Annotated in this window: 112 protein-coding genes and 1 pseudogene (2 of these 113 cut by a window edge); 107 read left to right on the forward strand and 6 right to left on the reverse strand. The window is 56.9% G+C overall.

The window, feature by feature from the left end; all coding sequences use genetic code 11:
* The 103 genes and pseudogenes from sucC to RBI05_RS05720 form a co-directional block, all read left to right on the forward strand.
* Positions 1 to 691, forward strand: partial view of an ADP-forming succinate--CoA ligase subunit beta gene (gene sucC, locus RBI05_RS05210; protein WP_150457211.1) — the 3' portion only. 470 nt of this gene lie to the left of the window's left edge; 691 of the gene's 1161 nt are visible here — the last part of the coding sequence; its start codon lies off the left edge, out of view; its stop codon occupies positions 689 to 691.
* A 50-nt stretch (positions 692 to 741) separates the two neighbouring features.
* Entirely contained in the window at positions 742 to 1671 is a 930-nt protein-coding gene (gene sucD, locus RBI05_RS05215) for a succinate--CoA ligase subunit alpha (RefSeq protein WP_310550335.1), read from the forward strand.
* A gap of 140 nt (positions 1672 to 1811) precedes the next feature.
* Entirely contained in the window at positions 1812 to 2942 is a 1131-nt protein-coding gene (gene dprA, locus RBI05_RS05220; RefSeq protein ID WP_310550336.1) for a DNA-processing protein DprA, read from the forward strand.
* A gap of 36 nt (positions 2943 to 2978) precedes the next feature.
* Entirely contained in the window at positions 2979 to 5078 is a 2100-nt protein-coding gene (gene topA / locus RBI05_RS05225; RefSeq protein WP_150457214.1) for a type I DNA topoisomerase, read from the forward strand.
* 31 nt (positions 5079 to 5109) lie between these two features.
* On the forward strand, positions 5110 to 6486 hold the full coding sequence (trmFO, locus tag RBI05_RS05230; RefSeq protein WP_150457215.1) for an FADH(2)-oxidizing methylenetetrahydrofolate--tRNA-(uracil(54)-C(5))-methyltransferase TrmFO: 1377 nt from the start codon (positions 5110 to 5112) through the stop codon (positions 6484 to 6486).
* A 16-nt stretch (positions 6487 to 6502) separates the two neighbouring features.
* Positions 6503 to 7051 carry an ATP-dependent protease subunit HslV gene (gene hslV / locus RBI05_RS05235; RefSeq protein WP_150457216.1) on the forward strand — a complete coding sequence of 183 codons (549 nt, stop codon included), beginning with the start codon at positions 6503 to 6505 and terminating at the stop codon, positions 7049 to 7051.
* 30 nt (positions 7052 to 7081) lie between these two features.
* Entirely contained in the window at positions 7082 to 8482 is a 1401-nt protein-coding gene (hslU, locus tag RBI05_RS05240) for an ATP-dependent protease ATPase subunit HslU (RefSeq protein ID WP_310550337.1), read from the forward strand.
* Between the two features lie 394 nt (positions 8483 to 8876).
* Positions 8877 to 9284 (forward strand): flagellar basal body rod protein FlgB, encoded by a 408-nt coding sequence (gene flgB / locus RBI05_RS05245; RefSeq protein WP_150457218.1) that lies wholly within the window; start codon positions 8877 to 8879, stop codon positions 9282 to 9284.
* Positions 9285 to 9287: 3 nt separating this feature from the next.
* Positions 9288 to 9734 (forward strand): flagellar basal body rod protein FlgC, encoded by a 447-nt coding sequence (gene flgC / locus RBI05_RS05250; RefSeq protein WP_150457219.1) that lies wholly within the window; start codon positions 9288 to 9290, stop codon positions 9732 to 9734.
* A 65-nt stretch (positions 9735 to 9799) separates the two neighbouring features.
* On the forward strand, positions 9800 to 10114 hold the full coding sequence (fliE, locus tag RBI05_RS05255) for a flagellar hook-basal body complex protein FliE (RefSeq protein WP_310550338.1): 315 nt from the start codon (positions 9800 to 9802) through the stop codon (positions 10112 to 10114).
* Positions 10115 to 10148: 34 nt separating this feature from the next.
* Entirely contained in the window at positions 10149 to 11735 is a 1587-nt protein-coding gene (gene fliF, locus RBI05_RS05260; protein ID WP_310550339.1) for a flagellar basal-body MS-ring/collar protein FliF, read from the forward strand.
* A gap of 4 nt (positions 11736 to 11739) precedes the next feature.
* Positions 11740 to 12756, forward strand: a complete 1017-nt coding sequence (gene fliG, locus RBI05_RS05265; RefSeq protein WP_150457222.1) for a flagellar motor switch protein FliG — start codon at positions 11740 to 11742, stop codon at positions 12754 to 12756.
* A complete protein-coding gene (locus RBI05_RS05270) occupies positions 12749 to 13597 on the forward strand; it encodes a FliH/SctL family protein (protein WP_310550340.1) in 849 nt (282 codons plus the stop codon). The genes fliG and RBI05_RS05270 overlap by 8 nt, the downstream gene beginning before the upstream one ends.
* Entirely contained in the window at positions 13584 to 14903 is a 1320-nt protein-coding gene (gene fliI, locus RBI05_RS05275; RefSeq protein ID WP_150457454.1) for a flagellar protein export ATPase FliI, read from the forward strand. Before RBI05_RS05270 ends, fliI begins: the two co-directional genes overlap by 14 nt.
* Before the next feature lie 5 nt (positions 14904 to 14908).
* Positions 14909 to 15355 (forward strand): flagellar export protein FliJ, encoded by a 447-nt coding sequence (gene fliJ / locus RBI05_RS05280; protein WP_310550341.1) that lies wholly within the window; start codon positions 14909 to 14911, stop codon positions 15353 to 15355.
* Positions 15356 to 15373: 18 nt separating this feature from the next.
* On the forward strand, positions 15374 to 16330 hold the full coding sequence (locus tag RBI05_RS05285; RefSeq protein WP_310550342.1) for a kinesin: 957 nt from the start codon (positions 15374 to 15376) through the stop codon (positions 16328 to 16330).
* A gap of 36 nt (positions 16331 to 16366) precedes the next feature.
* Complete coding sequence (locus tag RBI05_RS05290) at positions 16367 to 17833, forward strand: flagellar hook-length control protein FliK (RefSeq protein WP_310550343.1); 1467 nt, start codon at positions 16367 to 16369, stop codon at positions 17831 to 17833.
* Between the two features lie 29 nt (positions 17834 to 17862).
* On the forward strand, positions 17863 to 18336 hold the full coding sequence (locus RBI05_RS05295; protein ID WP_310550344.1) for a flagellar hook capping FlgD N-terminal domain-containing protein: 474 nt from the start codon (positions 17863 to 17865) through the stop codon (positions 18334 to 18336).
* The gene (locus tag RBI05_RS05300; RefSeq protein ID WP_150457228.1) at positions 18333 to 18716 is read left to right on the forward strand and encodes a TIGR02530 family flagellar biosynthesis protein; all 384 of its coding nucleotides are present in this window, start codon (positions 18333 to 18335) and stop codon (positions 18714 to 18716) included. Before RBI05_RS05295 ends, RBI05_RS05300 begins: the two co-directional genes overlap by 4 nt.
* A 113-nt stretch (positions 18717 to 18829) precedes the next feature.
* Positions 18830 to 19645, forward strand: coding sequence for a flagellar basal body rod protein FlgG (gene flgG, locus RBI05_RS05305; protein ID WP_310550345.1), 816 nt, complete (start codon positions 18830 to 18832; stop codon positions 19643 to 19645).
* Between the two features lie 108 nt (positions 19646 to 19753).
* A complete protein-coding gene (locus tag RBI05_RS05310) occupies positions 19754 to 19978 on the forward strand; it encodes a flagellar FlbD family protein (RefSeq protein WP_150457230.1) in 225 nt (74 codons plus the stop codon).
* Complete coding sequence (locus tag RBI05_RS05315; protein WP_150457231.1) at positions 19975 to 20445, forward strand: flagellar basal body-associated FliL family protein; 471 nt, start codon at positions 19975 to 19977, stop codon at positions 20443 to 20445. Before RBI05_RS05310 ends, RBI05_RS05315 begins: the two co-directional genes overlap by 4 nt.
* Positions 20446 to 20485: 40 nt before the next feature.
* Positions 20486 to 21484, forward strand: coding sequence for a flagellar motor switch protein FliM (fliM, locus tag RBI05_RS05320; RefSeq protein WP_150457232.1), 999 nt, complete (start codon positions 20486 to 20488; stop codon positions 21482 to 21484).
* Positions 21474 to 22793: a flagellar motor switch phosphatase FliY gene (gene fliY / locus RBI05_RS05325; RefSeq protein ID WP_310550346.1), complete on the forward strand. Its 1320-nt coding sequence runs from the start codon at positions 21474 to 21476 to the stop codon at positions 22791 to 22793. Before fliM ends, fliY begins: the two co-directional genes overlap by 11 nt.
* A 26-nt stretch (positions 22794 to 22819) precedes the next feature.
* Complete coding sequence (locus tag RBI05_RS05330) at positions 22820 to 23185, forward strand: response regulator (RefSeq protein WP_019910416.1); 366 nt, start codon at positions 22820 to 22822, stop codon at positions 23183 to 23185.
* 9 nt (positions 23186 to 23194) lie between these two features.
* Complete coding sequence (locus RBI05_RS05335; RefSeq protein WP_310550347.1) at positions 23195 to 23722, forward strand: flagellar biosynthetic protein FliO; 528 nt, start codon at positions 23195 to 23197, stop codon at positions 23720 to 23722.
* The gene (gene fliP, locus RBI05_RS05340; RefSeq protein ID WP_310550348.1) at positions 23719 to 24486 is read left to right on the forward strand and encodes a flagellar type III secretion system pore protein FliP; all 768 of its coding nucleotides are present in this window, start codon (positions 23719 to 23721) and stop codon (positions 24484 to 24486) included. Before RBI05_RS05335 ends, fliP begins: the two co-directional genes overlap by 4 nt.
* A gap of 19 nt (positions 24487 to 24505) precedes the next feature.
* Entirely contained in the window at positions 24506 to 24775 is a 270-nt protein-coding gene (gene fliQ, locus RBI05_RS05345; RefSeq protein WP_150457236.1) for a flagellar biosynthesis protein FliQ, read from the forward strand.
* Between the two features lie 9 nt (positions 24776 to 24784).
* The gene (gene fliR / locus RBI05_RS05350) at positions 24785 to 25579 is read left to right on the forward strand and encodes a flagellar biosynthetic protein FliR (protein WP_150457237.1); all 795 of its coding nucleotides are present in this window, start codon (positions 24785 to 24787) and stop codon (positions 25577 to 25579) included.
* Positions 25580 to 25591: 12 nt separating this feature from the next.
* Positions 25592 to 26680, forward strand: a complete 1089-nt coding sequence (gene flhB, locus RBI05_RS05355) for a flagellar biosynthesis protein FlhB (protein WP_150457238.1) — start codon at positions 25592 to 25594, stop codon at positions 26678 to 26680.
* 18 nt (positions 26681 to 26698) lie between these two features.
* Positions 26699 to 28732 (forward strand): flagellar biosynthesis protein FlhA, encoded by a 2034-nt coding sequence (gene flhA, locus RBI05_RS05360; protein WP_150457239.1) that lies wholly within the window; start codon positions 26699 to 26701, stop codon positions 28730 to 28732.
* Positions 28729 to 30075, forward strand: coding sequence for a flagellar biosynthesis protein FlhF (flhF, locus tag RBI05_RS05365; protein WP_150457240.1), 1347 nt, complete (start codon positions 28729 to 28731; stop codon positions 30073 to 30075). Before flhA ends, flhF begins: the two co-directional genes overlap by 4 nt.
* Complete coding sequence (locus RBI05_RS05370) at positions 30072 to 30962, forward strand: MinD/ParA family protein (RefSeq protein ID WP_310550497.1); 891 nt, start codon at positions 30072 to 30074, stop codon at positions 30960 to 30962. Before flhF ends, RBI05_RS05370 begins: the two co-directional genes overlap by 4 nt.
* A gap of 26 nt (positions 30963 to 30988) precedes the next feature.
* Positions 30989 to 32422, forward strand: coding sequence for a protein-glutamate methylesterase/protein-glutamine glutaminase (locus RBI05_RS05375; protein WP_310550349.1), 1434 nt, complete (start codon positions 30989 to 30991; stop codon positions 32420 to 32422).
* Positions 32423 to 32455: 33 nt separating this feature from the next.
* Positions 32456 to 34543 carry a chemotaxis protein CheA gene (locus tag RBI05_RS05380; RefSeq protein ID WP_310550350.1) on the forward strand — a complete coding sequence of 696 codons (2088 nt, stop codon included), beginning with the start codon at positions 32456 to 32458 and terminating at the stop codon, positions 34541 to 34543.
* A 27-nt stretch (positions 34544 to 34570) separates the two neighbouring features.
* Positions 34571 to 35032: a chemotaxis protein CheW gene (locus RBI05_RS05385; protein ID WP_150457243.1), complete on the forward strand. Its 462-nt coding sequence runs from the start codon at positions 34571 to 34573 to the stop codon at positions 35030 to 35032.
* Between the two features lie 36 nt (positions 35033 to 35068).
* On the forward strand, positions 35069 to 35662 hold the full coding sequence (locus RBI05_RS05390; RefSeq protein ID WP_408638310.1) for a chemotaxis protein CheC: 594 nt from the start codon (positions 35069 to 35071) through the stop codon (positions 35660 to 35662).
* Entirely contained in the window at positions 35655 to 36152 is a 498-nt protein-coding gene (locus RBI05_RS05395; protein WP_150457245.1) for a chemotaxis protein CheD, read from the forward strand. Before RBI05_RS05390 ends, RBI05_RS05395 begins: the two co-directional genes overlap by 8 nt.
* A gap of 1 nt (position 36153) precedes the next feature.
* Positions 36154 to 36588, forward strand: coding sequence for a hypothetical protein (locus tag RBI05_RS05400; protein ID WP_150457246.1), 435 nt, complete (start codon positions 36154 to 36156; stop codon positions 36586 to 36588).
* 81 nt (positions 36589 to 36669) lie between these two features.
* Positions 36670 to 37458: a FliA/WhiG family RNA polymerase sigma factor gene (locus RBI05_RS05405; protein WP_150457247.1), complete on the forward strand. Its 789-nt coding sequence runs from the start codon at positions 36670 to 36672 to the stop codon at positions 37456 to 37458.
* A 27-nt stretch (positions 37459 to 37485) separates the two neighbouring features.
* The gene (locus tag RBI05_RS05410) at positions 37486 to 38895 is read left to right on the forward strand and encodes a DUF342 domain-containing protein (protein WP_310550351.1); all 1410 of its coding nucleotides are present in this window, start codon (positions 37486 to 37488) and stop codon (positions 38893 to 38895) included.
* A gap of 22 nt (positions 38896 to 38917) precedes the next feature.
* Positions 38918 to 39223, forward strand: coding sequence for a hypothetical protein (locus RBI05_RS05415; protein ID WP_310550352.1), 306 nt, complete (start codon positions 38918 to 38920; stop codon positions 39221 to 39223).
* A gap of 24 nt (positions 39224 to 39247) precedes the next feature.
* A complete protein-coding gene (locus RBI05_RS05420; protein WP_310550353.1) occupies positions 39248 to 39823 on the forward strand; it encodes a DUF6115 domain-containing protein in 576 nt (191 codons plus the stop codon).
* Entirely contained in the window at positions 39820 to 40494 is a 675-nt protein-coding gene (locus RBI05_RS05425) for a hypothetical protein (RefSeq protein ID WP_310550354.1), read from the forward strand. The genes RBI05_RS05420 and RBI05_RS05425 overlap by 4 nt, the downstream gene beginning before the upstream one ends.
* 159 nt (positions 40495 to 40653) lie before the next feature.
* Positions 40654 to 41355: a 30S ribosomal protein S2 gene (gene rpsB, locus RBI05_RS05430; RefSeq protein ID WP_150457252.1), complete on the forward strand. Its 702-nt coding sequence runs from the start codon at positions 40654 to 40656 to the stop codon at positions 41353 to 41355.
* A 237-nt stretch (positions 41356 to 41592) separates the two neighbouring features.
* Positions 41593 to 42243: a translation elongation factor Ts gene (tsf, locus tag RBI05_RS05435; protein WP_150457253.1), complete on the forward strand. Its 651-nt coding sequence runs from the start codon at positions 41593 to 41595 to the stop codon at positions 42241 to 42243.
* Positions 42244 to 42427: 184 nt separating this feature from the next.
* A complete protein-coding gene (gene pyrH, locus RBI05_RS05440) occupies positions 42428 to 43156 on the forward strand; it encodes a UMP kinase (protein WP_150457254.1) in 729 nt (242 codons plus the stop codon).
* Positions 43156 to 43710: a ribosome recycling factor gene (gene frr, locus RBI05_RS05445; protein WP_150457255.1), complete on the forward strand. Its 555-nt coding sequence runs from the start codon at positions 43156 to 43158 to the stop codon at positions 43708 to 43710. The genes pyrH and frr overlap by 1 nt, the downstream gene beginning before the upstream one ends.
* A 76-nt stretch (positions 43711 to 43786) precedes the next feature.
* Positions 43787 to 44554 carry an isoprenyl transferase gene (locus tag RBI05_RS05450; protein WP_150457256.1) on the forward strand — a complete coding sequence of 256 codons (768 nt, stop codon included), beginning with the start codon at positions 43787 to 43789 and terminating at the stop codon, positions 44552 to 44554.
* A gap of 20 nt (positions 44555 to 44574) precedes the next feature.
* Entirely contained in the window at positions 44575 to 45378 is an 804-nt protein-coding gene (locus tag RBI05_RS05455) for a phosphatidate cytidylyltransferase (protein ID WP_310550355.1), read from the forward strand.
* Positions 45379 to 45408: 30 nt separating this feature from the next.
* Positions 45409 to 46548: a 1-deoxy-D-xylulose-5-phosphate reductoisomerase gene (locus tag RBI05_RS05460; RefSeq protein WP_310550356.1), complete on the forward strand. Its 1140-nt coding sequence runs from the start codon at positions 45409 to 45411 to the stop codon at positions 46546 to 46548.
* A gap of 107 nt (positions 46549 to 46655) precedes the next feature.
* The gene (rseP, locus tag RBI05_RS05465; protein ID WP_310550357.1) at positions 46656 to 47930 is read left to right on the forward strand and encodes an RIP metalloprotease RseP; all 1275 of its coding nucleotides are present in this window, start codon (positions 46656 to 46658) and stop codon (positions 47928 to 47930) included.
* Between the two features lie 75 nt (positions 47931 to 48005).
* Positions 48006 to 49454 carry a proline--tRNA ligase gene (gene proS / locus RBI05_RS05470; protein WP_310550358.1) on the forward strand — a complete coding sequence of 483 codons (1449 nt, stop codon included), beginning with the start codon at positions 48006 to 48008 and terminating at the stop codon, positions 49452 to 49454.
* A gap of 145 nt (positions 49455 to 49599) precedes the next feature.
* On the forward strand, positions 49600 to 53928 hold the full coding sequence (locus RBI05_RS05475; RefSeq protein ID WP_310550359.1) for a PolC-type DNA polymerase III: 4329 nt from the start codon (positions 49600 to 49602) through the stop codon (positions 53926 to 53928).
* Positions 53929 to 54093: 165 nt separating this feature from the next.
* Positions 54094 to 54555 carry a ribosome maturation factor RimP gene (rimP, locus tag RBI05_RS05480; RefSeq protein WP_310550360.1) on the forward strand — a complete coding sequence of 154 codons (462 nt, stop codon included), beginning with the start codon at positions 54094 to 54096 and terminating at the stop codon, positions 54553 to 54555.
* A 28-nt stretch (positions 54556 to 54583) separates the two neighbouring features.
* Entirely contained in the window at positions 54584 to 55681 is a 1098-nt protein-coding gene (gene nusA / locus RBI05_RS05485) for a transcription termination factor NusA (protein WP_150457263.1), read from the forward strand.
* A 30-nt stretch (positions 55682 to 55711) separates the two neighbouring features.
* The gene (gene rnpM, locus RBI05_RS05490) at positions 55712 to 56026 is read left to right on the forward strand and encodes an RNase P modulator RnpM (RefSeq protein ID WP_150457457.1); all 315 of its coding nucleotides are present in this window, start codon (positions 55712 to 55714) and stop codon (positions 56024 to 56026) included.
* Positions 56016 to 56340 (forward strand): annotated as a pseudogene (locus tag RBI05_RS05495) (YlxQ family RNA-binding protein); the annotation flags it as partial. The gene rnpM and the pseudogene RBI05_RS05495, both read left to right, overlap by 11 nt.
* Positions 56335 to 58974, forward strand: a complete 2640-nt coding sequence (gene infB, locus RBI05_RS05500) for a translation initiation factor IF-2 (RefSeq protein WP_310550498.1) — start codon at positions 56335 to 56337, stop codon at positions 58972 to 58974. The pseudogene RBI05_RS05495 and the gene infB, both read left to right, overlap by 6 nt.
* 20 nt (positions 58975 to 58994) lie before the next feature.
* Positions 58995 to 59354: a 30S ribosome-binding factor RbfA gene (gene rbfA, locus RBI05_RS05505; protein WP_150457265.1), complete on the forward strand. Its 360-nt coding sequence runs from the start codon at positions 58995 to 58997 to the stop codon at positions 59352 to 59354.
* A gap of 16 nt (positions 59355 to 59370) precedes the next feature.
* A complete protein-coding gene (locus RBI05_RS05510) occupies positions 59371 to 60348 on the forward strand; it encodes a DHH family phosphoesterase (protein ID WP_150457266.1) in 978 nt (325 codons plus the stop codon).
* Positions 60345 to 61259, forward strand: a complete 915-nt coding sequence (truB, locus tag RBI05_RS05515; protein ID WP_310550361.1) for a tRNA pseudouridine(55) synthase TruB — start codon at positions 60345 to 60347, stop codon at positions 61257 to 61259. Before RBI05_RS05510 ends, truB begins: the two co-directional genes overlap by 4 nt.
* A 50-nt stretch (positions 61260 to 61309) precedes the next feature.
* Positions 61310 to 62248: a bifunctional riboflavin kinase/FAD synthetase gene (locus tag RBI05_RS05520; RefSeq protein WP_310550362.1), complete on the forward strand. Its 939-nt coding sequence runs from the start codon at positions 61310 to 61312 to the stop codon at positions 62246 to 62248.
* Positions 62249 to 62425: 177 nt separating this feature from the next.
* Positions 62426 to 62695 carry a 30S ribosomal protein S15 gene (gene rpsO, locus RBI05_RS05525; protein ID WP_150457269.1) on the forward strand — a complete coding sequence of 90 codons (270 nt, stop codon included), beginning with the start codon at positions 62426 to 62428 and terminating at the stop codon, positions 62693 to 62695.
* A 202-nt stretch (positions 62696 to 62897) separates the two neighbouring features.
* Positions 62898 to 64994 carry a polyribonucleotide nucleotidyltransferase gene (gene pnp, locus RBI05_RS05530; protein WP_310550363.1) on the forward strand — a complete coding sequence of 699 codons (2097 nt, stop codon included), beginning with the start codon at positions 62898 to 62900 and terminating at the stop codon, positions 64992 to 64994.
* A 303-nt stretch (positions 64995 to 65297) separates the two neighbouring features.
* Positions 65298 to 66320, forward strand: a complete 1023-nt coding sequence (locus RBI05_RS05535; protein ID WP_310550364.1) for a polysaccharide deacetylase family protein — start codon at positions 65298 to 65300, stop codon at positions 66318 to 66320.
* A 77-nt stretch (positions 66321 to 66397) separates the two neighbouring features.
* The gene (locus RBI05_RS05540; RefSeq protein WP_310550365.1) at positions 66398 to 67687 is read left to right on the forward strand and encodes a M16 family metallopeptidase; all 1290 of its coding nucleotides are present in this window, start codon (positions 66398 to 66400) and stop codon (positions 67685 to 67687) included.
* Positions 67647 to 68093, forward strand: coding sequence for a dUTP diphosphatase (dut, locus tag RBI05_RS05545; RefSeq protein WP_310550366.1), 447 nt, complete (start codon positions 67647 to 67649; stop codon positions 68091 to 68093). The genes RBI05_RS05540 and dut overlap by 41 nt, the downstream gene beginning before the upstream one ends.
* 184 nt (positions 68094 to 68277) lie before the next feature.
* Entirely contained in the window at positions 68278 to 69171 is an 894-nt protein-coding gene (dpsA, locus tag RBI05_RS05550) for a dipicolinate synthase subunit DpsA (protein WP_310550367.1), read from the forward strand.
* 6 nt (positions 69172 to 69177) lie between these two features.
* Complete coding sequence (locus RBI05_RS05555; protein ID WP_150457275.1) at positions 69178 to 69774, forward strand: dipicolinate synthase subunit B; 597 nt, start codon at positions 69178 to 69180, stop codon at positions 69772 to 69774.
* Positions 69775 to 69871: 97 nt separating this feature from the next.
* Positions 69872 to 71092, forward strand: a complete 1221-nt coding sequence (dapG, locus tag RBI05_RS05560) for an aspartate kinase (protein WP_310550368.1) — start codon at positions 69872 to 69874, stop codon at positions 71090 to 71092.
* Between the two features lie 15 nt (positions 71093 to 71107).
* Positions 71108 to 71983, forward strand: coding sequence for a 4-hydroxy-tetrahydrodipicolinate synthase (dapA, locus tag RBI05_RS05565; protein WP_310550369.1), 876 nt, complete (start codon positions 71108 to 71110; stop codon positions 71981 to 71983).
* A gap of 517 nt (positions 71984 to 72500) precedes the next feature.
* Positions 72501 to 74180: a ribonuclease J gene (locus RBI05_RS05570; protein ID WP_150457278.1), complete on the forward strand. Its 1680-nt coding sequence runs from the start codon at positions 72501 to 72503 to the stop codon at positions 74178 to 74180.
* A gap of 201 nt (positions 74181 to 74381) precedes the next feature.
* Complete coding sequence (locus RBI05_RS05575) at positions 74382 to 75194, forward strand: ClpP family protease (RefSeq protein ID WP_310550370.1); 813 nt, start codon at positions 74382 to 74384, stop codon at positions 75192 to 75194.
* Positions 75191 to 75409, forward strand: a complete 219-nt coding sequence (locus RBI05_RS05580) for a YlzJ-like family protein (RefSeq protein WP_310550371.1) — start codon at positions 75191 to 75193, stop codon at positions 75407 to 75409. Before RBI05_RS05575 ends, RBI05_RS05580 begins: the two co-directional genes overlap by 4 nt.
* A gap of 111 nt (positions 75410 to 75520) precedes the next feature.
* Positions 75521 to 78205 (forward strand): FtsK/SpoIIIE family DNA translocase, encoded by a 2685-nt coding sequence (locus RBI05_RS05585; protein ID WP_310550372.1) that lies wholly within the window; start codon positions 75521 to 75523, stop codon positions 78203 to 78205.
* Between the two features lie 222 nt (positions 78206 to 78427).
* Positions 78428 to 79306 (forward strand): spore cortex-lytic enzyme, encoded by an 879-nt coding sequence (sleB, locus tag RBI05_RS05590; protein ID WP_310550373.1) that lies wholly within the window; start codon positions 78428 to 78430, stop codon positions 79304 to 79306.
* A 209-nt stretch (positions 79307 to 79515) separates the two neighbouring features.
* A complete protein-coding gene (yfmF, locus tag RBI05_RS05595; protein ID WP_310550374.1) occupies positions 79516 to 80796 on the forward strand; it encodes an EF-P 5-aminopentanol modification-associated protein YfmF in 1281 nt (426 codons plus the stop codon).
* Positions 80797 to 80799: 3 nt separating this feature from the next.
* Positions 80800 to 82080, forward strand: coding sequence for an EF-P 5-aminopentanol modification-associated protein YfmH (yfmH, locus tag RBI05_RS05600; RefSeq protein WP_310550375.1), 1281 nt, complete (start codon positions 80800 to 80802; stop codon positions 82078 to 82080).
* Position 82081: 1 nt separating this feature from the next.
* A complete protein-coding gene (ymfI, locus tag RBI05_RS05605) occupies positions 82082 to 82849 on the forward strand; it encodes an elongation factor P 5-aminopentanone reductase (RefSeq protein WP_310550376.1) in 768 nt (255 codons plus the stop codon).
* A gap of 104 nt (positions 82850 to 82953) precedes the next feature.
* A complete protein-coding gene (locus RBI05_RS05610; RefSeq protein ID WP_150457284.1) occupies positions 82954 to 83217 on the forward strand; it encodes a DUF3243 domain-containing protein in 264 nt (87 codons plus the stop codon).
* Between the two features lie 188 nt (positions 83218 to 83405).
* Positions 83406 to 84173, forward strand: coding sequence for a DUF3388 domain-containing protein (locus tag RBI05_RS05615; protein WP_150457285.1), 768 nt, complete (start codon positions 83406 to 83408; stop codon positions 84171 to 84173).
* A gap of 27 nt (positions 84174 to 84200) precedes the next feature.
* On the forward strand, positions 84201 to 85163 hold the full coding sequence (locus tag RBI05_RS05620) for a helix-turn-helix domain-containing protein (protein ID WP_310550377.1): 963 nt from the start codon (positions 84201 to 84203) through the stop codon (positions 85161 to 85163).
* Positions 85164 to 85244: 81 nt separating this feature from the next.
* The gene (locus RBI05_RS05625; protein ID WP_191089487.1) at positions 85245 to 85406 is read left to right on the forward strand and encodes a hypothetical protein; all 162 of its coding nucleotides are present in this window, start codon (positions 85245 to 85247) and stop codon (positions 85404 to 85406) included.
* A gap of 191 nt (positions 85407 to 85597) precedes the next feature.
* Positions 85598 to 86089, forward strand: coding sequence for a YajQ family cyclic di-GMP-binding protein (locus RBI05_RS05630; protein ID WP_150457287.1), 492 nt, complete (start codon positions 85598 to 85600; stop codon positions 86087 to 86089).
* A 103-nt stretch (positions 86090 to 86192) separates the two neighbouring features.
* On the forward strand, positions 86193 to 86777 hold the full coding sequence (gene pgsA / locus RBI05_RS05635; RefSeq protein WP_150457288.1) for a CDP-diacylglycerol--glycerol-3-phosphate 3-phosphatidyltransferase: 585 nt from the start codon (positions 86193 to 86195) through the stop codon (positions 86775 to 86777).
* A 34-nt stretch (positions 86778 to 86811) separates the two neighbouring features.
* Positions 86812 to 88104 (forward strand): competence/damage-inducible protein A, encoded by a 1293-nt coding sequence (locus RBI05_RS05640; RefSeq protein ID WP_310550378.1) that lies wholly within the window; start codon positions 86812 to 86814, stop codon positions 88102 to 88104.
* Between the two features lie 224 nt (positions 88105 to 88328).
* Positions 88329 to 89390: a recombinase RecA gene (gene recA / locus RBI05_RS05645; RefSeq protein ID WP_150457290.1), complete on the forward strand. Its 1062-nt coding sequence runs from the start codon at positions 88329 to 88331 to the stop codon at positions 89388 to 89390.
* An 88-nt stretch (positions 89391 to 89478) separates the two neighbouring features.
* Positions 89479 to 90210 (forward strand): regulatory protein RecX, encoded by a 732-nt coding sequence (locus tag RBI05_RS05650; RefSeq protein WP_310550379.1) that lies wholly within the window; start codon positions 89479 to 89481, stop codon positions 90208 to 90210.
* A gap of 277 nt (positions 90211 to 90487) precedes the next feature.
* Positions 90488 to 92029, forward strand: coding sequence for a ribonuclease Y (gene rny / locus RBI05_RS05655; protein WP_150457292.1), 1542 nt, complete (start codon positions 90488 to 90490; stop codon positions 92027 to 92029).
* A gap of 80 nt (positions 92030 to 92109) precedes the next feature.
* A complete protein-coding gene (locus RBI05_RS05660; RefSeq protein WP_310550499.1) occupies positions 92110 to 92904 on the forward strand; it encodes a TIGR00282 family metallophosphoesterase in 795 nt (264 codons plus the stop codon).
* Between the two features lie 201 nt (positions 92905 to 93105).
* On the forward strand, positions 93106 to 93366 hold the full coding sequence (locus tag RBI05_RS05665; RefSeq protein ID WP_025335291.1) for a stage V sporulation protein S: 261 nt from the start codon (positions 93106 to 93108) through the stop codon (positions 93364 to 93366).
* 130 nt (positions 93367 to 93496) lie between these two features.
* Positions 93497 to 94495 (forward strand): dipeptidase, encoded by a 999-nt coding sequence (locus RBI05_RS05670; protein ID WP_310550380.1) that lies wholly within the window; start codon positions 93497 to 93499, stop codon positions 94493 to 94495.
* Between the two features lie 118 nt (positions 94496 to 94613).
* Positions 94614 to 95186 carry a phosphate propanoyltransferase gene (pduL, locus tag RBI05_RS05675; protein ID WP_150457295.1) on the forward strand — a complete coding sequence of 191 codons (573 nt, stop codon included), beginning with the start codon at positions 94614 to 94616 and terminating at the stop codon, positions 95184 to 95186.
* A gap of 168 nt (positions 95187 to 95354) precedes the next feature.
* Positions 95355 to 95585, forward strand: a complete 231-nt coding sequence (locus RBI05_RS05680; RefSeq protein ID WP_150457296.1) for a DUF2188 domain-containing protein — start codon at positions 95355 to 95357, stop codon at positions 95583 to 95585.
* 288 nt (positions 95586 to 95873) lie between these two features.
* Positions 95874 to 96428: a hypothetical protein gene (locus RBI05_RS05685; RefSeq protein WP_150457297.1), complete on the forward strand. Its 555-nt coding sequence runs from the start codon at positions 95874 to 95876 to the stop codon at positions 96426 to 96428.
* 194 nt (positions 96429 to 96622) lie between these two features.
* Positions 96623 to 98212 (forward strand): tRNA (N6-isopentenyl adenosine(37)-C2)-methylthiotransferase MiaB, encoded by a 1590-nt coding sequence (miaB, locus tag RBI05_RS05690; RefSeq protein WP_310550381.1) that lies wholly within the window; start codon positions 96623 to 96625, stop codon positions 98210 to 98212.
* A 24-nt stretch (positions 98213 to 98236) separates the two neighbouring features.
* Complete coding sequence (locus tag RBI05_RS05695; protein WP_408638307.1) at positions 98237 to 98680, forward strand: RicAFT regulatory complex protein RicA family protein; 444 nt, start codon at positions 98237 to 98239, stop codon at positions 98678 to 98680.
* Between the two features lie 204 nt (positions 98681 to 98884).
* The gene (locus tag RBI05_RS05700) at positions 98885 to 99655 is read left to right on the forward strand and encodes an NUDIX domain-containing protein (protein ID WP_150457298.1); all 771 of its coding nucleotides are present in this window, start codon (positions 98885 to 98887) and stop codon (positions 99653 to 99655) included.
* Positions 99656 to 99702: 47 nt separating this feature from the next.
* The gene (locus RBI05_RS05705; RefSeq protein WP_150457299.1) at positions 99703 to 100266 is read left to right on the forward strand and encodes a cysteine hydrolase family protein; all 564 of its coding nucleotides are present in this window, start codon (positions 99703 to 99705) and stop codon (positions 100264 to 100266) included.
* Entirely contained in the window at positions 100263 to 101714 is a 1452-nt protein-coding gene (locus tag RBI05_RS05710; RefSeq protein WP_310550382.1) for a nicotinate phosphoribosyltransferase, read from the forward strand. The genes RBI05_RS05705 and RBI05_RS05710 overlap by 4 nt, the downstream gene beginning before the upstream one ends.
* 436 nt (positions 101715 to 102150) lie before the next feature.
* Entirely contained in the window at positions 102151 to 103161 is a 1011-nt protein-coding gene (locus RBI05_RS05715; protein WP_408638308.1) for a 2-oxoacid:acceptor oxidoreductase family protein, read from the forward strand.
* 35 nt (positions 103162 to 103196) lie between these two features.
* Complete coding sequence (locus RBI05_RS05720) at positions 103197 to 105500, forward strand: thiamine pyrophosphate-dependent enzyme (protein WP_310550383.1); 2304 nt, start codon at positions 103197 to 103199, stop codon at positions 105498 to 105500.
* 306 nt (positions 105501 to 105806) lie between these two features.
* Here the strand turns inward: RBI05_RS05720 and RBI05_RS05725 are convergent, their stop codons facing one another.
* Positions 105807 to 106328, reverse strand: coding sequence for a MogA/MoaB family molybdenum cofactor biosynthesis protein (locus RBI05_RS05725; protein WP_150457303.1), 522 nt, complete (start codon positions 106326 to 106328; stop codon positions 105807 to 105809).
* Positions 106329 to 106496: 168 nt separating this feature from the next.
* Between RBI05_RS05725 and RBI05_RS05730 the strand changes: the two genes are divergently transcribed.
* The 3 genes from RBI05_RS05730 to RBI05_RS05740 all read left to right on the forward strand — a co-directional run bounded on the left by RBI05_RS05730 (position 106497) and on the right by RBI05_RS05740 (position 108707).
* Positions 106497 to 107549 (forward strand): CobW family GTP-binding protein, encoded by a 1053-nt coding sequence (locus RBI05_RS05730; RefSeq protein WP_310550500.1) that lies wholly within the window; start codon positions 106497 to 106499, stop codon positions 107547 to 107549.
* A gap of 140 nt (positions 107550 to 107689) precedes the next feature.
* Positions 107690 to 108037, forward strand: coding sequence for a four-helix bundle copper-binding protein (locus RBI05_RS05735; RefSeq protein WP_150457304.1), 348 nt, complete (start codon positions 107690 to 107692; stop codon positions 108035 to 108037).
* A 130-nt stretch (positions 108038 to 108167) separates the two neighbouring features.
* Positions 108168 to 108707, forward strand: a complete 540-nt coding sequence (locus tag RBI05_RS05740) for a hypothetical protein (RefSeq protein WP_310550384.1) — start codon at positions 108168 to 108170, stop codon at positions 108705 to 108707.
* 142 nt (positions 108708 to 108849) lie between these two features.
* Here the strand turns inward: RBI05_RS05740 and RBI05_RS05745 are convergent, their stop codons facing one another.
* Both RBI05_RS05745 and RBI05_RS05750 read right to left on the reverse strand, forming a co-directional pair.
* Positions 108850 to 110916 carry an ABC transporter ATP-binding protein gene (locus tag RBI05_RS05745; RefSeq protein WP_310550385.1) on the reverse strand — a complete coding sequence of 689 codons (2067 nt, stop codon included), beginning with the start codon at positions 110914 to 110916 and terminating at the stop codon, positions 108850 to 108852.
* 161 nt (positions 110917 to 111077) lie between these two features.
* The gene (locus RBI05_RS05750; protein WP_310550501.1) at positions 111078 to 112823 is read right to left on the reverse strand and encodes an ABC transporter ATP-binding protein; all 1746 of its coding nucleotides are present in this window, start codon (positions 112821 to 112823) and stop codon (positions 111078 to 111080) included.
* Positions 112824 to 113340: 517 nt separating this feature from the next.
* Here RBI05_RS05750 and RBI05_RS05755 point away from each other — a divergent pair.
* Complete coding sequence (locus RBI05_RS05755; RefSeq protein WP_150457464.1) at positions 113341 to 113652, forward strand: HesB/YadR/YfhF family protein; 312 nt, start codon at positions 113341 to 113343, stop codon at positions 113650 to 113652.
* A gap of 107 nt (positions 113653 to 113759) precedes the next feature.
* Here the strand turns inward: RBI05_RS05755 and RBI05_RS05760 are convergent, their stop codons facing one another.
* From RBI05_RS05760 to RBI05_RS05770, 3 genes are all read right to left on the reverse strand, one after another.
* Positions 113760 to 114272 (reverse strand): ADP-heptose synthase, encoded by a 513-nt coding sequence (locus tag RBI05_RS05760; RefSeq protein WP_150457306.1) that lies wholly within the window; start codon positions 114270 to 114272, stop codon positions 113760 to 113762.
* Positions 114273 to 114370: 98 nt separating this feature from the next.
* Positions 114371 to 114814, reverse strand: a complete 444-nt coding sequence (locus RBI05_RS05765) for a DUF441 domain-containing protein (protein WP_150457307.1) — start codon at positions 114812 to 114814, stop codon at positions 114371 to 114373.
* Between the two features lie 10 nt (positions 114815 to 114824).
* A protein-coding gene (locus RBI05_RS05770; protein ID WP_310550386.1) for a YpdA family putative bacillithiol disulfide reductase crosses the window boundary here: on the reverse strand, positions 114825 to 115343 show its 3' portion. The gene runs 465 nt beyond the window's last position; 519 of the gene's 984 nt are visible here — the last part of the coding sequence; its start codon lies off the right edge, out of view — the gene reads right to left on this strand; it ends in the stop codon at positions 114825 to 114827.

A 115343-nucleotide genomic window follows, 5' to 3' on the forward strand; every position in this document is an offset into this window, starting at 1 on the left:
TTTTCAGGCGCGGGAGCTGGCCTACGGAATTGGCATTCCAAAAGAATTGACGAATAAAGCGGTCAAGTTTATGCAAGCGCTGTATTCCGCATTTGTGGATAATGACTGCTCCATTGCCGAGATCAATCCGCTTGTCGTTACAGGCGACGGAGAGGTGCTGGCACTGGACGCCAAGCTGAACTTTGATTCCAACGCGCTGTTCCGCCACAAGGACATTCTCGCTCTGCGGGACTTGGAGGAAGAGAACGAGAAGGAGATCGAAGCATCCAAATATGACCTCAGTTATATAGCCCTGGACGGGAACATCGGCTGCATGGTCAACGGTGCAGGGCTGGCTATGGCTACAATGGATATTATCAAATATTACGGCGGCGAACCGGCCAACTTCCTGGACGTAGGGGGCGGCGCGACGGCGGAGAAGGTAACGGAAGCCTTCAAGATCATTTTGTCCGACGATAAGGTGAACGGAATCTTCATTAATATTTTTGGAGGCATCATGCGCTGCGACGTGATCGCGAGCGGTGTGGTGGAAGCGGCGGGACAGCTGGGACTCACCAAGCCGCTTGTTGTCCGTCTGGAGGGTACGAATGTCGGATTGGGCAAGGAAATTCTGGCCGGCTCCGGGCTGAATATCGTTTCGGCCGATTCCATGGCGGACGGGGCCCGTAAAATTGTGGCTCTGGTGCAGTAGGCGGATGATTCGCTGCGTATTTTACCAACCTTAAGGGGATGTGACGTTGAATGAGCATTCTTGTCGATAAGCATACGAAGGTGATTACACAGGGGATTACGGGATCTACGGGTCTCTTCCATACCAAGGGAGCGCTTGATTACGGTACCCGGATGGTCGGCGGGGTAACGCCCGGAAAAGGCGGAACGAATGTCTCCATTACACTCGACAACGGCAGCGAAGTTACCCTTCCGGTCTTTGATACCGTGAAGGAAGCCAAGGCGGCGACAGGCGCTACGGCGAGCGTGATTTATGTGCCGCCGGCGTTCGCCGCCGACTCGATCATGGAAGCAGTCGATGCCGAGCTTGACCTCGTGATCTGTATTACGGAAGGGATTCCGGTGCTGGATATGGTCAAGGTCAAACGCTATATGGAAGGCCGTTCCACGGTATTGATCGGACCTAACTGTCCGGGCGTCATTACACCGGGCGAATGCAAGATCGGCATTATGCCGGGCTATATTCATATGCCGGGTTATGTGGGCGTCGTCTCCCGAAGCGGGACGCTGACGTATGAAGCGGTGCATCAGCTGACTTCGCGCGGAATCGGCCAGTCCTCGGCAGTCGGCATCGGCGGCGATCCGGTCAAAGGCTCGGAATTCATCGATATCCTGAAACGCTTCAATGACGATCCGGGCACCAAGGCCGTAATTATGATCGGCGAAATCGGGGGGACGGCGGAGGAAGAGGCGGCCGAATGGATCCGCGAGCATATGACCAAGCCGGTTGTCGGTTTCATCGGCGGAACGACTGCTCCTCCGGGGAAGCGGATGGGCCACGCCGGAGCGATCATCTCGGGCGGGAAAGGGACGGCGGCGGAGAAGATCGCGGTGCTTGAAGCCTGCGGCATCCGGGTGGCTCCAACTCCGGCTGAAATGGGCGCAACGCTTGTCGAAGTGCTGGAAGAGCAGGGCATTCTCAACGCCTGCACGACACATTGATTCCGGCAGGCCATTGATGGAACGGTTTATTCGAGTATAATGGAAGCAAGAGGTAAGCAACCTTTCATTCCCCGCGCGGGAGGAGAGGTTGCTTTTTTGCGTTGGATGACTTGTTAAGACCATTTGAAGGAGGCTATGAAATGAATCGCAGCGAATTGCTGTTTGGACTGCATGAAATGGAAGGGATCGGCTGGGCCAGCCTGAACCGGATTGTGCGATGCGGGATGCTGACCGAAGCGTCTTTCTCTTGCTCGGAAAAGGAATGGCTCGGAATCGGGCTTCCGCCTGCGGCGGCGGACCGGCTGGCGAAGCAGTGGTCGCCGGACTGGATCGCCCGCCGGCTGGAGCTGCTGGAGGCTTCCGGGTACCGCTATCTTGCCGTCACGGATGAAGCGTATCCGTTCCGGCTGCGCGAAGCGGCCGAGCCGCCTTGGGTGCTCTATCTCCGCGGCCGGACCGAACTGCTGACACGGCCTTCCATTGCCATGGTCGGTACCCGGGCTCCGACCGTCTACGGCCGCCGGGTCGGAGAAGCATTGGCCTCGGCGCTCTCGGCCAAGGGGATGACGGTTATCAGCGGGTTGGCCCGCGGAATCGACAGCATCTGCCATGAAGCGGCTCTGCCGGGACCGGGCGGCACGATTGCCGTCATGGCGACGGCAATCGACAAAATTTATCCGCCCGAGAATCGGAGCCTGCTGCGGGCTATTGAGCGGGAGGGCCTGGTGGTCAGCGAATACCCGATCGGAACGAAGAGCCATCCGGGCCTCTTCCCCCGGCGCAACCGCATTATCGCGGGACTTGCGCTCGGGACGGTGGTGGTGGAGGCGGACAGCCGGAGCGGTTCCCTGATTACAGCGGACGCGGCGCTGGAGGCGGGACGCGATGTTTTTGCCGTGCCGGGACCGATCACTTCTCCCAAGAGCCGGGGCTCGAACGATCTGCTGAAACAGGGAGCGAAGCTGGTCTCAAACCCCGAAGATATCTGGGAGGAATACCGCGAACCCTGGCTCCTGACACTGCCCGGAGAGGGAGAGGGCAAGGCGGATGGAGAAACAACCGGCGAAGCGGGGACGCTCGCTCTGGACGAAAACAATTTGACAAGTGAGGAGTCCCAACTATACCATATACTGCATCAGGGCCCCTTTACTTTCGACGAACTGCTTGGCCGGAGCGGGTACGATTTTGGACTTTTGCATTCGCTTCTGCTATCTTTAATCATAAAAAAAGCGGTGGTTCAATTACCGGGCGCTATCTATAAAATCGTATAAAAGAGGAAGCGTTAATTTTACGAGGAGGACGAACCTGTGGCGGATTCACTGGTCATTGTCGAGTCGCCGGCGAAGGCGAAGACGATCGGCAAATACCTGGGCAGCAAATATATTGTCAAAGCATCCATGGGACATATTCGGGACTTGCCCAAAAGTCAGACCGGGGTGGAAGTCGAGAACAACTTTAATCCCAAATACATTACCATTCGGGGCAAAGGCTCTGTACTGAAAGAACTTAAGGACGCCAGCAAGAAAGTCAAGAATGTCTATCTGGCGGCTGACCCGGACCGCGAAGGAGAGGCTATCGCCTGGCATCTGGCCCATGCGCTGGATTTGGACGATACCCAGGAATGCCGGGTAGTGTTCAACGAAATCACGAAGCAGGCGGTCAAGGATGCGTTCAAGACGCCGCGCAAAATCAACATGAATCTCGTCAACGCCCAGCAGGCGCGCCGGATTCTCGACCGACTGGTCGGCTATCAGATCAGCCCCTTATTATGGAAGAAAGTCAAAAAAGGACTGTCTGCGGGCCGGGTTCAATCGGTGGCCGTCAAGATTATCATGGACCGGGAGAATGAAATTTCGGCATTTGTGCCAGAGGAGTACTGGAGCATCACCGCCCGCCTTGGGATCAAGGATTCCGTGTTCGAAGCGAAGTTCCATAAGATGAACGGTGTGAAAAAGGAACTTGGCCGCGAGAGCGACGTCCAGGAAGTGCTGAAGGCGATTGAAGGCGCCGATTTCATAGTCGGCGAAGTGAAAGAGAAGGAGCGTCAGCGTCATCCTTCCGCTCCCTTCACGACGAGTTCGCTTCAGCAGGAAGCGGCGCGCAAGCTCGGCTTCCGGGCGTCGAAGACCATGTCCGTGGCACAGCAGCTCTATGAGGGCGTCGAGCTGGGCAAGGAAGGAACGGTCGGTCTGATTACGTACATGCGTACCGACTCGACGCGAATTTCCACAACGGCGCAGGATGAGGCTAAAGAGCTGATCGTAGGCAAGTACGGCGAGAAATTCGCCCCGGAAACACCGCGGCAGTATTCCAAAAAAGCGGCCGGGGCCCAGGATGCCCATGAAGCCATCCGGCCCACATCCGTTCTTCGGGAACCTGACAGCGTCAAGGAGTATTTGAGCCGTGATCAGTTCCGGCTCTACAAGCTGGTCTGGGAGCGGTTTGTCAGCAGCCAGATGTCGTCTGCTGTGCTCGATACGCTCTCGGTGGACATTCAGGCAGGACCGGCGGTCTTCCGGGCCGTCGGTTCCAAGGTATCCTTCCCGGGCTTCATGAAGGTATACGTTGAGGGCAACGACGACGGTACGACCGAGGAAGATAAATATCTGCCCCCGCTCGCGGCCGGAGACCGGCTGGAGCGCCGCGAAGTCGAGCCGAAGCAGCATTTCACCCAGCCGCCGCCGCGCTATACGGAAGCCAGACTGGTGAAGACGCTCGAAGAGCTGGGCATTGGCCGTCCGAGCACGTATGCGCCGACGCTGGAGACGATCCAGAAACGCGGCTATGTGGCCATTGAAGAGAAGAAATTCATGCCGACCGAGCTTGGCGAACTGATCATTGAACAGATGGAGCAGTTCTTCCCCGAGATTCTCGATGTGGAGTTCACGGCCCATATGGAGGAAGATCTTGACCATGTCGAGGAAGGCTCCGAGGATTGGGTGGAAGTGCTCGCTGAATTCTACGGGCCGTTCAAGAAGCGTCTGGATGTAGCGGAAGAAGAAATGAAGGAGATTGAAATCGTTGACGAGGTCTCCGACGAGCTCTGCGAGAAATGCGGAAGCCCGATGGTCTACAAGCTGGGCCGGTTCGGCAAATTTCTGGCCTGCTCGGGCTTCCCGGACTGCCGCAACACGAAGCCGATCATCAAGGATATCGGAGTCGGCTGCCCGAAATGCGGCGAAGGCAAGGTGGTGGAGCGGCGGAGCAAGAAGGGACGCGTCTTCTACGGATGCGACCGGTACCCGGAATGTGATTTTGTCTCGTGGGACCGGCCGTCTGCCAAGTCTTGTCCCGAATGCGGCGCGTGGATGGTGGAGAAACGCAGCAAGCAGGGCGTGAAGCTGCAATGTACGTCCTGCGATCATACGGAAATGGTGGAAGAAGCCGATGATGAGGCGGCGGAATAAGGCATTTGCGATTTAATGGAGGGTACACATCTTGAGTCAATCAACGAAGCAGAGAACAACCGCTCCGGTAACCGTTATCGGAGCAGGCCTGGCGGGCAGCGAAGCCGCCTGGCAGATCGCGTCACAGGGCGTGCCGGTACGCCTGTACGAAATGCGGCCGGTCGTGAAGACGCCGGCCCACCATACGGACAAGTTCGCCGAGCTGGTCTGCAGCAATTCGCTCCGGGCGAACGGCTTGGGCAACGCGGTTGGAGTGCTCAAAGAGGAAATGCGGCGGCTCGGATCGCTCGTCCTCGGCGCTGCCGACCGCAACGCGGTTCCGGCCGGCGGCGCGCTGGCCGTTGACCGGGACGGTTTTTCCGGAGAAATTACCGATACGCTGCATAATCATCCCCTGGTTGAAGTTATACATGAAGAGGTAGGGCGAATTCCGGCGGAAGGCATTGTAGTCATTGCCACCGGACCTCTGACTTCGCCGGAGTTGTCCGCCGAGATCGGCAGATTGCTGGGCGAAGAGTACTTCTACTTCTATGATGCGGCGGCGCCGATCGTGGAGAAGGATTCCATCGACATGAGCAAGGTCTATCTCGCCTCCCGGTATGACAAGGGAGAAGCGGCTTACCTGAACTGCCCGATGACGGAAGAGGAATTCAACGTCTTCTATGATGCGCTGGTATCGGCCGAGACGGCGGCTCTGAAGGATTTTGAGAAGGAGATTTATTTTGAGGGCTGCATGCCGATCGAGGTCATGATGAAGCGCGGCAAGCAGACGGCGCTGTTCGGACCGATGAAGCCGGTCGGCCTCGTCAACCCGCATACGGGCAAGCTGCCGTTCGCCGTCGTCCAGCTCCGCCAGGACAATGCGGCCGGAACGCTCTATAACCTGGTCGGATTCCAGACGCATTTGAAGTGGGGCGAACAGAAGCGGGTATTCTCGCTCATCCCGGGTCTGGAGAACGCGGAATATGTCCGTTACGGCGTCATGCACCGCAACACTTTCATCAATTCGCCGAAGCTGCTGCATCCCACCTATCAGCTAAAAGGGAACGAGCGGCTGTTTTTTGCCGGTCAGATGACGGGAGTTGAGGGTTACGTCGAGTCGGCTGCTTCCGGGCTCATCGCCGGTCTGAACGCTGCCCGGGCTGCGCTCGGCGAAGAACCGGTGATCTTCCCGCAGGAGACCGTGCTTGGCAGTATGCCGGCCTATATCACCACAGCGGACCCGGCGCATTTCCAGCCGATGAACGCTAACTTTGGCCTCCTGCCGAAACCCGAGAAACGGATCAAGAGCAAGAAGGAGAAGAATGAAATGCTGGCCCTCCGGGCGCTGGACAGCCTGGAGCAGTTCGCGGTAGAGAGCGGCCTGGCTTATAAGGCCCCGGCTGCCGAAGTCCGGAATCCATCCTAGGAGGAGGTAGGGGAATATGCTGCCAAGCTTTCATGCCACCACCATCTGCGCCGTCCGCCACAATGGCGAAGCCGCCATTGCGGGAGACGGGCAGGTTACATTCGGAGAAAGCGTTATCATGAAGACAACGGCCAAGAAGGTACGCCGGTTGTACCGGGGTCAGGTGATTGCGGGCTTTGCCGGCTCCGTAGCCGACGCCATTACGCTGTTCGAGAAGTTTGAGGGCAAGCTGGAGGAACATCACGGCAATCTCCAGCGGGCCGCCGTCGAGCTCGCCAAAGACTGGCGACAGGACCGGGTGCTCCGCAAGCTGGAAGCGCTGATGATCGTAATGGATAAGAACGGGATGCTGCTGATTTCGGGAAATGGCGAGATCATTGAACCGGATGATGATGTGCTGGCTATCGGATCAGGCGGCAATTTCGCGCTGGCTTCGGCTCGGGCGCTGAAACGGCATGCTTCCGATATGAGCGCCGGCCAGATGGCCAGAGAAGCGCTGCAGATCGCTTCGGAAATATGCGTCTATACGAATTCCAATATTATTGTGGAACAGATCCAAGCGTAGCCAAGCGCCAGGAAGGAAGGGAGCATTCTTATGCTGAATGAAGCTCTGACTCCGCGGCAGATTGTCGCCGAGCTGGATAAATACATCGTTGGCCAGAAGCAGGCCAAACGTTCGGTAGCAGTTGCCCTTCGCAACCGCTACCGTCGCAGCCGCCTGTCCGAAGAGATTCGCGACGAGATTGTACCCAAGAATATACTGATGATCGGCCCGACCGGGGTCGGGAAGACGGAGATCGCCCGCAGGCTTGCGAAGCTCGTCGGAGCACCGTTCATTAAGGTAGAGGCGACCAAGTTCACCGAAGTGGGTTATGTGGGCCGCGATGTGGAGTCTATGGTCCGCGATCTGGTGGAGACGTCCATCCGTATGGTCAAAGCGGAGCGCACGGAGAAGGTGAAGGATAAGGCCGAGGAATTGGCTAATGAACGAATCGTCCAGCTTCTCGCTCCGTCTTCGTCCAAGAGCAAGAGCCAGCGCAACCCGTTCGAGATGCTCTTTGGAGGCGGCGGGGAAGAGGCGAAGCCCGAGGGCGAGGGTGAGCAGGAAGCCGGTCTGGGCGAGCGGCGCAGAGGAGTTCGCTTCAAGCTGCTGGCGGGCCAGCTCGAGGATGAGTTGATCGAAGTCGATGTGCCGGATACCTCGTCGACCATGCTGGATATGTTCGCTGGCCAGGGCAATGATCAGATGGGCATGAACATGCAGGAGATGTTCGGCAGCCTTCTGCCCAAACGGACGAAGAAACGGAAGCTTCCCGTCCGGGAAGCGCGCAAGGTGTTGATTCAGGATGAAGCCGCCAAGCTGATCGATATGGATGACGTCATTCAGGAATCCATTCTTCGGGCCGAGCAATCCGGAATCATTTTTATCGACGAGATCGACAAGGTAGCCAGCCAGGGCAAGGGGTCGGGGCCGGATGTTTCGCGCGAAGGCGTTCAGCGGGATATTCTGCCGATCGTGGAAGGATCGACAATCATGACCAAATATGGTCCGGTCAAGACGGATTATGTGCTGTTTGTGGCCGCTGGAGCTTTTCATGTATCGAAGCCTTCGGATCTGATTCCCGAGCTTCAGGGACGCTTCCCGATCCGCGTCGAACTCAGCAGCTTATCGCTGGATGACTTCGTCTCCATACTGACGGAGCCGCAGAATGCGCTGACCAAGCAGTATGTCCATCTGCTGGCGACCGAGAATATCGAAATTGAGTTCCAGGAGGAGGCGATCCGGGAAATCGCCCGCATTGCCGCTTCCGTGAATGAGAACACGGAGAATATCGGTGCGCGCAGGCTGCATACGATCCTGGAGAAGCTGCTGGAGGATCTTTCGTTTGAAGCTCCGGAGCTGACACTGGAGAAGATGACGATAACGCCCGAATATGTTCGCGAGAAACTGGCAGGAATCGCCCAGGATCGCGATTTGAGCCAGTACATTCTATAAGTTCGGGTACGTTTGCCTTACAGATTGCTTTCTAGGTAAATAGTACCAGGGACAAGGCGTTTGACTGGATTTTTGCTGGGGAATGAAGCCTGATAACGGAATTTGGTAGAAATAATTGGGATATAAATGTAAATAAATAGATGATATGAGCTTAAAGCCCTCTCTTTCGAAGAAAGATAGGGCTATTTTCTTATTGTAATATTATTCAAATTCGCCGAAAATCTATATATGTAAAAAAAGTCGATCTTTCTGGTGTTTTTTTGTACGACAAAATTCGACGAAAAACTAACCTGAATTACAAAAAACTTCATCAGGGTGTCGAATTTAAAGAGGATTTCAGGAATGAATGTGGAATTCTTTCATAGACGACAGCATAAGTGGAAGGGTGAACAGGATGGGCTTGTTAAATGGTATCAGCTTCCAGAGGCTGCAGGGAGGAATGGAAGCGGCGACTTTGCGCCAAAATGTCCTCGCCAATAACGTTGCCAATGCCGAAACTCCCAACTTCAAACGTTCGGATGTTTCCTTTGAATCGATTCTGCAGGCAGCGGCGGAAGGCACCGCTCCCGCTCTGGGGGCTCGGGTAACAGATAGCAGGCATTTCAGATTCGGGACTGCCGCAGTTCCCCAGCCGGTGACTACAACGGACCGGAGTTCGAGCATGAACAACAACGGCAACAACGTGGACATCGACAGGGAGATGGCGCTCGGCGCCGAGAATCAATTGAGATACAACTCCTATATCACTCAGCTCAACAGCCAATTGAGTATGATGCGCACGGCAATCGGAGGGAGTCAATAAACAATGAACTTTGGCAGCAGTTTCGGGATCAGCGCTTCGGCCCTGACCGCCAACCGTTTGAGAATGGATGTAATTTCTTCTAATGTCGCCAATGCCGAGACGACCCGCGCTTCTGTGGTCGACGGCAAAGCCGTGCCGTACCGGCGCAAGATGGTTGTGCTGGAATCGACGGAAGGCGACAGCTTCTCCAATATTCTGAAGTCCAAGATGGGGAGCGGAGATGAAGGCGTGAGAGTCAAATCGATCGTCGAAGATCCGAGCCCGCTTAAGCCTGTCTACAACCCGACGCATCCCGACGCGGACAGCGACGGCTACGTATATATGCCTAACGTGGATATCGCCAAGGAAATGGTGGACATGCTCTCGGCTTCGCGTTCCTATGAAGCCAATGTAACCATGCTGAACGCGACCAAAGCGATGGTCAGCAAGGCGCTGGAGATTGGGAAATGAGTTTAGTTTGATCCAAAAAGTGTTAAATAATAAGTAAGCTTGACGCCTATTAAGGAGGAACTGATTTGGTACAAAACATCATGCTCGGTACACAGTCCATTCAGCCGCTTGGCTTAAAGACGACGACCGTAGCTTCCACTACAGATTCGGCGGGAGGAGCGGGAAAGAGCTTCGGCACTTACCTGGAAGATGCGCTTAATCAGGTGGCCGAACAGGAACAGAACGCCAAAGATATGAACAACAAGTTTGTGCTTGGCGAAGTGAATGTCGATGATACGATGATTGCCTCCCAGCAGGCTCTGCTCAGTCTGCAGTTGACTACCCAAGTCCGAAACAAAGTCATCGAAGCCTACCAGGAAATTATGAGAACGCAGATCTAAATAATCCTAGCTTAGTTTCGGATGAGGTGACACCGTGAATGAAAGATTCGCCCAGTTCAGGGACCGTATAGTCTCGTACTGGAATAAATTCAGCGTCAAGCAGAAGATTCTTTTCTTTTCGACGCTGTTTATTATTTTATTAATCATTATTGTAGTAACCATGCAACTCTCCAAGACCCAGTATGAAGTCGCTTTTCGGGACCTCGATGCAACCGATTCCGCTGGGGTCATCAACTATCTGGAAACTTCGGGCATCTCTTATAAGCTCAGCGCTGACGGCAAGACCATTTCGGTGCCCAGCACGGATGCGGCCCGCATCAAAATTGATATCGGTTCCCAGGGGATAGTTCAGGAAGGTTCAATCGGCTTCAAAGTGTTCGACCAGAGTTCTTCCATGCTGGGCACCACCGACAATGAATTCAATGTGAAATACAACAATGCCTTGAACGGTGAAGTAGCCCAATTGCTGCGCAAAATGCAGGGAGTCAAGGACGCCAAGGTCCTCATTAATCTTCCCAAAGAGACGGTGTTCGCCTCCCAAGATGACCAGGAGCGGGCGTCCGCTTCAGTCGTATTGACTTTTGATCCCGGCTTCCGTCCCTCGCAGGAGAATGTAGACGGTTATTTCAACCTCGTCAAGACGGCGGTTCCGAATCTGCCGATCGATAACATTACCATTGCCAACGACGAGAGTGAACTGATGCCATCGGCCCGCGGCGGCCAGGCGGGGATTTCCAGCCAGGTGGAAGAGAATTTTGCCCTCCAGAAGAAGTTTGAAGAAGAAGTTCGGAAGAATGTTAAGGCCTTCCTGTCCAAATTTACCGGTCCTGACAAAGTCGATGTGCTCGTAATGTCGAAGCTGAATTTTGACAAAGTCACCAGCCAGGAGAAATTGGCAACACCGGTCGATACGGAGAATATGAAAGGCATCGAGATCAGTTCCCAGATTATCAGCAATACGTATTCGGGTCAGGGAAGCAGCGACGGCGGCGTTGCCGGCACCGGTTCGGGGGATGTCCAAGGGTATCCTTCAACCAGCGGAGCGGGGACGACCTCTTCGGAGGAGACTTCGGAGACGAGGAACTATGAGGTCAACCATATTACGCGCGACATTATAGCAAGCCCATATACAGTTAAAGACTTAACCATAAACGTAGCCGTTGAACCACCCGATGGGCAGACCGCTCTGGATCAGGCTACGACAGACGCCATTCAGAATATTCTAATCAACATTGTCCGGGCGTCTCTTTCCGATTCGGGAGCTACGTATACGGACGCGGATTTGGCCAAGAAAGTGCTCGTCTATGCGCAGCCTTTCGTCGCGGACGATACCGTGGCGGCAGCCGGGGGGATGGCGACCTGGATGATCTGGGCCATCGGCGCCGGCGCGCTGCTTCTGGGCGCAGGGGTCGGTTACATGATCTACCGCCGCCGCCGCGGAAACGAGGAAGAGGAAGAAGAAGAAGTTCCGCTGCAAGTTCCGACGGAGTTCCCGTCGATCAATCTGGACAGCGTGACGAATGAGAGTCAGGTACGCAAGCAGCTGGAGAGTCTGGCCAAGAAGAAGCCGGACGAATTCGTAAATCTGCTGCGGACATGGCTTGCCGACGAACAGAGGTGAGGTCATGGCAAAAGCGCTTCAGCAGGGGCTGAGCGGACGCCAGAAGGCGGCGATCCTGCTCATTACGCTCGGGCCCGAAGTATCGGCCCAGATATTCAAACATTTGCGTGACGAGGAGATCGAACAGCTGACGCTGGAGATTGCCAACGTCCGCAAGGTGGACAGTTCAGAGAAAGAATCGATTTTATCGGAATTCCACCAGATTTGTCTGGCCCAGGAATATATCACTCAGGGCGGTATCAATTACGCCAAGGAGATTCTGGAGAAGGCGCTCGGTTCCCAGAAAGCGCTGGAAGTCATCAGCCGCCTGACGGCGACGCTTCAGGTGCGGCCATTCGATTTTGCAAGAAAAGCGGACCCGAGCCAGATTCTGAATTTCATTCAGAACGAGAACGTTCAGACCATTGCGCTGGTGCTCTCCTACCTTCAATTCGAACAAGCGGCGGCCATTCTATCATCGCTGCCCCAGGAGAAGCAGGCGGAGGTGGCGCGGCGAATCGCCGTTATGGACAGCACTTCTCCGGAAGTAATCGCGCAGATCGAGCGGGTGCTGGAACAGAAGCTGTCCGCTACGGTGACACAGGATTACACCAATGCAGGCGGCATCGAGTCCATCGTTCAAATCCTCAACGGCGTCGACCGGGGGACCGAGCGCACCATTCTCGATTCGCTGGAGATTCAGGACCCGGAGCTCGCCGAAGAAATCAAGAAGCGCATGTTCGTCTTCGAGGATATCGTCAATGTGGACAACCGCTCCATTCAGCGCATTATCCGCGATATCGAGAATGCCGACCTGCAGCTGGCGCTCAAAGTGGCAAGCGAAGAAGTGCGGGATGTTATCTTCCGGAATATGTCCAAGCGCATGGCGGAGACATTCCGCGAAGAGATGGAGTATATGGGGCCAGTGCGGCTGCGTGACGTCGAAGAAGCGCAGACCCGCATCGTAGGCACTATCCGCAGACTGGAAGAATCGGGCGAAATCATCATAGCCCGCGGCGGAGGAGATGACATCATTGTCTAGATTGATCAAGCACTCCCAATACGTCCCGGTCGATGTGCTGAAACGGCTCGAGCAGGCCCGCCAGCATGCCGGACTTGCAGAAGAGCAGGCTTCGCCGGAGATTCCGGGCGAGACGCATTATGCGGACCCTGCGCGGGAAGCGGCAGAGCAGTCGAGACGCCAGATGCTGAGCGACGCCAAGGCCTTTGCGGAGGACCAGGTGCGCCGGGCCGCTGCGGAAGCCGAACGGATCGTGGAGCAGGCCCGGCGGGAAGCCGAGGAGTGGTGGCAATCCCGCAGGGAGCAGGATGAGCACTTGATCGAAGCCGTCAAGGCCGAAGCCTTCCAGCAGGGCTACAATGAAGGTGCGGTTCGCGCCGAAGAAGAAATGAAGCTCAAGACGGCAGAGCTGATGGAAGAAGCCCGTGCGGTTTTGTCGGAAGCGTATAAAGCCCGCGATGTGATTATCCAGGAGGCGGAACCGTTTCTAGTCGAGCTCAGCTGCGACATTGCGGAGAAAATTGTTGAAAAACAGCTGACGGTGGAGCCGGCGTTCGCCGTTGATCTCATTAAACGGAACTTGGCCCGCAAACGGGAGCAGGGCGTGATTTCGCTCTGCGTCTCGCCGTCCCAGTTCACGTTCGTCAATGCGGCGAGAGAGGAACTCTCGCTGTCGATTGACTCCCAGGCTGAACTGCAAATTTTGCCGGATGCGACGGTTCGGGACCATGGCTGCGTAATCCGGTCTTCCTTCGGAAGTATAGACGCCCGGGTAGACACCCAGCTGCAGGAGATCAAGAAAGAGCTGCTGCGTCTGGCGCTGGACAATGAGGAAGGCAAGAACGGTGATGACCATGCTTGATCCGCATAAATACAAACATCAGCTTCGCAGCTTTGATCCGGTCCGGATCAACGGCAAGGTTACGCAGGTTATCGGACTGATGGTGGAGTCGGAAGGTCCTGATGCGAGCATCGGCGATGTCTGCTACATCTATCCGTCCAAGGGCAACAAACCTTTGAAAGCCGAAGTCGTCGGATTCCGGGACAATAAAGTGCTGCTGATGCCGCTGGGGGAGCTGCAGGCCATTGGGCCGGGCTGCGATGTCGTCGGAACAGGCAAGCCGCTGAGCGTTCAAGTCGGCTCCGAGCTGCTCGGCAAAGTGCTCGACGGTCTGGGCCAGCCGCTGGACGGCTCGCTCATTCCCGCCCGGATGCCTCACAGCTCCACGTTCAATATCCCGACGAACCCGCTTAACCGTCCGCGCGTGCATGAGCCGATCAGTATCGGCGTTCGCGCTATAGACGGGCTGCTGACCATCGGCAAAGGCCAGCGTGTCGGCATCTTCGCGGGTTCGGGCGTCGGCAAGAGCACCTTGATGGGCATGATTGCCCGCAACACCTCTGCGGACGTCAATGTAATCGGACTCATCGGCGAACGCGGACGCGAAGTGTTGGACTTCATTGAACGCGATCTGGGGCCGGAAGGACTGCAGCGTTCGGTCGTGGTAGTGGCGACTTCCGATCAGCCCGCGCTGATCCGGATCAAGGGCGCCTTGATTGCAACCACCATCGCCGAATATTTCCGCGACCGCGGACTGAACGTCATGCTGATGATGGACTCGGTGACCCGTTATGCGATGGCCCAGCGCGAAGTGGGACTGGCTGTCGGCGAACCGCCGGCAATGCGGGGCTATACCCCGTCCGTGTTCGCCAGTCTGCCCAAGCTGCTCGAACGGGCCGGAACCGGAACGACAGGCTCGATAACGGCCTTCTACACGGTGCTCGTAGACGGAGATGACATGAATGAACCGATTGCCGATGCCGTCCGGGGAATTCTGGACGGGCATATCGTTCTGAACCGGGCGATTGCGAACAAAGGGCATTTTCCGGCCATTGATGTTCTGGCAAGCATCAGCCGGGTTATGAAGGACATCGCTCCGTCGGAACAGATTGAGGCGGCGGAGAACGTGAAGCGGCTGATGGCGGTCTACAAGGAATCCGAGGACCTCATCAATATCGGAGCCTATCAGCGCGGGTCCAACGCGCAGATTGACGAGGCGATCCATTTTATCGACAGCGTCTGGGATTTCACGAAGCAGAAGGTTAACGAAAAGGTTACGTTGCCTGAGGTGCAGCAGCGCTTAATTTCCGAGTTCTCGAGGAGATGATCAGCATGAAGGGATTTCATTATTCATTTCAGAAAGTGGTTGACTTGAAGGGCAACGAGAAGACACAGGCCGAATGGATGCTCTCAAGCGCACTTGGAGAACTGCAAGCCCAGGAACAGAGCCTTGGAGAGCTGAAGCGGCAGCGCAACGAACTCATGGATGCATTGCTGAACGCGGCCGAGCAGAAGACTCCTGTCGCCAAGATTTGCGAAATGCAGAACTATGTCGATTATCTCGACGCCTGTATCGCCCGCAAGCTGGGAGACATCTCCCGGGCCCACAAGCAGGTGCAGGAGAAGCAGGATCATCTCAGCAGCAAGGTGCTGGATGAGAAGGTATGGCTGAAAGCTCGCGACAAAGCGAAGCTTGCTTTTCAGCAGGATATGAATCTTAGGGAACAAAACGAATTGGATGAAATGGCAACCGTCCGCTTCGCGATGAAATCCCACTAGGGCGGAGGGGATTCGCGGGTGGAACAAAATGAATTTGACTTGGAAAATGAAGGGTCGGCCAGCAAGTTCGAACGCTTCCTGTTTCTGATGATTCCGATCATCTTTACGCTTGTGCTGATCGGAGTGCTGCTGACGCTATTCAATATGGATATCCGCAACAACGTGCTTCAGGCGTTGAACAAGATTCCCGTAGTAGAACAGTGGATCCCGGATCCCAAAACGGACTCCGCCGGAACTTCTGCCGGTTCGCAAAAGACGGACAGCACCAAGGCAGACGAAACGGCAAAGGCTTCCGATCCGACCGTAAAGGAACTCAAGGCTCAACTGGCCCAGCAGCAGGAGCAGGTCAAGAAGCTTACCGACGAGAAGACGGCTCAGGATCAACAGATGAAGGCGCTCAAGACCCAGATTACGGATCTTCAGAATGCCGGAACGGCACAGGCCGCGGCCCAGGCTGACGAGAACTATCAGAAGAGCGTCAAGGATCTCGCCAAGCTCTATGCCGGAATGAAAGCGGCGAAAGCCGCTGCCATCATGCAGAATCTGACGACCGAAGAGATGGTTCAGCTGTTCAGCGCGATGAACAATGAGAGCAAGACGGCTATTCTGGAGAAGATGGACCCGAAGATTGCCGCCGATGTCTCGATTAAGCTAAAAGAAGCGACGGATTCCTCCGATATGGCGATTGCGGCCCTCCAGTCTCGGCTCAAAAAAGAGTCTGGAACGCAGGCATCCGCAGGAACCGCATCCGGCGCCACTCTGGGCCGCGACCAGCTCAGCACCACTTTTACTTCAATGCCTGCGGAAGATTCGGCCAAGCTGCTTAACCAGATGTATAGCGTGACGCCGGACAAGGTGATCACCATTCTGAAATCCGTCAATGACAGCACACGGTCCTCCATTCTATCCCAGATGACGAAAGACAATGCGGAAGTTGCTGGAAAAGTGGTCAATCGGTTAATGGGAGGCAAGTGATCTGCCGATATACTAGAAGGAGGAGGTGATACTTAAATGAGTTTAGTATTCAATATGGTTTCGGCAGGCAAAAGTTCAGGAATTGCCCGTGCTGCAGGAGCAGCCGCAGGCAGCGAGGTCCAGGGAGCGCTTCTCCCTTTCTCCCAGACTCTCGTTCAGACACTGGCCGGTACGGCACAGACTTCGGCTGCGGAGGCAGACACCGGCGCTTCGGCTTCTCTGATCCAGGCGAGCCCGCTGCTGGCTCTTCTTGCTGGACAAGCCTCTGCGGAAGCGGGGCAGAAAGTGTCGGACGGAGCGGGACTGATCGCGAAGCTGGAACCCGAGCTGGACCAGCTTGATGAGCAACTGAATGCCGATCCGGCACTGCTGGCGACTCTGCAGCAATGGCTGGTCCAGGCGTTTGTAGCTCTTAAAGGCTCCGGTGAGGAGCAGACGGAAGCCGATACTACATCCGACTTGCCACAAGTGGCCCAGAATGCGGGCACGGTTCGTTTTGCCTTGCAGGACGCGCTGAACCGCCTCGTAGCGGTGATGGAGCAGACGGAAGGAACAGACGGACAAACGCAGAAAGCGCAGGTCTTAACCGTGCTGAACCAATTCTCCGAAGTTCTGAATGAAGCGGCAGCCGGCAGCGGGAAGAGTCAGGGCGCAGCAATGGCCCAGTCGGCAACGCCCACAGCTTCTCTGCAAGATGGAACGAATGAGACAGGGCGCAATTCGGCTGCTGAACAAGCTCCCCGCTTGGTGATGCCTGCTTCCGACAATGCCAGACATGCAGCTGTCATGAACCCGGCCGGCCATGCCTCTCTTGCCCAGACATCCGGAACGGAGAACGATTCTCCGAAGCTGGCTGAAGCTGCTGTTCTCTCCGTCAAGGCGGAAGCCTCCGGTGACAAGGACAGCGCGAAGTCTGAGCACGCTAGTGTCGGCGGGGAAGAGAACCGGGTCGTAACGGCAGGACAGCTGTCGCTTCGGGACGGTCTGAACCCATCGGTTAAAAACGAGACGCCGCAGGTGCCCGTTCAGCGGTTCGCCCAGGAGATGAACGCGTATATCGGCGGCAAGATGGAAGTCATTAAGCGCGGCGACGCTCTTGAAGCGACTCTGTCGCTGTTTCCGGAGCATCTCGGTCAGGTGGACGTCAAGATTACGATGCAGAACGGCCTGCTGGTTGCCCATTTTGCTACCGAGCATGCAGGCGCCAAGGATCTTCTCGAGAATCAGATGGCGCAGCTTCGCTCGGCGCTGCAATCCCAGGGGCTTCAGGTAGAGAAGCTTGAGGTTACCCAGAACACAAGCACGATGCAATCCCAGATGTACCAGGACGGACGCCGTTCGGGATCGGGACAGCAAGGCGACCAGAAGCGTTCCAAGAGCCGTTCGGACAGCCAGGACGACGCCGTAGCGGCGGCAGAGCTGGAGGACGACTGGAGAGAATTGATGAACGCGGTCCGCAATCCGTTCGATTCGCTGCGGAGTAATTTCATAGCGGAAGCATAAACGTTCAGATGAAGGTGAGGTGAGAGAAAATGGCAAGCTCAGATTTAATATCGACTACGAATATGTGGCCCAACTACGCGGTTGGCAACACGGCGACTCCGGGCAAGACGACCGGAAGCTCGGAGCTCGGCAAGGACCAGTTCCTGAAGATTCTGGTTACCCAGCTGTCCAATCAGGACCCGATGCAGCCGATGCAGGACAAGGAATTTATCGCCCAGATGGCTCAATTCAGTTCGGTCGAGCAGCTAATGAACATTGGGGAGAAGGTCGATGCCCTAAGCCAGTCGCTCGGTTCGGCATCCAGCCTGATCGGCAAGGAAATCAGCTGGGTAGACAATGTCACTCAGACCGGTCAATCCGGGGTCGTCGACTCCATTCTTGTGAGCGGCGGTACCCATTATGCGATGGTCGGCAAGGATAAAATCGCATTGAATGCCGTCACCGGCATCCGCAACCACTCTGAGGCGGCGAACGGCAGCACGCCGGAAGGGACGGCATCATGAATGACAAGATGACCGTCGGGCAGTTATATCCGGGCAAGATCCATCCTTCCGCGTTGAATCGCAGCAAGGCGGCCCCGTCTGCGGCGGCCGGACAGGAATCGTTCGAGAATGTGCTGCAGCGCAATATGCTGAAGTTCAGCACACATGCGGCCAAGCGCCTGGAACAGCGGGGCATTCAGCTTGGCACAGGGCAATTGGACCAGATCTCTTCTGCCGTGGACAAGGCGGCGGCCAAGGGAAGCAAGGAATCCCTGATTCTAATGAAAGACATGGCGCTCATCGTAAGTGTCGAGAACCGGACGGTGGTAACCGCAATGGACGGAAGCTCGATGAAGAACAATGTTTTTACCCAGATTGACAGCGCAGTTATTATTTCCTGATCGTAACGGCTTGGTCCTAACGGAGAGCCGAGCGGCTGCCGACCGACTGACGCGGCCGCATTCAACCCCAATTTGCAGGAGCAGAAAGCTCCGGTTCCAGGAGGACATTATCCATGTTAAGATCCATGTATTCCGGTGTTTCCGGTATGAAAGGCTTCCAGACCAAACTTGACGTTATCGGCAACAATATCGCCAATGTCAATACGACGGGCTTCAAATCAAGCCGCGTCATGTTCAAGGATATTATGAGCCAGACCGTCTCCGGCGTAACGGCGCCCGGCGATACAAGCGGCGGCGTGAATGCCAAGCAGATCGGTCTTGGCGTCAGTGTCGGTTCGGTGGATACGATGCATCTGGCAGGCAGCGCGCAGACGACGAACAATCCGACCGATCTGCGGATCGACGGCGACGGCTTCTTCCTGGTCAAACTGTCCGACGATCAGGCTACGCCTTTTCTGACCCGCGCCGGTGACTTCCATGTTGATGCAGGGCGCAATCTGGTTACCTCAGACGGACTTCGGGTTCTGGATTCCACAGGAGCAGCCATTACTTTGGGCGAAGATGTGACGTCCTTTACCATTGCCAACGATGGAACGATTGTGCAGACCATGGCGGACGGAACGACCCAGCCCGGAGTACAGATCGGCGTAGGCAAAGTCAGCAACCCGCAGGGTCTCGAGAAGATCGGGGGCAGCCTGTACCGGATGACTCTCAATGCCAATGCGGAAGGCGCCCTTGAGCCGACTACGGCCAATAATACAGAAGCGGGAACCGGATCGATCGTAGCCGGTCAGCTGGAAATGTCGAACGTCGACTTGACCAGCGAATTCACGGAAATGATTGTGGCCCAGCGCGGCTTCCAGGCGAATTCCCGGATCATTACGACTTCCGATGAAGTGCTTCAAGAAGTGGTGAATCTGAAACGTTAATTTCTGCTGACGGTTTAATGTCGAATAAGGTATAATGATAGCGTTTGTCCGGTATGATCGGGGAAAGCGAAAGCCTTCCCCTCTTTTTAAAGACTGGAGGGTCTTGGAATGATTGCAGTAACCCGGTTGAACGGTTCTTCCATGTGGCTCAACGCCCTTCTGGTCGAAACGGTTGAAGAAAGTCCCGATACCTATGTGACCCTGGTGACGGGCAAGAGATTGATCGTACTCGAAAAGGCCGAGGAGGTTATTGCCCGGATTCAGGCATACAACCAATCCATCGGCGCTCATTCAGCCACAATTAAAGTCCAATCCTTGGAGGAGCTTTCATGAAAAAGATGCTGCCGTGGCTCATTACGATTTTGCTGGGGATAACCTTGATCGTAGTGGCCGCTTTTCTGCTTTACGGTAAAATGTTCTCGGACACTACGGCGAATGCGGTAGACACTGCCGTCAAGCAGGTTGAAACCAAGAAATTGACCGCCGATGAAATTGTAGAAATGACTTCTGAAATTACTGAAATCAAGACTAACCTTGCTGATCCCGACTATATCGTTCTCATAAATTTTGCTTTCCAACTGGATTCCAAAGCAGCCAAAGAAGACTTCGAGAAGATCAAGGAGCTTAAGATCAAGCCTATTCTGATCAAGACCTTGGCGGATGAGAAGCCGGAAGCGCTGAATGGCTCGGCCGGCAAGGATCAGCTCTGCAGCAAACTGGTCAATCAGATCAATAAAGCGCTGCCTGAAGGGAAATTGACTCAGATTGATATCACCAATTTTGTAATGACGCAAATCTGATTGCGGGTTCGCTGCAGCTTGCTTACTCGGGGGTGAATGAATGGTTGACGTACTATCGCAAAATGAAATCGACGCCTTGCTGGCAGCTCTTTCTTCAGGCGAAATGAATGCCGATGAGCTTAAGAAGGAAGAGACCCAGCGCAAAATTCGAGCCTATGACTTCAAACGGGCCGTTCGCTTCTCGAAGGACCATATTCGCAGCTTGACCCGGATTCACGACAACTTTGCCCGTTATTTGACCACCTATTTCTCGGCGCAGCTGCGCACCTTCGTTCAGATTAATGTGGTTCAGGTCGAGCAGCTTCCTTATGATGAATTCATCCGTTCCATCCCGAAAATGACCATCCTGAACATCTTTGAGGCCGAGCCTCTGGAGGGCAGGATGGTTATGGAGGTTCATCCCAACATCGCCTATGCGATGCTGGACCGGCTGCTCGGGGGCGTCGGAACCGCCCCGTCCAAGATAACGGCGCTGACCGAAATCGAGACGACCATTATGGAACGAATCTTCAGCAGATGCTTCGAGAGTCTTCAGGAAGCGTGGAAGACGGTTCTGGACATCGAGCCTCGGATGGAGGCGTTGGAGACCAATCCTCAGTTCATGCAGATTGTCTCTCCCAATGAGACCATAGCGCTGATCTCGCTTAGCACGAAGATCGGGGATACGACAGGTATGATCAATCTCTGTATCCCGCACGTCGTGCTCGAACCGGTGATGTCCAGGCTTTCTGTACATCAATGGTTCGTGTCGGAGAAGAAATCCCGGAACGAAGGCGAACTGGAAGCGATCAAGTCAAGTGTGAACAAGGCTAAACTGCCGATTGTCGCCGAACTGGGCGAGTCCAACCTGTCCATTTCCGAGTTTCTGGGCCTGTCGGTCGGGGATGTTATTTCTCTGAACCGCACGGTGGATACCGGATTGTCGATTCGAGTGGGCGACAAGCTGAAGTTCATCGGCAGTCCGGGTATGGTCAAGGACCGGGTAGCCGTTCAGATTGACGAGATTGTCAATGAAGGAGTTGAAGAGCTTGACGAGTAAAGACTATTTATCCCAGGAAGAGATCGACGCTCTTTTGAGACAATCCGCAGAAGCCGAGAGCAGTGCTCCGGCCGAGCCGACCGTCGATGACTTCCTGACCCCTTTTGAGCAGGATGCCCTGGGCGAGATCGGCAATATTACCTTTGGCAGTGCAGCTACGGCATTATCTACGCTGCTCGGCAAAAAAGTCGACATCACAACGCCGCAGGTTTCGATTATTACCCGCAGCGAATTTGAAGCCACCTTCCCGAAACCGCATGTTGCCGTTCACGTTCAATATGTGGATGGCTTTCAGGGGATCAATTCGCTCGTCATCAAGATTCGGGACGCCCAGGTGATCGCCGATCTCATGCTCGGCGGAGAGGGCAATCCCAAGGATGAAGAATTGAATGAAATTCATATCAGCGCCGTGCAAGAAGCCATGAACCAGATGATGGGCTCCTCTGCGACGTCGATGTCTACCATCTTCAATCGATTCGTCAATATCTCGCCTCCGGGCATTGATATTCTGAATATGACCAGCGGCGAAGGCGTGGATAATCTTCCGGAAGACGAAACGCTGATCCGCATCTCGTTCCGGCTGAAGATCGGCGATCTGATCGATTCCACGATTATGCAGCTTCTGCCGGTTCACTTTGCGAAGAGCATGGTCAATATGCTGATCGGAGATCAATCGGCAGAGGAAGCGGCACCGGCCGCAGAGGCGCCGGCCAAGCCGGCAGCCCAGCCGGAGCCGGCCGCAGCGGCTCCGCAGCCGCAGACACCTCCAGCCCAGCCGCAGGCCCCCGCCGCTTCCGAAGGACAGCCTTATCCGGGCATGCCGCCGGAAGGCTATTACTATCCGCCGCAGGGGATGCCGCCATACGGAATGCCGGGCTACGGAATGCCGCCGTACGGCATGCCCGGGTACGGGATGCCGCCCCAAGGGCAGCCGTATCCGCCGCAGGCTCAGGCGCAGCCGCAGGCGAATCCGGCGGCCAGTCGCAATGTGAATGTTCAGCCGGTCCAGTTCGCCAATCTGGGCGGCAGTGCTTTTGGCGGGATGGACGAAAATAATCTGAACTTACTGATGGACATACCGTTGCGTGTGACCGTAGAATTAGGTAGGACCCAAAAACAGATCAAAGATATTCTGGAGATGTCGCAAGGCTCCATTATTGAGCTGGACAAGCTTGCGGGCGAGCCGGTGGATATTCTGGTCAATAACAAGCTGATCGCCAAAGGGGAAGTCGTGGTTATCGACGAGAACTTCGGCGTTCGTGTTACCGATATCGTGAGTCAATGGGACCGCATGCAAAAATTACAATAGCACACATTTAGGGAGGACTTTTTAAGATGGCTAACCGAATTCTGATCGTAGACGACGCTGCATTTATGAGAATGATGATCCGTGATATTTTATCCAAGAACGGCTTTGAAGTCGTAGGAGAAGCCCAGGACGGCTCGCAGGCGATCGAGAAATTCAAGGAACTCCGCCCTGATCTCATTACCATGGATATCACCATGCCGGAGATGGACGGAATCGCCGCGCTTAAGGAAATTAAGAAGGTCGATGCCAATGCCAAGGTTATCATGTGCTCCGCCATGGGGCAGCAGGCGATGGTTATCGACGCTATTCAAGCGGGCGCCAAGGATTTTATCGTCAAACCGTTCCAGGCCGATCGTGTTATCGAAGCGATCAATAAGACGCTGGGCGTCTAAGGCCGCGCCATGCCCCTTCAAACCGAATCGTTCGGCTCAGGGAACCTCATCTGGAATGTAATCAATGTGATTCTTGTTCTCGGAGTCATTCTGGTTCTGATTGTTCTGGTGATTCGTTTCCTGGGCCGCCGCAATCAGATGTTGATGAGCGCACGCTCTATCCGGACCATCGGCGCCACCGGGCTGGGCCCCAACAAGTCGCTGCAGATTGTCGAGATCGGCAACAAGCTGTACCTGATCGGGGTAGGGGACGATGTGACCCTGGTGGACAAAATCAGCGATCCCATGGAAGTGGCGCTGGTTTTGTCTGCCTTTGAAGATCAGAGTGCCGGGAACGGAAGCGGCATCCGTGCGCTGGTTGCCGGACTCAAAAGCAAGTTTCGTGGAGAAGTTCCGTCTCAGGAAATTGATCTGAACGAAACTTCTTCTTTCTATGAGGTGCTGCAATCGAAGCTGCAGCCTTCGCCGGAACGCAAAGAAAGAATTGAGGAACTGCTGCGCGAGGAATCGGCCGGCAACCGCCGGGAGGAACCATGAAGAAGAAACTGCTGTTGTCCCTGCTGATGATTGGCGCCCTCAGCCTGCTTCGCTTTCACCATGTGTTCGCCGATCCGATTCCGGATATCGATATTCAAGTCGGCGGCGGAGACGGGCAGGGCGGCTCGGGTACCAGTTCAATTTCCATTCTCCTGCTGATCACTGTCCTGAGCGTGGCGCCCGCTTTTGTAATGCTGATGACGAGCTTTACACGCATCGTGGTCGTACTCGGCTTCGTCCGGACTTCGCTCGGTACCCAGCAGATGCCGCCCAATCAGGTGCTGGTAGGGCTCGCTCTTTTTTTGACACTGTTTATTATGACGCCGACCTTGTCCACTGTGAACCAGAATGCGCTTCAGCCCTACATGAAGGGGCAGATCACACAGTCTCAGGCATTGGACCGGGCGGCGGTGCCGATGAAGGCGTTTATGTACAAGTATACCCATGAGAAAGATCTGCTGCTCTTCATGAAATACAACGGGTACACCGGCGACAAGAAACCGGCTACGTATCAGGATATCCCGCTGACCGTGATGGTGCCGGCCTATGCCATGAGTGAGATGAAGACCGCTTTTCAAATGGGATTCATGATCTTTATTCCTTTTCTCATTATTGACGTGGTCGTAGCGAGTACGCTCATGGCGATGGGGATGATGATGCTCCCGCCGGTCATGATTTCGCTTCCGTTCAAAATCATGCTGTTCGTTCTTGTAGACGGGTGGTATCTGGTTATCAAATCGCTGCTGTTGAGCTTCAGCCCTTAGATAAAGGAGGAGACGCTAGATGAGTACGGAGTTTATCATCGGTCTGGCCGGCCAGGCCGTATACCTCGTGCTGGAGGTCAGCGCTCCCATGCTGGCTCTGGGGCTGATTGTGGGCCTGATCGTCAGTGTATTTCAGGCGACGACACAGATTCAGGAGCAGACGCTGGCTTTTGTGCCCAAAATTGTCGCCGTGCTGTTGGCGCTGCTTCTTTTTGGCCAATGGATTATTACCAAGCTTGCGGATTTTACTTCCCAGATTCTCGGCAATCTTCATATGTATATCGGGTAAGGCATGTCTATGGAGAGCGTATTGCAGAGCTGGCCGGTCTTTCTGCTAATCTTTTGTCGAATCACCTCATTTTTTGTGGCGGCGCCGGTGTTCTCTTCCCGAAACGTGCCGAATGTCTTCAAGATCGGAATGGCCTTCTTCGTATCGCTGGTCGTCTTCAGTTCACAGGGAACGAGCGTAAAGGTCGCAGGCGATCTCACTATCGTCCTGCTGATCCTTCAGGAAGTGCTTGTAGGTCTATTGCTGGGCTATCTGGCTTATCTCATGCTCATGGCCATCCAAATTGCCGGCTCCTTTCTGGATTTGCAGATTGGTTTCAGCATCGCGAACGTGATTGATCCCATGACAGGGTCCTCTGCGCCTCTGCTTGGGAATTTCAAATATATGATAGCCCTTCTGCTGTTTCTGAGCATGAACGGTCATCATTATCTGCTGGACGCCATCATAAGCAGCTACCGCTGGGTTCCGCTTCAGGCGGATCTGTATACGCCGATTACCAACGGCAGTCTGTCGGGGTTTGTCATTCAGTCGGTAGGCCAGGCGTTTATGCTGGCTTTTCAGATGTCGGCTCCGATCGTGACGGCCTTGTTCCTGACGGATATCGGGCTTGCCTTTCTGGCCCGTACAGCGCCGCAATATAATGTCTTTGTTATCGGAGTGCCGCTGAAGATCATCATTGGCCTCCTTCTGTTGGTGATTCTGATGCCGACGCTGGCTGCCCTGTTTCAGAGCCTGTTCGGCATTCTGTTTGAATCCATGCGCAATTTGCTGAGCGTGCTGGGCAACCAATCGCCCGCTCCTTAGGAGGAAGCGTGTATGTCTTACCGTTATCGGCTGGACCTCCAGTTGTTCGGAGGAGAAAAAACCGAAAAGGCGACACCGAAAAAACGGGGGGACGCTCGAAGAAAAGGCCAGGTAGCGCGAAGCGCGGAGCTGGGCAGTGCGATTGTGCTTCTGGCGGGAGTGCTTAGTCTGGTCATGTTCGGCGGTTACATCAAGGAACGGTTCATGAAACTGTTCATGGATGTATTCGTGAACCGGCTGACCATGGAAGTCACTCCGAACAATGTGATGGGGATGCTGAGCCACTACGCCGTGCAGATTCTGCTTCTTCTTGCTCCCATGCTGCTGCTTACCTTTATCTTGGCCTTTATTACAGGCATTGCTCAGGTAGGCTTCATGTTCAACGGCACCGGACTTACGCCGAAGCTCGGCAAGCTGAATCCGATCAGCGGCTTCAAAAACATCTTCTCTATGCGGGCTTTGGTGGAGCTCTTCAAATCCCTTCTCAAGCTGGGCGTGATCGGCTATCTCGTCTTCAGTGTTCTGTGGGGAAGGAAGGACGAACTGGCGGATCTGGCCCATTTCAGCGCCGAACAGACGTTTCGCTTCGCCTCCGGCATTACGATTAATCTGGGCATTCGGATCGGCGCCGCGCTGCTCGTGCTGGCCGCTCTGGATTTCATGTATCAGCGTTATGAGCATGAGAAGAGTCTTCGCATGTCCAAGCAAGACATCAAAGACGAGTACAAGAATATGGAAGGCGATCCGCTCATCAAAGGGAAGATTCGGGAGCGGCAGCGCCGGATGGCGATGCAGCGGATGATGCAGGAAGTCCCGAAGGCGGATGTCATTATCACGAACCCGACTCATTTTGCCGTCGCGCTGAAATACGAGGGTTCTTCTATGGATGCGCCGCAGGTCATCGCCAAGGGGCAGGATTATATCGCGCTTCGAATCCGGGAGATCGCCAGACAGAACGGTGTAACGACGATGGAGAACAAGCCGCTGGCACGCGCTTTGTTTCAGCGGGCGGAGATAGGAGATTCCGTGCCGGCCGATCTGTTCCAAGCCGTTGCCGAAGTATTGGCTTATGTATACAAGCTCAAAGGAAGAACCAGATAAAGCGGGGAGGTCAAGGCATTGAAAGCAAAAGATTTAACGGTGCTGCTGGGTATCATCGGCATCGTACTGATGATGATTATTCCGATCCCCGCCTGGCTTCTGGATATCCTGCTCGTCATCAATATTTCCATTGCGCTCACCATTCTTCTGGTAGCGATGAACTCTAAAGAGGCGCTTGAGTTTTCCATTTTCCCCTCTTTGCTGCTCATCACTACCTTATTTAGATTGACGCTTAACATTTCGACCACCAAGCTGATCCTGACTTACGGTGACGCCGGGGAAGTAGTCCGGACGTTCGGAAGCTGGGTAGCCGGCGGACAGATTGCCATCGGTTTTATCGTCTTCCTGATTCTCGTGGTCGTCCAGTTCATCGTGATTACGAAGGGTTCGGAGCGCGTGGCGGAAGTCGGAGCCCGCTTCACCCTCGATGCGATGCCGGGCAAGCAGATGAGTATCGACGCCGATCTCAATGCCGGCATGATCAATGAGCAGCAGGCACGCGAGCGACGGCAGAAGGTTGAGCGCGAAGCGGACTTCTACGGCGCCATGGACGGTGCCAGTAAATTCGTCAAGGGGGATGCCATTGCGAGCATCATTATCCTGCTTATCAACCTCATCGGAGGCTTTGTAATCGGGATAGCGGTTCACGGAATGTCATTCCAGGACGCGATGTCCAACTACTCCATTCTGACGATCGGCGACGGTCTGGTCAGCCAGATTCCGGCGCTGCTCATATCGACGGCTTCGGGGCTGATCGTTACACGGGCTTCGTCGGAAGGCAATCTGGCGGAAGACCTTACAGGTCAGCTGCTGGCCTATCCCAAGCTGTTGTACATCGTGGCTGTGACCATAGCCTTCCTGGGTCTGTTCACGCCCATTCATATGATCACCACACTTCCTCTGGCAGGGCTGATGGCGTATGCGGCCTACCGCATGAACACGAACCTCAGCCGCAGACAGATTGCGGAAGAGCAGTTGGTCGAAGAGAAGCAGATCGAGGAGGTAAGAAGCCCGGAGAGCGTTATCAGTCTGCTTACGGTCGATCCGATCGAGTTCGAGTTCGGTTATGGTCTCATTCCGCTTGCGGATACACAGCAGGGAGGGGATCTTTTGGACCGGATCATCATGATTCGACGCCAATGTGCGCTTGAGATGGGCCTGGTCGTCCCTGTGATTCGCATTCGCGACAATATTCAGCTTAAACCGAATGAATACGTCATTAAAATAAAAGGAAACCAGGTGGGCGGCGGTGAATTATTACTTAATCACTATCTCGCCATGAGTCCCGGGTATGACGACGAATCCATCAACGGCATTGAGACCATAGAACCATCGTTCGGATTGCCGGCGCTCTGGATCGACGAATCGGTCAAAGAACGGGCCGAACTCGCCGGTTATACGGTAGTGGATCCGCCTTCTGTGGTGGCTACCCATCTGACTGAGCTGATCAAGCGCCACGGTCATGAACTGCTGGGCCGTCAGGAGACGAAGCAGCTGGTCGACAATCTTCGGGAGAATTACCCGGTGCTGGTCGACGAGCTGATCCCGTCGGTGTTGTCGGTCGGCGATGTGCAGAAGGTGCTTGCCAAGCTGTTGCGGGAGAAGATCTCTATCCGGGATCTCATTACGATATTCGAAACCTTGGCAGACTATGGCACCTATACGAAGGACCCGGATGTGCTGACCGAATATGTGCGGCAGGCTCTGTCGAGACAGATTACGCAGCAATACTCCAGACAAGGAGAGACGCTGCGGGTAATCACCGTCGGTCCGTCCCTGGAAAAGAAGATAGCCGACAGTGTTCAACAGACGGAACAGGGCAGCTATCTGGCGCTGGACCCGGTATCTACCCAGACCGTCTACCAGCGGCTGATGGAGCAGATCAACCGTCTGCTGCAATCGGGCCAGCAGCCCATTGTTCTGACATCTCCGGCGATCCGCATGTATCTGCGGCAGGTGATTGACAGAACCATGCAGGACATTCCGGTTCTCTCCTACAGCGAACTGGAGCCGAATATTGAAATTCAAAGCGTCGGAGTGGTGAACTTATGAGAGTAAAGCGTTACGTGGTCGATACGATGCCGGACGCCATGCATTCCATTCGCAGCGAACTCGGCAGCGATGCGGTCATCCTGAGCACCAAGGAGATTCGTACGGGGGGCATCCTGGGAATGTTCCGCAAGAAGAGGATTGAAGTCGTGGCCGCCGTGGAGAATGAAGCTCCGCCCCGGGCAGCCTCTGCTTCACCGAGAGGACTAACCCCCGTCCCCAAGGGATTCGCCTCGCAGGCATATCGCCAGGCCGCTGCCGGCGCAGGCGCTTCTGCGGTAGCGGTGGCTTCCGCCGAACAGCAGGAGCCGCCCAAGAGTTTTGCCGAAATGGTGGCCGCTCTGACGGCGGAGACGAATTCGCCCGCTGAACAGGCGCCGGATACCGACGCAATTCGCGAACCCGCTCTCCACAATGTCGACACAAATACCGATAATACGCTTACGGAACCGAAGTCAGCCGGGCCAGATGATACCGCGCTGCTGCGCGAAGTCAGAGAGATGAAGCACTGGATGGAACGCATCGCCAGACAGTCGCCCGGGGCACCGGAATTTCCGGAAGAGCTGGAACGCTTGCGAAGCCGGTTGATGGAACAGGAACTGGATGCCCGTCTGATCGACCGCTGGAGCGAGGAAGTCATGATAAGCTGGAAGACCGAAGGGCAAGCTTGGGAACGGCCTGATTTTGAAGCGGCTTTTGACCGGTGCATTAGAGAGTTTCTCGACGGCAGAGTCGGCGGAGGCATCCCGGCTTCCACCAAGGTGCTGTACATTGCAGGTCCTACCGGAGTGGGCAAAACGACGACGATCGCCAAGCTGGCGGCCGATCAACTGTTCCGGCATGGCCGGAAGGTCGGAATGATCACTTCCGACACTTACAGGATTTCAGCGGTGGAACAGCTGAGGACGTATGCTTCCATCCTGAATGTTCCGCTTGAGGTAGTGCAGTCACCGGGCGACATGCAGCGCGCGCTGTCCCGTCTGGAAGCTTGCGACTTGATTCTCATGGATACAGCAGGGCGGAACTTTCGTAATGAAATGCTGGTCGCCGAGCTTCAGAGCATGCTGGCTCCAAGCCTTAAGAGCGAGACTTATCTGGTGCTTAGCCTGACATCGAAGAGCAGAGACATGAAACAGATCACGGAGCACTTCAGCAAGTATCAGCTGGACAAGGTCATCTTCACGAAGATGGATGAGACCGGAAGCTATGGCTCTCTCTTTAATCTTCTGGAAGACTATCCTTTGACTCTGTCCTATATGACGAACGGGCAGAATGTTCCGGACGATCTGCTGATGTGTTCCGAAGCTCTGCTGTCCGGTCTGCTGCTTGGAGCGGGAGGGCACTGATGGACCAAGCGCAATCGCTTCGCAGACTGGTTGCCGACCAGAGACGGGAAGAGGGCTCCGAATGGGGCTCAGCCCGCATTATCACCGTATGCAGCGGCAAAGGCGGAGTGGGGAAGTCCAACTTCTCGTTGAATTTCGCGCTTAAGCTGAAGTCTATGGGCAAACGGGTTCTGCTCTTTGATGCAGATATCGGAATGGCTAACATTGATGTGCTGATGGGAGTCTCCTCCAAGTACAACCTGTATCATCTGCTGAACCGCGAGGCGGCAATTGCAGATATTATTCAGTACGGACCGGATCGGCTGCCGTTTATTGCAGGCGGTTCCGGCATGCAGGAATTGTTTGCGCTCTCGGATGAAGATTTGGCTTATTTCACTTCCCAGATCGCTTCGATTGCCGACAGCATGGACTACATTCTCTTCGATACCGGGGCCGGCCTCTCCAAAGAGACGCTGAAATTTATCGTCTCGGCGGACGACTGCCTGGTCGTCACCACTCCGGAGCCCACGGCTATAACGGATGCCTACGCGTTAATGAAGGTCGTTCACAGCAGTTATCCTGATATATCCTTTCAATTGATTGTCAACCAAGCTTCTGACGAGAAGGAAGCCTTCGCAACCAGTGACAAAATCCGTATGGCAGCCCAGCGATTTCTGGAGCTGGAACTGCCTTTCCTGGGTTATATCAGCAGCGACAGCCACGTGGTACAGGCTGTCAAGAAACAGGTCCCTTTCTCTATGGCATTTCCCAGCAGCACTGCCGCAAAAGACGTTCACCGATTAACCCAGAAATATCTGACGGCTGGCCCGAGCATGACGGCAAGCAGACCGCAGGGGATCAAAGGTTTTATCGGCAAATGGCTAAGACGGAATACAAAAATGTTCTGAAATCCGAGAACAAAGGTGGAAATGAGATGAAGCCCTATAACGTTTTGGTTGTAGACGATTCGGCATTCATGCGGAAGATCATTTCAGATCTGATCGAGAGCGACCCCCGGTTCAAAGTGGCGGCAACGGCCACGAACGGGCGAGAAGCGTTGGATAAGGTCAAGGAAATCAAACCTGACCTGGTGACCATGGACGTCGAGATGCCCGAGCTCAACGGTCTGGAAGCTCTGAAACAGATTATGGAGACCCATCCGCTGCCCGTTATTATGCTCTCCGGCATCAACGAACAGGGCATGCGGGAGACGATCCTTGCTCTGGAGGGAGGGGCTTTCGACTTTATCCGGAAGCCTTCGATCTCCAACTCGCAGGATATTATGGCAGTCGGCGAATCTCTGCGCGAACAGATGAATGCGGCGATGCAGGCCCGCGAACGGAGAGAAGCCCGCTCTGCCGAGGCGGCGGCCCAGGCGTCTGCCGCTCCGCCGGCCTCATCGGTTCCCGGCGTACCGCCAAGTCCGCCTGAGCCGGCCGGCGGCCGGCCAACGGAGCCGTTCCGGCCCGCGGCTTCGCCGCCGAAGCCGGATTCCAGGCCGGCTTCGGCCCTGCCGCGCACGGCTCCGCCGGCCCGGGAGCTCCCGCGGCCCGGCAGAGAGAAGCCGGCGGCCCCAGGCCCGGCGGGCCCCGCTGCCGGCGAGGCTCCGCGCAAGGGCGGCGTTCGGCCGCCCGCCAAGGAGGCTCCGGCGAAGCCGCTGCTGCGCCGCGAGGCGTCCAGGCCGGCCGCCCTGGAGCGTCCGGCCGACGCTGCGGCCAGGGCCGTTCGGCCGGGGATGGCGTCTGTGCCACCGTCCAAGCCGGCAGCCGCGCCGGAGCCCGGAACCAAAGGCCTGCGCAAGCTGGTGGCGGTCGGCACTTCTACGGGCGGACCAAGGGCCTTGAAGACGCTGCTGGAGAACATTCCCGGCGACTTTCCGGCGCCGATTGTTATCGTGCAGCATATGCCGCCCAGCTTCACCAAATCTCTGGCTCAGCGTCTGAACTCCTTCAGTCCACTGGAAGTGATGGAAGCCGAGCACGGAATGGTGCTGAAGAACGGAACCGCCTATGTGGCGCCTGGCGGATATCACATGAAGGTGGTGGAGATGGGAGGCGGACAATACGCCATTCAGCTAACCAGGGAAGAGGCCCGGAACGGACATCGGCCCTCCGTGGATACTTTGTTTGAATCGCTGCTTCCGCTCGAACAACTCGAACGACACGCGGTCATCATGACGGGCATGGGAAGCGACGGCGCCAAGATGATGAAGGCGCTCTACGACGCGGGCGTAACTTCTACTTTTGCAGAGAATGAAGAGACCTGTGTGGTCTATGGCATGCCTCGTTCCGCCGTCGAGCTGCAATGCGTCACCCATGTCTTGCCGCTGCAGGAAATAGCTCCAAAACTGGTTCAGGTCGTTAGATAACGGAAAAGCGAACTCGAAGGGGAGGTGCTCACAATGGACATGAATCAATATTTATCCATGTTTATTGATGAGTCGAATGACCATCTGCAATCACTCAATGAAAATATGATGAGCCTGGAGGCCAATCCGGAAGACATCAGCATCGTCCAGGTTATTTTTCGCTCCGCGCATACCTTGAAGGGCATGGCCGCGACAATGGGATTTGAAGATCTTGCGTCGCTCACGCACCAAATGGAGAACGTGCTGGATTTGGTCCGCAACGACAAGCTCAAGATGCAGGATTATATATTTGACACCTTGTTCAAAAGTCTGGACGCCTTAGAATCTATGGTCAAGGACATCATGGCCGGCGGTCAGGGCAAGGCCGATGTCGCAAGCATCGTATCTTCCCTTCAGGCCATTGTCCGCGGAGAGAAACCGGGAGGTTCCGAGTCCACCGCTCCGGCGGCCAAACCGGCTGCCGCCGAAACGCCGGCGCTCTTGGACGAATTCCAGTTCTCGGTACTTTCACAGTCGATTCAGGAAGGTCATCAGGTTCTCTTCATCGAGGTCAAGATCCGCGACGACTGCCAGCTGAAAGCGGTAAGAGCCTATATGGTATTCGAGCTTCTGGAGAGATACGGCGAAGTCGTCAAGTCCTATCCGTCTGTCCAGGACATTGAGCAAGAGAAGTTCGACCGCGGCTTCTCCCTCTACTACATCACGCAGAAGAGCGCCGAAGAAATGCAGGGACTGGTGCTCGGAATCTCCGAGATTGAGAATGTGACTGCGGTTAAGCTGGATCAGGAATCGCTGGCTCAGATGGGACAGGCAGCGGTTGCCGCTGCCGCCGAGGCGCCGGCGCCAAGCGCGCAGCCTGCTGCGGCTCCTGCCGCAGCAGAACAGCCGTCAGCTTCGGCGCCGTCAGCTCCGTCAGCTCCGCCGAAGGAGCAGGGCGCCAAAGCGCCGGCACGCAGCGCAGCGCCTTCGCCTTCCCGGACGATCCGGGTCGATATCGACCGGCTGGACGTGCTGATGAATCTGCTCAGCGAGCTGCTGATCGACCGTGTTCGCCTGGAGCAGATTGCTTCGGAAGTCCAGAAGAACGAGCTGACTGAAACGGTGGAACATATGAGCAGGGTCAGCAGCGACCTGCAAAATATTGTGATGAAGCTCCGCATGGTACCGGTAGACACGGTGTTCAACCGGTTCCCGCGTATGGTCCGCGATTTGGCCAAATCGCTGGACAAGAAGATTGATCTGGTGGTCACGGGGGCCGAGACGGAGCTGGACCGGACGGTAGTCGACGAGATCGGCGACCCGCTCGTTCACCTTCTGCGCAACGCGATCGACCATGGCATAGAATCTGTTGCCGACCGCGTAGCCAAGGGGAAATCGGAGACCGGAACGGTCAATCTCCGCGCTTTCCACAGCGGGAACCATGTGTTCATCGAGATTCAGGATGACGGTGCGGGCATATCGCGCGACAAGGTGCTCAATTCGGCGATCAAGAAAGGCATCGTCACCCCGGAACAAGCCGAGAAGATGAGCGACAGCGAAGCCCATCAGCTTCTTTTTGCCGCCGGATTCAGTACAGCCGAGGTTATCTCGGACATCTCCGGCCGGGGCGTCGGCCTGGACGTCGTCAAGGCGAAGATCACCTCGCTTGGCGGGAACGTTACCATCTATTCGACGCTGGGCAAAGGAACCAACTTCTCGGTGCAGCTCCCGCTTACCCTGTCGATCATCGCAGCCATGCTGATTCGCCTCGGGTCGGAGAAGTACGCGATCCCGCTGTCTTCCATCGTAGAGACGAGCATTCTCAAGGCGTCTCAGATCCGCACGGTGCACGGCACCAAAATGATGGAGTTCCGCGGTTCCCATATTCCGCTGCTGTCGCTGAGCGCGCTGTTTGAGGTGCCGGATTACAGCGAGAAGGATGAGGAAGAAACCGAGATCGTGGTCATTCGCAAAGGCGACCGTATGGCGGCCCTTGCTGTGCAGGATTTTATCGGACAGAGCGAGATTGTCATCAAGAACCTGGGCAAATATCTGCCTGAAGTGCAGGGAATCTCCGGAGCTACGATTCTGGGCGACGGCCAAGTAGCGCTGATTCTCGATCCGAACGCTTTTATCAAATAATTGACTTGAACCAGGGAGGTTCTTCACATGGCTGAAGACATTAAAGTAATTGTCTTTAAACTGGGTACCGAGGAGTATGGAATCGAAGTCGATAAGGTACAGACGATTGAGCGGATGATGCCGATTACGCGCGTGCCCAAAACGTACGCTTTCATTAAAGGAGTCATCAATCTCCGCGGCGTGGTTATTCCTGTTATCGATCTGCGCGGCCGCTTCGGTCTTCCGGAAGGCGAGTATACCGAACAGACCCGCGTCATTATCGTCGCGGTCGATGAGATGGAAGTCGGCTTCATCGTCGACTCCGCCAATGATGTCATTGATCTCAACCGGAACGCGATTGATACGCCGCCGGAAGTGGTCGGGGGCATCAAGGCCAAATATCTGGACGGCGTGGCGAAGATCGGAGAGGATCGCCTTCTGATTATGCTTAATCTGTCCGAGGTGCTGAACAAGAGCGAAATCGTGCAGTTGGAAAGTCTTGAGGGCTAGCCTGTGGAACTGTTCAAACATTCCAAAGACTTTAAGATGGACGTCCTTAAGGAAGTCGGCAATATTGGCGCCGGGAACGCGGCAACCGCGCTGTCGCGGCTGCTGAACAAACCGATTGATATGGCGGTGCCCAAAGTCCAAATGCTCACTTTTGACGAAATTACCGATAAAGTCGGCGGAGCCGAGAATCTTGTCTATGCGGTGTTTCTGCGGGTGGAAGGCGACGCGCCGGGCAATCTGTTCTTTATTCTTACACCGGAGGCTGCAAAGAATCTGCTTGGACGTGTGGCCGGTATGGAAGCCAGTGAGGAGGAAACGCTGAGCGAAATGGAATTGTCCGCTTTGAACGAGATCGGCAATATACTGGCAGGCTCCTACCTGTCCTCGCTGGCTGACTTCACTTCGCTGACGATGTATCCGACCGTACCCGCACTTGCAATGGATATGGCAGGCGCCATTCTGGGCTATGGACTTCTTCAGTTCGGCCAGATGGGCGATGACGCGCTGCTGATCGATACCACCTTCTTGGAAGGCCAGGACGAGATCGAAGGTCAGTTCTTTCTGATTCCTGATCCGGAGTCCTTCCCTAAAATTTTTGCGGCTCTGGGAGTACCATTCGATAATGATTGAAGAACAAAGTCTGATTAAAGTTGGAATGGCCGACTTGAATGTCGGCGGACCATACCATTTAATCCGGACCACAGGACTCGGCTCCTGTGTCGGTGTAACGCTGTATGATCCCGTAAAAAAGCTGGCGGGCATGGCTCACGTCATGCTGCCTTCTTCCGATATCGCCCGTGAAGGACAACTGAATATCGCCAAATTTGCGGACACAGCCGTACCCGAGCTTCTGCGCAAGCTGCTGGAGCTTGGGGCCATGCGGTCCCGTCTTGTGGCCAAGATGGCGGGGGGTTCCCAAATGTTTGCATTCGCTGGAGGGAACGATACGATGCGGATCGGACCGCGGAATGTCGAAGCCTGCAAAGAAGCGCTGGAGCGGCTCGAGATCCCTCTCATCGCCGAAGATACGGGCGGCAGCACGGGACGAACCATCGAAATTGCTTGCAGCACCGGCATTTTATATATTCGCAGTGTGCAGAAAGGCGTCAAGGAATTATAATATGATTGGGACCATTTTACTGAACGTGCTGCTTGGCCTGGTTGGTTTTGTGGTAACCTTCCTGATCGCTTTAGGGAACAATTTGCTGGTGACGAGCCTGATTCGCGGATTTTTCGGATTTATTGTCTGGTTTCTGCTTGCTTTCGGGATAAGATGGGTACTGGGTTTTATTGGCGGATTATCCCCTAAGCAGGAAAACACAGAGACCGAAATCTACGGCGAACCGGAGAACAGAGGGTCCCAATTGGACTTGACGACCCCGGATGAAGACGAGGAGCTTATGAATCTGCTGAGACCGGAGCCTGAATCCTCATCGGGAGCGGCCCGGTCCGAGAAATCGGAGAGCAGTTTTCAGCCTTTGCGGCCTCCGAAATTGGTCTCAACGCAGAATCCTGAAGAATTGGCCAAGGCCGTCCGTCACCTGAAGGAAGAATAAGCAGCGCTTTAGCGTGATCGCGGGGATGATCCATTGGTTCACGCGGGCCTGCTGACTACACTTTGGGAAGGGTGAAAGCTGTTGAACGAGCATAATGCTTCTCATTTGGACCACCAGGACCTCTGGGAACAATGGAAAGAGCAAGGAAATCCGGAGGCCAAAAAAAAGCTCATTGAGCTATACCTCCACATCGTAGACTATGTCTCGAGCCGTTTAGCCGTTGGTCTGCCCAAGAATGTCTCAAAGGATGACTTGGCAAGCAATGGCGTGATGGGTCTGATCGATGCCATTGAGAAATTTGATTATAAACGGGGCCTGCAATTTCAGACCTACGCTTCCTGGAGAGTACGGGGAGCTATTCTGGATTCATTGCGCCAAGGAGACTGGGTGCCCCGCTCGGTAAGAGAAAAGGCAAAGAAAATCGAGGACGCCTACCAGCATCTGGAGCAGAAGTATCTGCGCTCCGTTACCGACGAGGAAATGAGTGAATACCTGAGCATCAGCGAACAGGAATTCCAGACAATGCTGCAGGACGTCTCTGTCATGTCGCTCTGTTCATTGGAGGATCCCATCCGCGATGAGGAATCCGAGACCCGAATGTCCATTCTGGTGGACGACAAAGCCAAGAACCCTGACCGTAAAGTCAATGAGTTCTATCTGAAAGAAACGTTGGCCAAAGGCATCGAAAAGCTCACCGTGAAAGAACGGACCGTCGTGTCCCTTTTATATTACGAAGATCTTTCGTTAAGCGAAATCGCCGAAGTCATGTCGCTGTCGCCATCACGAATCTCACAGTTGCATTCCAAAGCGATTCTGAGGCTGCGCGGTACTCTGGAGAAGAACCGTGATCTTCTGATGCAGAATGATTAGCCATTCATGGCAGTGGGAGGGGATACAATGATTGGCCAGTACGCTTTGCATCAGTACTTAAAGGTCAGCATTGCGGATGACAAGAGCGTTGCCTATCTGGAATTTATCAAGCGTGAGGAAGACTTCGCCTGTCCGGCGGAGGATGTTTATGATTTTTTGAAGGACCATGGCATCCGGCACGGCATCCAGCAGGAGACGGTGGATCGCTTTGCCGGCCATCCGGACGAGTTCTTCTTCAGCAAAGTACCTATCGCCCTGGGAACACCTCCGCAGAATGGAGAAGACGGGCGTGTGGTACTTTCTGTTCAACTGGAGGAAGAAGAGAGCCGCCGTCCGATGGAAATGGAGAACGGGCAGGTGGACTATAAAGAAATTGTCCGCTTAAGCAATGTCCGGAAGGGCCAGCTGATTGCCGAACAATACCCGCCGGACCCGGGCGTGCCCGGGTTGAACGTACTCGGGGAAGAGGTTCCGGCCAAGCCGGGCAAGAACGCCCCGTTCCGTGTCGGCAAGAATGTCCTGATCAGTGCGGACGGCAGTTCCATGTATGCGGCAATAGACGGCCTGGTGTCCACGACGGATAAGGGAAAAATCAATGTCTTCCCGGTCTATGAAGTCAAGGGAGACGTCGATTACAGCACGGGGAACATCGATTTTGTTGGAACCGTAGTCATTCGCGGCAATGTTCTGACCGGATTCTCGGTCAAATCGGCCGGCGATATCCGCGTTATCGGCGGCGTAGAAGGTGCCGAACTGACGGCGGCAGGCTCCATTGAAATTACCGGCGGAATCATCGGTTATAACAAAGGGCTTGTGTCAGCCGGACAGAATGTGAAGGTCTCCTTTATCCAAGACGGCAATGTGACGGCCGCCCAGGATGTGATCGTCTCGCAGAGCATCATGCACTCCAACGTGCGTGCGGGCCGGGATATTCTGTGCAACGGACCGAAAGGACTCATTGTAGGCGGGGTAAGTCAAGCCGGGGAGAGAGTCGTTGCCCGAACAATCGGCAACACCATGTCAACGGCCACTTCGATTGAAGTCGGTGTCCTGCCGGAGCTTCGGAACGAGATTAATGAGCTTCGCCATGAGCTTCGCCTGCTGCTTGAGAATGCGGACAAGACCCATAAAGCTCTCTACCTTCTGAACCAGCTGGCCATGGCGGGAACGCTGTCGCCCGACAAGATGGCGATGCGTGTGAAACTGAACGCCACCAAGCAATCGCAGCAGCGGGAAGAGAACCGGGTCAGAGAGCGGATTCTGGAAATCGAGCGAATGCTGGAAGATACGGACCGCGCCCGGGTGGAAGTGATACGCACCATCTACGGAGGCGCCAAAATTGTGATCGGACGGTATACGCGGTTTATCAAAGATCCCGCCGAGCGGGTAAGCTTCCGGTATTCCGACGGGGATATTACCTTCTCGCCCAATATCTAAAATCCAGGAAGCAGGTGCGGCCATGAGTTTCAAGCCGGTAGAGCTGCAAATCGCCGTCCCCCGGGTTACGGAAGCCGCCAAGCTTCACCAGGAGGCGCTTCATCGTCCCGTTCAGGATCAGCAGATGCTGGCAGCGATGAACGTCAAGCATTCGAGAGAAGAGGCCCAGCGGAGCGCCGAAGTGGAGGAGACGGCGGAATCCGCGATTCGGGATGACGGAAGAAGAGGACGTTCCAACCACGGCTCCGGCGAGAGCGGTCGCCGGGAGACGGAGGATAAACAAGCTGAGCATCCTTTCAAGGGCAAACGCATTGACTTGAGCTTGTGAGATTCAGAGAAAGGAAGAAGACTTGTGCAACCATGGGGGTATATTGTGCTGCTGGGTTTCGTGGCGATTGCATTCGGCCTGACTCTGCCGGCCCGCGCCAAGACGAAACCGGCGGATAGCGACCGCCAGGCGCTCAAGGAAGTCGAGGCGGCGCTTGAACTGTATATGGCGGACATTGAGCGCGAGAACGGAGAGCTGGTCAACCTGCTCGGCACGATCAAAGCGCAGTCCCAGAGCGGACAGGCTGCTCTTCAGGAGCAGGTTGCCGAGCTCAAGGGACAGCTGGAAGAGCTTCGGCGGACCAGCGCGCAGGTGGAAGCGAGGGTAGCGGCCAACGAGAACGGTCTTCTTCAAGTCGCGCTGTCTGGCGCAGCTTCGGTCCGGCAGGAGCAGACGATAAGCGAAGGCAAAATCGGAGCGGATCGTGTAGAGGAAGAGAACACCCGGACGGCCAGTACGATCAAGCCGAGATATCCGCGGCTTTTTGAACTGCATGAACAGGGCAAATCGATCGATTACATAGCGAAGAAGACCGGCATGCAAAAAGGAGAGGTCCAACTGATCCTCCAACTGGCGAAGCAGGAGGAGGAATCGGTGTGATCAAGAATCGTTCCTTTATGATCGGGCTGGGCTCCGGACTGGTCGCCGGAGCTCTTTTGCTGCAGCTAATGAATGCTGCGGGGCTCTCGGCGCCCAGCCGCGGGCAGTTGATCCGGGAAGCGGCCGAGCGGAATCTGAGAATTGTCGATGCGGATGAACGGCTGCTGACGGAAGACGAGTGGAGAGCCATGGCTTCCCCGTCGCCGGCAGGTTCTCCCGCTCCTTCTGTACAGCCGTCCCCGTCATCTTCTCCGGCCCCGAAGGCTAAGCCGACGTCCAAGCCGGCAGCCGGGAAGAAGCCGGCCGCTTCTTCTGCGGGAACAGCGGGGGGAGCCGCCGGCGCAGCTGCGCCGGCTGTGAAACCGGCAGAGCCGGGCAAGCCGGCTTCTCCTTCGTCTTCTCCGCTTGTTAAGCCGGCGGCGCCGAAGGCGCCGTCTCCGGCATCCGCATCAGCGAAGGAGCCGATTGTGCTGCGTATTCCGAACGGCGCCACGCTCAGCGAGGTTGCCGATATTTTGGCGGCATCGGAAGTCATCACCGACAAGGACCAGTTCCTGGTCGCTGCCCACAGCAGCGGTATTCAGCGCAAAATCCAGTACGGTCTCTACAGCTTCAAGCCGGGAGAAAGTCTGGATTCAATCATTGTCAAGCTGATTACAGTCAAGGATTAGCTTGCAACGGGTGTGCCCATATGCTATATTAATTAGCGGTGTTAAAACACACGCCGGATGGATCGGCGCAAGCGGTGCTTTCTTCCGAAGAAAGTCTTGCGGCGAGATGAGAACGGCGGAGGGAACACACAAATAACCATACTTAGGAGGTGTGTGAAGATGGCAGTAATCTCCATGAAGCAGCTTCTCGAAGCTGGGGTACACTTCGGTCACCAGACTCGTCGTTGGAACCCAAAGATGGATCGTTATATCTTCACCGAAAGAAACGGAATCTACATTATTGACCTGCAGAAGACAGTCAAGAAAGTAGAAGAAGCGTACAATTTTGTTAAGAGCGTAGCAGGCGAAGGCGGCACTGTCCTGTTCGTAGGCACGAAGAAGCAGGCTCAGGATTCCGTTAAGGAAGAAGCCGAACGTTCGGGCATGTTCTACATCAACCAGCGTTGGCTGGGCGGCACGCTGACCAACTTCTCGACGATCCAGAAGCGTATCGACCGTCTGAAGAAGCTGGAAGCTTGGGAAGTAGACGGCACGTTCGAAGTGCTGCCTAAGAAGGAAGTTATCATTCTCCGCAAGGAGAAGGAACGTCTGGAGAAATTCCTGGGCGGTATCAAGAACATGAAGGGTCTGCCAAGCGCCCTGTTCATCATCGACCCTCGCAAAGAGCGCATCGCAGTAGCCGAAGCTCGCAAATTGGGTATCCCGATTGTAGCGATCGTCGACACGAACTGTGATCCGGACGAAATCGACTATGTAATCCCGGGCAACGACGACGCCATCCGCGCCGTTAAGCTGCTGACTGGTAAAATGGCCGATGCCGTTGTGGAAGCTCACCAAGGCGAAGATACAACGACTGCGTAAGCCGTTATCGGATATCGCGCATTACACATGAACTTAAACAAAAAGGGTGGTTGGCAGGTGGATAACCTCTCACTGCCCTTTTTTTAAAATATCAGCGTATAAACCCTCTGGTCTTATACGGGTCTGATATTCCCGCAGAAACGGACGCCGTCTTCATGGAAGACGATTGAACCCGCTTCTGCTTATCATGCAAGAAATCAGGGCGCTAATTCGCCCATAACCTGGAGGGACTAACCTATGGCAGTAGATGCAAAATCCGTTAAAGAACTTCGTGAAAGAACCGGCGCCGGCATGCTGGACTGCAAAAAAGCACTGGAAGAAGCGAATGGCGATCTGACGAAAGCCATCGAAATCCTTCGCGAGAAGGGCCTGTCCGCAGCCGCCAACAAAGCCGGCCGCGTAGCTACTGAAGGCGTCGTAGAATCCTACATCCATGCCGGAGGCCGCATCGGCGTGCTGGTCGAGATCAACTGCGAAACGGACTTTGTCGGCAAAACCGACCAGTTCAAGGAATTCGCCCGCGATATCGCCATGCAGATCGCAGCCGCCAGCCCTCGCTATGTTCGCCGTGAAGAAGTTCCGGCTGAAGAAGTCGAGAAGGAGAAGGAGATTCTTAAGGCTCAAGCGCTGAACGAAGGCAAGCCGGAGAAGATTGTCGAGAAGATGGTCGAAGGCCGCATCAGCAAGTTCTACGAAGAACACTGCCTGATGGAACAGGCGTTCATCAAGGACCCCGACAAGACGATCTCCAGCATGCTGAACGAGAAGATCAGCACAATCGGCGAGAACATTTCGATCCGCCGCTTTGCCCGCTTTGAACTGGGCGAAGGCCTGGAGAAGAAAGTCGACAACTTCGTAGAAGAAGTTATGGCTCAAGTCAAACAATAATCCGGCAAGCGGCCGACCCGCTTTCTACGAATCCATAGGGCATCGTCAAGAGCGGAACACATTTTACGGTGTTCCGTCTTTTGTACGCAAAAGGCCTTGATTTCACCGCTGCTCCCGTACACCCGTGCGGAGCGCGCCCCAACCCGGGCCCGAATGGGCGCCATGTAAAGTGAGGTATAACGATTTGGAACAGCCGGTATTTAAAAGAGTAGTGCTGAAGGTCAGCGGAGAATCGCTGGCAGGACCGAACGGATACGGCATCGATGCGGATACGATCCAGTCCATTGCGGAGCAGATCAAGGAAGTCGTCGAGCTTGGCGTTCAGGTAGCCATCGTATGCGGCGGAGGCAACATCTGGCGCGGCATCGCCGGCAGTGCGAGCGGAATCGACCGGGCAACCGCAGATTACATGGGAATGCTGGCTACAGTCATGAACTCCTTGGCGCTGCAGGACGCGCTGGAGCAGATCGATGTGCCGACCCGGGTTCAGACGTCGATTTCGATGCAGCAGATCGCCGAGCCCTACATCCGGAGACGGGCGATTCGCCATCTGGAGAAGGGACGGGTCGTTATTTTTGCGGCGGGAACGGGCAATCCGTTCTTCTCGACCGACACGACCGCAGCGCTGCGTGCAGCCGAGATCGAAGCCGAGGTTATACTGATGGCCAAGAACAAGGTCGACGGCGTATATTCGGCCGACCCGTTCAAGGACAGCACGGCAGAGAAGTACGAACAGCTTACTTACCTGGACGTCCTGAACAAGAATCTGGGCGTCATGGACTCCACGGCCTCGTCGCTGTGCATGGATAACAACATACCGCTGATTGTCTTTGCGATTACGGAGCAAGGCAACATCAAACGCGTCGTCCTGGGCGAGAAGATCGGGACGATTGTCAAAGGGAGTGTAGAATAATGCCGCAATCGGTTAAGAAAAACGCCGAAGAACGCATGGAAAAAGCGATTTCGGCGCTGAAACGCGATCTGGCCACGCTGCGCGCGGGCCGTGCGACCCCGGCTCTGCTCGACCGGATTCAGGTCGAATATTACGGAGCGCCGACGCCGGTCAACCAGCTGGCGAACATTAATACACCGGATTCCCGGACGCTGCTGATCCAGCCTTGGGACAAATCGTCGCTCTCCGACATTGAGCGTGCGATCATGAAGTCGGATCTCGGCTTGACGCCTGCCAACGACGGAATGACGATCCGCCTCTCCATTCCTGCGCTGACGGAGGAACGCCGGGCCGAGCTGGTCAAGCTGACGAAGAAGTTCGGCGAAGAGTCGAAGGTAGCGATTCGCAACATCCGGCGCGATGCCAACGACGACATCAAGAAGATGGAGAAGAACGGCATCTCCGAGGACGAGTCCCGGGGACACCAGGAGAGCATCCAGAAGACAACGGACAAGTTCATTGCCGAAGTCGACAAGGTGCTTGCAGCCAAAGAAAAGGAAATCATGGAAGTCTAGGATAATCTCGAGATAACGGCCCCTCCTCCAACGGTGGGGTTTGTCTCTTTCTCGCAGGAGCTTGGAGGAAACGGCGATGATCAAACGGGTACAATCCTGGCTGGGCCGGGAAGAGAGGCAGCAGCCGGTCGAAATTTCACCGGACAATATACCGAAGCATGTGGCGATCATCATGGACGGCAACGGCCGCTGGGCCAAACGGCTCGGTCTGCCGCGGATTGTGGGCCACCAGAACGGGATGAAGGCCGTCAAACGCGCGACGATTGCCGCCGACGAGCTCGGCATTGAATACTTGACGATGTATGCTTTCTCTACGGAGAACTGGAAACGACCGAAAGAAGAAGTGGATTTCCTGATGAGGCTGCCCGAAGAATTCCTTGCGATTGAACTGGATGAGCTGATTGAGAAGAATGTGCGGGTTCGGGTCATGGGCGATGAAGATGCGCTGCCTTCCTTTACCCGCAGGGCGATGGAAGAAGCGGTGGCGCGGACCCGGCACAATACCGGACTGGTGCTGAATTTTGCCTTGAATTACGGAGGACGCAAGGAACTGGAGGTCTGCATGCAGGAGCTCGGCCGCGAGATTGCTGCCGGCCAGCTGTCACCGGAACAAATCACGGCTGAACTGATTGACAGCCGGTTGTTGTCGGGCGGTATGCCGGACCCGGACCTGCTGATCCGCACGAGCGGTGAAATGAGGCTCAGCAACTTCATGCTCTGGCAGCTCGCGTACAGTGAATTATGGTTTACCGATATATACTGGCCCGAATTCAACAAAGAACATCTGCTCCAGGCGGTGGCGGAATATCAGCGCCGCACACGCAGATACGGCGGGTTGAAGTAGGCGAGGGGAGACGATAGTCGTTGAAGCAGCGATTGATTACCGGTCTTTGGGCCGGAGCTTTGTTCTTGGGATTGACACTGCTGGGCGGGTGGGGTTACCATCTGCTGCTGACTGCAATGGCTCTGATCGGTTTATATGAATTTATCAAAATGACGAAGACGCCGCCCATCGGGACAGCGGCTGCAATCGCATATGCCGCTCTGATCGGCTTCATGATTCCCTGGCGGCTGCTTGACAGATCGCCGATCTTTTCCTTTGAGCAGGGCATGTGGCTCCTGCTGCTGCTGTTCCTGCTCCTTACGGTGTTCACCAAGAACCGGGTGAACATCGGAGCCGCTGCGCTGCTCTTCGTTGGTACGGTGTACATAGGGACTGGCTTTGCTTACATGGCCGCCTCCCGCGCGGCAGGAGACGGCCATGGGATTTACTGGACCTTTCTGCTGCTCTGCTGCATTTGGGGCAGCGATGCGGGCGCTTATTTTGTCGGCCGCGCAGTCGGCCGCAACAAGCTGTGGCCGGCCATCAGCCCGAACAAGACGGTGGAAGGAGCGGCCGGCGGAGTTCTGATCGCCATGATTATCGCCGTCGTATTCTGGCTATTCCATACCGATTTGTTCTCCGCCGGGCGTGCGCTTCTTATCGGCCTGTCCTGCGCAGTGGTCGGTCAGCTTGGAGACCTGGTGCAGTCGGCGTACAAACGCGTCTACGGCATCAAGGATTCCGGATCGCTGCTGCCCGGACACGGAGGCATTCTGGACCGCTGCGACAGCTGGCTGATCGTCTTTCCGTTTGTTCATTTGATGACGCTGATGCCTTATCTGTGAGATAAAATAACCTAAAGGACGGATTCAATCGTGAAACGAATTGTAGTGCTCGGGTCCACCGGTTCCATCGGGACCCAGACCCTGGATGTCGTAGCTCATCATCCCGAGGAATTCGTAATCGACGGTCTGGCGGCCGGCGGCAATACAGACCTGCTTCTGGAGCAGGTCCGGCGCTTCAGACCCCGCCGCGTATCCGTAGCCGGTCCCGAGCAGGCAGACAAGCTTGCTCCTCACCTGCCGGCAGGGACGGAACTCTTTTACGGGAACGAAGGACTGGTCGAACTTGCCGCAGGCGGCGATGCTGAACTGGTCGTTACCGCTGTAATGGGCAGCGTAGGTCTGCGCCCGACGCTTGCGGCTCTGGAAGCCGGACGGGATATCGGACTTGCGAACAAGGAGACACTGGTCACCGCCGGCCATCTCGTTACCGAACTGGCCCGGGCCCGCGGAGCGGCTGTTCTTCCGGTCGACAGCGAGCATTCCGCTATCTTTCAGTGCCTCAACGGAGAGCCCCGCGAAGATCTGGCCGGCATTACGCTGACGGCCTCCGGCGGTTCCTTCCGGCACTTGAACCGGGAACAGCTGAAGGATGTGACCGTTGAGGATGCGCTTCGCCACCCGAACTGGAGCATGGGCGCCAAAATCACCATCGATTCGGCGACAATGGTCAACAAGGGGCTTGAAGTCATCGAGGCCCACTGGCTGTTCGGGCTTCCGTATGAGCAGATTTCCGTATTGCTTCACCCGGAGAGCATCATCCATTCCTTTGTCGAGTTTCAGGACACCAGCATCATTGCCCAGCTCGGCAACCCTGACATGCGGGTGCCGATTCAATATGCGCTGACTTACCCACGCCGGCTTGTATCCCCAGGCGAACGGCTGTCGCTTGCCAAGGTAGGGCAGCTCCACTTCCGCGAGATGGATTACGAGCGCTATCCGGCGCTGCGTCTGGCCATTGAGTGCGGCAAGGCCGGCGGCCTGCTGACCACCGCCTTCAACGCCGCCAACGAAGCGGCCGTAGCCCGTTTCTTGCGCGGCGAGATTTCGTTCCTGCGGATTGAAGAAATTCTGGAAGAAGTGATCCAGCGTCAGGCGAATATCACGCTGCCCGGCCTCGAGGCGATCGAAGAATGCGACCGGGCCGCCCGGAAGCTGGCAGCCGAACTGTAGGGAGACCCAAAATTAGGAAGAACCCGTTGATTCTCTTGTGCCCGGTCCTTGAATAATGATAAATTAATAGGACATAGTCGGGTCTCACCTGAAGGGGGTATTTACGCTTGCATATGGTTCAGGTCGTATTTATGACGGTGCTCATGTTCTTCGTCCTGGTGACGGTGCATGAATGGGGGCATTATTATTTTGCCAAGCGTGCCGGTATTCTGGTTCGGGAATTTGCGATCGGTTTCGGTCCGAAACTGTTCTCCTATAAACGCGATGAAACCCAGTTCACCCTCCGTTTGCTGCCGTTTGGCGGATATGCCCGCATGGCGGGCGAAGATCCGGAAATCGTCGAGATCCAGACGGGACAGACCATTGCGGTGCGGCTGGGCGACAAGGACATCATCAAGAAGATCTACGTCGATCAGCTCGATACCCGCCGCAATGTCATTCGCGGCGAAGTGCAGTTTATTGACCTGGAGCAGGAACTGAAGGTCCGTCTGGATGTCGACGGGGAAGTGGCCGTCTATGACGTCGATCCGAGAGCGATGATGGTCAAGGGCAGCCAGCAGATCCAGATTGCGCCGCGGGACCGCCAGTACGGCAGCAAGACGGTCGGGCAGCGCGCTCTGGCGATTTTTGCCGGGCCGCTGATGAATTTCCTGCTTGCCTTTATTCTCTTTGCCCTCTACATCCAGATGGCAGGCGTTGCGGTAGAGAATCCCACTTATGTCAAGATCGGCGATGTGGCCGCCGGGATGCCGGCGGAGGAAGCCGGCATGCATAAAGGGGATATCGTATACTCCATCAACGGCGAACTGATCGGAGCCGATTATCAGAAGATGATCGACATGACGTCCGCATCCAACGGCAAACCGATGGACTGGGCAGTGAAACGCGGCGACGAGACGCTGAATTTCACGCTGACGCCGCGTACCATGGAAGGCCAGGAGGGAGCCAAAGTCGGCATTACGCCGGTGCTTCCGACTCGGTCGGCTACGATCGGCGAGACGATTACCGGGTCAGGACACGCCATGGTCGATACGACCAAAGCGATTTTCCTTGGATTCAAGCAGCTCATCAACCGCTTCAACATGGACGACATTGGCGGACCGGTCCGCACGTTCGAGCTGACGGGGCAGATTGCCCAGCAGGGGATTGAGTATTTGACCCACTGGGCCGCCATTCTCAGCCTATATCTCGGGATCTTCAACCTGCTGCCGATTCCGGCGCTGGACGGAAGCCGGCTCGTATTCCTCGGCGTGGAGGCTCTCCGCGGGAAGCCGGTCGACCCGGGCCATGAGGGCATGGTCCACTTCGTGGGCTTCGCAATGCTGTTCCTGCTGATGATTGCGGTAACGTACAACGATATTTTGCGCCTGATCAGCGGATAATCCGATCATGCCCGGCAGCTGGTTCTCCTTCAAGGAGAGCCGGACCGGACTCATTAACGGGAGGAAATCCATTCTATGTCCAAAGACAAACAATTCGTTACGGAAATTACACCGCAGGGAGAAGACTTCTCCCGCTGGTATATCGATGTTATCAAAAAGGCCGATCTGATGGATTACTCGCCGGTCAGAGGCTGCATCGTCTTCAAGCCGGACGGTTATGAAATCTGGGAGCATATCCAGGAAGAGATGAACCGCCGTTTCAAGGAGACAGGCCACCGGAATGCCTATTTCCCGCTGTTCATTCCGGAGAGCTTCTTCCAGAAGGAAAAGGAGCATGTGGAAGGCTTCAATCCCGAGCTGCCTTGGGTAACCGAAGCGGGCGGAGAGAAGCTGGAAGAGCGCCTGGCCATCCGTCCGACCTCGGAGACCATGATCGGCCACATGTATTCCAAGTGGATTCAGTCCTACCGCGACCTGCCGGTGCTGATTAACCAGTGGGCCAACGTCGTCCGCTGGGAGAAACGGACGCTGCCTTTCCTCCGGACAAGCGAATTCCTGTGGCAGGAAGGCCATACCGCCCATGAGAACGAGACGGAAGCCCGGGAAGAGACCATGCAGATGCTGGAGGTCTACCGCGATTTTGTAGAGGGCTTCCTTGCTATCCCGGTCATTACCGGACAGAAGACGCCGTCCGAACGTTTTGCCGGTGCGGTGGATACGTATTCCATCGAAGCGATGATGAAGGACGGACGCGCGGTGCAGGCGGGCACGTCGCATTATCTCGGCACGAAGTTTGCCGTCGCTTTTGATATCAAATACCTCAGCCGGGACAACAACCTGGAGTATGTGCACACCACTTCCTGGGGGACAAGCACCCGCCTGATCGGTTCGATGATCATGGTGCACGGCGACGACCGCGGTCTGGCGCTGCCGCCGAAGGTGGCTCCGACGCAGGTGATCATGATTCCGATCGGTCCTCCGAAGACACGGGATGCCGTGGTAGGCCGGACGGACGAACTGTTCCGCGAGCTGAAGAAGGCCGGTATCCGGGTGCGGGTCGATGACCGGACGGATGTAACGCCGGGCTGGAAATTCAACGAGTACGAAATGCGCGGCGTGCCGGTTCGTCTGGAACTGGGACCTCGCGATATGGAGAATGGGGTCTGCGTACTCGTCTCCCGCATCAGCGGAGAGAAGAAGGTGGTCCGGCAGGAGAATCTGGTTCAGGAAGTGCAGGACATGCTGGAGCAGGTACACCGCGAAATGTTCGAGCGGGCGCTGAGCTTCCGCGAGGAGCATTTCCATTCCGTAGACACGATGGAAGAAATGAAGGCGCAAATGGAAGAGAAACGGGGCTTTGCCCTGGCCGGATGGTGCGGTTCCGACGAATGCGAGAGCAAGGTCAAGGAAGAGACCGGCGCAACCAGCCGGAACATTCCGTTTAAGCCGGCCGAGAAGAAGATGGTATGCGTCTGCTGCGGTGAAGCCGCCGCTCATACGGTTGTTTTTGCCAAAGCGTACTAAGCAGCAAGCCCAGCCCGCTTCCGCGGACTACATGATGATGCCGTCCTTGTCTCAAGGGCGGCATTTGTTTGCCGGAAAGCGCGGCGTAATAGATACAGGCCGGTACCAGGCGAGAGGATAGTTTCAGATAAAGGCAGGAGGAAGCATGGAGCACAACGGGGAACAACGCAAACGGTTCGAGCTGCTGATGAGACAGGGCGAGCTGCCGCCGGCTCTGATTGACGAGCACTTTACGGATGGCTATATTGAGCGGGTAGAGATCAGCCGGGGCAACCGGGACTGGCATGTCGTCGTCGTCAAACCGGCTCTGGTGCCCGCACAGGCGTACCGCACGTTCAGTCTGCGCATCCGGGAACGTCTGTCGCATATCGCCCAGGTCAGCTTCTTGTTCCGGTACGGGGAGGCCGTGAGCCGAGCCGACATCGTGCAGGAATACTGGGGGCTGTTCCAGGAGTGGGTACAGCGGAAGATTCCGTCTTCGAGCGGATGGCTGTCCCGTTCCTCGCAGACCCTGGAGGGCGAGACGCTGCATTTGAGCATGAGCGACGGTATGTCGCTGGAGCTGGCCCGCAAGAAAGAGATTGACAAGGCCATCATCACGTTCTATTCCCGCTATTTTGATCTGCCGCTGAGGGTGAAGATCGAGCAGGCCGAGACGGCGAACCCGACTGAAGTCTTCGAGGAGTTCCAACAGAAGCTTCAGCGCGAAGAGCGCGAATACATCGAGCAGATGATGACGATGGCACGCGAAGCTGACGAACTGGCAGAAGTGGCCGACGGGGCGGAAGCGGTGCCGCTCCTGATCGGCTATGACATCAAAGAGCCGCCGGTTCCGCTTGTCGAGCTTCAGGATGAGGAGAAGAAGATTACCGTTCAGGGAACGATCTTCGGACTGGACAGCAAGGAGCTCCGCAACGGAAGCACGCTGTTCACCTTCTTCGTTACCGATTTTACCGATTCGCTGCAAATGAAGCTGTTCGCCAAGAACAAGGAAGATTTGAAGGTCATGGGCCAGCTGGCCAACGGCAAATGGATCAAGGCGCGCGGCCGTGTCGAGTACGACCGGTTCATGCAGACGCCGGAGCTTGTCATGATTCCGTCGGACCTGGCCGAAGTATCGGCTCCGCCGGTCCGCAAGGACAATGCCGAGCGCAAGCGGGTGGAATTTCATCTGCACAGTGCAATGAGCACGATGGACGCGGTAACGCCGATCGACGCCTACATCAAGACGGCAGCCAAGTGGGGACATCCCGCCATCGCCGTGACCGACCACGGCGGAGTGCAGTGTTATCCGGAAGCCGCCAAGGCGGCGAAGAAGAACGGCATCAAAATGCTGTACGGCGTAGAGGCCAATGTGGTCAACGACTCCGTCGCGGTCGTGGAGAATCCGCAGCCGCTGGACCTGAAGACGGCAACCTATGTCGTCTTCGACATCGAGACCACGGGTCTTTCGATTACCCGCAACAACATTACCGAACTTGCAGCCGTGAAGATGCAGGGCGGGCAGGAGATTGACCGCTATACGACGTTCGTGAACCCGCATGAGAAGATTCCGTATCACATTCAGCAGCTGACCAACATTACGGACGAAATGGTCAAGGATGCCCCGGACATTGCGCCGGTGTTGGACGAATTCACCGCTTTTGCCGGGGATGCCGTGCTCGTTGCGCACAACGCCCGGTTCGATATGGGCTTCATTCAGGCCATGCTGGCCAAACACGGCAAGCCGCAGATGACCAACCCGTTCCTGGATACGCTGGAGCTGGCGCGGCTGCTGCATCCGAATATGAAGAACCACCGGCTGAACACATTGGCGGACAAATACAAAGTGCTGCTGGAGAGCCATCACCGGGCGGTGGACGATACCGTGGCGCTCGGCGGCATTCTGAACGGCCTGCTGGCCGATGCCGAGAAATTGAAGGGACTGACGATGCTGGACCGGCTGAACGATTATGTCGGCAAGGATCTGTCCAATACGCGGCCGTTTCACTGCGGCATCTATGCCTTGAACGCGGTCGGGAAGAAGAATCTGTATAAGCTGATTTCTCTCTCCCACACCGAATACTTCAAACGGGTGCCTTGCATTCCCCGCTCCAAGCTTGTAGAGCTGCGGGAAGGCCTGCTGGTGATTTCCGGCTGCGAGCGCGGCGAGTTCTTCGAGGCGGTCCTGAACAAATCGGTGGAAGAGGCGATCGAAGTCGCCGCCTTCTACGACGTGCTGGAGATTCAGCCTCTGACCATGTACATGCATCTGGTGGACAAGGGCTTCGTCGCAAGCCCCGATGAGCTTCGGGACTGCGTGCGGCGGGTATGCGACATCGGCGAGAAGCTGAACAAGCCGGTCATTGCCACCGGCAACGTTCATTATCTGGACCCTCGGGACAAGCTGTTCCGCGACATTACGATTCATGGAATCACCGGCTTCAGCCCGCTGAAGGACCAGCGCAAGCCGGATGCCCATTTCCGGACAACGGACGAGATGCTGGAGGAGTTTGCTTTTCTGGGTGCGGAGAAGGCGATGGAGGTCGTGGTGGACAACACGGTGGCGCTTGCCGACCGATTCGAGGAATATCCGCTGTTCCCGTCCGAATTGTTCACCCCCAACATTGAAGGGGCGGAGCAGGAGATTCGCGATACCTGCTACCAGACGGCGCGTTCGATCTATGGCGAGGAGCTGCCTGAAGTCGTCGTGGCCCGGCTGGAGAAAGAATTGGAGCCGATTATCAAGTACGGCTTCTCCGCCAACTACCTGATCTCGGAACGGCTCGTCAAAAAGTCGAACCGCGACGGCTACCTGGTCGGTTCCCGCGGTTCCGTAGGCTCTTCGGTCGTGGCGACCTTCCTCGGCATCTCCGAGGTGAACCCGCTGCCGGCGCACTATATTTGCCGCAACGCCGACTGCCGGTACAGCGAGTGGTTCCTGGACGGAAGCGTGCCGAGCGGATTCGACTTGCCGGACAAGCTGTGTCCGGACTGCGGCGGCATGCTCAAGGGCGAGGGCCAGGACATTCCGTTCGAGACGTTCCTCGGCTTCAAGGGAGACAAGGTTCCCGATATCGACCTTAACTTCTCCGGGGAATACCAGCCGCAGGCGCACAACTTCACGAAGGTCATGTTCGGGGAGAAAAGCGTATTCCGCGCCGGCACCATCGGCACCGTGGCCGAGAAGACTGCGTACGGCTTCGCCAAGAAGTACGAAGAAGACCACCACAAGCGCTGGCGCGGAGCGGAGCTGAGCCGGCTTGCGGCCGGCTGTACGGGCGTCAAGCGCAGCACCGGCCAGCATCCCGGCGGCATCGTCGTCGTTCCGGATTACATGGAGGTCGAAGATATCACGCCGGTGCAGTACCCGGCGGACGATGTGAACGCCGAGTGGAAGACGACCCATTTTGACTACCACGCCTTCGATTCGAACCTGCTGAAGCTCGATATTCTGGGACACGACGATCCGACCATGATGCGTATGCTCCAGGACCTCACCGGGGTGGACCCGATTTCGATTCCGATGAACGATCCGAAGGTGATGAGCCTGTTCAACTCGACGGAAGCGCTCGGCGTGACGCCGGAGCAGATCCGCACTCCCGTTGCCACCTACGGCGTTCCCGAGATGGGAACGAAGTTCGTCCGCCAGATGCTGGTGGAGTCGAAGCCGTCGAGCTTTGCCGACCTTCTGCAGATTTCGGGACTGTCGCACGGAACGGGCGTCTGGCTCGGCAATGCGCAGGAACTGATCAAGAACGGAACCTGCAACATCAAGACCGTAATCGGCTGCCGCGACGACATTATGCTCTATCTGATCTACAAAGCGGGCATGGATGCGGGTCTCGCCTTCAAGATCACCGAGAGCGTCCGCAAAGGCAAGGGTCTTACACCGGAATGGATCGACGAGATGAAGAAGTGCAAAGTGCCGCAGTGGTACATTGATTCCTGCCTCAAGATCCAGTACATGTTCCCGAAAGCCCACGCCGCCGCCTATGTCATCTCGGCCGTCCGGACCGCTTATTTCAAGCTGTATTACCCGATCGAATATTATGCGACCTATTTCTCCGTACGTGCGGCGGATTTCGATATTGAACTCTGCTGCAAGGGATACGACGCGATTCTCAAGGCCATAATTGAAATAGAGCAAAAGGGCTTCCAGGCCCAGCCGAAAGAGAAGGCGCTGCTGCCGATTCTGGAGATGGCGCTGGAGATGACCGCCCGGGGCTTCACCTTCAAAAGCCTCGACCTCTACCGCTCGGATGCGACCCGCTTCACCGTCGACGGCGACAGCCTGATTCCGCCCTTCTCGGCGATGGCCGGCATCGGCGACAACGCGGCGCGCAATATCGCCGCCGCCAAGGACGGCGGGGAATTCCTGTCGATTGAGGATTTCCAGCAGCGGTCGAAGGCGAGCAAGACGATCGTGGAGATGCTGACGAATATGGGCTGCTTCCGCGGTCTGCCGGAGAGCAACCAGCTGTCGCTCTTTTAACCGGCGCGAAGGTACGGTCAAGGTTCGCCACTTGTCAGTCTTGCCCTCGCTATGGTATAATTTTTCTTGGTAATAATGAGATAAGTCCGTTTGCGAGAGAGTGGGGAAACCCACTCTTTAGCTTTGAAATGCCAGAATTTACGAGTTCGTGGAGGTTATTTTCATTTGAGCACACCCAAAATTAAAGGTACGGTCGAAGAAATGCTGAAACCCTACCTGGACGACAACGGTTTCGAGCTGGTTGACGTAGAGTATGTCAAGGAAGGCTCCAATTACTTTCTGCGTGTGTTTGTGGACAAGGAAGGCGGCATCGACATCGACGACTGCGGCGTGATCAGCGAATACCTGAGCGCCAAGCTGGACGAGAATGATCCGATCGAGGGCGCCTATTTTCTGGAGGTATCTTCGCCCGGGGCGGAACGGCCGCTGAAGAAGGCCGACGATGTGCGCAAGGCGGTCGGCAAGGATGTATTTGTTACGACCTATGAGCCGATCGGCGGTCTGAAGGAATTCGAGGGCCGGCTGTTGTCGTTCGAGAATGAGGAACTGCTTATCTCCGCGGGCAAGAAGCAGCACACTGTTCCGTATGCCAAAGTCGCCAGCGCGCGATTGGCGATTATATTCTAACGTACTTGAAAGGGGGACCGGATTTTTCATGAGTATGGATTTTATCGAAGCTATGAATGAACTGGAAAGAGAGAAAGGTATCAGCAAGGATGTGCTGTTCGAGGCCATCGAAGCTGCGCTGATCTCCAGCTACAAGCGAAACTTCAACGCCGCGCAGAACGTGCGCGTAGATATGAACCGTAATACGGGCGTCATCAAGGTGTTCGCGCGCAAGCTGATCGTGGAAGAGGTGCTGGATTCCCGCACCGAGATTTCCCTGCCGGCGGCCCGGGAGATCAACCCGCATTTTCAGCTGGAAGACGTGGCGGAACTCGAAGTCACACCGCGCGACTTTGGACGGATTGCCGCCCAGACCGCGAAGCAGGTTGTAACGCAGCGCATTCGCGAAGCCGAGCGCGGCCTTATTTATAACGCTTTTATCGACAAGGAAGAGGATATTGTGACCGGTCTCGTGCAGCGCCAGGACCTTCGCAATATTTATGTGGATCTCGGCAAGATTGAAGCCGTGCTCCCGCTGACCGAGCTGATGCCCGGGGAGAAATTCAAGCACGGCGAACGGATCAAGGCTTACATTACAAAGGTGGAGAATACGACCAAGGGGCCGCAGATTCTGCTCTCCCGTACCCATCCCGGCCTGCTGAAACGTCTGTTCGAGCTTGAAGTTCCGGAAATCTTCGACGGCGTGGTCGAGATTCGTTCCGTTGCCCGCGAAGCCGGCTTCCGCTCCAAGATTGCCGTCTACTCCCGCAATGCGGAAGTCGATCCGGTCGGCTCCTGCGTCGGTCCGAGAGGAACGCGCGTGCAGACCATCGTCACGGAACTTCGGGGCGAGAAGATCGACATCGTCCGTTATTCGGAATCGGTGGAGGAATATGTAGCCAATGCGCTCAGCCCTTCCAAGGTGCTGGAGGTGCAGGTGTTCGAGGCAGAGAAGATGGCCCGCGTCATCGTGCCGGATTACCAGCTCTCACTGGCGATCGGCATCAAAGGACAGAACGCCCGCCTGGCCGCCAAGCTGACCGGCTGGAAGATCGACATCAAGAGCGAGACCCAGGCGGAGCAGGAATTCGGCAGACCGAAGACGCCTGGCGATGAAATGCCTCAGGATTCCGTCTCGATCGACTAAGTTCCAGGAAGAGGCGGTGCTAGAATCATGGTGAAGCAGAAGAAGGTTCCGCTGCGCAAATGTGTGGCGAGCCAGGAAATGATGCCCAAGAAAGAGCTGATCCGGATTGTGCGTACGCCGGAGGGCGAAGTGCTGATTGATCTTACCGGCAAAAAGTCCGGGCGGGGCGCCTATATTTGCGGCAAGCTGGAATACTTCCGGCTGGCCCAGAAGAACAAGGCGCTGGACCGGGCGCTCAAAACCACGGTGGGGCCTGAAATCTACGAGCAGCTGATGCGGGATTTCATCAAAGTGGAGGACCGGTTCCTCGCCGCCAAGGAAGGGCCGGATGATGATGACGAATAGAGCGCTCTCCAATCTGGGACTCGCCATGCGCGCCGGCAAGGTGCAGACGGGCGATGAAATCGTACTGAAGGCCATCCGCTCCAAAGAAGCGAAGCTTGTAATCTTGGCAGAGGATGCTTCGGAGAATACGCACAAGAAGTTCCGCGATAAGTGCGGGACCTACGATATTCCGCTGGTGATCGGGGCTAGCCGCGATACCCTTGGCGAAGCGATCGGCAAAGAAAGCCGTGTCGTCATCGCCGTTACCGATCAGGGATTCGCGAACATGATCTCCAGACAGCTAGGAGACAATGTCGGAGGTGGAGTTATTGACTAAACAGGATAATAAGGACAAATTGCGTGTTTATGAATATGCCAAGTCGCTGAACATGAGCAGCAAAGAAATTATCACCATCCTGAAGCGGCTCAACGTCCCTGTGAATAACCATATGAGCGTAATGGAGAACGACTCCGTCTCCAAAGTGGAGCAATTCTTCAAAGATGTCAAAAGCAATGCGGCGGCCAAGCGCGAGAACTCGGCCGCAAGCCGGCCGGTTCAGACAAGCGCTGCCGCCGATAGCCAGAGTGCCAACAAAAATCAAAATGAAAAGCAGGTAGGTATGAACAGTAAACCGAACAACTCATCGACAACGTCACAACGTCCGCAAGGCGGCCAGGATAACCGCCGTACTTCCAGTTCGAACAGCTCCCGCCCTCAGGGTCAAGGCAGCGCACCCCGCCAGGACGGACGTCCGCAGGGTCAAAGCGGCGGCCAGAGCCGTCCGCAGGGCCAAGGCGGCCAGGGCAGCCGTCCGCAAGGCCAGGGCGGCCAGAACCGTCCGGGCGGCAACCGTCCGCAGGGCCAAGGCGGCAACCGCAGCGGTGAAGGACGCCCGCAAGGCCAGGGCGGCGGAGCACCGCGTCCGCAGGGCCAAGGCGGCCAGAGCGGCCCCCGCACAGGCGGCGGCAGCCGTCCGCAAGGCCAGGGCGGCGGAGCACGCCCGGGCGATTCCCGTCCGGCTGCACAGGGCGGCGGCGCAGGCAGCAATGACCGGAACCGTAGAGGCGGCAACGGCAGCGGCAACAACCGCCAGAACGGCAACTCGAAGCGCTTTGAAGACGGCAAGGGCGGCTTCCGCGGCGGCAACAACCGCGGCGGCAAGAACCAGCGCGGCCGGAATCAGTACTCGGGGGAACGCCGGGAGAAGATTGACAATACACCGAAGAAGATTATTGTCCGCGGCGAGATGACGGTCGGCGAGACCGCCAAGCTGCTGCACAAGGATGCTTCCGAGGTTATCAAGAAGCTGATTCTGATGGGCGTTATGGCGACCATCAACCAGGAACTGGATATTGATACCATCCAGCTGCTCGCCGGCGAATTCGGCGTAGAAGTGGAAGTCAAGATTCCGGTTGAAGAAGACCGGTTCGAGACGGTAGAAGAGAACGACGCTGAAGAAGATCTGGTGTCTCGTCCTCCGGTCGTCACGATCATGGGCCACGTTGACCACGGCAAGACGACGCTTCTGGATGCGATCCGCAAGACGAACGTGACCGGCGGCGAAGCCGGCGGCATCACGCAGCATATCGGCGCTTATCAGGTGGAGATCAACCATAAGAAGATTACCTTCCTCGATACGCCGGGCCACGAAGCCTTCACGGCCATGCGTGCCCGCGGTGCGCAGGTTACCGATATGACGATTATCGTCGTTGCAGCCGATGACGGCGTGATGCCGCAGACGGTCGAAGCGATTAACCATGCGAAGGCCGCCGGACTGCCGATTATCGTAGCGGTCAACAAGATTGATAAGCCGGGCGCCGATCCGGACCGCGTGAAGCAGGAACTGACGAACTACGAGCTCGTTCCGGAAGAGTGGGGCGGCGATACGATCTTCGTCAACGTCTCCGCCAAGCAGCGCATCGGTCTGGAGGAACTGCTTGAAATGATTCTGCTCGTTGCGGAAGTCAACGAGTACAAAGCCAACCCGAACAAGCGGGCGCGCGGTACGGTCATCGAAGCCGAGCTCGACAAGAGCCGCGGACCGGTGGCTCGGATTCTCGTCCAGCACGGTACGCTGCATGTGGGCGATGCTTTTGTCGCCGGCAACTGCTTTGGCCGCATCCGGGTTATGGTCAGTGACAAGGGACGCCGCCTGAAGGAAGCCGGTCCTTCGACTCCGGTCGAGATCACCGGTCTGACCGAAGTACCGGGAGCCGGCGATCCGTTCATGGTATTCGAGGATGAGCGGAAGGCCCGCTCTATCGCCGACAAGCGTGCGATTACGCAGCGCCAGTCGGAGCTGAATACGAACAGCCGCGTCACGCTGGACGACCTGTTCAAGCATATCAAGGACGGCGAAATCAAGGACCTGAACGTCATTATCAAGGGCGACGTTCAAGGGTCGGTTGAAGCGCTGAAGAGCTCGCTGGCCAAGATCGAAGTGGAAGGCGTGCGCGTCAAGATTATTCACAGCGGAGCGGGAGCCATTACGGAATCCGATATTACGCTGGCCGCGGCATCGAATGCCATTGTCATCGGCTTCAATGTTCGTCCGGACGCCCAGACCAAGGCGGCGGCCGAGCAGGAGAAGGTGGATGTTCGTCTCCACAACATCATCTACAATGTAATCGAAGAGATCGAACAGGCCATGAAGGGCATGCTCGATCCGGTATTCAAAGAGAACGTCATCGGCCACGCCGAAGTGCGCAACATGTTCAAGATCAGCAAAGTCGGCACGATTGCGGGCTGTATGGTTATCGACGGCAAGATCGCGCGCAACGCCGAGCTTCGCCTTATCCGCAGCGGCATCGTCGTCTTCCAGGGCAAGATTGATTCCCTGAAACGCTTCAAGGATGATGCCAAAGAAGTGGCGCAGGGTTATGAATGCGGCATAACTTTGGAACGCTATAACGACATCCAGGTGGGTGACATTATCGAAGCGTTCGTTATGGAATCCGTCGAGCGCTAAAGACAAGAGGTGACAATAACATGTCCAAGATCAGAGCGGAGCGGGTTGGCGAGCAGATCAAGAAAGAGCTCAGTCTCCTGATCCAGAAAGAGTTGAAGGATCCTCGGGTCGGTTTCGTTACCGTAACCGGCGTTGATGTGACCAATGATCTGTCCCAGGCCAAAGTCTATCTCAGCGTATTCGGCAGCGACGAGCAGAAGGCTGCTTCCCTGAAGGCAATTGAGAAGGCGAACGGCTTTCTGAGATCCGAACTGGGCAAAGTGATCCGCCTCCGGCATACGCCGGAGCTGATCTTCAAGTTCGACGAATCGGTTGCCTACGGCAGCCGGATCGAGAAGCTGCTCGGAGAGATCGGCCGAACGGATGAGAAGGAGTCTTAATTAAAGGAGACGGCGAATGCAGAGCTACGAACAATGTCTCCGGCAGACCCGCGAGTTTCTGCTGGAACACGACGATTATTTGATAGTGTCGCATGTTCAGCCGGACGGAGATGCAGTCAGCTCCACCCTAGCGGTGGGCTGGCTTCTCTCATGTCTGGGCAAGAAATACGTTATGATCAACGAAGGCCCGATTCCGGCGCGCATGCGTTATCTGTGGCATGCCGGTGAGATTCTCGATATGTCCGTTTCGCAGCCCGACCGCAAGTTCAGCCATGTCATCTGCGTCGATTGTGCGGATTTCCAGCGCGTCGGCGGGACCCAGCGGCTGTTCGCCGAGGATGCGCGGATCGTGAACATTGACCATCATCCAACCAACAACGGATACGGGGAGATTACGCTGATCAAGCCCGACGCTGCGGCAACCGCGGAGATTCTGTTCGATCTGCTGAATGAATTCGGGGCAGCCTGGGATAAAGAGATTGCGACGGCCATCTACACCGGCCTGCTGACGGATACGGGAGGGTTCAGATACTCCAATACTTCGCCGAAGGTAATGGCGGCGGTATCGAAGCTGCTTGAAATGGGCGTGAACGGCCCGGAACTGGCCGAGACCCTGCTGGAGGAGATGACGCTTCCCCAGATGAGGGTGCTGACGAGAGCGCTGAATACGCTGCAGATGTCTCCCCGCGGAGACATCGCCTGGGTAGTCGTCACCCCGAAGGACATGGAAGAGTGCGGAGCGGCCAATGAGGACCTGGAAGGAATCGTGAACTATCCGCGCAATATTCAGGGCGTGGAAGTGGGACTCCTCTTCAAGGTCATTCATGACGGCGCCGTCAAGGTCAGCCTGCGTTCAGCAGGAAGAGTGGACGTGGCGGCACTGGCCCAGGTCTTCGGAGGAGGCGGCCACACACGGGCAGCGGGAGCCCGCCTTGAAATGAAGGTGGAACAGGCGGTCGAGCAGGTTCTGGAGGAGGTCAACCGGAGATTATGACGGAACTGGAAGGCGTATTGGCCGTCCACAAGCCTGCAGGCATGACCTCCCATGATGTCGTATCCCGGGCGCGCCGCCTGCTTGGTATGAAACGAATCGGCCACACCGGGACGCTGGACCCCATGGTAACCGGCGTTCTCCCCCTTTGTCTCGGCAGAGCAACCCGGGTGGTCGAATATATTCAGGATTTGCCGAAGGAGTATGTCGCCGTTCTTCGGCTTGGGGTCAGCAGCGACACCGAAGACCTGACCGGAACTCTGACGGAGTCGGAGGAAGAAATTCGGGTGACCGAGGAAGAAGTGCGCGGGGCGCTCGAGCGCTTCCGCGGCGTCATTTCCCAGGTTCCTCCCATGTATTCGGCGGTCAAGGTGGACGGAAGACGGCTCTATGAACTTGCCCGGGAAGGCAAGGTAGTGGAGCGCAAGAGCCGGGAAGTCGAAATTTACGAAATTGAAATGCTGGGAATGACGCCGACGCCGGATGGACGGCACCGTGACGTAGCCTTCCGGGCGCTCTGTTCCAAGGGAACCTATATCCGGACGCTGTGCGTGGATATCGGCCGGGCGCTCTCGGTGCCGGCGGCCATGGTGAAGCTGGAGCGGACGCGGTCCGGCGGCATTACGCTGGACCGGTGTCTGACGCTCGAGCAGATAGCTGCCCGCATGGAGCGCGGAGACCTGCAGGAGGCGTTGATTCCGGCGGATCAGGCCATTGCCCATCTTCCGGAGCACCGGGTCATGGAAGAGAAGCGCAAGGCGGCTCTTCAGGGGCAGCGGCTGGCTGCGCGTTTTGTGGCGCCGGAGGTCGGAGCATCCGGTCCGATTCGGCTGTACGACGAAAAGGGCGAATTCCTGGGCATCTTTGAACGCGAAGAGAGCGGGGCCATCGCTCCGGTAAAAGTATTCAATTAAAGAAACCGTGAACTTATAAGAACCTATGTGAATTGCAGGTGAGGAGCAACGTGAGAACCGTAATGTTAAGCTTCCCGTTATCGGCGGAGGCGGCCGGAGAATGGGGAAGACCCCAGATCGCAGCGCTGGGTCAGTTCGACGGCCTTCATCGCGGACATGCCAGCGTAATTGCCGCCGCTGTTGCGCGTGCGCGCAGGGAGGGGCTGCCATGCGCGGTCATCACCTTTCATCCGCATCCCAAAGATGTGATGGGCAAGGGAAATTACGACGGATACCTGACGCCGCCGCGCGACAAGCGCGAGCTGCTGGCGGATATGGGCATCGATGTCCTGTACATTCTGGAATTCGATGAGCCGTTGTCCCGGATCAGTCCGGAGCAGTTCGTAGACGAAATGCTCCGGCCGCTGCGCCTCTCCGCCGCGGTAGTCGGGTTCGACTACCGCTTCGGCTACAAGGGCGAAGGCGACGCCGAGATGCTGCAGCGCCTTGGAGAAGGCTGGATGCAGGTCGAGACCGCGCCGCCGTTTCTTCTGGACGGCGTCAAGGTCAGCAGCTCCGGCATCCGCAGAGCCTTGCAGGAAGGCGACATCGAGACCGCCAATGCCTGGTTCGGACGGCCCTACCGGATCCGGGGGACGGTCGCGCACGGCGAGAAGCGCGGACGGACCATCGGTTTTCCAACGGCCAACGTGAAGCTGGAGGACCGCTATGTCATTCCGGCAACGGGCGTCTATGCGGTGCGGGCCGGAATTGACGGCCGGCGGCTGGACGGAGTCATGAATGTCGGAGTCAAGCCGACCTTTCACGAACAGGCGCTGGAACCGAGCTTTGAGGTGCATTTGTTCGACTTCGAAGGGGACCTGTACGGCCGTGAAATGGAAGTGGAGCTGGTCTCGTTCATTCGTCCCGAGCGCAAGTTCGATTCGGTGGACGCGCTGATTCGCCAGATCGGCGCCGATGCCGAGGTGGCCCGGCATCAGCTCCGCTGAAGAGGATGAAGAAATTTGGCTGCGGGAGACGCCAATTTGTTTTACTTTTGCCGCGCGTAATGCTATACTGTTAAACGTTGCCGGCTTTTTGCCGCTGACGATAACCTTGGCTTGGTTGTACGAGCTTCACCGACGGCGACGAGGCCACAGGCGATTATAGAGAAGGAGGTGAACAGAGTGGCATTGACTCAAGAACGGAAGCATCAGCTGATCGAAGAGCACAGAACGCATGAATCCGATACCGGATCTCCTGAAGTGCAGATCGCGATCCTGACTGAGAATATTACGAACTTGACCGACCACCTGCGTACGCACAAGAAGGATCATCATTCCCGCCGCGGATTGTTGAAGATGGTAGGTCAGCGCCGTAAGCTGTTGGCGTACCTGAAGAACAAGGACGTTAGACGCTATAGCGCCCTGATCGAGAAACTTGGATTGCGTCGCTAATCATCATACGTTTACCCCTAAAGCAGCCTGGTTGTATACCGTATGTGCTTCCTTGAAGCGTCAGCGGGTCGCCGGGTTGCTTTTTAAAAATTTGGGGATAATCAGAGTGATGCCCAAAGGCTGGTCAGCCGCCGCCTGCGGCGGCTTTTTTCCATAGAAGACGAGAACATCAAGGAACAAGCCCAATTCAAGGAGGGGTTTTATGGAACAACGTGTTGAAATGCAGCTTGGCGGAAGAACGCTGGTGCTGGAGACAGGCCGTCTCGCCAAGCAGGCGAACGGAGCCGTGATGGTTCGTTACGGCGATACTTCGGTGCTCTGCACCGTAACCGCTTCAAAAGAGCCGAAGGATCTCGACTTTTTCCCGCTTACCGTCAATTATGAAGAACGTCTCTATGCGGTGGGCAAAATTCCCGGCGGCTTCATCAAGCGTGAAGGCAGACCGAGCGAGAAGGCGATTCTCTCCAGCCGTCTGACCGACCGTCCGATTCGTCCGCTCTTCCCGGAAGGATTCCGCAATGATGTACAGGTGCTGAATCTCGTCATGAGCGTGGATCAGGACTGCTCGCCGGAGATCGCCGCGATGATCGGCACCTCCGCTTCCCTCAGCATCTCCGATGTGCCGTTCAGCGGCCCGATCGGCGGCGTGGTGGTCGGCCGGGTGAACGGCGAGTTCGTCATCAATCCGACGATTGCCCAGCAGGAAGCCAGCGACATCTATCTTGTTGTGGCCGGTACGAAGGATGCCATCATGATGGTGGAAGCGGAAGCCAACGAGGTTCCCGAAGAAATCATGCTGGAAGCGATCATGTTCGGACATGCCGAAATCCGGAACATTGTAGCCGTCATCGAAGAACTGGTGAAGCTTGCAGGTAAAGAGAAGATGGAAGTCAAGCTCCATGCCGTGAATGTCGATGTGAACCGGGAAGTCCGCGATTTTGCGGCCGAGAAGCTGGTTCAGGCGGTCCGTATCGCCGAGAAGCATGCCCGGCAGGATGCCATTGACGCCGTGAACGCGGAGACCGTCGAGTATTTCTCCGAGAAATACATAGAGACGCCTGAGCTGATTGCCGATGTTAAAGAAGTACTGCACGATATCGTCAAGGAAGAAGTCCGCCGGCTCATCACCCATGACAAGGTGCGTCCGGACGGCCGGAAGCTCGACGAAATTCGTCCGATCGAGTGCGATACGTCGCTGCTGCCGCGCACGCACGGATCGGGCCTATTCACCCGTGGACAGACCCAGGCGCTCAGCATCTGTACGCTGGGAGCGCTCGGCGATGTGCAGATTCTCGACGGCATCGACCTGGCCGAGACGAAGCGGTTCATGCACCACTATAATTTCCCGCCGTTCAGCGTAGGCGAAGCCCGTCCGCTGAGAGCGCCGGGACGCCGCGAGATCGGTCATGGCGCTCTGGGCGAGCGCGCCCTGTCGAAGGTCATCCCGAACGAAGCGGAGTTCCCGTATACAATTCGTCTGGTCTCCGAAGTGCTGGAATCCAACGGTTCCACCTCCCAAGCGAGCATCTGCGCCAGCACGCTGGCGATGATGGACGCAGGCGTTCCGATCAAGGCGCCGGTTGCCGGTGTGGCCATGGGTCTGATCAAGGACGGCGAGCATGTCTCGATCCTGACGGACATCCAGGGGATGGAAGACCATCTGGGCGACATGGACTTCAAGGTGGCCGGTACCGCGGAAGGCGTAACCGCCATTCAGATGGACATCAAGATCGACGGCATCGACCGCTCCATTCTTGAAGAAGCGCTGCAGCAGGCGAAGGAAGGCCGCATGTTCATTCTCGGCAAAATGACGGAAGCCATTTTGAAGCCGAGAGAGAGCCTGTCTCCGTATGCGCCGAAGATCATTATCATCAACATCAACCCGGACAAGATCCGCGACGTGATCGGCGCCGGGGGCAAAATCATCAACAAGATCATCGACGAGACCGGCGTCAAGATCGACATCGAGCAGGACGGACGCGTATTCATTTCGTCTTCGGATGAAGCGATGATTCAGAAGGCCCGCGGCATTATCGAAGGCATCGTACGTGAAGTCGTCGTCGGCGAAATCTATGTCGGCACGGTGAAGCGGATCGAGAAATTCGGCGCATTTGTCGAGATCCTTCCGGGCAAAGACGGCCTCGTGCATATTTCCCAGCTCTCGACCGAACGGGTCGGCAAGGTGGAAGATGTCGTGGCGATCGGCGATACCGTGACGGTCAAAGTTACCGAGATCGACCAGCAGGGCCGGGTCAACCTGTCCCGCAAGGCCGTGCTCACTGCTGAACCGCAGGCTTGACCTGTCCGGGTTCCGGCAGCGCATGAAGAGTGAATAACGATTGCGTCAGCGGCTGTCCCTTTCACAGGAAGGGGACGGCCGCAAGGACGACCTTCGGCCGGCAACGGCAAAGAGGCAGAGGCTTTTGCGATCTGGCTCTTTTTTATTGGAATGGAATGCTCCTCATATTCGTTCAGCGGCGCTCATAGAATGGGACAAAGTCCTGCGCGGGCCCGGCCGGCCGCGCCGGAAGACGCCGGCTGCGCTTCCCTGCCAGAAGCGGTAAACCCCGGCGATTCGAGGTACGCGGGAGGAAGCTGGAGTATGGGAGCAAATGTGAATAAGGCGGCGATGGTTCTGGCCTGTCTGGCCGTCGTCATCGGCATCGGGCGGAGCGCTCCGCCGGTGCGGAATATGCTGGCGGCCGTGCACGGCGAGGCGCCGGACGAACGCGGGAGCGGAGCGTCTGCGGCGGCTGCGGCGCCGCAGAAGAATAGCGGGGAGCCGAAGGAGCCGCTGCGGCGGCTTATTGAGCGGAAGGCTTCCGAGCTTCGGCAGGAGCCGCTGAATGCCCGGGTGGACCGGGTCTGGAAGGCGATACCCGGGTATAACGGACGGGAAGTCGATGTAGAGGCAACGTACCGGAAGGCGTCCGTGCTGCAGCCGGGAGAGCAGATTCCTTACGTATTCCGGCGGATCAAGCCGGAAGTCTCGCTTGAGGATCTGGGGGCGCAGCCGATCTACCGCGGCAATCCGGCGAAACCTTTTGTATCGCTGATGATTAATGTGGCGTGGGGGAACGAGTTCATTAAGCCGATGCTGGACATTCTGGACGAAGAGAAAGTGAAGGCGACGTTCTTCCTCGACGGCACCTGGCTGAGCAAGAACCGGGAGCTGGCGCTGGAGATCAAGAACCGGGGCCACGAGATGGAGAACCACGCCTATACGCATCCGAATATGAGCCGGCTCAGCCGGGAGAGAGCGCAGCTTGAAATCGCGAAGACGAAGGATCTGCTGAAGTCGAGCCTTGGGGTCGAGAACAAGTGGTTCGCTCCGCCTTCGGGAGATTTTAATGCGCAGACGGTTGAAATCGCCCAGGGACTCGGACTGAAGACGGTGCTCTGGACGCTCGATACGGTGGACTGGAGGCATCCGCCCGCCGACGCCGTCGTTGCCAAAATCACGTCCAAAGCCGAGCCGGGCAGTCTGATTCTGATGCATCCGACGGATACATCTTCCCAGGCGCTCCGGGGGATGATTCGCGGCATCCGGGCCAAGGGGCTGCGGCTGGCAACCGTCTCGGAGACGCTCTCGGCCGAACGCCCCGAAGACGATGCGGTTGAGTGAGCGGCCTGATTTTGATAGGATATGTAGAGCCCGTTCTTCACGAGAGCAGGAACATGGCATGAACCAGGAGGAACCGAATGAACAAAATTGTACTGTCCAACGGATTGCGGGTCGTGATGGAGAATATTCCAACCGGGAGGTCCGTCGCCTTCGGCATTTGGGTAAAGACCGGATCGCGCAACGAAACGCCGGACATCAACGGGATTTCCCATTTTATCGAGCATATGCTGTTCAAGGGGACGGACCGGTTCGACGCCAAAGGAATTGCGGAGCAGTTTGACGCCATCGGCGGCAATCTCAACGCTTTTACGGCTAAGGAATATACCTGCTATTATACTAAGGTGCTGGATGAGCATCTGCCGATTGCGGTGGATGTGCTGTCCGATATGTTTCTCAAGTCGCAGCTGGACCCGGAGGAGCTGGCGAAGGAACGCAACGTCATTCTGGAGGAAATCTCCATGTGCGAGGATACGCCGGACGATCTGGTGCATGAGCTGATGTCCGCAGCCGCTTACGGCAGCCATCCGCTCGGCATGACCATTCTCGGACAGAAGGACGTTCTGCTCGGCATGGGACCGGATGATCTGCGTTCTTATATGAAGAAGCAGTACACGGTGGAGAATACCGTGATCAGCCTGGCAGGCAACCTCGGGAACGAAGAAGCGGTCGTTCAACTGCTGGAACGGTATTTTGCCGGATTCGACAACCCGGGCAGCGAAGCGGCTCTGACGCCTCCCGAATTCCAGGGAGAACTTCTGTTTCAGCGCAAAAAAACGGAGCAGAACCATATCTGTCTCTCGCTGCCCGGCTGCGCCATCGATGATCCGCTTCAATACGCCATGGTGCTGCTGAACAATACAATCGGCGGCGGGATGAGTTCCCGCCTGTTCCAGGAGATTCGCGAGAAGCGCGGCCTGGCCTACTCGGTCTATTCCTACCACAGCGCACAGGCGGACAGCGGCCTGTTCACGGTCTACGCAGGGACCGCTCCGAAGCAGACCCGGGAAGTGCTGGAGCTGACCAAGGAGATGCTGGCCGATCTGGCGGCGAAGGGCTTGTCCGAAGACGAGCTCAGCAAGGGCAAGGAGCAGCTCAAGGGCAGCCTGATTCTCTCGCTTGAAGGCGCCAGCAGCCGAATGAACCGGCTCGGCAAGAACGAGCTGATGCTCGGTCGGCACGAATCGCTCGACGATGTGATCGAGCGGATTCAGAACGTAAGCATGAAGGACGTGGACGCGCTGCTGGACCGGATGTTCGCCCGGCCGCTTGCCGCCGCCATGGTGGGTACATCCGATAAACCGATTCTCAATGTAAGGAGAGATGATCTTGTTGCCATACGTGCAAATTCGCAAGCTTCCGGGCTCTGAGGATGTGGAGGCGCCGCGCAAAATGTCGCAGCAGGCTTCCGGCTACGACTTGTTCGCGGCCGTGGAGGAAGAGGTCACGCTGACGCCGGGCGCCCGCGCGCTTATTCCGACCGGCATTGCGCTGGCCATGCCGGTGGGGCTCGAAGCGCAGATCCGTCCGCGCAGCGGGCTTGCGATCAAATACGGCGTGACCTGTCTGAATACGCCCGGGACGATTGATGCCGATTACCGCGGCGAGATCAAAGTGATCCTGATCAATCTGGGGCAGGAATCGTTCACCGTCAAGCGCGGCGAGCGGATCGCCCAGATGGTGTTCCAGACGGTGCCGGCCACCGAGCTGGCCTGGGTGGAGGAACTGGACGAGACGGCCCGCGGCGCGGGCGGCTTCGGCCATACCGGCCGTTAAACAGACGGAAGACAAGCGAAAGACAAGCCCGGCGGGCCTGCTCATGCAGGCGGCGCGGGCTTTTTTTATGGAAAAATGCCGGTTCGGTTACCGGCTGCCCGCGCTTCCGCATTCACCCATCGCCCTTGCCCGGCATACAATGCTCCAGAGTCGTTAGCGTAAGTGGTGAAAGGAGCGTCATCCTATGCTTACTGGCGTCCGGATCGTCTTCCTGGGCGGGGATGCAAGACAAATTGAAATCATTCGCAAATGCGTAGAAATGGACGCCGGCGTGAGTACGGTCGGATTCGACCTTTGGGAAGGGCAGCTGCCGGGGGCGGCGAAGGCGGAATTGACAGATTCCCTGCTGTCGGAGGCGGATGCATTGGTGCTGCCTGTGGTCGGCTGCGATGATGAGGGCCAGGTCGGAGCCAAGTATTCGTCGGTGCCGCTTCGGATCGGACCGGAGCAGATTGCGGCGCTGCCGGCCCACTGCACGGTATACACGGGAATGGCAAAGCCGTTCCTGCGCAAGCTCTGCCGGGAGCGGGGGCTGCGGCTGACCGAACTGCTGGAGCAGGATGATGTGGCCATCTATAACTCCATTCCGACCGCGGAAGGGGCGCTTGCTATGGTGATCCAGAATACGGATTTTACCATACACGGCTCGGCAGCCGTGGTGCTGGGGATGGGACGTACCGGGTTTACGATGGCGAGAAGCCTTCAAGGCCTTGGAGCGAGGGTGCGGGTTGGAGTCCGCCGGAGAGAGCATTACGCGCGGGCGGAAGAGATGGGCTGGCAGGCGTTCATGACGGAAGACCTCGGACGAAATCTGGCGGATGCGGATCTGGTGTTCAATACGATTCCTTCGATGATTCTGAATGCGCAGATGATTTCCAAGCTGCCGGCGCACGCCTGTGTAATCGACCTGGCTTCTTCGCCGGGCGGCACGGACTTCCGCTATGCCGAGAAGAGAGGCATCCGCGCTCTGCTGGCTCCGGGTCTGCCGGGGATTGTCGCTCCGAAGACCGCCGGCATCATCATGGCGAACGCTCTGGTGGAGTGCATACGCGCGGAGAGCCGCGAACAGGAGGGGTGAGAATACATGAACTGGCACGGGAAAACTGTCGGGTACGCCATTACAGGCTCCCACTGCACCTTTGAGGAAGTCATGCCGCAAATTCAGCGTTTTGTGGATGAGGGAGCCAATGTCGTGCCGATCGTCTCGGCTTCGGTGAAGGGAACGGATACCCGGTTCGGGACGTCGCAAAATTGGCTAAAACAGTTGAAAGATATAACGGGGAATGATATCATTTCTACAATTGTTGAAGCGGAACCGCTGGGCCCGTCGAAGCTTCTGGATGTGCTGACCATTGCGCCCTGCACGGGCAATACGACAAGCAAGCTGGCCAACGCCATGACGGACGGACCTGTCCTGATGGCGGCCAAGTCGCAGATGCGCAACGGGCGTCCGGTTGTACTGGCGATCTCGACCAACGACGGTCTGGGCCTCAACGCGGCGAATATCGCCAAGCTCCTGGTGGCGAAGAATATTTATTTTGTTCCGTTCGGTCAGGATAATCCGCAAGGAAAACCGAACTCGCTGGTGGCCCGGATGGACCTGATTCCGGAAGCTTGTTATGCCGCCCTGTCGGGCGTGCAGCTTCAGCCGATGATCATTGAACGGTTTCATTCAGCATAAATTTGCAGCACGAATGGCAGCAAGAGCCTCCCTGCCGCCCGCTAAGGGTACCGGCAGGGAGACCCCGTTGTTTCGTTTACTTAATGGAGGAATAGTCATGGGCATTTTGGTGCAAAAATTCGGCGGAACGTCGCTGTCGACCCCGCAGGCAAGAGAGCATGTCATCCGTCATGTCAAACGGGAGCTTGCGGCCGGGCACAGCCTGGTCATCGTCGTGTCGGCCATGGGCCGCCGCGGCGAACCGTATGCGACGGACACGCTTCTGGATTGGGCGGTACAGAACGGCAATGCGCTTCCGGAACGGGAGAAGGACCTGCTGATGTGCTGCGGGGAGATTATATCGGCTGCCACGCTGTGCGGATTGCTGGAGAGCGAAGGCGTTCCGTCCACAGTGCTTACCGGCGCGCAAGCCGGTTTTTTAACGGATGCCAGCTTTGGCAATGCCCGGATTCTCGATGTGCGGCCGGAACGGATTCTCCGTGAACTGCGTGCCCAGAAGGTCGTCATTGTCACCGGATTCCAGGGACAGACGGAAGAAGGCGACTTCACGACGCTGGGCCGCGGCGGCAGCGACACATCGGCGACTGCGCTTGGGGCTGCGCTCCGGGCGGATATGGTCGATATTTATACGGACGTGGACGGCATTCTGACCGCCGATCCCCGAATCGTCGAGGATGCGCGTCCGCTTGGTTTTGTCAGCTATACTGAGATCTGCAATATGGCGTACCAGGGAGCGAAGGTCATTCATCCCAGAGCCGTGGAGATCGCCATGCAGGCGCAGATTCCGGTGCGCGTCCGCTCCACCTTCTCGGAGAGCGAAGGGACGCTGGTTACACAGCCGGAAGCCTTCAAGGACGCCCAGCCCGGCATCGTGGACCGGTTCGTTACCGGCATTGCCTATGTCAACAACATCACCCAGATTTCCGTGGGATGCCCGGACGGCAACGTCTCCGGCGTTCAGCTTCAGATCTTCAAGGCGATGGCCGACAACGGGATCAGCGTCGATTTTATCAACGTGACCCCGACCAGCGCCGTCTATACGGTCTTTGACAACAATTCAGAAAAAGCGATTGCCGCGCTGCAGGAGCTTGGCCTTCGGCCCAAGAGCCTGTCGGGCTGCGTCAAGGTGTCCGTCATCGGAGGGGGCATCAACGGCGTTCCCGGGATCATGGCCCGGATCGTGGAAGCCCTCAGTACGCAGAATATCCAGATTCTGCAATCCGCGGATTCCAACACGACGATCTGGGTGCTGGTGAAGAAGGAAGACATGGTGCAATCGCTGCGCGCGCTGCATTCCAAATTCGAACTACACCGTTAAGGGGAGGAATACAGAGTGGAATTCGGAAGACTGATAACAGCCATGGTGACTCCTTTTAACAAGGAGGGGGAGATTGACTGGGAGGCGACCGCGCGCCTGGTGGACTACCTGATTGAAGAGCAGAAGTCGGAGGGACTTGTCGTCGGGGGAACGACGGGCGAGTCGCCTACGCTGAGCGATGAAGAAAAGCTGGAGATGTTTTCCTTTGTGCTGAAGAAGGCCGCCGGCCGCTGCAAGGTCATTGCGGGCACAGGCAGCAACAGCACGAAACACTCGATCGCCTTAACCAAGCAGGCCGAGCAGCTGGGCGTCGATGCGGCGCTTCTGGTCGTGCCGTATTACAACAAGCCCAACCAGGAAGGGCTTTATCGTCATTTCTCGGCTGTCGCCGCCGAGAGTGATCTGCCGTTGATTCTGTATAATGTTCCGGGCCGGACAGGGGTATGCCTGTCTCCGGAGACTACGGTCCGCCTCTCCCGGGTACCGGGAATCGTGGCCACGAAGGAATGCGCTTCCTGCGATAATGTGGCGCTGATTGCGGCGAACTGCGCTGACGGGTTCCACGTGTATTCGGGGGACGACGCGGCTGGGCTGCCGATGCTGGCTGTAGGCGCGCACGGCATTATCAGCGTCGCCAGCCATATCGCCGGAGCCCAAATGTCCGCCATGATCCGTTCGTTCATATCGGGGGATATCGCGTCGGCGGGCCGGGTTCACCGGGAGCTGTTCCCGCTGTTCAAGGGCTTGTTCGAATGTCCCCAGCCGCTGCCGAACCCTTCCGCCGTCAAGTATGCGCTTGAGCTGCGCGGCGTGACGGTGGGTTCCGTCCGTCTTCCTCTGGTAGACCCCAGCGAAGCGGAAGCCGAATTCATCCGTCAACTCCTTCAATAGAACGCCCGGACGTCCGGTAAATCCGGTGAACCGGAATGTTATAGAGGCCGCCTTCCTTCCCGAAGGCGGCTTCTTCGCGTCTAAATAAAGAGAGACAATTGCGGATAAAATAGCGGAGAGAAGGTCCTGACTTGTCTTTTGTTAAATTTATCATGTATAATGGATGCAAGTGACTGGGTGCGGTTAATTAAAAATGCAGTGATTTTCTGTCATGCGACACGGCATGACTGGACACGGTGAGAGCCTATCGGGCCGATTTGCGCCCGAAACCGGAAGTGTATGGGCCGGGTTCGGCGTCAGGCTTGACATCAGCGTCCGCTTTGAAGAATGGAGATCGCTTTCCTTGGAACAAGGGGGCTTTCGTTGTTGTATCTTTTTTCGGAGTTTCGGACGGCATTCGCCCGTGTCTGAAGGGAAATCAGCAGTTTCAATGATGTGTTCAGCGCTGCCTGGATTGTGGAAGCCATGAAACAACCATATATTTTGCGTCCAAATTTACTAGGAGGGTTAGATTCATTTGTCCAAAAAAAACAACAATGATAAACTTACGATCTTCGCATTAGGCGGAGTCGGCGAAATCGGGAAGAACATGTACGTCGTCCAATACGGCAACGACATCGTCGTCGTGGACGCCGGGCTTAAATTCCCCGAAGAGGACATGCTCGGTATCGACATCGTTATTCCGGACATTTCGTACTTGACGGAGAACCGCGATAAGGTGCGCGGCATTCTGCTGACGCACGGCCACGAAGACCATATCGGTGGATTGCCTTATGTGCTCAAGCATCTGAATGTTCCGGTCTACGGAACGAAGCTGACGCTGGGTCTGGTGGAGAACAAGCTGAAGGAAGCGAATATGCTCGGCGAGACGAAGCGCATTCTCATCCATGAGGATTCGGTCGTGAAGCTGGGGAACACCTTGGTGGCAACCTTCTTCCGGACGAACCACAGTATTCCGGATTCCGTCGGCATCTGCATCGAGACGCCCGAAGGCAACGTCGTTCACACCGGCGACTTCAAGTTCGACCACACGCCGGTCAACGGACAATATGCCAACCTGCACCGGATGGCCGAGATTGGACAGAAGGGCGTGCTTGCCCTGATGTCCGACAGCACCAATGCCGAGAAGCCGGGCTTCACGCCTTCGGAGAAGAATGTGGGCGTTGTGCTGGAAGATATCTTCCGCAAGGCCGACCAGCGCGTCGTGGTGGCGACCTTCGCTTCCAACGTGCACCGCATTCAGCAGGTTGTCAATGCCGCTGAACAGACCGGCCGCAAGATCACGGTCATCGGCCGGAGCATGGTCAACGTAGTGTCGATCGCTTCCGAGCTGGGTTATCTGCATCTGCCGGACGGCATGCTGATTGAACCGGAAGAGATGAACCGCATGGCCGCCAACCGCGTTGTCGTGCTCTGCACAGGCAGCCAGGGCGAGCCGATGTCGGCCCTTACCCGGATGGCCCGTTCCAGCCACCGCAAGGTGGACATTCTGCCGGGCGATACGGTCATCATCGCCGCCACACCGGTTCCGGGCAATGAGAAGTATGTCGGCCGGACGATCGACGAACTGTTCCGCCTGGGCGCCAACGTTATTTACAGCGGCTCCAATTCCGGCGTACACGTCTCCGGTCACGGCAGCCAGGAAGAGCTCAAGCTGATGCTCAACCTGATGAAGCCGAAGTTCTTTATTCCGATCCATGGCGAATACCGGATGCAGCGCAGACATTCCCTGCTGGCGGAATCCGTCGGCGTGGATCCCGACAATATCTTTATTACCGAGATCGGCGAAATGGTCGAAATCCAGAACGGTTCGGCCCGCCGCGCCGGCAAGGTGACTTCCGGCAATGTGCTGATTGACGGTCTTGGCGTAGGCGACGTCGGCAATATCGTTCTCCGCGACCGCAAGCTGCTGTCCCAGGACGGCATCCTCGTTGTCGTCGTTACGCTGAGCAAGCAGAACGGCGCTATCGTATCCGGTCCGGACATCATTTCCCGCGGCTTCGTGTATGTGCGCGAGTCGGAAGGCCTCCTCGATGAAGCCAACCGCATCGTATCCAGTACACTGCAGCGCCTGATGAGCGAGAAGGTCAACGAGTGGGCTTCGCTCAAGACCAGCGTTAAGGATTCCCTGGGCCGGTTCCTCTTTGAACAGACCCGCCGCAGACCGATGATCCTTCCGATCATCATGGAAGTCTAAGGGGCCTTCAAGGACTCTATCTGAATAACGGTTAAGATCAGGGCCCTTCCTCCGGAAAATGGACGCTTTCCGGCGGGGAGGGCCTTGGTGTGTCTGTTCCGCCTGTCTGCCGGTGTACCACCCTTCAGACCGCGTGCATAGACCTTCTTGGTCTAAAGTCATACTAACCCCGAGAACGCAATGGAGAAGGAGTGGGTTCAGATGACGGACAACCATGCCGCAGACAGCGGCAACGCCCGGCGCTACCTTGCCGAGGAGCCGGCCCCCGCGCCGGAGGGACCCGGCCCCGGCTTAGTGCCGGGAGCGATTCCGCAAGTTTCGGTTCCCGGCCCGGCCGGAGCCGTGCGGGAATTTGGACAGAACGCCGTGCTCGGAGGCGAGCCGGATATTTTTTGCATGACGATCATCGGGCAGATTGAAGGTCACTTCGTACTGCCTCCGCAGAACAAGACGACGAAGTATGAGCATATTATCCCGCAGCTGGTGGCAGCGGAGCAGAGCAAGACGGTTCAGGGCATACTGCTGATCCTCAACACGGTGGGCGGGGATGTCGAGGCGGGGCTGGCGATTGCGGAGATGATTGCTTCGCTGTCGAAACCGACGGTAACGGTTGTAGTGGGGGGAGGCCACAGCATCGGGGTGCCGATTGCCGTAGCTTCCACCTATTCCATTATTGCCGAGAGCGCCACGATGACGATTCATCCCATCCGGATGAACGGGCTTGTGATCGGAGTTCCGCAGACATTTGAATACCTGGAGAAAATGCAGGAGCGGGTGGTGCGGTTCGTGACTTCGCACTCGCGGATCAGCGAGGAGGTCTTCAAAGATCTGATGTTCAAGACGGGAGAGCTGAACCGGGATATCGGAACGGCGGTGGGCGGCTATGATGCCGTGAAATTCGGACTGATGGATGAAGTCGGGGGAATCGGCCAGGCGCTGGCGAAGCTGAACGCGATGATCGCTTCAAGCCAAGCGGCCGACGCGGCAATGCCCGAAGGGAGGCTGACGCAATGACGCTGTATACCGTCGCGAGCATGGATCTGGTCTGGGAGGGCGCGCTTGCGCCCGTTACGCCTCTTTGCGAGCTGAGGATCGGAGGGATGGTGATGGAGGCGGAGCCCCTGCCCGAAGGACAATACCGGATTGTCCGCCTGCTCGCCGGACCGCTGAACCTGTATCTGGACAGCCGGTTCGCGCCGGGCTCCGTCATTGGTTCAAGCCTCGGATAGCCGAGCCCGGACAAGCGGGAAATAGCGACCCGAGCCGCCTCTTTCCGACAAAAGAGAACATAGGTACGCCATGCCAAATTGTGCTATAATGATAGCTCGGGGGTGGCTGGCGTGGCTAAACGGAAGAAACGCAAAAAGAAAAAACAGGCGCTGCTCGGCAGCTTCTTGAAATATGAAATTTATGGAATTATTCTGATTACCTTGTCCGTCATCGCGCTGTCGGGCGAAGCGGCGGTCGGCCGTTCCCTGTCCAATCTTTCCGGGTATTTGCTGGGGCGGTTCTATTTTGCGCTGCCGCTGGCCGGAATCTGGTACGGCCTGATGGTCATGATTCACCGCAGATGGCCGTCCTCCTGGAGCAGCAGGCTGACGGGCGTTCTGCTTCTGGTCATGGCGCTGACGCTCATGAGCAGCATTTCGGCTATGGAGCACAAGCTTGGGCCGATCCATCTGCTTCAGCCGGGACAAGTGATCGCCCAGACCCAGCGCGATCTGGCCGGAGCCTTGACGCCGGGCGGGGATGAGCACGGAATGTACATGCTGGGCAAAGACATCAGCGGCGGCTATGTCGGCGCCCTGCAATTTGCAGTGCTGCTGTGGCTGTTCGGTACCCTCGGAGCCAAGCTGCTGATGATCGTCATGCTGGCGATCAGCTTCATGCTGATTACGAATTTGTCCTATGTGGAGCTGGCTGTGCTGCTCCGCACTCGGGCGGTCAAGCTTGCCGAGAACCTGCGCCAGCGTTCCGCCAACCGTCCCAAGGCAGTGCCCGCGGCTCCTCGGGCGGGTGGGCGCAAGCCGGCCGCTGCCGCTATGCCGGCGGTTGCCGTGCCGCAGGACGAGGAGCATGAAGAACCGCCGATTGCAAGCCCGGGACGCTCGGGAGCGGCGCTTCTGAAGCGCCTGAACATTCGGGCCCGTTCCGAAGAACGGGAAACGGCCGGGGAGCCGCAGCAGACGGAGAGAGAGGCGGCCGCAGGCAGCGGGCCGATTCTGTCGGGATTTACCGAGCCGGCCGATTGGAGAAGCCTTGCCGATGAAGAGGACCCCGAGGACCTGGACGACGAGGCGATGGAAGTGACCCCAATCATCCGGGACTTCTTCGAGCACATCCGAAGCGAAGGGTTGAGCCGGGAGGACCGGGAAGAGTGGTCGGAATTCTCTCCGACTGCCCGAATCGACGGCCTGAAGCACTCCGCCCGCCTGTCGGAACAGAGCGGCGAAGGAGATCCGGCGGAAGCGGCTGCCGGGATGGCCCGGGCGGCAGCCGACGCCGGAATCCCGGACGGGGCAGAAGGTTTGCCGGGGGACCCTCCGGCTGCGCCGGGGGAGGAAAGGGAAGCTGTCGCTTCGCCTCCGCCTCCGCCGCCTAAACCTTATAAGCTGCCGCCGTTCCGGCTGCTCTCCAAGCCAAGCGGCGCCGGCAAGGGCGGCGATCAGAACGACTACATGCAGACGGCCCGGAAGCTTGAAGCTACGCTCGAGAGCTTCGGGGTGCGCGCGAAGGTGCTGGAAGTGGTCCGCGGCCCTGCGGTGACCCGGTACGAGATTCAGCCGGATATCGGCGTCAAGGTCAGCCGGATCGTCAGTCTGACCGACGATATCGCCCTCGCGCTGGCCGCCAAGGATATCCGGATGGAAGCGCCGATTCCCGGCAAATCGGCGATCGGCATCGAAGTGCCGAATCCTGAAGTGTCGCTGGTCACCATGCGCGAGGTCATGGAGACGCAGACGTTCCAGGACGCGGAATCGAAGCTGACCATTGCCTTCGGCCGGGATATCTCCGGCCAGACGATCATCGGGAATCTGGCCCGTATGCCCCATCTGCTGGTGGCGGGAGCAACGGGTTCGGGCAAGTCGGTCTGCATTAACGGGATAATTACCAGTATTCTGTATAAGGCAAAGCCCAATGAAGTCAAGTTCCTGATGGTCGATCCGAAGATGGTCGAGCTGAATGTATACAACGGCATACCTCATTTGATGGCGCCCGTTGTAACGGACCCGAAGCGCGCCAGTCTGGCGCTGAAGAAGATTGTCGTCGAGATGGAGAAGCGCTACGAGCTGTTCTCGAAGTCGGGCACCCGGAATGTCGAGGGCTACAATGCGCTGATGAAGGATAACCCGGCTGCGGTTCTGCCTTATATTGTGGTTATCGTCGATGAGCTTGCCGATCTGATGATGGTCGCTGCGGGAGATGTAGAGGATGCGATCTGCCGGCTGGCCCAGATGGCCCGCGCCGCAGGCATCCACCTTATCATCGCTACGCAGCGTCCTTCGGTGGACGTCATTACCGGCGTAATCAAGGCGAATATCCCGTCCCGCATCGCGTTCGGCGTGTCCTCCCAGGTGGATTCGCGGACCATCCTCGATATGGCGGGCGCCGAGAAGCTGCTGGGCCGCGGAGACATGCTGTTCATGCCGATGGGTTCTTCAAAGCCGATTCGTGTTCAGGGCGCCTTCATGAGCGACGGCGAAGTGGAAGCGATCGTGCAGTATGTGAGCAGCCAGGGAGAGGCGCAGTATGACGAATCGCTCGTGCCTGAAGTGGACGAGTCCGGCGACAGCCCGGACGAGCCGCAGGATGAGATGTACGATCAGGCGGTCCAGATTGTGCTGGAGGCGAAGCAGGCCTCGGTCTCGCTGCTGCAGCGGCGGATGCGCGTCGGGTATACCCGGGCCGCCCGTCTGATTGATTCGATGGAAGCCCGGGGCGTCATCGGCCCCTATGAGGGCAGCAAACCGCGCGAGGTGCTGGTCTCGCTGGAGCAATATCAGCAGAGCCGGATCAGTTCATAAGTTTTGGCTGTAGGACAGAAGCTGCGTGTGTCAACGGGAGTTCATTCTCCGCTGGCGCATGCAGCTTTTTTGGCGCATCGGACAGAGAGAGCCTGCGAAGTCAAGGCGGAAAGAAAGCGGGGAGAAGGCTTGGAAAGGACATGCATAGGAACGGCGCGGCTTCGTCATAATAACTTTAGCCATCCATGCAGAACTTACAAGAGAAAGGTAGAGCGAAGCCAAATGAACAAAACGAAGCTGTGGATCATGGCCGCACTGACTCTTACGCTCGCTGCGGCTCCGCTGACCGGACACTACTACAGAGGAGGCGCGCATCCCGAACGGGACTCCAAGCCATCCCCCGCACTTGCCAGCCAAGACGGGGCCCTCTCCGGGCCGGACGAATTTGGCAATGAGGCCCTTCCTGCCTTCGGAACGACGCCGCTTCGATACGGCGCTTCCGGTCAGGATATTTACGAACTGCAGGGCCGGTTGAAATACCTCGGCTACTACGACGGCAAGATTGACAGCCAGTTCGGTTCCAAAACCCTGAACTCGGTCAAATGGTTCCAATGGAAATTCGGAATGACAGCCGACGGTATCGTCGGAGCGAAGACGAAGCTGAAATTGTATAACGCAACCAAGGACTGGAAGCCGACTGAACCGAAGACGGCTTCCGGAGATGAAGGCCAGAACGGAACAGCAGGCTCCGGCGGGAACCAGACGAAGAATACGGCGGAGCTGTCCTCCGGCAACACGATGGGCTTGTCGGAGAACGACCTGCGGATCATGGCCAACGCCGTCTACGGCGAAGCGCGCGGGGAGCCTTTTGAAGGCCAGGTTGCCGTTGCTGCGGTAATTCTGAACCGGGTGAAATCCCCGAGCTTCCCGAATACGCCGTCCGGCGTCATCTTCCAGCCGGGCGCCTTCACGGCCGTTGCCGACGGACAGATTTATCTGGAACCGAACGAACAGGCCCGCAAGGCGGTTCAGCAGGCGCTGAACGGATGGGACCCGACCGGCGGGTGTCTGTATTATTTTAATCCCAAGACGGCAACCTCCAAGTGGATCTGGAGCCGTCCGCAGGTCAAGACGATCGGAGAGCATATTTTCTGCATGTAATTCAGCACCCCTTGCGGAGCAGGCTGCTTCCGGGATAGCCGGAGGAATCCGGCAGCCGACTAAAATGGAGCAACCGGAGCCTCTTCCTCCGGTTGCTTCCTTTGTTTGGAATGGTTTAGAATAAATATTACTTCATAAACATGGTAACAAGCACCTTATCCCGCAGGCATTGACTTCAGAATGCCTCCCCACGAAAAGGAGTTTTGGAATTGACCAATCACACGTTCCAGCATGGTTCCGTCGGCGGACTCCGCCTGCATGTGCTGCCGACCAAGACATTCAAGACCTTCGCCATTTCGCTGTACGCCGGTATTCCGCTGGCGGAAGACACGGTTACGCAGACGGCGCTTATTCCGTTCGTGCTTCGCCGGGGCACGGCCGCTTATCCCGAAACGTCTGAATTCCGGAAGCGGCTGGAGGAGCTCTACGGAGCCGGATTCGGCTTCGATGTCTACAAGCGCGGCGATTATCAGATTGTGCAGTTCCGAATGGACACGATCAACGACGCTTTTGTCTCCAGTCCGAAGAGCCTGCTCGCCGAATCGTTCGAGTTTCTCGGCCAGGTGCTCACGCATCCGCTGCTGGACAACGGCGCATTCCGTTCCGCTTATGTGGCCACAGAGAAAGAGACCGTGCGCAAGAAGCTGGAAGCGATCATCAACGACAAGGCCCGCTATGCGGCTGAACGATGCATTGAAGAGATGTGCAAGGATGAACCTTACCGCTTGTATCCGCTGGGGCAGCGCTCCGACCTCGAACCGGTAACGCCGGAGAGCCTGTACAGCTCCTACCGCAGCTGGCTGGACGGCGCGATTCTGGATCTGTACGTTGTTGGAGATACAACCGCCGAAGAAGTGGAGCGGCTGGCCCGCCAATACTTCTCCCTGGAGCGAAACGCCACGCTTCCGTATGAGTCCCGCGTTCAAATTCCCCAAGCGCGCGAGGTCCAGACGGTGGTCGAGAAGCTCGATGTGGGCCAGGGCAAGCTGAACATGGGGCAGCGGACCTCCATCACCTATAAGGACGACGCTTACCCGGCGGCCCTGATGTACAACGGAATTCTGGGCGGATATCCGCATTCCAAATTGTTCGTGAACGTCCGGGAGAAGGAGAGTCTGGCTTACTACGCTTCCTCCCGTTACGACGGGCACAAAGGAATCGGCACGATCCAGTCGGGTATCGAGATCCCGAATTATGACAAGGCGGTGGATATTATCCGCCGACAGCTTGAAGACATGCGCAGCGGAAATATCAGCGATCTGGAGCTGAACCAGACCAAAGCGATGATTCGCAACCTGCTGCTGGAAATCCAGGATTCGGCTTTTGAAATGATCTCGTTCGACTTCAACCGCCAGCTGTCCGGCAAGGACCGGACGACCTCGGAACTGATCGATCTGGTGCAGCAGGTGTCGGCGGACGATGTGAAGCAGGCGGCGGACGCGTTCCGGCTGGATACGATCTATTTCCTGACCGGACAGAAGGAGGTTTAACCGATGGAGACTCTACATTATGAACGCCTTCAAGAGACCCTGTACCGCGAAGTGATGGACAACGGGCTTCAAGTCTACGTCCTGCCGAAGCAGGGATTCACGAAGACCTATGCCACGTTCGCAACCAAATACGGTTCCGTGGACAATCATTTCCGGGTAGCGGGGCAGGAGGAAGTAACCGTCCCTGACGGCATCGCCCATTTTCTGGAGCATAAAATGTTCGAGGAACCCGAAGGCGATATCTTCGCCACCTTTGCTTCCAACGGAGCTTCCGCCAATGCGTTCACGAGCTTTGAACAGACGGTGTACCTCTTCTCGGCGACCGAGAAGATTGAGACCAACCTTTCGACGCTGATCGACTTTGTGCAGCGGCCTTATTTTACGGAACAGAACGTGGAGAAGGAGAAGGGCATCATCGGCCAGGAGATCAATATGTATGCCGACAACCCGGACTGGCGCGTCTATTTCGGACTGATCGAAGCGATGTATACGAAGCATCCGGTCCGCATTGACATCGCCGGTACGGTGGATTCCATCTCCACGATTACAAAAGATACGCTCTATACCTGCTACAATGCGTTCTACCATCCGAGCAACATGCTGCTGTTCGTTGTAGGCGGCGTCGATCCCGAAGCGGTCTTCAAGCTGGTGCGGGAGAATCAGAGAGCCAAGTCCTACGGCCCGCAGGGCGAAATCGAGCGGATCTTCGAGACGGAACCGGCGGAGGTCGGCCTTAATCGCAAGGAATGCAGACTCCCGGTCTCCCTTCCGAAGTGCCTCTTCGGGTTCAAGGAGGCGGAAGCCGGCCTTGACGGCCCGGAAGCGGTGCGCCGCGACCTGATCACCAAGCTGATGCTGGATCTTCTGGTCGGCAGCAGCACCAATATTTATCAGACGCTCTATGAAGAAGACCTGATCTCCGACAGCTTCGGACACGAATTCAACAGCTCGCCGCAATATGCTTTCTCGGCAATCGGCGGAGATACGAGGGACCCCGATCTGCTGCTTGGCCGGTTCCGCGAGCTGGTAGAGCCAATTCTGGCCTCCGGCTTCCGGGAAGACGATTTCGAGCGGGCGCGGAGCAAAAAAATCGGCTCCTACCTTCGCATGCTGAACTCGCCGGAGAGCATTGCCCATGAATTCACGCGTTACCAGTTCCGTGGAGGAGATCTGTTCGAGGTGCTCCCGACTTATGAATCGATCACGCTTGAGGAAGTCAATGAACGTCTGCGCTCCCATGTGGACTGGAACCGGCTTGCCGTGTCCCTGGTGGTGAGTCCCTGAGATGAGAGAGGAGACCGGGGGAGCCAAATCCCTTCGGGAGATGAACGTGCTGGTCACGGGGGGCAGCGGCGGCATTGGGGGAGCGATCGCCGAACGGTTCGCTTCAGTCGGAATGGGTGTGGCGATTCACTACATGCAGTCCCATGAAGCGGCGAATGAAGTGGCCCGCCGGTGTCTGGAGCAGGGCGCCCGGGCGATGACCGTCAAGGCGGACTTGAGAGACCGGGTCCAGCTGGAGCGTATGGCGGAGCGGCTGGAGGCCGAAGGGATGCGGCCCGATATTCTGGTGAACAACGCGGGACGGGCGCATTATGGCATGCTGGCGGATTTGACCGATGCGGAATGGGACGATCTGATGGCCGTGAATTTAAAAAGCGCCTTTATGTGCAGCCAGATCTTCATGCGGCACATGGTCTCCCAGCGGTATGGCCGAATTATTAATATTTCGTCGGTGTGGGGAATCTCGGGCGCTTCCTGCGAGGTGGCCTATTCGGCCAGCAAAGGCGGGATGAATGCATTCACGAAGGCTCTGGCCAAGGAACTTGCGCCTTCCGGCGTGACGGTGAACGCCGTCGCTCCGGGAGCCGTGATGACCCGGATGATGGAAGGCTTTGCCGATGAAGAGGTCCGTTCGCTGGAAGAAGAAATTCCTGCGGGACGGCTCGCGTCGCCGGAGGATGTCTCTTCGCTCGTCTATTTCCTCGCGCTGCCGGAATCCGGTTACATTACAGGCCAGGTCATCAGCCCCAACGGGGGCTGGATCACCTGAGAACGTCTTCGGAGAGCTTGGGAACACTCACCAGGCATAACCGGGATGGCGGAAGGACATAGTAAGACTGTTGCTATTAAATCTCATCATGAGGAGGATTTAAGATGTCAACAGAGTCATCCGTTATCAAGAATTTTGATACGTGGAAGAAGTTTCTGGGAGAACGGGTCGTGCAGGCCGAGAAGATGGGAATGAGCGAAGATACCATTTCCAAGCTGGCCTTTGAGATCGGGGAGTTCCTCGATAACAAAGTCGATCCCCAGAACCCTTCCAACCGGGCGATCAAGGAGCTGTGGGACGTCGGCGACGAAGCCGAGCGCCATACCATTGCGTCGCTCATGGTAAGGCTGGCCAAAAAAAACGCGTAGCCTGCCGCAGTGCAAGAAGCTCCCCTTAGCGGGGGCTTTTTACATATGCGGTTTTTCACGGCTTGCCTTTCATTTTCTTTTTATATATCATTAACATGACCCGGACCCGTCAACGGGCTGTCGATTTTTTGCCTTTCCCGGCGGGAGAGGTCGAATCCGGGAACTAGGAAGTTACGGGGTGTAGTCGCTTGGAATACAAACAATGGTATCTGGAATACAAGATACATAAGAACCGGCCGGGACTGCTCGGCGACATCGCTTCCATGCTGGGCATGTTGGAAGTCAACATATTGACCATCAACGGGGTGGAGGGCAAGACCCGGGGGATGCTGCTGGAGACCAGCGACGACGAGAAGATCAGCCTTCTGGGCCAGATGCTTAAGAAGGTGGAGAATATAACGGTGACCGCGCTGCGTTCGCCGAGACTGGTGGACCGGCTCGCGGTAAGGCATGGCCGATACATCGACCGGGATTCCGACGATAGGAAGACCTTCCGTTTTACCCGGGATGAACTGGGGCTGCTTGTCGATTTCCTGGGCGAACTGTTCAAGCGGGAGGGCAATCAAGTCATCGGTCTTCGGGGAATGCCGCGCGTCGGCAAGACCGAATCCATTATTGCGGGCAGTGTCTGCGCGATGAAGCGGTGGACGTTTGTGTCCTCGACGCTGCTGCGCCAGACGGTCCGAAGCCAGCTGGCCGAGGACGAGATGAATCCGCATAATGTGTTCATTATTGACGGCATCATCAGCACCATCCGTTCCAGCGAGAAGCACTATCAGCTGCTGGAGGCGATCATGTCGATGCCGAGCACCAAGGTGATCGAGCATCCCGATATTTTTGTGAGAGAATCGAACTACACGTTCGATGATTTTGATATTATTATCGAGCTTCGGAGCACTCCGGGCGAAGAGATTGTGTACGACAACTTTACAGCCAGCTACAGCGACGACCTGTAGGCCGGACGGATAAAAGGAGATGAGAGCATGTCGGAACTTGGCCGGCAGCTGAAGGAAGCGCGACTGCAGAAGGGGATGAGCCTGGACGATGTCCAGGAAGTCACCAAGATCCGCAAGAAATACCTGGAAGCGATTGAAGCCGGAGATTACAAGGCTCTGCCTGGAAGCTTTTATGTCCGGGCGTTCATCAAAACGTATGCGGAAGCGGTCGGAGTCAATCCCGACGAGCTGATGCAGGAGCAGGGAATGGTCCAGCCTCCGGCTGCCGAGCCGTCGACGATGGAGACTGTCATGTCGCAGCGGAGCCGTCGTTCGGAGAGTCAGCGGAGCGTCAAGTGGCTTCCGACGGTGCTGATGTGGGTGTTCCCCGTGTTGATTCTTGCGGTGATCTATATCTATGCCTCGAACTGGGGACATTCCGACAGCGAGAAGACGGACCCTGTGAATTTAACGGAGAGTTCCAAGCTGCCGAGCGCCGTCCCTTCGGCCGGACAGGCCGCAAGCCCGGCGCCTACCCATGCGGGAGCGGGTGCCGATCCTTCGGCTGCGCCGTCGGTTGAGCCTTCCCCGTCGCCGTCTCCATCCCCTTCTCCGGAGGCAGACGGGACGGTCGTTCAAGACCGCAAGTCGGGCAAGACCACCGTCTTCAGAGTGACGGGCAGCGCCCCGCAGGTCGTCATTGACGCCACCGGAGAGAGCTGGCTGGAAGTATACCGGGGAACGAATTCCAAGGGAGAGAAGCTGAACTTCGCCACAACTGCGTCGGGCGATCATTTCACGTATACGCTGGACAGCGCGGGCCTGTATATCAAATCCGGCAATTCGCCGTACACCACCATTACCGTGAACGGACAGACGGTGACGGACGGCAAGACGACCTCGCGAATTCTGCTTGAATTGGACAGCGGCGGAACCGGCACTTCCGCGGACGGCGGAGCAGCCGGCGATGCTGCCGGAACAGAAGCCGGCACAGAACAATCCGGCGATTAAGCCCCGATGCATACCCTTGTTGCAGATGGAGAAACTAACGTTGATTCACAGTTTCTTCACACCAAAGCGAGGTGTATGATCATGACGGTCAGTTGGATCGTAACCGGTCTGGGCATCATTGTCAGCCTGCTCGGTTATTATTTGACCCCGGGAGCCTGGGGCTACGGTATTCTGGGATTCGGCCTGGCCCATATCGTGCTGGGCATTCTGGATATGTTCCGGAACCCTGCCCGCAGCAGATAGGCTGCCTTAAGGGGCAGGCGCGCCATGCCCCCGAGCCGGCGGAAGCCGCAAGGAGAGAGGACCCGCGTTCGCGGGTCTTTTCCATGGGTGGAAGGATAATCCTGCTGCTCCGTTCACGGGTTAGACTTGGATGGAACTTTTTCATATAATAGAGTAGCTGCAAGAAAGTATTGTAAAAAGGACGTGGAAGCATGAGTTCGGAAAGCTCGTTTGATATTGTATCGAAGATGGACATTCAGGAACTGACCAATGCGATTCATCAGACCGAGAAGGAAATTGAGAACCGGTTCGATTTCAAAGGAAGCAAGAGCAGCCTGAAGCTGGAGAAGGACGCCCTTATCATCGCATCCGACGATGAATACAAGCTGAATGCTGTTATTGACATTTTGCAGTCCAAGATGGTCAAACGGGGAATTACGCTGAAGAATCTGGATTACGGCAAGATCGAGCCTGCGTCTCTCGGCACGGTTCGTCAGCGTCTCGGGCTGAAGCAGGGCATCGACCAGGACAATGCCAAGAAGATCAACATCCTGATCCGGGACTCGAAGCTTAAGGTGAAGAGCCAGATTCAAGGTGACCAGATCCGGGTTACGGGCAAGAGCCGCGACGACCTGCAGCAGATTATCGCGCTGCTCCGCAAAGCGGATCTGCCGCTGGATTTGCAGTTCACGAACCTGAAGTGATGGACGCGCCCCGCCGGATGCCAGCTTTCCGATGGCGGGGTGCTTTGCTGTTTGCTTCGACCGTTTAATGGCTAAATTATAAGAGTCCGGGGGAGGAAGATTCGTGAATTTGCCCAACCGCATCACGCTTGCGCGGATATGTCTGATTCCGATCATGATGTTTTTTTTGCTGGTGGATTTTGATTTCTATGCACAGCTGCACTGGGGTTCCTTTGAACTGTCCGTCAATCATTTGATTGCAGCTATATTATTCCTGCTTGCTGCGAGTACGGACGGGATCGACGGCTATATCGCCCGCAAGCACAACCTGGTGACCAATCTGGGCAAGCTGCTGGATCCGCTGGCGGACAAGCTCCTGATTTCGGCCGTCCTGATCTCGCTGGTCGAGCTGGGACGCTGCGATTCGTGGATTGTCATTGTCATTATATTCAGAGAATTCGCGGTGACCGGTCTTCGCCAGATCGCTCTTCTGGAGGGGAAGGTCGTCGCGGCGAGCAAATGGGGCAAGCTCAAAACGATTCTTCAGATCGTGGCGATTTCACTGCTCCTGCTTAACAATTTCCCGTTCCAGTTCATCAGTATTCCGTTTGACGATATCGCCATCTGGGCTGCGGCCATTGTAACGATCATTTCGGGCGTGGACTATTTTGTCAAGAACAAGGAATTGCTGCAGCTGGACAACGCTTGAATACAAATACAGACCCGAAAGGCGCGAGGCGAGGATGAAAGCAGAAATTATTGCAGTCGGAACGGAACTGCTGCTTGGCCAAATTGTGAACAGCAATGCCCGCTTCCTGTCGCTGGAACTGGCGGCGCTCGGTATTGACGTCTATTTCCAGACCGTAGTCGGGGACAACCCGACGCGTCTGCAGGAAGCGGTGGAGATTGCCCGCGGCCGGGCGGACATCCTGTTGTTCACCGGCGGCATAGGGCCGACCGAGGATGATTTGACCAAAGAGACGCTGGCGGCCGTTCTGGGCCGGGATCTCCATACCGACCGCATTGCCATGGATCAGGTGGAACGCTTCTTCACCGACCGCGGACGCGAGATGACGGAGAACAACCGGAAGCAGGCGCTTATGATCGACGGAGCGACTCCGCTTCCCAACGGGACAGGGCTAGCCGTAGGGCTGGCGCTGGCTGAGAACGGCCGGTTCTATATTGTGCTGCCCGGACCGCCCCGGGAGATGGAGCCGATGTTCACGGAACAGGCGAAGCCTTGGTTGCTGCAGCATGCGCTGACCGATGAAATGCCGCTGTATTCCAAAATGCTGAAGTTCGCCGGGATCGGCGAATCGCAGCTGGAGACCCGTCTGATTGACCTGATTCGCAATCAGACGGACCCGACGATCGCCCCCTATGCCAAAGAGGGCGAAGTGACGATTCGCATCTCCACCAAGGCTCCCGGGGAGCGGGAAGCTATGGAGAAGCTGGGCAAGCTGCAGGACAAGATTCAGGCGCTGCTTCCCGAGCATATGTATGCGGACATTGACGTGCCCTTGGAGAAGATTATCGTCGACTGGATGGCCGATGCAGGACTTACCGTCAGCGCCGCCGAGAGCTGCACCGGAGGGCTGCTGATGAGCAGCATTACGAGCGTTCCGGGCAGCGCCTCGATGTTCCTTGGCGGTGTAGTCTGCTATTCCAACGAAATGAAGCAGAAGCTTCTGAATGTGCCCAAGGATTATCTGGAAGGTCCGGACGCCCCCGGAGCCGTCAGCCGGGAAGTCGCCGAAGTGCTTGCCGAGCAAGTGCGGATGCTGACTGATACCGACTTCGGCTTGTCAATCACGGGAGTGGCGGGTCCGGCCTATTCCGAGCGCAAGCCGGTGGGGCTGGTCTATATCGGCATCGCCGAGCGGGGAGGAAGTACGGAAGTGTTCGAGCTTAACCTGAGCGGTAACCGGGAGACGATCCGCATCCGTTCGGTGAAGTCGATCCTCTACCGGCTGTGGCGCCGGCTGGAGGAGCGCGAGGATGTGGAGACGCCGCTGGGCGGCTCGGATCTCGCTTGATTTTAGTGCCTGCATCCTATATAATGGAAGTATACGGAAGGACCGTGGCAATCTCTTGTTTGCCGCGGTTTTTCCTTTTTTAAGCCGGCTGACGCCTCCCGCCGGAGGGGCCGTCCGCGCTTGAAGGGGAACAAAAAAACGAATGTATGTTCGAGAAAATGCTTGGCAAAGGCCTCAAAACAAGGTATTATATATATATAAACAGGGAAAAGGATGTGATCTGATTGTCAGATCGTCGTGCAGCGCTGGAGATGGCGCTTCGTCAAATAGAGAAACAATTCGGTAAGGGTTCGATTATGAAGCTTGGCGAATCCACCCATATGCAAGTGGAGATTGTACCCAGCGGATCGCTGGCTTTGGATATTGCTCTGGGAATCGGCGGAATCCCTAAGGGCCGCATTATAGAAGTATACGGACCGGAATCCTCCGGTAAGACTACGGTTGCGCTGCATGCCATTGCCGAAGTTCAGAAAGCGGGCGGACAGGCCGCCTTCATCGACGCGGAACATGCGCTCGACCCGAGCTATGCAAGCAAGCTTGGCGTCAACATCGACGAGCTGCTTCTCTCTCAGCCGGATACCGGCGAACAGGCGCTGGAGATTGCCGAAGCTCTTGTCCGCAGCGGTGCAGTAGATATTATTGTCGTGGACTCGGTAGCAGCCTTGGTGCCGAAGGCGGAGATTGAAGGCGAGATGGGCGACTCCCACGTGGGCCTCCAGGCTCGTCTGATGTCCCAGGCGCTGCGCAAGCTGTCGGGGTCCATCAACAAATCGAAGACCATTGCCATCTTCATTAACCAGCTTCGCGAGAAGATTGGCGTCATGTTCGGCAATCCGGAGACAACGCCGGGCGGCCGCGCCCTGAAATTCTACTCGACCATCCGCCTGGATGTGCGCCGCGTAGAGAGCATTAAGATGGGCAACGATATTGTAGGTAACCGTACGCGAATCAAGGTTGTGAAGAACAAGGTGGCTCCTCCATTCAAGCAGGCCGACATCGATATCATGTACGGCGAAGGCATTTCGAGAGAGGGCAGCATTATTGATATTGCCACCGAAATGGATGTAGTGAATAAGAGCGGCGCTTGGTACTCTTACGAAGGCGAGCGTCTCGGTCAGGGACGTGAGAATGCCAAGCAGTTCCTGAAAGAACATCAGGATATCGCCTTGGTAATCGAGAACAAGATTCGCGAAGCGAGCAATCTTACTACACTGGTTGCAGCTCCGACGGAAGCGCAGCTGGAAGAAGAGAAGCAGGAAGAGCAGGCACTGCTGGAAATGGAATAAGCGGAATTTAGAGCGGGACGCCCTGTGAAAGAATGCAGGGCGTCTTTTTTGCTACAGCCAATGACAAATTAAGGGAGAGACAATTCACATGGTTATTCAGCTAAATCCCGAACCGGAGGAGGAGAAAGAAGACCCGCTGCTGGCATTCCCGGAACATACGGAATTGGAGATTACCCGGGTAGAGAGAATGAAGAAATCCCGCAGCCGGTATATCATTTATTTTGGAGAGATTGCCGTTCCGATCCACGAAGATATTATGATTAAGTACCGGATGATGTCTGGCCGGAGCTTCGGGAAGACGGAACTGCTGGAGATCATCCAGGCGGATGAACGGCAGCGGGCTTATGCGGAAGGTCTTCGGTATCTGGAGAGCAAGCCGAGAACAGCAGTCGAAATCTCGCGTCGTCTGCGCCAGAAGGAATTCAGCGAGTCTGTGGTGGAAGGAGCGGTCGAACGGCTTACCCGGGAGCGCTTCGTCGACGACCGGCAGTATGCTTCCCGCTGGGCGGAGCAGCGGATTACCGGACACCGCAAGGGCAAGCTCTGGGTGCGTCAGGAACTGAGGGAGAAGGGGATCGAGAAGTCGCTGATTGCGGAGGCGCTTGAAGGAATCAGCGAGGAAGAGGAGTTCGACGGGGCCTTGCAGCTGGGACGCCGGAAGTGGAGTTCCTCCAAGGGAGAGGCAATCGACCGGCGGCGGAAGACGGGCGCATATTTGATGCGGCGGGGGTATTCCGGCGATATCGTGCGCCGGGTGTTGAATGAACTGCGAAAGCTGGAAGCGGAAGAAGGCGAAGAGGAAATTGAAGACTTCTATTGACTTTGAAGCCGTGAACCGCTCTCTTGACAACGTCTTTTTGTAAAGAATAAAATATATCATGAATCGGCATGACCTCAAAAGCCCTTTTTCCTTCCCAAAAAGGGTCTTAAAGGCAATCCGGCTCTTGTCTCCACTTATATGAATGTTAATCGCCGGATTCGGCGGGCTGTGACCATGCGCAACAAGTGTGCAGTATGGCATCCGTTATGGATGGTTCAACGACAGCTGCACAAGTCCCAGGGAATGCCTTGGAGGAACCAACGAGGAGGTGAAACAGATGGCAACTTGGATCTGGATCATCATCGTTCTCGTTGTAGCGACATTATTCTTTGGGTTCGGTTATTTTATTCGCAAATCCCTTGCAGAAGCCAAGATTTCCAGTGCGGAAGAAGCCGCCGCCCTTATCGTGGAGAACGCGAAGAAGGAAGCGGAAGCGCAGAAGAAGGAGACGGTACTGGAAGCGAAGGACGAAGTTCATCGTATCCGTACCGAGGCCGAGAAGGAAACCCGTGAACGTCGGAATGAAATCCAACGTCAGGAAAGACGGTTGCTGCAAAAGGAAGAATCGCTGGATAAAAAAATGGAATCGCTTGAACGAAAAGAAGAACAAGTGGCTAACAAAGAGAAACGAATTGATGAGACCCAGCAACAAATCGATGTCATCTACCGGAATCAGGTCACGGAGCTGGAACGTATCTCCAACCTGACGATGGAAGACGCTAGAAGCATTATTCTCAGCAATGTAGAACAGGAAGTTCGCCACGAAACTGCGCAGATGATCAAGGAGATTGAGCAGCAGGCCAAGGAAGAAGCGGATAAGAAATCCCGCGAGATCATTACATTGGCCATCCAACGCTGCGCCGCCGATCATGTGGCGGAAACAACAGTCTCGGTGGTTACTCTGCCGAACGAAGAGATGAAGGGACGCATTATCGGCCGCGAGGGACGCAACATCCGCGCGCTCGAGACGCTGACCGGAATCGATCTGATTATCGACGATACACCGGAAGCGGTCATTCTGTCGGGATTTGATCCGATTCGCCGCGAAGTAGCCCGTACCGCTCTGGAGAAACTGGTTGCCGATGGACGTATCCATCCGGCCCGGATTGAAGAGATGGTGGACAAATCGCGCAAGGAAGTGGACGAACGAATCCGCGAGTATGGCGAGCAGGCCACCTTCGAGGTAGGCGTGCACGGTCTGCATCCGGATCTGATTAAGATTCTGGGACGTTTGAAATTCCGGACCAGTTACGGCCAGAACGTGCTGAAGCACTCTATGGAAGTGGCTTACTTGACTGGACTTATGGCGGGCGAGCTTGGGGAAGACATCGTGCTGGCTAAACGAGCCGGTCTGTTGCATGATATCGGCAAAGCGCTCGACCATGAGGTGGAAGGCTCGCACGTTGAAATCGGCGTAGAGCTTGCCAAGAAATACAAGGAACATCCGGTCGTTATCAACAGTATCGCTTCTCATCACGGCGATACCGAAGCGACTTCAGTCATCGCCATGCTGGTTGGAGCAGCCGACGCCTTGTCGGCGGCAAGACCGGGAGCTCGGCGCGAGACGCTGGAGACGTATATCAAGCGTCTAGAGAAGCTGGAGGAAATCTCCGAGTCTTTCGAGGGCGTCGAGAAATCGTACGCCATTCAGGCCGGGCGCGAGGTTCGCGTGATGGTGCAGCCTGACAAGATCGACGACGCGGAAGCCTTCAGACTGGCCCGTGACATCACGAAGACCATCGAGAATGAACTGGATTATCCGGGACATATCAAGGTTACGGTAATTCGTGAGACCCGCGCGGTGGAATACGCTAAATAAGGCAGGAAATCCTAAAGTGGCGCCGATCCGGCGCCACTTTTATTGATACGGTGGTCAATCAGAAATCGGAGGAGATTATCATCAAGGTTCTGTTTATCGGAGACATCGTCGGCAATACCGGACGCAAGGCGCTGCGCGAAATGCTGCCGAAGCTGAAATCCAAGTACCAGCCGCATCTTATTATCGCCAACGGCGAGAATGCAGCGGCGGGACGGGGAATCACCTCGGCGATCGCCAACGAGTTTTTTAACTGGGGCATTCACGGCATTACGATGGGCAACCATACCTGGGACAATAAGGACATTTTTGAATTCATTGATGACGAACAGCGCATGGTGCGTCCGGCCAATTTCCCTCCGGGTACACCCGGTCGCGGCTATACGGTCGTCAAGGGGAACGGCAAGCAGCTGGCGATTGTCAATCTTCAGGGCCGCACGTTCCTGCCGGCGATTGACGATCCGTTCCGGATCGGTGAAGAGATTGTGGAGGAGCTGCGCAGAGACCACAAATGCATTCTGGTGGATTTTCATGCAGAAGCGACGTCCGAGAAGATAGCGATGGGCTATTTTATGGACGGCCGCGCTTCCATCGTGGTAGGTACCCACACCCATGTTCAAAGCAACGACGATGTTATTCTGCCGGGAGGAACCGCTTACCTGACGGATGCCGGGATGGTTGGTTCAAGAGAAGGAATATTGGGTATGGAAAAAGATGCAGTACTCTATAAATTTACCACCCAGCTTCCATCCCGATTTACGGTAGATGAGGGGAAATGGCAGCTTCATGGCCTGTATGCGGAACTCGATGAAACCACGGGCAAAGCGGTGAAATTACAGAAAATCCGTATCCTGGAAGATGAATGGGTAATGGATTAGAGAAGGATGGTGGTAGTAGGGCTTTTGGCAGTTTGCCTTAATTATCTGGGAGTAGTGTGATATTTCTAATATCCAACAAGAGTATCTTTAGTACCATTTTTAGCCGGGACATTTGCAAAAAGAAGGAATAGATTCTTCTCTCGCGAATAACATCATACAGTAGTGGCAGGATACTATTTTCTCCCAGGGGAGGTACTTACTATGGATGTATTAAAAGTATCAGCTAAATCCAATCCGAATTCTGTTGCCGGCGCATTGGCGGGCGTTCTTCGCGAACGGGGAGCCGCCGAGCTGCAGGCGATCGGAGCGGGTGCCTTGAACCAAGCCATCAAAGCCGTTGCCATCGCCCGGGGATTCGTTGCGCCTAGCGGCGTCGATCTGATTTGCATTCCTGCTTTTACCGATATTGTGATCGACGGCGAGGACCGTACTGCCATCAAATTGATTGTGGAGCCCAGATAGAGTGTATTCATAGATTGCGAGCAGCGGACCGCAGCCCTGCGCAGGGAGGCGGTCCGCTGCTTTTTTGCTGTTCCGGAAATAGGGACTTGACCGGCTGCATACGCTGTTACAAGAGAGGGAGGAAAGCAATATGCCTTTACGTTCACAATGGCCTGTCGCCGATCTTCACTGTGATGTGCTCAGCAAGCTGGCTCGGAATCCCGAACTGGAATTTGCAGATTCTTCCGGTCTGGATGTCACCTTGAAGCGCATGCGCCAAGGCGGGGTGAGCTTACAGTGCTTCGCCGTATTCGTGCTGCCCGGCTCCGGCTCTCCGCGGCTGGAGCAGGCGCTGCGTCAAATCGAATGCTACCGGAGAGAAGTGATCGGAGCCGGAGGGCTTCGGCCGCTCTGCTGGAGAGAGGAAGCCGCCGAGCTGAATCGTCTCCAACGTCCGGATCAGCGCTGGGCGCTCCTGTCGCTGGAGGGAGCGGACTGCCTGGAAGGGAGCCTGTTCTACGCGGAAGTGCTGTATGAGCTTGGAGTCCGATTGTTGGGCCTTACCTGGAACGGGGCCAACTGGGCGGCGGACGGAATTGGGGAAGAGCGGGGCGGCGGATTGACTGCCAAAGGAAAGCGGCTGGTGGAATGGTGCAGCGAGCACGGGATGCTGCTGGATGTGTCGCATCTCTCGGAACGGGGGTTCTGGGAGGTGGCAGAGAATTCCGTACGGCCCATTATCGCCTCTCATTCCAATGCCAGAGCAGGCTGCCGCCATCGGCGCAATCTGGAAGACGATCAGATTCGGACCATTGCCGAACGCGGAGGCTTGATCGGACTGAACTTTTTTCCGTGGTTCGTGACTGACGGCAGTCAGGGAAAAGCGGAAGATTTGATCCCGCATATTGAGCGGATCTGCGAATTGGGGGGCGAACGCAGTCTGGCGTTCGGGTCGGATTTTGACGGGATTGATGACAAACTTCGCGGCTTGGAGCATCCGGGCAGATTCCCTGCCTTCCTGGATCTTCTGCTGAAAAGGTATCCCGAGAATGCGGTCCGGGACTGGAGCTGCGGGAACGCGGTGCGCTTCCTCTCCGACCATCTGCCTTCCAGCGCTGTGAATAAAGGGAATCCGAGGGGGCCCAAATAAGAAGAGATTGTGAAAAAGGGACCCGTAAACGTGGGTTCCTTTTTCTTTTGGGTAATTAGAGGTATAATGGTCAATGGCTTGTACAGATACTAGAGAAAATTCAAGGAGTGACTTGACAATGAGCAAGACTGTACCCGTAGGTGTGTCGGCCCGACATATTCACCTTACGCAGGAGCACATCGAGGCGCTGTTCGGCGCCGGTTATCAGCTGACAGAATTCAAACCGCTCTCCCAGCCCGGCCAGTTCGCGGCGAACGAGCAGGTTGCCGTAATCGGTCCCAAAGGCCAATTCGACAAGGTTCGCATCCTGGGTCCGGCCCGTCCGGCTTCCCAGCTTGAAATTTCCCGCACGGATTCGTTCGCGATCGGCGTGAAGGCACCTGTCCGGGAATCCGGCAAAATTGAAGGAACGCCCGGCATTCTGGTTAAAGGTCCGGCCGGGGAGGTCGAACTTGAGACAGGCGTGATCGTGGCAGCCCGACACATTCATTTCCATACCTCCGAAGCGGCTGCCTGGGGCATTGCCGACCAGCAGCTTCTGAAGGTCCGCCTTGGCGGCGAACGCGGCCTGGTGCTTGAGAATGTCATTGCCCGCGTATCCGACAACTTCAAGCTGGATATGCACATTGACACCGACGAAGCCAATGCCGCCGGTGCTAAGAACGGCGACACTGCGGAGATTGTAGAATAAGAATCGGCCATCATTATTCTGTGGAAGGCTGTCCCGAGAGGGACAGCCTTTTTGGATGGGGCGGAAAGTCAAGGCGGGCGGACCGCGCAGCAGCTTCGTTTGAAGTAGGAGTTCAGGCGGGTAATACATTAGCAGAACAGATTCTCGCAGTCGAAGGGAGCAACGAACATGAGTGACAAGCGCAAGGAGAATATTCACGTTACGCCGGACGGAGACGAAGGCTGGGTCAATCAGAGCCAAGGCAAGGAGCTGAGCCGGCACCGAACCAAGGAAGAGGCCGAGGAGGCGGGACGCGAAGAAGCCAAAGAGGCGCATACCGAGCTGAAGATTCACAAGAAGGATGGCGTAATCTCCGAATCGCACAGTTACGGCAATGATCCGTTCCCACCCCGGGGATAGCCCATGAACGGCATGCGAACAAGCGGAGAACAACTGGTAGGGCGCAAGCCGGTCACTTGGCCGGCTTTTTGAGCTGTCGGCGTACAGTGCGTCAACACGGCTGCCGTCCGGCAAAGGAACGAAGCGGCATTTCGGAATGGAGAATTCTCGCGCTGCTCTCCGCCCGAAGCTGACTGCAATGGAGATTCCTTACATTTTCCCCGTAACATTTTTAACTGACCAACGGTCAGGACAGCCTTAAAATAAGAATGTAAACGCTTTATATTATTTGGATCTGGGGGAATGTTTGTGAAAAAGGGAACAAAAATCTTCGCAGCCGCCGGTCTCTCGCTGGCCCTGCTGGGCGGCGGCGCAGCCGTCGTCAACAATGCTCATCCGGTATCGGCAGCCGCGGCTCCGCTGAAGGTCGGACGCGTCGAAGCAGCCGCTCACGGGAAGAAATGCTTTACTGTGGCCGTAGCCGTTGTACAGAACGGCGTAATTGTCGCCGCTTCGGTGGATGACTACCAATTCATGGACAAGAGCACGGTAACGGGCGTACCGAATTCCGATTCGGATTTCGGCGCGAACTATAAGGACCCGAACATGGTCCTGGCATCCAAGAAGACCAACGCCGCTTACTACAGCGAGCATATGAAGGAAGCTGCCGGTTCGACGGTCTCCTATGACAAGAATCTGGCCGCCATCGAGAAATTTGCCACCGGCCGGACGATCAAATCACTGGAAATGTCGCTGAAGGCGAAATCACCGGAGCAGATGGTCGACGCCGTAAGCGGCGCGACGCTGGTGGACACCAAGGGCTATCTCCAGGCGATTCTGGACGCAGCCAAAGCTGCCAAATAGGCAGAGCGCCAGCTCTGTACAGACTTCCCCGGATGCCGGGGAAGTCTTTTTGATATGCCCGGGTATCCGGTTCGGAGAAACGTGCAATGCCGGTGCGATCTCGTCGCGCAACGCGGCGGGGTATGGTATAATTTTAAATTGCAATGAAATTCAATTCAGCGATTATCTGTATACGATAAAAGGACGTGACCTCTATGACGATGGAGAAGCCAGGCTCACCGGACTTAAAATCCGGCAAGGGAACCAAGGATTACTCCCGGTATTTTGATTTCAGCGGCGCCAAGCTGATCTCGGAAGAAGACGGCAAAGCGACCTACCGCATCAAGGGACGGACCATTCAGGTCAACAGCCAGCCGGACTACAAGGAAGGCAAACGGCGGGGCAAGGAAGAAATCCAGATTCATTACGATTTTGCCATTCCCGAAGAGATGAAGCGCTTCGGCGAAGGCAAGCTGTATTCGATCACCACCTACGGCTGCCAGATGAACGAGCACGATACGGAGACGATGAAAGGGCTGCTCGAACAGATGGGCTACCGCGGGACGGACAACCGGAATGAAGCGGATCTCATCCTGCTGAACACCTGCGCCATCCGGGAGAATGCCGAGGATAAAGTGTTCGGCGAGCTGGGGCACCTGAAGCATCTGAAGACCGAGAAGCCGGGGCTGCTTCTGGGCGTCTGCGGCTGCATGTCCCAGGAAGAAGGAGTCGTGAACCGGATTCTCTCCAAGCACGGATTCGTTGACATGATCTTCGGCACGCACAATATCCACCGGCTGCCGGCGCTCATCAAGGAAGCGGTGTTCAGCAAGGAACTGGTCGTCGAGGTCTGGTCCAAGGAGGGCGACATTATCGAGAACCTCCCGAAGAAGCGGGAGGGCATGCGCGCCTGGGTCAATATCATGTACGGCTGCGACAAGTTCTGCACGTACTGTATCGTGCCTTACACCCGGGGCAAGGAGCGGAGCCGTCTGCCTGAAGATGTCATTGCGGAGCTGCGCGAGCTGGCGCGCCAGGGCTTCAAGGAAGTCACGCTGCTCGGCCAGAATGTGAACGCCTATGGCAAGGATTTTGAGGACCGGGACTATACGTTCGGCGACCTGATGGAAGACCTGCGGGGCATCGGCATCCCGCGCATCCGGTTCATGACCTCCCACCCCCGCGATTTCGACGATAAATTGGTTGCGGCGCTGGGCAAAGGGGGCAATCTGATGGAGAGCATCCATCTTCCGGTGCAGTCGGGCAGCAACGCCATACTGAAGCGCATGAGCCGCAAGTATTCGCGGGAGACTTACCTGGAGCTGGTCGGCAAGCTGAAGGCGGCCGTGCCGAATCTCTCGCTGAGCACCGACATTATTGTCGGCTTTCCGGGAGAAACGGACGAGCAGTTCGAGGAGACGATGTCGCTGGTCCGGGAAGTCGGCTACGATATGGCCTATACCTTTATATATTCTCCCCGGGAGGGTACCCCGGCGGCGGCCATGGAAGACAATGTTCCGGCAGAAGTCAAAAATGAACGGCTGCAGCGGCTGAACGCCCTGCTTGCCGAACAATCCCGGGCCGCAAGCGATGCGCTGCTCGGCCGGACGCTGGAAGTGCTGGTCGAAGGAGAAAGCAAGAACAATGCCCATATGCTGTCCGGCCGGACGCGGACGAACAAGCTGGTGCATTTTGAAGGCCCGGCGGAATGGATCGGCAGCTTCGTCCATGTGAAGATTACCGACACCAAGACCTGGTACATCAAGGGAGAGGCGATCCCGGCCGAAGTGCTGGCCGCCAACTGATCCCGGTGGAAGGAATGAAGACAAGTGACTGAAGAGAAGGACGGAAGAACCGGACAGAGCACGGCTGCCGGAGACACGGTGGAGCGCAACCGGATTATGGGCAAAGCCAAAGAACTGGCATCCCTGATCTCAACCAGCGAGGAAGTTCGGCATTTCCGGCAGGCCGAGGCCAAAATCCGCGACCATGAACGGGTGCAGGGACTCATCAGCACCATCAAGAAGAAGCAGAAGGAAATTGTAGCTTTTGAAAGCTTCGGCAACCGGGAAATGGCCGCCCGGATTGAAGGGGAGATCGCCGAGCTTCAGGCCGAGATCGACAGCATCCCGCTCGTCAATGAGTTTCAGCAGAGCCAGAGCGAGATCAATGATCTGCTTCAGCTCGTCATCCTGGCCATCAAGGATACCGTATCGGAGAAGATCCATGTCGAGACCGGCGCGGAAGCGCCCCCGCCGAGCTGCGGGGACTGATGAACCGAAGCAGATACAGATAAGATGACGACAGATGAACAAGGAGGCCGCCCGGTGGGCGGCCTTTGGCGTAGATTGGAACAACCGGATGCGACAACTTTTGATAATGTTCGATCTGGCGCCCCCTATATTGCTTTTGCCGGAAAAGGTCTGTTACATTAATAGGTGCGAAACAACCACCAGGACGGCAAAGGATGAAGACTATTGAACGAGAACGCGGAAATTCGATACAATGCGAGCAAATACCGCACGCCCGACGGCGTGCCGGCCGACATCGTGATGTTCACGCTCACCAAGCGCGAGCGCAAGACCGTGACGAAGACGCTGCCGCTCCGCGAGCTGAAGGTCATGCTGATCAGACGCAAGAAGTGGCCCTGCGCCGGCATGTGGGCGCTGCCCGGCGGCTTTTGCCAGGAGGATGAATCCATCTATGACGCGGCCAAGCGCGAGCTCAAGGAAGAGACGGGCGTCGACGGCGGCCATCTGGAATATTTGGGCGTATACAGCACGCCCGGACGGGACCCCCGGGGCTGGATCATCAGCCATGCTTTTTTTGCCCTGGTAGAAGAATGGATGCTGGAACAGCGGCAGGCGTCGGACGACGCCGGCGAGGTCGGACTGTTCACGCTGCAGGAAGCGCTGGAGGAGCTGGAGCTTGCTTTTGACCACCGGGAGATTATTACCGATGCCTATCACCGGATTCAGCAGCAGATGCTTCAGACGACGATTGCCCGGCAGTTCCTTCCGCCGCATTTCACGCTGAGCGAGCTGTATCAGGTCATTCAGACCGTGGTGCCGGAATTCAAGGAGCCTAATTTTATCCGCAAAATTACGTCAACCCGCAGCCGGCAGGGTATATTACAGGAAGTCAGGGATGAAGAGGGGCGGCCGCTGAGCTCCAATCAGTATTCGCAGCGTCCCGCCCAGCTCTATATGTTCACCGACCACGTTCCGCTGCTGTCCATTTATACGTAAAGCCAAGACGGCCGGGACGAATAACGCCAACGAAGGAGTGCGGATCTGTGAGAGCGCTGATTGTCATTGACTATACGAAGGATTTTGTGGACGGAAGTCTGCCGGTGGGGCAGCCGGGCATCGACATCGAGGACCGGATCTGCGAGCTCACCCGCGAATTCGCCGATGCCGGCGACGAGGTGGTCATGGCGGTCGATCTGCATGAACCGAATGATCCCTACCATCCCGAGAGCGCGCTCTTTCCGCCGCACAATCTGAGAGATACGGCCGGACGCGAGCTCTACGGCAAGCTGAAGGCCGTCTACGAGGCGCATCAGGACCAGATTCACTGGATGGACAAAACGCGCTACAGCGCCTTCTGCGGTACCGATCTGGATCTGCGCCTGCGGGCCCGGGGCATCACGGAGCTGCATCTGATCGGGGTGTGCACCGACATTTGCGTGCTGCATACCGCCGTGGATGCGTACAACCGGGGCTACGCCATCGTCGTCCACAAGGACGCGGTCGCGAGCTTCAATCCGCAGGGCCATGACTGGGCTCTGGGCCATTTTGCCGGAAGTCTGGGAGCCGAGGTTGTCAGCAAGGGCGAGAGACGGGAGATGACGAATTGAATCAGGAACTGGCACTTCACACCGACAAATATCAGATCAACATGATGTACGCCCATTGGGTGAACGGCACCCATAAGCGCCGGGCCGTGTTCGAGGCCTATTTCCGCAAGCTGCCCTTCGGCAACGGATTCGCCGTATTCGCCGGTCTGGAGCGGATTGTCCGCTATATCTCCACGCTCCGCTTCTCCGAAGAGGACATCCGCTATCTCTCGGAGCAGGAAGAGAATTACGATCCGGCCTTCCTGGAGGAGCTGCTGCGCTTCCGCTTCCAGGGCACGATTCATTCGATGCAGGAAGGCGCGGTCATCTTCCCCGAGGAACCGCTTGTGCGCGTGGAAGGCTCCATCATGGAAGCCCAGCTCGTGGAGACGGCGATTCTGAACTTCATGAACTACCAGACGCTGATCGCTACGAAGGCGGCCCGCATCAAGCAGGTGGCCGCCGGCGATACGCTGCTGGAGTTCGGCACCCGCAGGGCGCAGGAGGCTGACGCCGCGGTCTGGGGCGCCCGAGCGGCCTATGTGGCCGGCTTTGACGCGACCTCCAATATGCTGGCCGGCCGGCTCTTCGGCATCCCGACCAAGGGCACGCATGCCCATTCCTGGGTGCAGAGCTTCAGCAGCGAGCAGGAAGCGTTCGATGCCTATGCCCGCGTGCTGCCGGACGGGGTGACGCTGCTCGTTGATACGTTCGATACCTTGCGCAGCGGCGTTCCCCACGCCATTGCGACCGCCAAGAAGCTGGAAGCCCAGGGCAAACGGATGAAGGGGATCCGGCTGGACAGCGGCGACCTGGCCTACCTCTCGATTCAGGCCCGGAAGATGCTGGACGAAGCGGGACTGCCTTACGTGGGAATTGTAGCCTCGAACGATCTGGACGAGAATACCATTATGAACTTGAAGTCCCAGGGTGCCCGGATCGACACCTGGGGCGTGGGCACCCAACTGATTACCGCGTCGGACCAGCCTTCGCTCGGCGGGGTCTACAAGCTGGTGGAGATTGAAGCTGCCGACGGCCGGATGGTACCGACCATCAAAATCTCCAGCAATCCCGAGAAGGTCAGCACCCCCGGGAAGAAGGAGGTCTACCGGATTATCGGCGAGCAGGGCAAAGCGCTGGCGGATTATCTGGCTTTCCCGGAAGAAGAAGCGCCCCGCTCCGGCCGCAAGCTGAAGATCTTCAACCCGCTGCACCCGTATCTGCGCAAAAAGGTCGAGCGCTACGAAGCGATGCCGATGCTTCAGCCGATCTTCACGAACGGTCTGCAGGTCTATGAACTTCCGACACTGGAAGCCATCCGCGCCTACCACCGCTCCCAGCTTGATTTGTTCTGGCCCGAGTATTTGCGCAAGCTGAATCCTGAAGTCTACCGGGTCAGCCTCAGCGAGACGGTCTGGAACCGCAAGCAGGAGCTGATTGCGGAGCATCTGCATACCGAAGAGGAATAGAAACAACAATAGAACACCTGTCAAAGCGGATTTCTCAAGGAGCAAGCCTCTTTCCCGGCCGTACGGTTGGGTAAGAGGCTTTTTGGCGTTCACGGGATGAATTTGTGATTTTTGTCATGAAGACTGTGAGGAATTTAACATCTTAATTTTTAATTTTATTGCTAAATTAAGGGGACTTCTTGTGGGCCGAGCAGGCTTCAGCCACTAAATGTTCACTCTGCTGAATTTCGTGGGAGGTTATCTCTGGTTGGATTTACGCAGTGCTGTCGGGTGCTTGTTGCGTATAAGAGAAACCCTGCTGCGCCGATAAAATAATATGATTTTGGAACCGGACGGACTGCAAGATTTGTCACTTTAAAACAACTGGAAACACGATACAATCGTGAAAAAGTCAAAGTGCATGTTATTCTAGCTAACACTGAAAGGGGTTATGTCGGTGGTACAGTTGCCTGCAATCAATGAACGGGGCTTCTTCGAAATCCGCCTGGAATCCATAGGAGGGCTGGGAGCCAATCTGGCCGGCAAAATGCTGGCCGAAGCCGGCGTCGTCGGCGCGGGCCTGAACGGAGTCAGCTTCTCCTCTTACGGTTCGGAGAAGAAGGGCTCGCCGGTCAAGGCACATATCCGGTTCTGCGATCTGAATACGCCGATCCGCGATACGTCGCCCGTGGAACGGCCGCATGTTGTAGCCGTCTTCCATGAAGCGCTGGCCAAGACGGTCAATGTCGTCAGCGGAGTCTATGCTTCGAGCACCGTACTCGTCAACTCGTCCCGCACGCCGGAAGTCCTGAAGGAGACCCTGCGCCTGACAGCCGGCACGCTGGTGGTTGTAGATGCCACCGCCATCGCGCTGGAGGAGAAGAACAAAGTTAATATGGCGATGCTCGGGGCCATCTTCCGTCTCTGCCCGTTCCTCGACCCGGTTACGATGAAGGGCGTTATCGAGAAATCGCTCGGTAAGAAATATCCGCAAGCGGTGCAGGCTGCCCTGACGACGTTCGAGCGCGGCTACAATGAAGTGAAGATTCAGCAGTTCGGCCTTCCGGACGGCGTGAGCATGCCGGCGTTCGTCCGTTCCGACGTCTCGGCCCTGGGCTATGAGACGCAGCCGATGGGCGGTACGGTGGTCAATCCGGGAATGAGCTTTCTCAAGGACCTCAGCATCTCCCGTTCGGGAATGATGCCGAGCTATGACAGCGAATCGTGCATTCACTGCGCCGAGTGCGATTCCGTCTGCCCCGATATGTGCTTCGTATGGGAGGAGACCGTGAACAAGAAAGGCCGGTCCATGATGTTCTTGAAGGGGATCGACTACCAATATTGCAAAGGCTGTCTGAAATGCGTGGAAGTCTGCCCGACCTCGGCCCTGTCCCGGGTCCGGGAGAAGGAAGGACTGGCGGAGGAGCGCACGGTTCGGCACAGCTTCGAGCTTCTGCCCCAGGCTTGAGAATTCCGATTAAGGGAAGGTAAGGTGAGTTCAGAATGGCGATTGACTATGAGAAGGAAATGGGCTCCGCCACCGTGGAGCAGAAATTCCTGTACGAATCCGGCAACGAGATGGCCGCCTACGCGGCGCATCAGATCAATTATCATGTCATGGGGTATTTTCCGATTTCGCCGTCTACGGAGGTAGCACAATTCCTGGATACGATGAAGGCAAGCGGACAGCATGACATTATGCTCGTTCCTTCGGACGGCGAGCACAGCTCGGCGGGCATCTGCTACGGAGCATCCGCCGCCGGGGGCCGCGTATTCAATGCTACGAGCGCCCAGGGCTATCTCTATATGCTGGAGCAAATGCCGGTCCAGTCCGGCACCCGGATGCCGATGGTCATGAATCTGGTCTGCCGCTCCGTGTCGGGGCCGTTGAATATTCACGGCGATCATTCCGATCTTTATTTTGCCCTGAATACCGGCTGGCCGATCCTGATGTGTCCGGACCCGCAGTCGGTCTATGACATGAACCTTATGGCCATCAAGCTGGCCGAGCATGCGAAGGTGCGCCTGCCGGTGCTGGTGGCGATGGACGGCTACTTCACCTCGCACCAGAAGCGCCGGGTACAAGCCTTCGCGAACCGCGAGGATGTGCATAAGTTCATCGGTCCGCAGCCGGCGGGCTACGACGATGCGCTCGACCGCAATCATCCGGTCTCGATCGGCCCCTACATGAACGAGCCGGATTATATCAATAACAAATACCAGCAGTCCGTTGCCATGTACAATGCCGGCGAAGTGTTTGAAGAGATTGCCAAGGAATTCGGCGACCTTACCGGCCGCCACTATCCGATCCTGTCCCAGTACCGGATGGAGGACGCCGAGGTTGCCGTATTCCTGATGAACTCTGCTTCGGAGATCATCAAGGATGTGGTGGACGATCTCCGCGCCCGCGGCATCCGCGCGGGCTCCGTCTCGCCGAATATGATCCGCCCGTTCCCGCAGAAGCAGATTGCGGAAGCGCTCCGACATGTCAAAGCGATCACGGTCGGCGACCGCGCCGACTCCTACGGAGCCTACGGCGGCAACATGGTGAATGAAATCAAAGCCGCCCTGTTCACGTACGGCAACACGACGACCCGGGTCATCAGCCGCATCTACGGGCTCGGCGGCAAGGACTTCTACGCGGAAGACGGACATCATCTGTTCCGGCTTGCCATTGAAGCCGCCGAGACGGGCCGGATAGAAGTGCCGTTCGACTACTACGGACACAATCCCGGACTGCCGGGCAGCGAGCCGAAGCGGACGCTGAAGCCGCTCCCGTTCGACAAGCTGAAGAGCGGCCTGATCGCGGTAGACAAGGACCCCGATACGGGCAAGCTCAAGGTCAAGATTCCGCCGCTGCGGAGTCTGACCGCGAAGCCGAAGCGCTTGTCGCCGGGACACGGCACCTGCCCGGGCTGCGGCATCTTCTCCGGACTGGAGCTGTTCTTCAAGGGGATCGAGGGCGATGTGGTCGCCCTGTATCATACGGGCTGCGCTTTTGTCACCACGATGGGCTATCCCTACTCGTCCCACAAGTCCACGTTCATCCATAACCTGTTTCAGAACGGAGCTGCGACAATGTCCGGCGTCGTCGAAATGTTCTGGGAGCGCAAACGGCGGGGCGAGCTGGAGCATCTGGGACTCCAGGACGACTTCACCTTCGTCATGGTCACCGGCGACGGCGGCATGGACATCGGCATGGGTCCGGCCATCGGAGCCGCTCTGCGCGGCCACAAGATGATCATTGTGGAATACGACAATGAGGGCTATATGAATACCGGGGCCCAGCAGTCGTATTCGACGCCGATCGGCCACCGGACCTCGACGTCCAGCATCGGCAAGACGCAGCAGGGGAAGAAGACCCAGCATAAGGACACGCCGCAGATTATGGCGGCCACGAATGTGCCGTATGTCTTCACCGGCTGCGAAGCCTTCCCGCAGGACCTCGTCAAGAAGGCGGCCAAGGCCCAGTGGTATGCCCAGAATGAAGGATTGGCTTACGGGAAGATCCTGTCCGCCTGCCCGCTGAACTGGATGTCCGAGGATGCGCTCGGCACAAAGCTCGTCGGCAAGGCGGTCGATTCCTGCTTCTTCCCGCTGTATGAAGTCGAGCAGGGCATTACGACGATTACGTACAATCCCGAAGAGAAGGAGAAGCGCGTGCCGGTAACCGAATGGCTGAAAGGCATGGGCAAGACGAAGCATCTGCTCAAGGAAGAGAATGCCGAAGCACTCCGCAGCTTCGAAGAAGAAGTAGAGCGGCGCTGGGTGCGCCTGAAGGCGAAGCACGAGCATCCCGATCTGTAAAAAAGACAGGGGGAGCCCGGAGGGTTCCCTCCCGATTAAGAAATTTCTGACAACCGAAAAGGCTCCCGATGGCTTAGACAAGTCGTCCGGGAGCCCTTTCTGTTGTTGCTTGGCTGCGCCCCGTCAGAACAGGTTCCAGCTGCCCTTGCTGCGCGCGTGCCGCTCGGCGGCCGAGAGCAGAAGGGCGCGGTTAGCGCGGCCATCGCGAGACAGCCGGCAACCAGCGCGGCAAGCGAAGCGTACCAACAGATCCCGATGTTGTCGCAGACAGGTTGAACAGCCCCGTACCGGGGGCGGCAGAAGAAGTCAGCTCTCCTTCTTGTATATCTCGCGCATGACATGGCCGAGCTCGGGAAGAATGAGCCGGTTCATCGCCAGCCGGACGGCTGCGGCCGATCCCGGCATGGAGAAGACGGCTTTGCTGCCGATGGTGCCGGCAATGGCGCGGCTCAGCATGGCCGCAGGTCCGACGTCTTCCTGGAAGCTGAGCAGACGGAAGAGCTCGCCGAATCCCGGGAGATTTTTGTCCATCAGGGAAGTGACGGCTTCATAAGTGGAATCCCGGGGCGAAATGCCCGTTCCCCCGGTCAGCAGAATCGCTTCGACGCCGGCGCGGGTGGAAGCGGAATAGATCGTCTCCCGGATCAGATCGTAATCGTCCTTGACTATCGTGTAGCTCTCTAATCGGTGCCCGTTCTCCTGCAGGAGATCGCGGATGAGCGTACCGCTCTTGTCCGTCTCCGGTGTGCGGGTGTCCGATACGGTGATGACGCAGCAGGCAACGGAGCCCGGCGCCTGGCTTCGGTGTTCCTGGGCAGAATCCTTCATGGCAATCCCTCCTTGTCCTTCCATCATAGGATAGACCGGAGGCTCCCGCAAGGTTGTGCTTCCCCGCCGGTTTATAGTACACTCGCAGATGACAACAACGGGGCAAGGGAGCTATCGAAGATGAATAATGAGGTTGTTATCGGAACCGGGTACGATGCCGGCGAACGGATGGAAGCATCCAAGCCGCTGCCGGTCTATATTTTGTCGGGATTTCTGGGAAGCGGCAAAACGACGCTGCTCCAGCGCCTGCTGGCCCACTGGAAGAGTCAGGGCCTTCGTCCGGCGGTCATTATGAACGAACTGGGAGAAGTCAATCTGGACGGACTGCTCGTGGAGCAGACCGTGCCGATGGCGGAGCTGCTGGGCGGGTGCATCTGCTGCACGATCCGCGGCGATCTCAGCACCGAGCTGGCTACGCTCATCAAGCGGGAATCGCCGGATCTGGTTATTATCGAAGCGACGGGAGCGGCCAACCCGATCGAGATTATCGACAGCGTCACCGAGACTTCGCTCTATCAGCGGCTGGAGCTGAAGGGGCTGATCACCGTGGCCGACGCCGCCCATCTGCTGGAGCTGCACCGCACCCAGAAGGGTTCCACCTACCGGCTCATGCAGGAGCAGATTCGCTCTGCGTCCGTGCTGATTCTGAACAAGACCGACCGCGTCAGCGCGGAGGAGGAGGCAGAGGTCGCCGATGTGCTACGCCGCTGGAACGCGTACGCCGATCTCCTTCCGGCGGTGAACTGTGCCGTGGACCCCGCCGAGCTGCTCGAACGGATGGAGCAGGCGGACATCCACGCCGGATGGGAAGCGGAGGCGGAACCCGGGGATGCGGGCGATGAGGCGCAGGGCAGCGCCGGCACCGGGGAGGAAGGAGCCGGAGCGCCGGGAACCCACCGGACCCATGACCATGTGATGGCCTACACCCATTACTTTACTTTTCCGGTGAACAGTGAGGAATTTGAAGCTCTGATCCGGGATCTGCCCAGCGATGTGTACCGGGCGAAGGGCGTGGTGAGCTTCAGCGATACGTCCAGCCGGTTCCTGTTCCAGTATGCTTACCGGGAAGCCGATTTTATGAAAATCACCCCTCAGGGCGATCTGCCCGACGTGGCCGTCTTCATCGGGGAGCATTTCTCGTCCTCGGAGCTTCGCAGCAAGCTGCTGAAGCTGGAGCGCCGGACGGCCGGACGCCCGGACAGAGTGCGCCGCACTCTCTAGGGAGTCCCTGAAGAGCAGGCCCGGCAGGACGGCGGCAGGCCATGGTCGAGTACCGCCTATGGGCATTCTGGTTCGGAGCTTGGGGCTTGCGGTTATATAGAAGGCATAACCTAATTCATACGACCCGGAGGTACAAGGCGATGACCCGAATTCTATACCAGGATTGCATTGACGCTTGTCTGAAATGCATGGAAGCCTGCAACTACAGCTATGTCTCCAACCTGAAGGAGTATGAGCTCGCCCGGCTTCGCGACTGTGTGCTGCTTGAACGCGAGTGTGCCGATATATGCGGCTTCGCCATGGAAGCGATGACGCGCCAGAGTCCTTTTGTCGCCGATATTTGCCGGCTGTGCGCCGATATCTGCGAAGCAACCGCCGAGGAATGCTCGCGCCATGAGCAGACGCACTGTCTGGACTGCATTGAGTCCTGCCGCCGCTGCGCCGAGCTGTGCCGCGAAGTCAGCAGCCTCGTGACCGTGCTTGCCTAAACGAAGGGCAGGCTGGTACAATAAACAATATTGTTCGGAGCCAGTTTCCGCTTGCAGGTCCGGCGGAGGCTGGCTTTTATCATGAACCGGCCCGGGTAACAGGGAATACGCAGACGTAACGGGAGGGACAATGAAGGGAAGCCAACTGCCGGAAAGCGAACATTCCAGAGAGCTGTTCGCCTATTTTGGCCTCGCCGTCTTCTACGGCCAAGCGCTGGAACAGCAGCTGACCAACCTCCTGCTGCTGACCAAGCTGTCGCAGGGAAAGACACTGTCCGAGGAAGAGCTGACCGATCTGTACCAGCGCAAGCTGAGCAATTCGCTGGGTCAGCTGATCCGGGAGCTGTCTCACTACTTCCCTTTCTCCGAGGAAGAGACGCGACAGCTTCAGGAGGTATGGAAGCAGCGCAATTATATCGTACACGACTATTTCAAAGAACGGATTCAGGATACCTTCACCCCGGCCGGCCGGACCCGGATGATCCGCGAGCTGAAGCGGTTCAAGAACAAGGCCCGGCGGCTGGAGGTGAAGCTCCAGGGATACTGTGACGAGATGTATGCCGGGCTGAACCGGGAGAACGCCCAGGATATCGAAGGGCTCTATAAGCCGATGGCCGCTTCCGCCGCCGTCACGGCTGCGGAGAATTCGCCCGAATCCAAGCGGAACTGACCCCTGGCAGAAGGAGAAGTCAGGAAGCCGGGCGGCCCCCGGCATTCAGGCGAGAGCAACGCCGCCGCACACGAACAACGCCTCCGGGCTCCCGATCAGGGAAGCCCGGAGGCGTTGTTCGTTGCAGTAGCCGCAGAAGCGTCTATTTGCCCGGAAGCGGAGAAAGCACCGGCGCAGGGGAAGGTGCGGCCGCACCGCCTGCATTGCCCGACTGAAGCTGGTACATCCGGTAGTACCGGCCCTCTTTTGCCATCAGCTCCTCGTGGCTGCCCCGTTCGACAATCTCGCCGTGATGCAGCACCAGAATCTGATCGGCGCTTCGAATGGTGGACAGGCGGTGGGCGATGATGAACGTCGTCCGGCCCTTCTTCAGCACCTCCAGCGCTTCCTGAATAAGACTCTCGGTCTCGGTATCGATGTTGGAGGTCGCCTCGTCGAGAATCAGAATCGCCGGATCGAAGGCGAGCGCCCGGGCGAATGAAATGAGCTGGCGCTGTCCGGCGGACAGCGTGCTGCCCTTCTCCACGACCGGTTCATCGAAGCCCTGGGGCAGATGCGCCAGCAGCCGGTCGGCGCCTACCTCGCGAAGCGCGCGCTCGGCGCGTTCCCGCGTAATCCGCTCGTCGCCGAGACTGACGTTGGACGCAATCGTGCCCGTGAACAGATACGGATCCTGCAGCACGATGCCCATATGGCTGCGAAGCCACTGCTTCGGAATGGATACGGTCTCCTTGCCGTCGATCGTGATGGAGCCTTTCTGCGGATCATAGAACCGGAACAGCAGGTTGATGATCGAGCTTTTGCCCGAACCGGTATGTCCGACGAGCGCCACCGTCTCGCCCTGCGCCGCCCGGAAGGAGATATTCTTGAGCACCTCATGCCCTTCCTTGTAGGCGAACGAGACGTTCTTGAATTCCACATGGCCCTTGTAGCGCGGCATCGATCCGTCCGTAATCGGCTCGCCTTCTTCGTCCATCAGCTTGAAGACGCGTCCGGCGGATACCATCGAGGAATCCAGGTTGGCCAGCTGGTTGACCATGCCGGTGATCGGCTGGAACATCCGGCCCAGCACATCGACGAAGGCGTAGAGCACGCCCAGCGAAATGGCGGTGGAACCCGTCAGGCTGCCGAAGCCGAAATACCACAGCACCATCACAAAAGCGAAATTCCGGAGCACCCCGACCAGATTGTGGGAGGTGAAGGAGTTCAAGTTCAGCATTTTGTTCTGGTATTTCAGGTAATCGTCGTTCAGCGTCTCGAACTCCTCCAGCCGCTCTTTCTGGCGGCGGAAGATCCGGATGATCGACATGCCCTGGATGGATTCATTAATTATGGCGTTGATCTCGCTCAGACGGGAGCGGATGACCGTATTGTACTTGGTCGCCACCTTGCGGTAGAGCACGATCCAGAGCACGATGACCGGCAGAATGAACAGGCTGACCAGACCGAGCCGGTAATCGAGCAGGAAGAGCGCGATGTATACGCCGGTGATGTTGATGATGCCGGTACAGAAATTCGAGAGCACGGCGATGAACAGATCCTTGACCGCCTCGGTGTCGTTGGTGACCCGGGAGACGACCTTGCCTGCCGGCAGATTATCGAAGAAGTGAACCGGCAGCCGCTGAATATGGGCGTATACATCGGTCCGCAGCTTCCGGACGACCTGATTGGCCGAGGATTGAAGCCAGTACGTCTTGCCGAACTCCGCGATAATCGAGACCAGCAGCAGAATGCCGTATAGGCCGACCAGCCGGTAGATGCCGGGGAACTCCGGTTTGTAAAAAGCGAACAGTTCGCCCGCCGACAGCTTCGCCGCCGGATAGCTGACGGACTGTCCGTCCCGGGCGATGGTCAGGGTCCCGTCCCGGAAGCTGCGTTCGCCTTCCGTCCGGGGTACCGCCTCGCCAATGAAATAGAAGCTCCGGCCGATCTGGAGCAGCCGGACCTCCCGGCCTCTGGCTTCCCCCGGCTCGAACCGGTCGCCGCGCTTGTAATAAGCGCCCCGGTATTCCGCAGCCTGATGAGAGGATTCCGAGACAAAGTAAGGCTTCTCGATGGCCAGCATATGGTTGTCGATCATTGATTTGGCGATAAAAGGCCCGGCCAGCTCGGCCGCTACCCCGATGGAGAGCAGCAGCAGAGCTGCGATGAATGTCTTCTTGGCATGCAGCGCGTATTGGAACAAGCGCCTGCCTGTATTGGATTTCATGAGGAAAAACCTCCTAAAAGTTTTACTAGCTTCCGCTTCATCGAATATCTTCGGTAAAACTGCATCGGAAGCATAAACCTAGTTTTACTAGCTTCCGCTTCATCGGGTTTTCTTCGGTAAAACTGCATCGGAAGCATAAACCTAGTTTTACTAGCTTCGGCCTAGTTGTTCAGATTATTCTCCAGCTGCTGCCGGTCGTACTGCTCCCGGTACCAGCCGTTCTGCTTCAGCAGCTCTTCGTGCGTACCACGCTCGATAATGGCGCCGTCCTCGAGAACCACGATCTGGTCGGCATGCTCGATGGCGGACAGCCGGTGAGTCGCGATCAGAGTGGTCTTGCCCTGGCGGTGTTCGCGGATGTTGTCTACAATCCGGGCTTCCGTGCGGGCGTCAACGGCGGAGAGCGCGTCGTCCAGAATCAGAATGTCCGGCTCGGCGATAAAAGCGCGGGAGAGCGAAACGCGCTGCTTCTGTCCGCCCGAGAGCGAGACGCCCCGTTCGCCCACGAGCGTATCCAGGCCGCGCTCCAGCGTGCCGAGATCCTGGTCGAAGGCCGCAGTGGCGATCGCTTCCATGATGGTATCGTCGGAAGCGCCGGGCTTGCCGAATTGAATATTCTCGCGGACGGTCTTCGAGAAGAGAATCTGCTCCTGGGGCACATAGCCGATCCAGCTGTGCAGCCGGTCGAGCGGGATGCGGTTAATCGGAACCCCCGAGACGGCTATGGTGCCGCTGCCGGTCGGATATTCATGCAGAAGCTGCTTGAGCAGCGTGGATTTGCCGCTGCCGGTCCGTCCCACAACGCCGAGCGTTTCGCCTCGGCGGAGCGTAAGGTCGATTTCCCGCAGATTGTCCTGCGCGGAGGTCGGATAGCGGAAGGTGGCGTCCTTGAATTCGATGGTCTCCGGTGAGGAGACCTCCACGGTGTCTTCCGGGTCCTGAACATCCGGCCGGGTGTGAAGCACCTCGTCGATCCGGTCGAGCGAAGCGCCGCCCCGCTGCATGAGGTTAATCAGCTCGCCGATGGCGAACATCGGCCAGACGATCATTCCGAGATACATATTGAACGAGACGAGGTCGCCTAGCGTAATTTCACTGTGAAAGACGAGGTACATGCCGTAAGTCAGGCCGATGATGTAGCTGAGACCGACGCAGAACCGGATCGTCGGCTCGAAGAAGGCGTCGATTCGGGCAACGGCCATGTTCTTGCGGTAGACGTCGTCGGTGATGTCGCCGAACCGCTTCTCATCCAGGCGTTCCTGGACATAGGCGCGGATGACGCGGATACCCGAGACCGATTCCAGCACCTGGTCGTTCATATCGCCGAAGGCGTCCTGGGCCAGGGTGTAGCGTTTGTGGATCGCTTTGCCGTAGACCACCATCGCCAAGGCAATCAGCGGAAGCGGAAGTACGGCGGCGAGCGTCAGCTTCCAGCTGATCAGCACGCCCATGGCCAGCAGCACGACAGAGAAGTAGATAGTCGAATCGACCAGGGTCAGCATCCCGAAGCCGACCGTTACGGACACGGCGCGGATATCGTTGGTGGCGCGGGCCATCAGATCACCGGTCCGGTTGCGCTCGAAGAACGAGGGGGTCAGGGTCATCAGATGATTCATGAACCGGGAGCGAAGGAGACGCTCTACCAGATTGGAGCCGCCGAACAGGCTGTGCATCCATATGTACGTAATGCCGTAAATGACAGCCAGCAGGCCGACAATGCCCGCGATGTAGGCGGTCAGGGCGCCGGACGTGATCGAGCCCCGGACGATCCGGTCGATGGCGTTCCCGAGCAGCCGTGGAGGCAGCAGCTCAAGGATGCCGACGAGGATCAGCATGAAGAGGCCGATGATGTACCGTTTCTTCTCGCGGCGGAAGAACCAGCCGAGATTGCGGAGTACAGAGAATATCATCCGTATTTCATCCTTTCGTTGAAAGCTTGTGTCAATCGGGTAGCGACCGGAGCAGCGTGGAGGAAGATTCCTTCTTGGGCTCCGCCATTCAACCAAAAAAGGCATACCATCCGTTAACGGATGATATGCCTGTAGGAAGCAAACGCATCATGTGAACGGTGCCAAGCGCACCGCACTCATTATGAACGATTCTTCCTCTAGATGCAGGGCGGCGGACGCCGTGCGCTCAGGAAGACTTCTTCACAAAAGGGGACGCTTCGGTATTCGGTTGGGGACGGAGAATGGCTTGGAACGAAATGGAATAAAGTCTATGTTTAAACACCGAGATCACCCTTTCTAAGAAATTGGTAATTACTAGAAGTTGAATCGCTACGTCTACACTTTATCATCCGGCCCGAGAAATTGTCAAACGTAATTTTGAACAAAATGCGAAAAATTTTAAGTATTGACCGGAAGACGGTTTGGAAACAGGGGATTTTAAGCTATGATGAAGAGGATAAGGAGATGAGCTATGATGAGCATCACGGTTAGTTCGGAAGCCGCTTCCTGGTTCAAAAGAGAGCTGTCCCTCCAGGAGGGAGCCCAGCTCCGCCTGTTCCCTCGCTACAGCTCGGGCGGCGGACTGCATCCCGGCTTCTCGCTCGGCATCGCCGCCCAGCCGGCCGTCCGCCCGGGGATGCAGGAGACGCGCGAAGGCGTCTTCTTCTACCTGGAGGAGCAGGATCTGTGGTATATGGACGGCTACAACTTGAGCATCGTCTATGACAAGGCGGAAGACGACATTGATTATGTCTACGAACCGGCTTCTGCCAGGGAACAAGCTTAAATGCCGCCGGTTCCGGCGTCAGAATAGACGGACGTTCCTGCAGCAACAGCAAAGCCCCGGCCTCTTCAGGCCGGGGCTTTGCTGCGTAAGCAAGGACCGTTCATCCGTCAGTGCGAACGAAATGGTTCTTCTTCCATGGCATACTCGAAATCGTCGATATCATAGACCTGCACCGGAACTCCGCCTTCTATAATCCGCTGAATCAGCTCGAGCTGATCGGTCAGGATCGGCGCATTCTCACGCTGGGAAGCCAGCAGCAGCTCGGTCTCGATCGGATCGAACAGCTCGCCGTAAGCGGCATTGTCAACGCCGTTGACCACGGTAATCCGGGCTCTCTCCCCGACGAGAATCGAAGGACTCTTCGACCAGGGCATATTCAGGCACCGCCGCAGCTTCTTCTGGTTCAGCGGTTCCTCGAAGTAGGAGATCAGCTCGGCGATCTTCTCCTTCACATGCCGCTCGTCTTCGGGGTGGTTCATCAGCGGCTCGCTGCTGTCTTTCAGCTCGTAGAGCTCCAGCACCGTGGTGTAGGGAACGAGATATTCCACCGGTTCCGCGGGGACGAGCAGTTGACCGTATATGGCCATCATGACGGCTTCCGTCACAAATTGTCTGGACATCATTATCCTCCTGGGGCTGTCGGGACTGCGTTTAACGCGGGATATAGCCTAGAATTATCAAAACACTGTCACCGGCAAAAGTCAACCGGAGCGGTCGCCTACATCCGTCCGATCAGAAGCGACAGGATGCCGGCGGCAATCAGCGGGCCGACGGGAACGCCCTTGAAGAGCGCCACCCCGAGCACAGTGCCGATCAGCAGCCCCGCGACGACGGTGGGCTGGCTTCCCAGCAGTGAAGCGCCGCGGCCTCCGAGCCAGGCGACGAGCATGCCGACGCCGACCGCGAGCAGCGACTTCCAGTGCAGGAAGGATTGCAGCGCAGTGCCGGGCGTAATGCGCCCGCTCGCCAGCGGGGTCATGACACCGATGGTCAGGATGATGATGCCTGCCGTCAGCCCGTATTTTTCGAGCCAAGGAAAAGCCTGGTGCAGCCCGGCCACCCGAACCAGCAGCAGAACCAGCATAGAGATCGTAATCGCCGAATTGCTGCTGACAATGCCCAGAGCCGCCAGTGCCAGCAGCAGCAGAGAGGTCATGTCCATGGCGCTGCTCCTACAGAGACTTCGCCGCGATATGCGCAGCGATGAGCTTGCCGTGGCCCCGCCCGGTCTCAATGAAGACCTCATTGGCGTTGCGTCCGGATGCGATGACCCCGGCAATATACAGACCCGGCACATTGCTCTCCATCGAGGACGGATTGAACACCGGCTTATCCATATTGTCGTCCATGTCCACGCCGGCCGAAGACAGCAGCTCGCGGTTCGGACGGAAGCCGGTCATGGCCAGTACAAAATCGTTCTCGATCTTCAAGCCCTCCCCGCCGTCATTCGGAGTTACGGTTACGGTGTCGGCCGTAATTTCGGTAACCCGGGAACGGAGATGCAGGGTGATTTTGCCCTTCTCGACCATACTTTCGAAGATGGGGCGGACCCAAGGCTTGATATTGTCCGAGACGCTGTCGCCGCGGTAGATCATATCCACCTGGGCACCGACCCGCATCAGCTCCAGAGCGGCGTCGACGGCCGAGTTGCTGCCGCCGATGACGGCTACGCGCATGCCGGTGTAAGGATG

Source organism: Paenibacillus glufosinatiresistens, assembly GCF_031470375.1.
Classification (GTDB): domain Bacteria; phylum Bacillota; class Bacilli; order Paenibacillales; family Paenibacillaceae; genus Paenibacillus_AQ; species Paenibacillus_AQ glufosinatiresistens.

Coding starts and splice junctions, on each gene's coding strand:
- sucD (WP_310550335.1), top strand. CDS start 742: ATGAGCATTCTTGTCGATAAGCATACGAAGGTGATTACACAGGGGATT.
- dprA (WP_310550336.1), top strand. CDS start 1,812: ATGAATCGCAGCGAATTGCTGTTTGGACTGCATGAAATGGAAGGGATC.
- hslV (WP_150457216.1), top strand. CDS start 6,503: ATGCTGCCAAGCTTTCATGCCACCACCATCTGCGCCGTCCGCCACAAT.
- hslU (WP_310550337.1), top strand. CDS start 7,082: ATGCTGAATGAAGCTCTGACTCCGCGGCAGATTGTCGCCGAGCTGGAT.
- flgB (WP_150457218.1), top strand. CDS start 8,877: ATGGGCTTGTTAAATGGTATCAGCTTCCAGAGGCTGCAGGGAGGAATG.
- flgC (WP_150457219.1), top strand. CDS start 9,288: ATGAACTTTGGCAGCAGTTTCGGGATCAGCGCTTCGGCCCTGACCGCC.
- fliG (WP_150457222.1), top strand. CDS start 11,740: ATGGCAAAAGCGCTTCAGCAGGGGCTGAGCGGACGCCAGAAGGCGGCG.
- fliI (WP_150457454.1), top strand. CDS start 13,584: ATGACCATGCTTGATCCGCATAAATACAAACATCAGCTTCGCAGCTTT.
- fliJ (WP_310550341.1), top strand. CDS start 14,909: ATGAAGGGATTTCATTATTCATTTCAGAAAGTGGTTGACTTGAAGGGC.
- RBI05_RS05290 (WP_310550343.1), top strand. CDS start 16,367: ATGAGTTTAGTATTCAATATGGTTTCGGCAGGCAAAAGTTCAGGAATT.
- RBI05_RS05295 (WP_310550344.1), top strand. CDS start 17,863: ATGGCAAGCTCAGATTTAATATCGACTACGAATATGTGGCCCAACTAC.
- RBI05_RS05300 (WP_150457228.1), top strand. CDS start 18,333: ATGAATGACAAGATGACCGTCGGGCAGTTATATCCGGGCAAGATCCAT.
- flgG (WP_310550345.1), top strand. CDS start 18,830: ATGTTAAGATCCATGTATTCCGGTGTTTCCGGTATGAAAGGCTTCCAG.
- RBI05_RS05310 (WP_150457230.1), top strand. CDS start 19,754: ATGATTGCAGTAACCCGGTTGAACGGTTCTTCCATGTGGCTCAACGCC.
- RBI05_RS05315 (WP_150457231.1), top strand. CDS start 19,975: ATGAAAAAGATGCTGCCGTGGCTCATTACGATTTTGCTGGGGATAACC.
- fliM (WP_150457232.1), top strand. CDS start 20,486: ATGGTTGACGTACTATCGCAAAATGAAATCGACGCCTTGCTGGCAGCT.
- RBI05_RS05330 (WP_019910416.1), top strand. CDS start 22,820: ATGGCTAACCGAATTCTGATCGTAGACGACGCTGCATTTATGAGAATG.
- RBI05_RS05335 (WP_310550347.1), top strand. CDS start 23,195: ATGCCCCTTCAAACCGAATCGTTCGGCTCAGGGAACCTCATCTGGAAT.
- fliP (WP_310550348.1), top strand. CDS start 23,719: ATGAAGAAGAAACTGCTGTTGTCCCTGCTGATGATTGGCGCCCTCAGC.
- fliQ (WP_150457236.1), top strand. CDS start 24,506: ATGAGTACGGAGTTTATCATCGGTCTGGCCGGCCAGGCCGTATACCTC.
- fliR (WP_150457237.1), top strand. CDS start 24,785: ATGGAGAGCGTATTGCAGAGCTGGCCGGTCTTTCTGCTAATCTTTTGT.
- flhB (WP_150457238.1), top strand. CDS start 25,592: ATGTCTTACCGTTATCGGCTGGACCTCCAGTTGTTCGGAGGAGAAAAA.
- flhF (WP_150457240.1), top strand. CDS start 28,729: ATGAGAGTAAAGCGTTACGTGGTCGATACGATGCCGGACGCCATGCAT.
- RBI05_RS05375 (WP_310550349.1), top strand. CDS start 30,989: ATGAAGCCCTATAACGTTTTGGTTGTAGACGATTCGGCATTCATGCGG.
- RBI05_RS05380 (WP_310550350.1), top strand. CDS start 32,456: ATGGACATGAATCAATATTTATCCATGTTTATTGATGAGTCGAATGAC.
- RBI05_RS05385 (WP_150457243.1), top strand. CDS start 34,571: ATGGCTGAAGACATTAAAGTAATTGTCTTTAAACTGGGTACCGAGGAG.
- RBI05_RS05390 (WP_408638310.1), top strand. CDS start 35,069: ATGGACGTCCTTAAGGAAGTCGGCAATATTGGCGCCGGGAACGCGGCA.
- RBI05_RS05395 (WP_150457245.1), top strand. CDS start 35,655: ATGATTGAAGAACAAAGTCTGATTAAAGTTGGAATGGCCGACTTGAAT.
- RBI05_RS05400 (WP_150457246.1), top strand. CDS start 36,154: ATGATTGGGACCATTTTACTGAACGTGCTGCTTGGCCTGGTTGGTTTT.
- RBI05_RS05410 (WP_310550351.1), top strand. CDS start 37,486: ATGATTGGCCAGTACGCTTTGCATCAGTACTTAAAGGTCAGCATTGCG.
- RBI05_RS05415 (WP_310550352.1), top strand. CDS start 38,918: ATGAGTTTCAAGCCGGTAGAGCTGCAAATCGCCGTCCCCCGGGTTACG.
- rpsB (WP_150457252.1), top strand. CDS start 40,654: ATGGCAGTAATCTCCATGAAGCAGCTTCTCGAAGCTGGGGTACACTTC.
- tsf (WP_150457253.1), top strand. CDS start 41,593: ATGGCAGTAGATGCAAAATCCGTTAAAGAACTTCGTGAAAGAACCGGC.
- frr (WP_150457255.1), top strand. CDS start 43,156: ATGCCGCAATCGGTTAAGAAAAACGCCGAAGAACGCATGGAAAAAGCG.
- RBI05_RS05450 (WP_150457256.1), top strand. CDS start 43,787: ATGATCAAACGGGTACAATCCTGGCTGGGCCGGGAAGAGAGGCAGCAG.
- proS (WP_310550358.1), top strand. CDS start 48,006: ATGTCCAAAGACAAACAATTCGTTACGGAAATTACACCGCAGGGAGAA.
- RBI05_RS05475 (WP_310550359.1), top strand. CDS start 49,600: ATGGAGCACAACGGGGAACAACGCAAACGGTTCGAGCTGCTGATGAGA.
- nusA (WP_150457263.1), top strand. CDS start 54,584: ATGAGTATGGATTTTATCGAAGCTATGAATGAACTGGAAAGAGAGAAA.
- rbfA (WP_150457265.1), top strand. CDS start 58,995: ATGTCCAAGATCAGAGCGGAGCGGGTTGGCGAGCAGATCAAGAAAGAG.
- RBI05_RS05510 (WP_150457266.1), top strand. CDS start 59,371: ATGCAGAGCTACGAACAATGTCTCCGGCAGACCCGCGAGTTTCTGCTG.
- truB (WP_310550361.1), top strand. CDS start 60,345: ATGACGGAACTGGAAGGCGTATTGGCCGTCCACAAGCCTGCAGGCATG.
- pnp (WP_310550363.1), top strand. CDS start 62,898: ATGGAACAACGTGTTGAAATGCAGCTTGGCGGAAGAACGCTGGTGCTG.
- RBI05_RS05535 (WP_310550364.1), top strand. CDS start 65,298: ATGGGAGCAAATGTGAATAAGGCGGCGATGGTTCTGGCCTGTCTGGCC.
- RBI05_RS05540 (WP_310550365.1), top strand. CDS start 66,398: ATGAACAAAATTGTACTGTCCAACGGATTGCGGGTCGTGATGGAGAAT.
- dpsA (WP_310550367.1), top strand. CDS start 68,278: ATGCTTACTGGCGTCCGGATCGTCTTCCTGGGCGGGGATGCAAGACAA.
- RBI05_RS05555 (WP_150457275.1), top strand. CDS start 69,178: ATGAACTGGCACGGGAAAACTGTCGGGTACGCCATTACAGGCTCCCAC.
- dapG (WP_310550368.1), top strand. CDS start 69,872: ATGGGCATTTTGGTGCAAAAATTCGGCGGAACGTCGCTGTCGACCCCG.
- RBI05_RS05575 (WP_310550370.1), top strand. CDS start 74,382: ATGACGGACAACCATGCCGCAGACAGCGGCAACGCCCGGCGCTACCTT.
- RBI05_RS05580 (WP_310550371.1), top strand. CDS start 75,191: ATGACGCTGTATACCGTCGCGAGCATGGATCTGGTCTGGGAGGGCGCG.
- sleB (WP_310550373.1), top strand. CDS start 78,428: ATGAACAAAACGAAGCTGTGGATCATGGCCGCACTGACTCTTACGCTC.
- yfmH (WP_310550375.1), top strand. CDS start 80,800: ATGGAGACTCTACATTATGAACGCCTTCAAGAGACCCTGTACCGCGAA.
- ymfI (WP_310550376.1), top strand. CDS start 82,082: ATGAGAGAGGAGACCGGGGGAGCCAAATCCCTTCGGGAGATGAACGTG.
- RBI05_RS05610 (WP_150457284.1), top strand. CDS start 82,954: ATGTCAACAGAGTCATCCGTTATCAAGAATTTTGATACGTGGAAGAAG.
- RBI05_RS05620 (WP_310550377.1), top strand. CDS start 84,201: ATGTCGGAACTTGGCCGGCAGCTGAAGGAAGCGCGACTGCAGAAGGGG.
- RBI05_RS05625 (WP_191089487.1), top strand. CDS start 85,245: ATGACGGTCAGTTGGATCGTAACCGGTCTGGGCATCATTGTCAGCCTG.
- RBI05_RS05630 (WP_150457287.1), top strand. CDS start 85,598: ATGAGTTCGGAAAGCTCGTTTGATATTGTATCGAAGATGGACATTCAG.
- RBI05_RS05640 (WP_310550378.1), top strand. CDS start 86,812: ATGAAAGCAGAAATTATTGCAGTCGGAACGGAACTGCTGCTTGGCCAA.
- RBI05_RS05650 (WP_310550379.1), top strand. CDS start 89,479: ATGGTTATTCAGCTAAATCCCGAACCGGAGGAGGAGAAAGAAGACCCG.
- rny (WP_150457292.1), top strand. CDS start 90,488: ATGGCAACTTGGATCTGGATCATCATCGTTCTCGTTGTAGCGACATTA.
- RBI05_RS05665 (WP_025335291.1), top strand. CDS start 93,106: ATGGATGTATTAAAAGTATCAGCTAAATCCAATCCGAATTCTGTTGCC.
- RBI05_RS05670 (WP_310550380.1), top strand. CDS start 93,497: ATGCCTTTACGTTCACAATGGCCTGTCGCCGATCTTCACTGTGATGTG.
- pduL (WP_150457295.1), top strand. CDS start 94,614: ATGAGCAAGACTGTACCCGTAGGTGTGTCGGCCCGACATATTCACCTT.
- RBI05_RS05680 (WP_150457296.1), top strand. CDS start 95,355: ATGAGTGACAAGCGCAAGGAGAATATTCACGTTACGCCGGACGGAGAC.
- miaB (WP_310550381.1), top strand. CDS start 96,623: ATGACGATGGAGAAGCCAGGCTCACCGGACTTAAAATCCGGCAAGGGA.
- RBI05_RS05720 (WP_310550383.1), top strand. CDS start 103,197: ATGGCGATTGACTATGAGAAGGAAATGGGCTCCGCCACCGTGGAGCAG.
- RBI05_RS05725 (WP_150457303.1), bottom strand. CDS start 106,328: ATGAAGGATTCTGCCCAGGAACACCGAAGCCAGGCGCCGGGCTCCGTT.
- RBI05_RS05730 (WP_310550500.1), top strand. CDS start 106,497: ATGGAAGCATCCAAGCCGCTGCCGGTCTATATTTTGTCGGGATTTCTG.
- RBI05_RS05735 (WP_150457304.1), top strand. CDS start 107,690: ATGACCCGAATTCTATACCAGGATTGCATTGACGCTTGTCTGAAATGC.
- RBI05_RS05740 (WP_310550384.1), top strand. CDS start 108,168: ATGAAGGGAAGCCAACTGCCGGAAAGCGAACATTCCAGAGAGCTGTTC.
- RBI05_RS05745 (WP_310550385.1), bottom strand. CDS start 110,916: ATGAAATCCAATACAGGCAGGCGCTTGTTCCAATACGCGCTGCATGCC.
- RBI05_RS05755 (WP_150457464.1), top strand. CDS start 113,341: ATGAGCATCACGGTTAGTTCGGAAGCCGCTTCCTGGTTCAAAAGAGAG.
- RBI05_RS05760 (WP_150457306.1), bottom strand. CDS start 114,272: ATGTCCAGACAATTTGTGACGGAAGCCGTCATGATGGCCATATACGGT.
- RBI05_RS05765 (WP_150457307.1), bottom strand. CDS start 114,814: ATGGACATGACCTCTCTGCTGCTGCTGGCACTGGCGGCTCTGGGCATT.